Source organism: Vibrio sp. Vb1018 (assembly GCF_033338775.1).
GTDB lineage: Bacteria > Pseudomonadota > Gammaproteobacteria > Enterobacterales > Vibrionaceae > Vibrio > Vibrio alginolyticus.
Genome location: NZ_JAWOTI010000005.1, coordinates 115,344 through 230,686 on the forward strand (window position 1 = coordinate 115,344; position 115,343 = coordinate 230,686).

Here is a 115,343-nt window from a genome sequence, read left to right on the forward strand (position 1 = left end):
CGTTTGCCAATCGATCCGCGCTTGGCGCGTATGGTATTGGAAGCGCCAAAATATGGTGCGCTTAAAGAAGTGATGATCATCGCAGCTGCCTTGTCGATTCAAGATCCACGCGAGCGTCCTTCCGACAAACAACAATCTTCAGACGATAAACATCGTCGCTTCTTCCATGAAGAGTCGGACTTCCTGACATTTGTGAATTTGTGGGAATACATCCAAAAGCAGCAAAAAGCCTTGTCTAGCAATCAGTTCCGCAAACAGTGTAAGCAAGACTATTTGAACTACTTGCGCGTTCGCGAGTGGCAAGACGTGTACTTCCAAATTCATCAGTCGATGCGTGAGATGGAGTTCAAGCTTAACGATGAGCCCGCTTCTTACCATGGCGTACACAGTGCCATTTTGGTTGGTTTGCTGTCGCACATCGGCATGAAAGACCAAGAAAAGAATGAATATCAAGGCGCGCGTAATGCTCGTTTCCATATCTTCCCTGCATCAGGTCTATTCAAGAAACAGCCTAAGTGGATCATGTCGGCTGAGCTGGTGGAAACCTCAAAACTTTGGGGTCGCATCATCGCCAAGATTCAACCAGAGTGGATCGAGCCATTAGCCAAGCACCTTATCAAGCGCAGTTACAGCGAACCGCATTGGTCGAAGAAACGCGCGGCGGTGATGGCGCACGAAAAAGTCATGCTTTACGGCGTACCAATCGTACCGAAACGTTTGGTGAACTACGGCAGTATCGATCCTACCGTTAGCCGCGAAATCTTTATTCGTAGTGCATTGGTTGAAGGTGAGTGGGAAACCAAACACGCGTTCTTCAAGCAAAACCGTAAGCTTTTGCAAGAAGTGGAAGAGCTTGAACACAAATCTCGTCGTCGTGACATCTTGGTGGATGATGATGAGCTGTTTGATTTTTATGACCAACGCGTTGGTACCGAAGTGGTGTCTGGTAAGCATTTCGATACATGGTGGAAAAAGGCATCGAAAGAAAATCCGGAACTGCTGAACTTTGAAAAAGAGATGCTGTTCAAGGGTGATGCTAGCCATGTGACCGATTTGGATTACCCGAACTTCTGGCATCAAAATGGTTTGAAGCTCAAATTGAGTTACCAATTTGAACCAGGCGATGATAGTGACGGTGTCACAGTGCATTTGCCGTTGCCGATTTTAAACCAAGTTGAACCAGCGGGCTTTGACTGGCAGATCCCAGGTTTACGCCATGAGCTTGTGGTTAGCTTGATTAAATCGTTGCCAAAGACAATTCGTAAGAACTTTGTGCCTGCGCCGAACTATGTCGATGCATTCTTAGCGCGCGTTACGCCAATGGAAGCGCCGCTGTTAGATTCATTGGAGAAAGAGTTGCGACGCATGACGGGCGTAGAAGTGCTGCGTGAAGACTGGAACTTGGAACAAGTACCTGAGCACTTGAAAGTCACGTTTCGTGCGGTTGATCACCGAAATCGTAAACTGAAGGAAAACAAAGACCTTCATGAACTGAAAGAAAGTTTGAAAGACAAAGTTCAAGAAACGCTTTCCAAAGTTGCGGATGACGATATCGAACAGCAAGGTCTGCATACGTGGAGTTTTGGAGAATTGCCGAAAGTGTATCAACAAAAACGTGGCGGCTACGATGTAAAAGCGTATCCGGCGCTTGTTGATACCAAAGACAGCGTTGAAATCAAACTCTACGAAACGGAGTACGAGCAGATCACCGCAATGCGCGCTGGCCAGCGTCGTTTGATTTTGTTGAATGTACCGTCTCCAATTAAATATTTGCACGCTAACTTACCGAACAAATCGAAGTTGGGGTTGTATTTTAACCCTTACGGCAAAGTGCTTGATCTGATAGATGACTGCATTGCCTGCGGTGTCGATAAGCTTATTGAAGAGCAGGGTGGTTTAGTTTGGGAGCCAGAGAAGTTCGAAGCATTGAAAGAACACGTTCGTGCTGAATTGGGTGACACCGTTGTAGAGATCGCTCAACAGGTTGAGACTATTCTGACCACGGCGTTTAGCATCAATAAGAAGCTAAAAGGCAAGATCGACTTCACAATGGCGTTTGCTCTGTCCGATATCAAAGCACAAATTGAAGGCTTGATCTTCAAAGGCTTTGCAACGGAATGTGGCTGGAAGCGCTTGCCGGATATTCTTCGCTACATGCGCGCGATAGAGCGTCGTATGGAGAAGTTGCCAATCGATCCAAACAAAGATCGTTTACATATGCTGAAGATTGAATCTGTGACTCAAGACTATAAAGAGTTGCTGAACAAGATCCCGAAAGGTGTGGCCATTCCTGAAAATGTAAAAGAAGTGCGTTGGATGATTGAAGAACTTCGCGTGAGTTACTTTGCTCAACAATTAGGCACTCCTTATCCTGTTTCTGATAAACGAGTCAAAAACGCGATTGATGCTTGCTAATCAACCAGTAAAATAGTGTCAGATTTGTAATTATCGCTTAAGAAGTTGCTGGTACACTAATTGCTAGTAACTCAATAAGCATTATTTTTTAGTTCTGGGAGGCAATAGTTCGCCTCCCTTTATTTGTAGTACCAACGACTGAGTTATGCAGACGTGGGAATAATAAAGAGTAAAGGTAGATGATGAAAAAAACTCTATTAGCAGTGGCGCTACTTGGCGCATCTTCTGCGGCAATGGCGGATTCTTGGATTTACGGTGGTGCAACAGTAGGTCAGTCTGACTACAAAGGTGAAACGGACACATCATACTCTGTTCACGTTGGTACAGGCATTCTACCTATCATTGGTGTTGAAGCTGGTGTAACACAACACGGTGAGTTCAACGTAAATGGTCAAGACACTAAGCTAACTTCTTACTACGCAGCACTTAAGCCAAGCATCGACTTCGGTCCGCTACACGTGTACGCAAAAGGTGGTTTCCATCAGTGGGACAAAAAAGTGAAAGGCGGCAAAGACGATGACGATTTGGACCTAATGTACGGTGTGGGTGCTGAGTACTTCATTTTTGGCCCAATGTCTGTTGGTGCTAGCTACATGAACTACACTGCTGGTAAAGACGATATCAGCACGTTCTCTGTTAACGCAACACTACATTTCCTATAAGCGTCAAGCTTTCTAACACCATATGAAACACACCGGCTTTATGTCGGTGTTTTTTTGTCTGGAAGTCACAAAACAAAAGTTGAACATAAATTATTCACTTTTAGAGTCTTAAAATGCCTATGCTTTCCAATATATAGTGGCGATTAAATGCGCATATTTGCGTAATGTTTCGCTTAGGAATCGATCAGGAAGGGATAGTATGAAAAAAACACTCTCGTTATTCGCTCTAACGTTGTGCTCAACGTCAGCAATGGCTGACTCTTGGATTTACGCTGGTGGTCAAATTGGTCAGTCCGATATCGACAGCGAAAATGATACAACCTACGGTATTCATGTCGGTACTGGTATTTTGCCGTTCATTGGCATTGAAGCAGGCTACTTTAATCACGGCAAAGTGGATTTATCTTTGAGTGGCAGCAGGGGTAGTGCTGATTTTGATTCATTCTATTTAGCGGCGAAACCTAGTATCGACTTCGGCCCGTTACACGTTTACGCAAAAGGCGGCATCAATGCATTCAACGTTGATTATGACGGCGGACTGAGAAACTTAGACAAAGATGATGGCGTCTCTTACATGTATGGTGTTGGTGCCGAATACTTCTTGCTTGACAATGTGTCTGTGGGCGCGAGTTATCAAGCGTTTGGCGTGGATATTGAAGGCGATAGCGATACCGTTAGCAGCGTAACAGGGAACATCACCTTCCATTTCTTATAACGCTCGCTGGATGAAAGGTTTGCTGATTTGGTTTCGTCGTTAATTGTGAAACCAAATCAGCGCAGGTCTTCTCTATTTGCGCAGTGACTGGCTATGAACTTAAGTATTTCTTGTGTCTTTTCTAGTCTACAACCTACGACAAAATCAATCGTTAGACCTCATAATTTTTGTGTTGATATTATCTCCCCTTCATCTGTCTCGAATTGAGCTTAAAATGCAATAAATCACGACTTTTTGCAAAAATATGTGATTGCTGCTAAAATTTGTCCCGCTTTAAAACTTTAGAGTTCAAATTAATGGAGGGCGGTATTGGAGTTCTTCTCACCTGAGGGGCGTTTCAAATTCACGTTAAATTTGTATTTATGGATAATGCATTTAAAAAATATAGTATTGATACAACCGATTATCAGGTTGGACAGGATAACGTTCAAAAGTGGGGATTCGATATACATAACCCGGTTTTTGGCATTAGTGCGGGGCTCGTTGTTTTCTGTCTGATTTCACTTCTTCTTGTTGAGCCAACCACTGCTCGTGACGTATTAAACGGTCTAAAAAACGGAATTATCGAACAGTTTGATGCGTTCTTTATGTGGTCGACAAACTTCTTCTTATTGTTCGCCGTTGCTCTTCTGTTTTCTCCGCTAGGTAAAATCCGCTTAGGAGGCAAAGAAGCAACGCCGGATCACTCAACCGTTTCTTGGTTGTCGATGCTTTTCGCCGCGGGTATGGGTATTGGTCTTCTGTTCTGGAGTGTGGCTGAGCCGACCGCGTATTTCACTGATTGGTGGGGAATGCCACTTAACGCAGTACCATACACCGAAGAAGCAAAATCCCTTGCGATGGGTGCCACTATGTTCCACTGGGGTGTACATGGTTGGAGTATTTACGCACTCGTTGCACTAGCATTAGCGTTTTTTGCCTTTAACAAAGGTTTACCACTTTCATTGCGCGCGGCGTTCTATCCAATTTTTGGTGACCGTGCATGGGGTTGGTTAGGTCACGTTATTGATATCCTTGCCGTTTTGTCGACGCTATTTGGTCTTGCAACGTCGCTAGGTCTAGGTGCTCAGCAGGCGACCAGTGGTATTAACCATGTCTTTGGTCTAGAAGGCGGCATTGGTACACAAATGATTGTGATCACCTTCGTTACCTTTATCGCGGTGCTATCAGTGATTCGTGGTATTGATGGTGGTGTTAAGCTACTGAGTAACGTCAATATGGTGGTTGCGTTTGCGCTGCTTATTTTCATTACCTTCATCACGTTTGATACGGCGTGGAGCTCGCTACGCGACACAACAATGGCTTACATTGAAAATATTATTCCATTGAGTAACCCTCACGGTCGTGAAGATGAAACTTGGATGCACGGCTGGACGGTATTCTACTGGGCTTGGTGGGTATCTTGGTCACCGTTTGTTGGTATGTTTATCGCGCGTGTGTCTAAAGGTCGTACGGTTCGAGAATTCTTATTCGCAGTCATCGTTATTCCTACAGTTGTTACTTTGATTTGGATGTCTGTGTTTGGTGGTATCGCGCTTGACCAAGTGGTGAATAAAGTTGGTGAGCTAGGTGCAAATGGCCTAACTGATATTTCATTGACTCTGTTCCATGTTTACGATGCGCTTCCGTATAGCTCAGTGATTTCAATGCTTTCTATCGTGCTGATTCTGGTATTCTTTATTACATCGTCAGACTCTGGCTCGCTGGTTATCGATAGTATTACCGCCGGTGGTAAGATTGATGCACCAGTACCGCAACGCATTTTCTGGGCGTGTATTGAAGGCGCAATTGCAGCCGTAATGCTGTGGGTTGGTGGTAAAGAAGCCTTGCAAGCATTGCAATCAGGCGTTGTTGCAACAGGGTTACCGTTTACTTTTGTTCTGCTGTTGATGTGCGTAAGTTTGGTGAAAGGGTTAAGAACAGAACTGCCAGCTTACAAATAAATACAACACGATCCATGATTGAGTTTAAATGCCGAGCCTAATGTGCTCGGCATTTTTTATTTCTACTTTTCTTTTCCAATAATTTCGTTACAGTTTAGGCTTATTCCCACCTCATTAAACTGTATTATGTCACTGGCTAAACTCATTCTTATTCGTGGACTTCCGGGTTCAGGTAAAACAACCTTAGCAAAACAATTGGCAATAGATCTTGGTGCTAAGCATTTTGAAGCTGACATGTATTTTGAAAATGATGAAGGTGATTATCACTTTGAACCAGTTCAATTACCTCAAGCGCATGAGTGGTGTTTTCAGCAAACTAGAAAGTGGTTGAACAGAGGGAAAGTTGTGATTGTGAGCAATACGTTTGTTCGACATTGGGAGATGAAGCGTTACATGGACTACTGCATGAAGAAGCGCATCGAGGTGGAAATTAAAGTGTGCCACGGAGCGTATCAAAGCATTCATGATGTGCCACCAGCGACGATAGAAAAGATGCGCCGCCAGTGGCAAGAGTGACCGTTACCAGAGCCGGAAGTTATTGACCTCGTCCGTCAATCATCACAACGAATGTTTTGCTCATGATTGAAAGGTCCATTGAAATCCAAGAGTAAAACGAACCTAAGCTTAGTGCGTAACTGTGGTCAAACCCAACTTTGCGTCTTACATCCTCAATGCATGCATCATAGCCTTGGTTAACCTGAGCTAAGCCTGTGATACCTGGTAACACGCCATATGTACGCTCTACAAAATAGGGGATTTCATCTTCCAATTTCTGGTAGAAAGCTGGGCGTTCTGGGCGCGGCCCAATCATCGACATTTCACCTCTCAACACATTAAACAGTTGAGGTAGTTCATCTAAACGTGTTTTGCGTAAAAAGCGTCCTACTGGCGTGATGCGGGGATCATTTTCAGTTGCCCATACTGCGCCAGAGCGTTGCTCTGCATCAATATACATGGTGCGAAACTTCATGATTTGAAAAAGATCCATTTTTTCTGGTGTGCAGCGTCCTACTCGCAATTGGCGATAAATCACAGGGCCTTTCGATGTGGTTTTGATCGCTAGCGCGATAAATGGGAAAAGTGGTGCAGTGACGACCAAAATAAGCATTGCAACCAGTACATCAAACGTTCTTTTCGCGTGGCATACATTTGAATCGTAGCGTGAGTTTTTCATGATGCTTTCCTTATTGGTTGACGCGTTTCCAACGTCCATTTTCCATTCCGAGTAAATATTTCATACCGCCGATAAAGTTGGCGAGATGACCAATGACGATGTAACTAATCAGCTTGAAAGGTTTAATTGTGTTAAGTGCTGGCATCAAGTAAGTGATAAGCGCGATGCTATAAATACCAACTTGTGCGAACAGCATTACTTGAAACAGCGGATTGTGTGCCAGTAGTAGTGAGCAAATAAAGCAAACAATCATCAAATAGGGTGTTGCTAAGCGCAGGACCTTTCCCGATAGAAATGCAAAGGCAGTGCCACGATAGCGAGGTAGCAGTAATTTCTTTAATTGCATGAGCTGCTGCATGTTACCTGCTGAAATTCTTAGGCGTCGTTTGAAATCTGCGTCATCTGAGCTTTGTTCGAGCTCAAGCGCCAGCATGTTTGGCTCGTAAATAGCGCTATAGCCTCGCAAAACGATTCTCATAGGGAGAATAAAGTCGTCATTAATGGTGCTAACTTCCAGTGGTTCAAATAAGTGAGTTCTGAAAGTGTAAAACGCACCGTGGGAACCAATCGTTGAACCTAACAAGGATTCTTGGTGCTTTACTCGAGACTGGTATTGCCAATACGCCGCTTCACCTTGGTTATCAGTGCTCATTATTTGATATGTTGCGTTAACCACTCCAACGTTCTCATTTTGATAATGCTGACTAGCTAGCAACAGAGAATCGCAAGAAATCAATGCCGACGTGTCACTCAGTGCGGTAATGTCCGAGCTAACATGACGCATTTCTTCGTTGAGTAGGGCAACTTTACCGCGATTGACTTGGTAATCATTAATAATGAACAGAGTATCAGAGCAGATTGCTTCTTGAATTGTCGCTTGAGCAATCTCGGCTGTGTTATCTGTGCAGCCATCACATGCGATCACTACTCTTAACTTATCCCTTGGGTAATCTAGGCTCGCAAGGTTACGGATCTTCTCTGCTATCCATTGTTCTTCATTGTAGGCGGGCACGATGACAGTAATAGAGGGTAGCTGGCTGTCTGTTTTGGAGGCTTTGTAAGCTCGCTTTACAAATGGTGCTTTGGTTTCGTCTTGCTGTTTTAAAGGAAGCCACTTAAGGAGCAGTGGATACCCAACGTGATGATAGACAATCAAAAACGCGGATAAACCAAACCCTATAATCCAAAGTAAATCATTCATAGCTAGCCTCCTTGGCCAAACGTGAGTAGCGACTCACCATGTCTCTGATATCAAAGTGTTTGAGAATAAAAGTTCGAGGAGAGCGGTGTGATGATTCCAGTTGCTGTGATAACGCTTCGGCCAACGAAAACACGCGATTTGCTTCAACCAGTGTGCTGTTGTTCGGACAGAGCGTCTCTTTCACGCCGCCAACATCCGTCGCGACGCAAGGAATGTCACATGCTTGAGCCTCGAGGGTTGAGAGAGGAAATCCCTCTTGAAGTGATGGTAAGCAAAACAAGTCTAGGCTTTGGTAAAAGCTGGGCATATCGTCGACCAAGCCTAAAAAGGTTACTCGATCTTCAAGTTTTAACGTTCTAACTTGTGCTTCCAATTGAGCTCGCTGAGAACCATCTCCAGCAATGGCTAGGTGTGTGTTTGGCGTAAGATGAGAGAATGCTTCGATAAGCACTTTATGGCCTTTAACTGCTTCTAGACGCCCGGCAACGCCAATCACGATTTTGTCGGTTGGAAGTTCAAACAAGTGTCTTGTTGCCGTTTGGTCACCGCTTTTAAACTTCTGACAGTCAATCCCGTTATGGATAGTACAAACTTTGCGATACTTTAACTTAGTCTGTATTTGATGGGCGACAAAGTTAGCATCGGCAACTACTTGCGGGCGAATCATTTTTAGCAGTAGGGACTGCAGTCGAGCTGATTTTTTGTTATTAAGGTGCCATGCGTCGTGCTCGGTATGAATCACTACAGGTACGTGCGCTAAACGTGCAGCAATACCACCATACAGAAGTGGGCCGATATGATGGGTGTGGACCACGTCAGGCTTAAGTCCTTTGAGCATGGAAGTCAGCGTACTGATGGTTTTTCCGCTGAATCCAGGTTTCTTATTAAGAAAGTGCAGTTGGCCTTGGTAGGGCAATAGTTTTTGCCAGCCTTGTAGTGCATGTTCTTTGCTTCCTTCTAAGCTCACGACAAAAACGGAATGGTTTGGCTGCGCAAAACGAAGCATTTCTAGTACGAGCGTTTCTAAACCACCAGGAGCTAAGTGTTGCACGACGTGTAATATCACTTTTTTGCTGTGCTTAGTGTTATTGTGTTTTTGTCTGAATTCCATTTTCAAACCCTCGTTGAGTTCTTTGTTTATTTAGGAGTTGCAGACTGCGTGCCAAAAAATTAATCATTTAAAAACAATAGGTTAATATTGATGCTTGTGAGGCTTTATGTTTATTCTCAATTTGAGATTCATATTAGTGGACATGCTATGAGGCTGTATAAGGCAGTAGTAAAAGAAAAGCACTCGCCGACCGAGTGCTTGTAAATGAGTTCTTATGGCGGTTAGTTTCCGTACACTACGTTAGGTAAAGTGGTGATGACAGGAACACCAAGGTGTTTTTCTAATGCTCTTTTAGAGCGGATAGAGTTATCGGCTAACTCTAGTATCGTCGCTAATCCAATGCCTAAACCAGCGCCACCAATAAATCCTAAAATGACAAATACAAAACTAGGTAAGTTAGTTGGAATCGTTGGCGTGAACGGTTCATCAATGATTTTTACGCGCTTATTCTCTTCAAACTCTCCCAAAGAACCCGTTAGTTGGGCCATCTCATAGCGTTCGACGAGTTCATCATACATTTCTCTCTTCACTGCGACGTCACGAGCTAAGCGGTTGATTTCTGTCGCTGTGCTCCCAAATTGGTGCGCATTTCGCTCTAATTCTTGGATCATGTCTCGCAAGCTGTTGGTTTCTTCCGTAAGTGCTTCAAAACGTCCGCGCATCATTTGTAATTGATGTAGTTGGGAGACAAGTAGAGGCTGTGCTTCGCCAAGACTGTTTACTGTGGTATTGCTCGCGATATCCCATAGTTGAGCACTGTTTAGTTCTGGTTGTTTAGAGTTCAAGAGTACCGAGCGTTCCTGCTCCAACCGGTTTAATTCTCGCAACTTACCTTGCACTAAACTATGCGCCTCTGTGTATTTAGCGCGAAGCAGGGTAAGTTCACTACGAATGTCGATGATTTGCTCTTCCAGTTTACCGATAACCGGGTTCGTTTTGGATAGTTGTTGATCCAAACTGCCTAGACTTCGTGAAACACCAGCAAGCTCCGCCTCCTTTTCGGCTAGCGTTTGTTTGAGGCTAGCAAGGCGAGTAAGGCTTTGAGCTTGCATTTCGGGCGTCGCGTCTGAGTAAGTATTTTTATATTCTGCAAAGGCTTGCTCTGCCTTGTCTAGTTCTTCCCTGCGTTTGTTGATGTGGATAGTCAAAAAATGGCTCGAATCTTTAATCGAAGAACGCTCAGGAGCCAAAAGCTGTTCGACAAAATGCTCTCTGACAGAGAGCAGCATCGACTCCATTCCTTCTGATTTACCACTTTGCAATTGAATTTGAATGAAGTCTTTACCGAGTGGCTGAACAGACAGGCGCGACGCAAGATCTTTTATGATGAACTCTTGCTCTTTTGCACTCATCTCGTCATTGATCAGCGATTGTTCTTTTGCGACAGAATACAAAACGTGTCGGCTTTTTAGCAGAGTACTGAGTGCGCTCAATCGGTCTTTAAGCATTGTTGAGACGGCAAGGTCTTGAAGGAACGGGTTCATTTTCGCTGTCTCTTGAATAAGCATGCTGGTATGAGCAACATAAGTCGTCGGAACCAGTTTACTTACGATGAAACCCAGCACCGGCAATACAAGCATAGGAATAACGATCATGTAGCGACGTCTCCAAGCTCCATGTAACAGTACGCTGAGGTTTTCTCTTAAATCGTTCATAGCGCCCTCACTAATTTATCAACTTGGTTGGCTCTTGCTTCCCAGCTTTGCTGTTGAACAAATGACTTTGAATCTGTCGGTGGCGGTAGGAGGTGATCGAGACTGGCACGCACGTCTTCGACATCTTGAACCACATGAAGCATATGCTTGTACGGCATTAATGCAGGAAACGACGTGCTAATAACGGGGGTTCCCGTTGCCAAATACTCAAGAAGCTTGAGGGGGTTACACGCTTTGATTTGAGCGTTATTAACAAAGGGCAACCAGCTTGCGTCCCAGTGTTGAGAGTAGCTTGGCAAAGTGTGATGAGCTCTTGGGCCGAGATAGTAAACGTTACTTCTTTGAGGTAGCGGATTGTCACTGAGTTCGTTGGGGCCGATGAAAACCAGATCCCAGTCAGGTGCTTGGTCTGCGACTTGGGCAATTAAGTCGTAATCTAACCATTCAGACAAACTACCATAAAAGCCCAACACTTTGCGGCCGTTGTCAGGCAAGTCTTTGGCCTTCGGTGCTGGCTCAGAAAACAGACTAACGTCGACACCATGAGGCAAAGTGACGGTTTTACCAGATGGGAATTTGGTGGAGAGCGTATCGCTTGCCGTAAAGATAACGCTGGCCGCATTAACAAGAGTACGTTCGTGCTTGGCTACCGTGTTGTGGTCAACACCAGCTAAAGCGCTAAAGTCATCGCCACAATAGTAAATCAGTCCACGTGGGTTCATTTCTGCACAAAGATCGGCAGCAGTCGGGAGCGACGTCCAAAATACAGGCTTATCAAAACCAAGAGCTTGTAATTGTTTATTGAGTTGGTGTTTCATCATCTTAGCGGCCACTTTTCTTGCTAATGCAGAGCTAGGGGCAGGAATGGTGAGCAAGTTGATGATGTGAATGTTTGGGCTTGTTTCAGAGTCCAATGTTGGCTTGTGTGAGCCTACGTTATGAAATACACGAGTGAGTTTGTTTAACGCACGCTGTATGTCTTTAGAATCCAGCTTAGGTTGACGAAGGCCAATGGAGTTAACCCAAAGGATGCGATGGTTCGCTGCTAGTCGCTTGACAATATGCTGAGTGGAAGAGGGTAACCCACCAAAATCTTCTCCAAATACTACGATGTCTGTCATGTGGCTCTCCTTGAGTCTTGGTTATTTGATTACTAATTAAGTGAGTAATCACAATGCGTGCCAAGGAATTAGCCATTTTAAAACAGTGAGTTATGGGTTTTGTTTATGTTTGAAACTAGGATTTCTCATTTTGACAGTCACTTTGAACAATTCGGCTAACGACAACTGTTAATGCCGCTAGAATGTAAATTGGCCAAGTGAAACCTTGAGTCAGAAAAGTGCCTGATACGATGGTACCGATAAGCCCACTTAACACGGCGTTTGCTCCAACAGAGAGGGTGTAATCTGATTTTGGTGTCAACAATGAGATGGAATGCAAAGAGGTGCGGATCAATGACACAATTAAAGTAATGAACACCGCGAGCCCGACAAAACCCGTTTCTGCTAACACGCCAAACCAAGTGCTATGGACGGCGTGGTTGATACCATCCCAGTGTGGGCTGTAGAAATAGTAATTAAAGTAGAAGTTATCTAGACCTACGCCAGTCAACGGGTGATGCAGCGCCATTTTAAATGCCGCTTCCCACGCATAAAGTCGCCCCATCGCAGAGGCATCTATACCATCCTCAGCGGCTCCCCCCGATTCTCGTCCTGAAATACCAGCGAATGCGTAGAGTACGATCGCTGCGATAGCGCCTAATACCAAGACTAATGTTTTGCTTTTGATATGTTTAAAAGCAAAGTAGGCAAATACAGACAGTGAACCTAGTAACCCCCCGCGGCTCTGCGTCTCAATGATCGCAAAGAACAAAACCAAACAGGTGATAATGGCAAAGAGCCTGAGATGCTTGGGGGAATGCTTCTCCATCAATTGACTAACGGTAAAGGCAAGGGGAAACATCAGCACTAGTGCCAAATCGTTAGGATCGCCAAGTACTGAACCTATGGAGCGTCCTATCGACACGCGCGTCCCTTCGACTAAATCAATGCCATTCGCTGCGTTTTGTAATGCCACTAAGCCAATCAATAATCCGGCGAAAATAATTGCTTTTGACATCTGTGCGAGCTGTGAAGGTTTAGTAATAAGCCAGGTGATGGCCAACGTCATAATGATGATTTTCCAATAGGTGTTTTTGAACACCGTTATTGCGATATCACGACTGGAAGCGAATATGATTCCGATGATCACCAGACCCCAAAATATACACAGCCACTTTAATGAAGGGTGCCAAAAAGCTGTAATCTGGCGGCTTATAAGAAGGTGAAAAGCGAGTGCGGCGAGTGCCCCCAGTGATAACAGTAATGGGATCTTGAAGTTATAGATAACAGGAAAGGCTTCGTGAATACGAAAGAATGAAAAAATAACGAACAGTGTGACAAGCCAAAACGTTTGATTGAGAACAAACAGTAACGCGAGTGGTGCGAAACACAACGCGACAATCAAAATGGGATGAGGCATAACAATCCAAAGCAGGCCGATACAGACAGTGATCGTCAGTGCTGCGATGGACTGTTTTGTTCTCACCTTGGTTTCATTCATAACGAGTATCTCTTCACCTGTCCACGCCGTTTCACTATGTATCGAGTGAGAGCATTGAGCGTCTCTTTACTCATGTAGCGAGTGGCTATCCCTGCCAGCAAACTGCATGTCAAAATGCAAATTGCGATGGCGATGCCTATTGATTGTGAAGAGTGAAGCAGGAACAGTGCCACACCGGATATAATCTGTAATAAAACCATCAGACTGAGGTGAAAAGGCAACGTCATACATTGTTGGCCTACTACATAAGTCAGGCCCAGCTTACACAGTTGTGCGTAATAAAGCGCAATGAACACCCCATAAATACCCAGAGAAGATAAGCCAAACAGCAAAGCAATCGCAACGCACGCAGAGACGACATTTATACCCAGTAGCCAGCGAGTACGACGCTTGTACAAAATGGAGATGTTAATCAACTCACTCCATTCTTTTAACATGGCGATAGGTAGCAAGAATAAGCTGAATAGTACCGCCTCATGATAGGTTTCTGGCAGTAAGTAGGTGATCATCACCATTGCTAATGTGCCGACCACTACACTCAAACCTGTAATGTAAATCATACCTAAGTGTGTGATGCGCACTGCTTCAGTGTTCTTGCGCCCTTCTAAGTAGTTAAATCGACGTGGCATCCACCACATGCCAAACGGCTGCACTAAAATACACATGCCCACTGCAAATTTTACCGCTATCGCGTAAATCCCTAACGTCGCAAGAGAAGTGTTGGCACCAATGAACCAGCGCTCAGCGCCATTGAGACAAAATGCTACTAAACCGGCCATCATCATTGGTAGGCAGTAGTTTAGGTATTGTTTTGCCAATGTCAGCTTAGGAAGAGTGACGTTGTAATGGTTAGCGATGTGCAGCCAAACAAATTGAGTAATAGCAGCCAACAAGCCCCCCCACAAAACAGAAATAACATGGGGATGAACAGACAGCGCCGCGACGATAAAAATGACCTGAAAAATGGTGGTAGTGACCATGACGTTAAGCAGTGTTCTTGCTTTGTCGTCTTGTGTTCTTAACCAGGCAGTGCCGATTGCAATACTGCCTTCTAGAACGATGGCAAACATAACAATAGCAAATTCGACTCGCGTAAAAGGCGCGGGAATGGGGGCGATTAAAATGATAGTGAGCAAGCTAAGAGCGACGACGCCAGCGATGAGTAAAGCAAGTGAGTACAGCTGGTTTAGTAGGCTTGTGCGCGTATTTTTATCCTTTTCAACGCCGACGAATCGATAAAGCGCTTCATGCAAAGCGAAACTGACAAACAAGGTCGTAACAACACCAAAGGTTGTTAGAAGCTCAAGCTTGCCCATTTGTTCTGGTGAGAGAAAGTGGGGCAATACAGGCAGCATGATTAGGCTGATGCTTTTATTGATCACTAAGGCGATAGCAAATAGCGTCATGTTGGTCATTGCTTTAGACATGATCATATCCTTTGATGTCTCGCGGTGTCTTGAGTGTGCAATCATTGTTGGTAGCAATTTCGGCAGCAAGGTGCTGGGCGATTGGCAAATAACAACGTTCGGCTGTGTATAGTTGAGAAACATTGAGTGCTTCGATACCCATCGTTACTTTCATCCACGGCGATTCATTCAAAAGGCGAATTGCGTTGTGTAACGAAGCCACATTGTTAGGCGTGTATTTAATACAATTTCGGCCGTGAGTTAACACGCGGTCCCAATAACTATCATCATGTGGAATGACGACACACATACCTGCAGCGAGCGCTTCCAAAATAGATAACCCAAAAGGTTCGTTGAGACTGGTGGAAACAAACACACCACACTGTGAACGCAATTCATCTAAGTTGTTTGGGCACTCATGCCATTCAACACCTTGTGTGTTGAAGTCCGGTGTTGAATATTCCACACCTGCCACGTTAGGTTTGATGTAACACACGGTGGATTTGATCTTTTTCGACTCATCAAGTGTTAAAGCATCAAGCAAAAGATCGATGTTCTTCCATTTTAGTAAGCTAGCTGCCCAGAAAACGCGGCTTGAAATCGGATTCGCTTGTTTTGGCCAGCGCTCTTTCGATAATCCATTAACAAACGTAGATGTATTCAAACCACACCAATAGCGTTCGGTGGCTGGCTTCTCTGTTTTGAGGTAGGCCTGTAATGCTTCTACCATTGATTCGCGGGTGTTTGCCAAGTAGTAAATTGCCGATGCTTTTACTAAGCAGTAGCCAGCAGATCTCGATCGTCCAATAGGGCCATGAACCATCTGTACCACAGGCTTTTTGCTAATTAATCGTAGTAAGTACAAAGGCATATCATTACTTGGGCAAGATAGGCCCAAAAAGCTATCTATCTTTGGAAGCTTCATGCACGCGTAGAGAAGTCGGAGAAAGTAGTAAGCGTTCATCAACCAGTAGGTCAGGCCATGAGTCGAGTTAAATGGTGATGGTTTTATTTTTATGACTTGCACACGCGGTGTATCACTAAGCAGTGACGCCCAATGCTCTGGATTTGTAGTGAGTAGATAACCAATCACATTCAGCTTATCGCACTGCTTAAGGAGCTCTGCATTCGCGATTTTGGATCCACCTTGCATTGGGATGGCGTCGAACATCAATACACGTTTCATGACCGGGCTCCTCAATTGATGCTCAACCAGCGTGAAAGAGGCTTCATGCAGTGAGTCATTGGCATTGGTGTAATAGCGTTGTTATTAAGTTCACCTTCGTAAATACGTTCAATAGCGTTGATAGATGCAGTCGTCGTTAAGTGCTGGCTAGCATGTAGGTAAGCGTTTTCCGCCAGCTTGTTTCTTAATGCCGCGTCTTGCATGACTTGTTGAATCGCGTTTAACAGGCTCGCCATTCCACTGTTCTGGTACAGCAATGCAGAGTGATTATGCTCGAACAACTCGGGAATGCCTCCCGTTTTAGGAGCCACGATAGGCAGTTGAGCTAAAGCCGCTTCCCCGAGCACGAGACCAAAGGCCTCTTCATAGGCGCCGCTAATAAAAGCGTCTGCATTACCACACATCCACGCTCCGGCATTGTGTTGTTCTCCGACAAAGTGCACTCGTTCTTGGATACCAAGATCCGATGCAAGCTGTTGCAATGCTTCTCTTTCTTCGCCGTCACCAACAATAACAAGGTGAGGGTTGTTGTGGTGGTAGTTGTGCATGCGTATTGCGCGAATAAGGCGGTCGAACCCTTTGCGCTTAATCAGCGAACCCACCGACAGAAAGGTAAAGGCCTGTGATGGGATTCCGAGGCTATCTTTAATGTCGATGGGTGTATCCACGCCTTGAAGTGACACGCCGTTGTGTACGACATGAAGTTGGTTTTGTGGGTAGCCGTCCTGAAGAATTTCGCGTCCAACATCTTTGCTAACGCAAATCAATTTTGGAGAGAGGTGAAGTCCGAGAGAGAAGCGATCGCGCAATGTATAATGGCAATGAAGTTGCGTGACAAGTGGTATATGATTCATGCGAGCAGCCAAACACATCCATTGACAAGGGCCGCCGCTATTGACGTGTACCAAGTCGATGCTGTGCTTTTCGATCAAAGCTGAGCCTTGTTTGATAAGGCTATTCCACCCGCTAATATCCCAGCGTGGAGCGCTCCAACCACCCACCAAATTGAAGGCTGAATGTTCCGCTTCAATTCCGAGCGATTGGCACTTATCGATTAATGGTTGGCAGTTTGACCATACGAATGGCTCAAACTTATTGCGGTCGATTCCTGAAATGAGATCCAGAAGCACCACTTCACTGCCGCGAATCCAATTATCACCATAATGAACATATAGAATGCGTTTTGGCGTAGTCATAAGTCACCTCTGTCTCATCATTAATCTGCGTTAACTGCTGAGCTGCAATAGAGATGCCAAAATATGCTATTAGTTTATGTGATTGAATCTTATATGATATTTATGTTTGGAACTAATCATTCTCATATTGAGAACCAATATGGATTAGTGATCCGTTTCAATTTGATATTTTTGTAGCAATACGGGAATCACACTTTGCGCTGAGAAATCATCAATGATGGTTTGTCGAGCATTCTGGCGAATGAGTGATTGTTGCGCTTCACCAATCGACATCCAGTCATGAAGACATTTAGCAAGAGAGGGAATGTCTTCGACGATAAAACCATTTTTACCCGTTTGGATAATATCTGGAAGACGACCTACACGTAAGCTCATCACGGCAATGCCTCTCGACATGGCTTCAAGCGCCGCCATTGGAAGCCCCTCATAACGAGAAGAGATGATAAGTACACTGATATTTTCCCAAACACCTTCCATATCGGTTTGATGGCCGAGGAAAGTCACGTTTGAAGGGGCAGTTTGATTAAGCGACTCTTTTTCTGGGCCATCACCGTACACACTAAACTGTAATGTTGGACAGAGCCTCGCTACCTCAATAAATTGATCGGCGCCTTTTTCCTGACTCAATCGGCCGACAAAAGCGATCTCCTGATAGTTGAGTTGACTGTTGGGAATCGAAACAAAGTTATTCAGCAGTTCTGAAGAACAAAAAACTTTGCGCTGAATACTTGGACTGACAGCAAAGCAATGGTCAGATAGGCTGCCTGAGCTTCTATCAAGCCAATCGTATAGCCATAGTTTCCCTGAGGACGATTCACCAGCATGATAAGTTGAAATCAAACGAGGAAACGTACGGGTGAGCAGTTTGGCGCAGCGCGACAAAATCGACGCTTTATAACCATGGGAGTGAACCACTGAGGGTTGGTGATTGGCGACGGCGCTTGTTAGGTGTTTAATTTTTAAAGCTTTATTGGGCTCGCCAGACAAATAGTTTAAGTAACTCACAGGGATCGCGGCTTCTTTTGCCTTCTGTACAATCTGAGCGGCTGGTGAATACTCAGTGGTTAGCACAACTCGAGCTTTGTGTCCAAAGGCGATTAATCCCCGAGCTAGCTCGATAACGTGACTTTCAATGCCACCGAATAGACGGCTATCAAGCAAGATCCAAATTTCACCAATGGCAGGTTTATCAAGATTGTTCGAGATTAATTTCATCCGCTTCCCACGCTTGTTTTTTTCGGTAAACCGTAGATGGGCTTAACTCCAGCATGACAGCGGCGTTGAGGACGTTGCCATCACAGTACGCGATTGCGTTTTGAATTGCTTCACGCTCTACTTGCCACATAGGACGAATGGTTCCATCAGAGTTAAAGTACGGTGAGGTAGCAGCAGAGGACGGTGTACCAGGCAGCTCCGCTGCGGTAATCGACGGTTCGACCGCAGAAGGTGAAAGTTCCTCAGTATAAACAGGTGGTGGTGTGATTGGTGCAATGTTTGCTGACTCTTGAGCAACATGCGCAGGCGTCGTTGTTTTCGTCACTTTAGACTTTTTAGTAAGTTGAGCGGGTAGGTGGCTCACCGTGACTTTTTCGTCGTTATTAAGCACCACAATGTTACGTATGATGTTTTGTAGTTGCCTTACATTACCCGGCCATTCGTAATGCTTGATGATATGTTGAGCTTCGCTGTCGATTGTTGAGAATTTCTTTTTGTCCTGTTTGGCGTAAGTGGTCAAGAAGTGCTTGGCAAGCGTGACGATGTCACTTCCTCGTTCACGTAATGGGGGCATATCGATAGGTATAACGTGCACACGGTAGTATAAGTCTTCACGAAAACGACCTTCTTCTACTTCTGTTAATGGATCTCGGTTGGTGGCACAAATGATTCTCACATCCACTTTCATTTCTCGAGTGCCACCAAGAGGAGTGTAAGTGCCCGTTTGTAGAAAGCGGAGCAACTTCTTTTGCATCTCAAGTTCCATTTCACATAGCTCATCAAGAAAAAGCGTACCGCCATGTGCCAGCGTCGCCGCACCTTTTCGATCTGTTGTTGCTCCAGTAAAGGCCCCTTTAACGTGACCAAAAATCTCACTTTCCATCAAATCTCGTGGAATAGCCCCACAGTTAATTGCAATAAAAGGCTTGTCTTTACGGTCGCTCTGGCGGTGGACGGCTTCAGCACAAACTTCTTTACCTGTGCCGCTTTCTCCCACAATAAACACACTGGCAGAAGTTGGCGCAACAGCATCAATGGTCTTGTATACCGCCTGCATCGGGAGGCTTGAACCGATGAATCCGTGATAGTTGTGGCGATCAAACTTGGACTGAATATTTTCCACCAAATCTTCCAATTTGGCGCGTTTAAGGTGCAATGCAACTGACGTTTTTAGGCGATCAGCGTTTATGGGCTTTTCTAAGAAATCTTCCGCACCTTTTTGAATTAGATTAACGGCTAAGTCGACGCTGCCGTGTGCCGTAGCAATAATAACGGACGTAGGAATGTCATTCTGGTTGATCCAATCCAGCACGTCTTCGCCAGACATGTCGGGCAGTTTCAAATCGAGAATGATGAGCTGAGGTTTGCTTCTTTCAATAAATTGAATCGCTTCGCGACCTGTCTCGACATGAAAAATGTCATAAGGTTCGTCTTTCACATACTGCTTATAAAGTATGGCTAGTGAAGTAGAGTCCTCTACCAGTAACACCCTTGGTCTCATAGTCCCATCCCAACGTAGTTTGTTTCATTTTTTATGATTTTTGTCAGCACTACTATTTGGCGTTATGAGTGGTTTATTGCTTTCTAGTGCTGAAAATTCTCAATTTGAGAAAGCGTTATTTAAGTATTAGCACAAGGTAGGAAATTTGCGAAAAATCCATACTTTTTAATTGATTAAGTTATGCCCAAATAACTTCAAGGTGTGTGGCTTGGCGAGGGTGACTGAATTTGGAGCCTAAATTTCTGAGATGATGTAGGCATCGCGCTTTATCAAACGCGATGCTTCGCTAGGGAGTAAGACACTGATACTACTCAAACCCTTGAGCTTTTCGCTTTTCTAACGCATCAAACGATTCATTGGCGAGTTGAGGAAGTGTTTCACAAAGCTCCAATGCTTTTGGTATTTTTCCTTCGACACAGTACTTCTCAATCATTCTTGCTTGTCTTGAAAGCGTTCGATTGCCTAGAGCGAGAGCAGAACTGCCCAGTGTGTGAACCTCGAACTCTAATGTTTGAAGGTCTTTTGTGCTTAATGCTTGCTCTATTTTCTCCATGCGATCGCGTGACTCTTCGACATAGTGATCAATCAAGGTAGGGATGATTTCGGCGCACGTATCTTTGATCATTTGCTGAAGAATATGCTCATCCACTAATTCTTGCTCGATAGTCAATGTGTTATTTATCGTCATAATAGCGCTCCCTATAACATAAACAGTTCGCTTTTTTTAATTTGCTGAGACAGTTTTTCTTTCCACTTTTTTGGTAAGAAACGCAGCTTGGAAACTTGGCGGATTAACTCATCTTTCAGGGTTGGTGTATGCTTCATGTTCAAGACAGAACCAATCAAGTTCGCATCGCTAGCATCGAGTAGCTTTTTGGCTTGCTCGAGCTGGGTTGCAGTCGTAGAACCATAATGCGCTACTAACAAAGTAGCATCACATACGCCAGCAATCACTTGAGGCGCAATATTGCTTCGGTTGACACTGAGAAGTGGTGATGTATCTATCACGACGCGCTCGTACTGCGTTAACCATTGTGCAATGTTTCGTTTCAGCATTGTTGGGTCTCGGTACGCTAACTGAGTGCTGGCGAGAGATGGAGCAGGGAGGCCGACTAAAGTTTGATGTGTATTCTCTCGTGTGATCAAATGGCCAACCTTCTCGTCATCATCAAATTCGTGAACAGTGTGATAAGCGGGTTTGAATAAGTTAAGGTCTACATACAAAGTATTGTGGCCTGCTAAAACCAAGCGCTCTGCAAGAGATGACGCCACGGAAGTGACACCATCTTCAGATTTACAACCCACAACACAAATCGTTTTGTGGCCTTTCTGTTCGCTCTGAAGATAAATTTGCTCAATCTCAGCGTGAGTTGCAGGAATAGTCATTACAACGCTCCTATTAACACGATGGTTGTGGTGATTTGTAAAATATCTCTTAATCCGGCCCTCGCTTTTTCAACAAAGCTTTCGTCTTTATGGGGAATGTAAATCGTGTCGCCTGCGCGAATAACTGGCAGCTCATAAATGTTGGCTGTTTTACTAAAGTTAACCAAATCAAATGTTCGGGCTTGGCCTTGGCAGCAAGACATATTGACCACACTGATCTTTTCAAGGTAGGCATTGTCAGTTGGTCCTCCTGCTTCCGCTAACAGATCAAGCACAGTCATGTTGTCATTGAATACGTACCGCCCTGGGTCTCTTACTTCACCTAATACGCGTACCGTGGACTCTTTTGAACGATCTAACCAGTTTTTGTTTTTTTCTGGAATGTAAATGGTATCACCAGGACGAACGTGGGGCAGAATTGACTCATCGCCTGTTTCAAAGTACATCGATAAATTCAATTTACTCACTTTGGCATAACCTAGGCCTCGGTGTGTGACACGGATGTTGTGAATATCTGCATCCATTGTCGGTCCATCGGCGGCAGACAAAATATCCAGAAAATGCATATCTTCGGTGAAACGATAGCGCCCAGGTGCATTGATTTGCCCGAAAACGTATATCGATGCGTCAGAGCTTTGGCTTACCCATTGCGATTTATTATCGGATGGGTCGTCAGGCAATGCATGTACCCTTACTACTGTACCAGCGGAAACTTGAGGTAGGCTTGATGTTGGTGAGCCATCCAGAATGTATTGGTCTAAGTCAAATTGTGTCATTTGACCGTTATTGGCGACTTCAATTTTGGTGGTATCAGCTCGTCGAGTTGGGCCTCCAACGTGTGCAAGCAGATCAATCAAATCCATTTCGTCTGACCACTCGATGCGTCCAGGGCGAACAACTTCTCCCATCACTGCGACCGCTCGACTAGGTGCTACTTTTAACCAAGACTTCTCATTGAAATCGGTTTTCTCCGGTACGAAAATCGCGTCTCCTGGTCCAACATTTGGTGGTCTGGCTGAAGATAGTCCTTCTGTATGCGCGGTAAGATCGAATTTGATGACTTTGCCATCGGCTTTTATAACGCGAATTTGGCGAGATTCTGCGTAGCGAGTGGGCCCGCCAGCGTTGGCGAGGATATCCATGAAGCTAGCGCCTTGCTTGCCTTCGTATGCCCCAGGGTGGGCGACTTCACCCATCACGTAAACCACATTTGCACCTGCTTTGATTTCTTCTTCCTGTTTTGGGACAAAGATGGTGGCACCTGGCAGGATCTCCGGCAGTAGGCTTTGGTCTCCAGTATCAAGGTACTTTTTCAGGTTAAACATGGTTGGGTTATTGTTTGTTATCACGCGAATTTGCTCAACACTGGCATATCGTGTCACGCCGCCAGCTCGCATTACGACATCAACTAGCGTGGTGTTTGGCTTGTATGAGAACGAGCCAGGTGCGTTGACTTCACCAAAGACTTTGATTGCACGAGCGGAATCTGCGCTGTCACCTGAATTCGCGAGTTTTGCTGCATCAAACTCTTGCTCAATATTCCCTACGAGTGGGGAAGCGGGGACAAATAAGACATCCAGTGATTCTAGTTTTGGCAGCTGGCTATTGTCACCCGTATCAAGGAAGCGTTTGTAGTCAAATTCAATGTTTTTATTTCCACGTTTCACGATCATTTTATCAAGCTGAGCCCCTGCGCGCAGGCCGCCAGCTTCGTACACAAACATTTGAATGTTGGACCCAGAAGGTAAGGTATATTCACCGGGTTTGACCACGTAGCCTTGAACGGACACTAACAACTGTTGCTGTTTAATAAAAACTCGAGCGTTGTTAACGTCACGATAAACGGTCTTTAGCCTGTCGATAATCACGTCTTGGAGTTGTTGTTCATTGTAGCCGGCCACTAATACAGGGCCGACTTCTGGTAAATTAATTCGTCCACGACGATCGACCTGAAACCCTTGGTTTAACGACGCCTCTCCGGGTAAGTTAATCTGTATTAAATCACCGACCTTAACAGTATTGCTCTCATCCGCTATGGAAGAAGGTACCCACGCAACCAGACACAACAACATTAAGAGGATAAATGGTTTCATCGTGTTCATAGCGCGCCTCCTGCCGTTGAGTTGCGGTTTATTGAGGTATCGCTATCTGAATTAGGGCTAATAACCTCGATGCTTACTCGACGATTAGTTAAACGCACGGCGGATGTTTCACCTTCATAGAGTGGCAGGTTATCTCCGACAGATTTGGTAGTGACTCTCTCTGAAGTGATACCAAATACGGTTAGGTAACGCTTTACTTGTTCCGCACGCGCTTGAGCAAGTTTCTGGTTGTAATCGGGTGTTCCAGTTGCATCCGCATGCCCCGTTACTACAAGAGATAGGTTGGGGTGGTCACGTAAAATGTAGGCTGCTTCTGCCAAATGTCCCATGTACTTCGGGTTGATTTCTGCTGAATCGACAGCAAACTGGTTGTCGATATTAAGTAGTGCATAGATATCCGAGACTATGTTTAGGTCGCTACGTAGTGCTTCAATATCATCGGGCGGTGTGCAAGTGGTTTGGCTCAGTACGTAGTCGAGTTGTTGTTCGAGCTGGTTTAAGCGTCGACGCTGAATCACAAGGTCGTTGGCAGCGTCGAGTAAAAGCCCACCTTCTAACTCGCGCGCAATTCTATTTTGTTTTTCAAGGGCCTGAACAACTGCCGCAGGAAAACACCAGCGCGCTCCCTCTTGGATTAGTGCGTCTAGATGTAACTTGGTCAGTTGCCAATCAAACCTTAACCCATGTTCTGGACCTAAAGGCTCGTCAGGCATCACAGGGGAAAACTGATAATTCTCGATCGAGATATCTTGATAGCTTTCCGCCAAGCCACCTTTTCCGTGTTCTGGGTAGTCAAACGACGAACAACCAAACATGCCGACAACAAGACCGCTTACTGCATATCGTCGTATAAGATTTACCATGCCAACCTCCGTTTAAACCGGTATTTTTAGTGTCCTTTTGAGTTAACGGGAATGGCATGGTTGATACGAAGCAAGCTCATGATTTCTAAAGGTTGGCCTGATACGTTTTCAATACTCATGCTTCTTTCACGTTCAACTAGACGCTTATATAAGTAAACAATGGCACCAATCCCTGAAGAATCAAGAAATTGGACGTGCTGTAGGTTAATTTCGACTTCTTTGTGATGATTGTTGTGAATTACTTCATCAATGTGATGTTGTGCTTGTCGACAGCCACTTGCGTCTAAGTCACCAAAAAACTCAATGGCTAACTTGTCTTGATTGATTTCTAGTTTGCGTAATTCCATGACTCTGTCTCCGTTTGTTTTTCTAATTGGATATAGAGCAGGTAACGTGCCAATTTGAAATTAATGAAAAATCAAACAGTTAAATATTGTTAATGATATTGTTCAATTTGAGAAAGGACTGATTCTCAAATTGAGAATCAAAAATGCACAGAGAAATGGTTTGCTTATAAGAGGTGTTGAACCTAAAGAAGTCATTAGAGCGGGGGATCTCGTCATGATTAGATTCCAACTCGATTGACGAACCATCCGCCTTAAGTGAACAACGTGTAACGACTAAATGCAAAACCTGTCTAAAGTTTATGATTATCTTTGCAAATTATTACTAATGTTGATTGTTATGAGTCGAAGAACAACTAGTAATAAATAGGTCATCGAGAGGACTTACGTTTCAATAAAGACGATTTTTTGTACAAGGTCTTCTTATGCCATTAAAAATGACATTAATTGCGCTGGCTGTTATGGCAGCGTCTTCACAGCTTCAAGCGGATACTTCTCTCGCACCACCAGTTTCTCTTGCACAAAGCTATCATGATGGTATTGATGTGTCTGAATATTGGTATAGCGAAAAACTTGATGGTGTTCGCGCTTATTGGACTGGGCAACATCTCGTGACGAGAAATGGTAATCGAATCTACGCCCCAGATTGGTTTACAGGACCTTTACCTGATTATCCGTTGGACGGTGAACTTTGGGCTGGGAGAGGTAATTTCCATCTTGTTCAGCAAACGGTGTTAGATAAAACTCCTGTAGAGTCTGCTTGGCGACATATCGACTTTATGATCTTTGATATGCCATATTCCGCTGGTGATTATCGGAAGCGTTATTACAACATCAAAGACTTAGTGCTTGAAGTCGACCAGCCTCATATCAAATATGTCGAGCACCGAGCGATTCAAAATGAAGCTCATCTGTTTACACAGTTGGATAAAATTTCAATATCCGACGGTGAAGGGGTGATGTTGCGGAAGGTATCAAGCCGCTATCAGGCTGGACGCGGTAGTGATTTGCTTAAACTAAAACGATACTCAGATGATGAAGCGTTAGTTGTGGGTTATAAGCCAGGAACAGGGCGCTTGTTAGGTATGATGGGAGCAATGTTAGTTCGCTTACCAAATGGCATTGAGTTTTACATCGGTAGCGGATTTACCGATGAAGTACGTCGCCAGCCTCCGAAAATTGGTTCAACCATTACATTTAGATATAACGGTTTTACACATACTGGTAAACCACGTTTTGCTCGATTCTTGCGTGAAAGATTGAAGGAATAGAACGCTCTGCACTTACTAGTTGCCAACGGTTACGCCACATCGTTTGAAGAGACCCTGCCAAAACTGAACGTGGTTTAGGGTTTCTTGCCTAAATGTCCTATGTGCCTCAATGATGCCATACTGGTGACCATGGAGTTGCATACGGTTCTCCACCAAAGTGGCACCATCATTAAGTTGTTGATAGGTACTGTCTAAATAAGCCAAATAAGGTTGCACTTCTTCAACGTAAATGGATTGAAAGACATTTCTTAAGTAGCGGAACTGAGTGGTGTCTCTGTTCGGCCCGCACAATACATTGCTCTGGTTCTGCTCAAGTAGTTGAGTTGTCGCTTTTAACCAAAGGGATGTGTTTACCATTGAATAGTAAAGTCGTCCGAGTAAACGAGATTTCTCTAACTCTTCTTGATATTGCGTAACTTCCACATCGGGTAGACGTGAGACCGCGCGGTGGGGTAAATCATACATTTCGCTGAAAATACGATAGACATCGTTAATGCGTGCAATATCATTCGTCGTATTTTGAGATAGCCAATCAGAGGCAGTTAGTTGCTTTTGCATGGCGTCACTTACGAGTAGTAAGTTGTCGAGATGAATGTCTAAATGTTGCCACTTGGTTGAGTAAAGCTCTGTCAATGTCGCGCGTTCTTCATCGCTAAGTGGAAATTCGGATAAACATCGATGCATGACTCTTAAAAGGGTAGTTTGATAATCAAAATCATGAAAGGCATCCTGCACCTTTCCAAGTTGCGAGTTTTTCTCAGCAAGTAAATTGAAGAGTCCGCACTGTCGTAATTGATAGCTCTCTAGCAGGCCAATAGATAGCCTTGGCAATGGCTCGAACAAAACGCGTTTCGCAGGAATCGTTACCGTAGACTGTAATGTTATTGGAATAGCAGGAACGTCCAATACATTGGCTACACGTTGATGATACTTATCAAACATGGCGTTCTCTGGATTGAACCAGTTATCACAACCATTAAGAATCAAGATTAAGAACAATAAAATAGACCGCACAAATATCCTTTTTTATAACTTCGTATCCGTTGTCTAGAGAGCAAAATCAACCGCTTCGTAATCTTGTTATAAGTATACTCAACCGTGTGATTATTCGATCAAAAAAGCCAGCGGATGCTGGCTTTTTTTACTTTTTATTGAACTGAAAAGTTCAATTGCACTTCTGGCTCTTGGCGATGCATCCAACGCATTCTGACGCCTAACATAAAGGCCGCAGAAGATAGGCCGATGATAAAACCAAGCCAGAAGCCTTGTGCTCCCATTGGCTCAACAATCCAGTCTGTACGGCCAAGGACGTAACCAATTGGCAAGCCAAGAATCCAATAAGCAATAAAAGTACGGTTGAAGATGGCTCGCATGTCTTTATAGCCGCGTAATGCACCAGCTGCGATCACTTGAACCGCATCCGTACATTGATAAACAGCGGCAAACACGAGCAGGTGCATCGCCAGAGTGATGACCTCTGGGTTGCTAGTATAAAGCTCGGCGATCCACTCGCGAGACAAGACGGTTAAAATCGCTGTGAGAACGGACAAAGCTAGACCAACCATAATGCCGACTCGTGACGCTACGCGCGCGCCATCTACGTTTTCTTCACCAAGTCGATGGCCGACACGAATGCTTACTGCTGCACCAATACTCATTGGTAGCATAAATACCAACGAGGAGAAGTTAATCGCGACTTGATGCGCTGCCACAATGATAGGACCCAGTGGTGAAACGAGCAGTGCAACAACAGCAAACAGTGTCACTTCAAAAAACAGCGCTGCTGCAACAGGAAAGCCGAGCTTGAATAGACGAACTTGCGCTTTCCATTGTGGGCGATGCCATTCTCCAAATAGGTTGATGCTTTTCAATCGCTCTGATGTCATCACATACAGCAATAGCATGGCAAACATGACCCAGTAAACAATCGTGGTTGCTACACCACAGCCAACACCGCCTAATTCAGGTGCACCAAACTTGCCGTACACGAAAATCCAGTTTAGAGGAATGTTGAGCAGCAAACCGATAAAGCCAATAACCATTGCCGGTTTCGTCAATGACATACCATCCGTAAAGCTTCTAAGCGTTTGGAAAAGTAAAAAAGCGGGTACTGCTAATATAACGGCATGAATGTATCCCACCGTTTTTTCAGCCATCAGTGCTTCAACATCCATCAGCCCGAGAATAAACTGGGTTTGAAGCAGGACTGCAATTATCGGCACACTGATCAGCAATGCCAAAACGACGCCTTGCTGAATTTCAAACGGGATTTTCACTCGACGACCAGAGCCATTTAACTGTGCGACAACAGGGACCAATGCCATTAATAAACCCACCCCAAACAAAATGGATGGTAGCCAAATACTTGAAGCGACAGAAACCGCAGCCATGTCGGTGGCGCTAACGCCTCCAGCCATTACGGTATCAACAAACCCCATACCAGTTTGAGCGACAGATGCGATCAATACCGGGGTCGCCAATTTGATAAGACTTGATGCTTCTTCTTTATAGCGATGCACGAAAAATACTCCAGAGCGGAACAATAAGTTGAAAGAATGAGAGTACTCGAGGGCAAAAGATGTGGTGAACGGATCTGATGGTTGATTTTAGTCACGATAAGGTGAAAAAATGCCTCGGAGAAACTCCGCGCAAATGATAAACAATTGTATGTTTATATTCCATAGCTAGGTAGCGAATAGTCGATAACACTGACTGGACGCTCTCCACGCTAAGGATACGCTTTTACTGAGAACAGCAGCGAATCATGGTAATGTTGAAGCATGCATGAGAACAAACCAGTGTTCATTAAGCCATGGCTTTATCGTCTGCGGTCTTTATTTCCGACCTGTAGCGCAGTGTTTAGAGCTTAGTCTTCGACTACAGTTGGTATTAAATCAATAGGTAAAAAGAAATGTTTACAGGAATAGTTCAGGGTACGGCGAAGGTCGTTAAAATTGATAAAAAAGAACGCTTTCAAACGCACGTTGTCGAGTTAAGCGATGAACTTTGTAAAGGGTTAGAAATTGGTGCATCCGTTGCACACAACGGATGTTGTCTAACTGTGACTAAGATCGAAGGCAACCTTATCAGTTTTGATTTAATGCAAGCGACATTGGCTCTTACTAATTTAGGTCGGCTGGTGGAAGGGGATAGCGTAAACATTGAGCGCGCGGCTAAGTTTGGTGACGAAATAGGCGGGCATAGCATGTCTGGTCATATTAGTTTGACGGCAGATATTGTCGATATCATCGATACGCCCAATAACCGCACGATTTGGTTTCAACTGCCGCAAGAATCAATGAAATATGTATTAGCGAAAGGTTACATTGGTTTAGATGGCTGCTCGCTAACTATTGGTGAAGTTGAAGCGTGTCGTTTTTCGGTACACCTAATTCCAGAAACCTTGCAGCGAACGCTTTTCGGAGTGAGACAAGTAGGGGAGCGTGTTAATATTGAGTTTGATCCTCAGACTCAAGCAATTGTTGATACTGTTGAGCGCGTTCTTGCAGCAAAACAGCTTTAGAATGAGAAAAAGGAGCATAATGCTCCTTTTTCATTTAAGCGTTTTTATATTTCTGATGTTCACATGCTCGAGCTGTTATTCGTAATTGTCATCGATAATTAGTTCGACCTTATCTTGTAACTCATCCACTCGCATATTTAGGTGGATAGCGTGGCAACAAGCTGGGCAATCATCATAAAACTCTTGGTCACCATTACTTGCATCCAATGTAATGCCGATAGAGTGTCCGCAATGCGGGCACTTTACATACCTTTCGGTATAATTTTTCATACAACAACTCCTAATCTCGCAGGGCTTTTAAACACACTATTCATCAAGGAAGTACAGCCCTTTACTTACTTTGCCTACAAGGAAAATAGGCACAATCCAAAGTTAAGTCTCCTTTGATATTAGGTCGAGTTGTTGCTAATTGAGTCGAAATAAGTACAAAACTTGACCCCAAACTCAACCTTGAGCTTAGGGTGATCTTCTGTAGTGATGTGCCTCGAGATTTTACATATTGAAATATGCAGTGGCTTCCAAATTAATAAGAAATGATTTTATTAATAACCAGTTGAGCCTGTTCCAAGTAATGGCCGCCAAACAAATTACAATGGTTGAGAACATGGTAAAGGTTATAGATATCTTTACGCTCTTCATAGCTTGAAGAAAGTGGCATAACCGATTCGTAGCCTTGATAAAATTCTGGTTGAAATCCACCAAAAAGCTCCGTCATCGCAATATCACACTCCCTGTCCCCCCAATAGCACGCAGGATCGTAACAGATAGGACCGAATGCAGTGAGTGCCGCATTTCCATTCCATAAATCGCCATGCAACAAAGAAGGTTCCGGAGCATGGTTTGCTAGCCGCTGTTTTACGACATCGATAAAGTCATCGATATCAACCAAGGTGACGCCTTTTTCTTTAAGGAGCTGTAATTGCCATCCTATACGTTGCTCAGCAAAGAATACACACCATTTCTTGTGCCATTTGTTGGGCTGTAGAGTCGAACCGAGATAGTTGTCGGTATCAAAACCAAACTCTTTTTGCTCGCCCCACTGGTGTAGGTGAGCTAATTGTTGCCCAAATTTAAAGCTGTTGGGACCATCTTCTAATGGTTTCGTTGGAAGGTAGTTAAGAATTAGGAATGAGGCATTTTTGGTTTTACCAACCAATACCACCTCAGGTACAAATAGGGTGGATGTTTCACGCAAAAGATGCAGGCTTTCAGCTTCTACCTCAAATTTAGACAAAAACTCGCGATCGTTAATTTTCACAAAATAACGTTGCTCGCCATCATTGATCATGTAGCTTTCACTGATATCCCCACCAGACAGTCTTACTTTTTCCGTGATCTGGTAATCGAACAATAAAGTATCAGAAAGCTGTTGCGATATTGCTTGCCACATACAAAACCTCGCGAATCTATTTGACCACCAATAGTTTAGGATAAATAGCAGGGAGTTGGCGCTATGTTGAGCATACTTAGTAAAGAAACCTTCCTCTTAGTGTAGTCAATTTGTATAAATGTGAATCAAATCGCTTATAAGCCTCTGATTTGTTGGCTTAGCATATGGAGATGAACGTTTACAACAGGTATTATGATTTTTTTGACGTTAGTTCCATTGGTGGCATGAAAATACTGATATGTGATGACTCAGCTGTTGCAAGAAAGCTTATTGCGCGTTCTATCGTACAAGATACATCATTGCATCTTATTGAAGCGCAAGATGGTTATGAGGCGCTTAATATTCTTGCTGAGCAAAATATCGATATTTTGTTTCTCGATTTAACGATGCCCATAATGGATGGTTTTGAGGTCCTCGAATCATTACCTGTTAGTCAGTACCCGACCAAAATCGTCATTATTTCTGGAGATGTTCAACAAGAGGCAAAACAGCGCTGTCTCGATCTTGGTGCTCAAGCTTTTATCGCTAAGCCTCTGACAGAAGAGCAGGTGCTCCCACTATACGAACAATTAGGGCTGCATTATGCGTTCAAACCTAGTCATTCGGTTGATTCTAAAAACCAGGGTTGCGAAGAGCTTTCCTTACTAGCCAAATTCCGTGAAATTGCGAACATTGCCCTTGGTAAAGGGGCTGCGATTATGGCCGACCATTTACATGAGTTCATCCAACTTCCTGTTCCTCATGTTGGACCTTTGTCCTACGGCGAGCTTCATATGACACTGGTTGATGTGGTTGGGCGTGACAGTTCCGTTGCGGTAGCGCAGAGGTTTGTCGGTGGTGGTATTCACGGAGAGGCACTGGTGTGCTTACGTGGTAGGGATATCAATCAGATTGGGGAAAAATTAGGTTACCTCCTTGAGTTTACGCCTCATAATGAAATCATCTTGAATATCTCTAACCTACTGGTTTCGTCATTTCTCACGTCGTTAGGCGATCAACTCGACAAGCAGTTCTCACTTCGTCAGCCAGGCATTGTGGATACCTTAACACCTTATTGTGAAGAGCAAGGCGAGTTGGGTGAGCTCTTTACTATCGAATACACCTACATGGCAGAAGCGCTCGATTTCGAGTGCGAGGTACTGTTTTTAATTGATAAGCCATCCGTAGAAATAATCTATGAAATCATGGAGCTAATCTAATGTCCGATATCACGCTGGACATAGCAGACTTTCATTGGGTCACACAAATTCTCGATACGATGGATTCAGGGCTTATTGTTTTGGATCAAGAGTATAAAGTGTGTGTGTGGAACAGTTTTATGCAGTCATACAGTGGCATTCTATCACAAGAAATTCTTGGTGAATGTTTATTTGAGCATTTTGAAGAGCTGCCAAGAACTTGGCTAGAAACCAAGATAAAAGCTGCCGCCGATCTGGAAACTCGTTCTTTTTCTAGCTGGGAAAACCGACCGTATCTTTTTAAGTTCAACAATTTTTCTCCGGTTTCAAACAGCAGTGATTTTATGTATCAAGATATCGTGATCACGCCGTTAATTGGGCTTTCAGGAGAGGTCAGCCACATAGCGATTCAAGTCAATGATGTTTCTGAAACTGCGAGAAATCGCATTCATTTGAAAGAAACAAATCAACATTTGTCGGAAATCAGTCGCAAAGATGGTTTAACAGGTTTATTTAATCGCGCTTATTGGGAGCAATCATTGAAAGATGAGTTTGCTCACTTAAAAGTTATCGACGGACCATGCTCATTAGTAATATTCGATATCGACCACTTTAAGAAGGTGAATGATACTTATGGTCACCCGACAGGGGACGAAGTCATTCGTCGAACCTCTGCCTTGTTGAGAAAAACAGCAAGAAGCAGTGACATCTGCGGTCGTTTTGGTGGTGAAGAGTTTACCGTACTACTTCCTCACACAAACCAGGAGCAAGCTTGCTATTTCGCAGAGCGTTTGCGCAAAAGAATTGAGCAAGAGATCGTGAAAGTGGAAGATTTTTTGATTAATTACACGATAAGTATTGGTGTTTGCGAGTATAAGCCTTATTTTGAAACTCACACTCAATGGTTAAAGAGTGCCGATGCTGCGCTGTATCGTGCAAAAGAAAATGGTCGTAACCAAACCTGTTTGCATGAAAATGACTGAAATATAAAAAGGTTTGAAGAAACCCTGTATCCGAATTCAGTGAAGCAAAGCTCAATTGTTTGAAAATCATCCAGTTGGTTCGTGAATGTTTGTTAATATGAAATAAGTTAATGAAATTTTCTCGGCATGTCTTACTATTGAAACTATTCTGCTTTCAGCTTCGAAGGCTTGCAATAAACGGAGAAAAACAGTGGTTTTAGAAACCGATGGATATCTCGCTCTTATCGAGCACTTGTCTCTAAATCTAGATATTTTTACGACCGAAATTGGCGACACTGGATCCGAAAGCATCGAAGATGTTGTCACCGATATGGTGGCTTCAAACATCATGGCGATTTTTGAGCAAAATCCAGAACTTCACTCGAGCGTACGCTTCAAATTGTTGAAAGAGGCTGATGCAGTTGTTGAAGATCTTGGTGAGATATTGGCTGGGGTATGGCATAAAAAAGCGACCAATGAACAGATCACGTTCCTTGATGAATACATCGCTCTGGTCAAAAATCTGTTCGATAATGCTGTTGCGACTTACGACTGATATTGTTTTAACTTACAGCAATGTCCGGTTAAGAGTAAGAAGAGTTACATTGTAACTCTTCTTATTTGCCAAAACTTAGATGCCCAGTATGGGTTGTCGATTCTTGAAATAATCACACCTCTAGACGTCGATGCATGCATGAACTGCTTGTTACCCAAGTAAATTCCGACATGATAAGTTGTACGTCTTGTTTTAAAAAACACTAGATCCCCTTGCTTGGCATCCGTCCAACTTAACTCCACACCTTGCTTTGATTGCTGCCTCGTTGTCCTTGGTAACGAGAGCTGATAAGCCTCAATAAACGCTTTTTGTACAAATGCTGAGCAATCAATTCCAGATTTCTGTGTCCCGCCTAAGCGATAAGGCGTGCCGTGCCACTCTGTGTAAAACTCGAACAAGTCGGGGTTGTCCGACAATAGCTGATTTGTAGGTGCTGTCACTTGAGCTTGCTCACTAGGCTCAGGCCCAGAAGAGCAGGCGCTTAGTAGCACACTGATTATCAAAGGAAAATATACTCGACGCAAATCACCACCTGTCATCTCTATGACTCACAACTGAAATATTAGTGTCATAACCAATCCATAGTATGGGCTGCAAATCACGGTTTTGTCTCACAAATGTGACGGAATCACTGCAGAACCGATTCAACCTTAAGAAAGAATAAAAATTGATTATGGCAAAGCGAAAACGCTCACGCACATCACTTTCACTGATTCAGGCTGTCAGTGCAACATTTTTAACTATCATTGCTCTTGTTATAGCCCTTTCTGTCTCAAGTTTCAAAGGAATGGAACAGGTAGGGGAACAATTTGAAGACTTGTCGCAAAAAGCATTACCAATCGCGATGGCAAACGCAAAGTTAACCAGGAATGTATTGGAGATGGTTAAGCTACTCAACCATGGTATGCAGATTACTGAGCCGAAAGAGTTGCCTCTCATAAAAGAGCAAATCGACTCTCTTGCAACTCAAAGCACAACTTTGGTTGTGAAAGCGTCTGGTGTAGCTCAGCAACTCTCGGAGGAGTTAGACACCAAACTAGCGCGTTTACATAACATCACGCAGTCCATTTTGTTGAAGCAATCTTCGGTGATACAAATTCAAATGGATATTGATGCCGCTGTTGGTGGTTTTCGCTATGGGCTTAGCTCTATCGGCCCGGAAATGAATCGAATCAGTTCGTTCCTTAGTGCTGATAATCCTGAGTCGAGCGATGCCGCTAACCGTTTCATTGCTTCTGCAAGCTCAATGGAAAGTACGTTCTTAGTCATGATGATGCACTCAGAATTAAACAAAGCCGAAAAAGAATACCGAGAAATGCGAAATCGCATAGCAGGTATTAAACTCGCCTATGAAGACTTCCAATCTTTCCATCCTGAAGTAAGTGAATATGCAAGCTTAACCGCACCATATGAGATGGTGAAACAAGGCTTTAGTGAAAAGGGCGTGCTGCGTTTGATCCTCGCCAAACTAGAACAAGGGGAATTGCAACGTTCAGAGTTTAAACAGGCTTCGATGCTTGCGGATGAAACCATGCGGTTACTTGATCAAATCTCCCAAACCGCTGGTCAGTTGATCGATGAAAAGGAGCGGGTGGTCAACGAGACCATTGAATCGGTGAGCGTTGTGCTCGTGTTTGCGGCGTGTGTGATTTCTTTTATTATTCTGGTTACTTGGTTTAGTCTCAAGTCATGGACAAACCGAGGGTTAAGGAATGTACTAACGCGTCTTTCAGCACTTACCGAACATGATTTTCGTGACAAGGCAGAAGAAGTTGGCCCCTATGAGCTGAAAGAAGTAGCACGAAAGTTGAATCAAGTAATCGATTCCACACATGACTCCATTCAAACGGTGACGCGCAATTGTGAAACGCTTTATCAGACGGCAGAAGTAAGTCACAGTGCAGCCGAACAAACAAGTGATGGGTTGGCAACACAAAATGAAGCGTTGTCGAGTATGATCACGACCATAACGCAGCTTGAAGCCTCTATTCGTGAAATAGCAATGGTGACAAATGCATCTTCACAGGACTCGCTCCTTGCAACCCAACACACTGAAAAAGGGGTTCAAGTCGTGGAACAAAACCGCGAACGTTTGGAGTCATTAGAAAGCTCTTTGGATGTAAATGAACAGTCAATGTTAGAGCTAGACCAGCGTGTTAAACAGATTCGTGAAATGGTGGATATGATCAGTGGGATCGCGGACAACACCAACTTACTTGCTCTCAACGCGGCAATAGAGGCTGCCCGTGCTGGTGAGCAAGGGCGTGGATTTGCGGTTGTCGCTGATGAAGTTCGCAAACTTGCAAGTGATACCTCTCAACAAACTACGAGCATCCGAGAAATGATGAGCGAGCTTATTACTGCCGCAGAGCGCTCGCGCCAAGCAGTTAATGATTCAAGAGAAGAAATGACCCACGCGCTACAGTCCAGCAATGAAGTGAAATCGACATTCTCTGATATCAACCTCGCGGTTAAGCACATTCAAGAACGTGTTGAGCAAATCTCAGTTGCTACAGAAGAACAAGAACGAGCGACGGCAGATGTATCTCAATCCATCACACATATTTCTGATCTTGGCGAACGCACAAAGCTGCAGCTTGAGTCTATGGTTGAGAGTTCTGAGCAAGTGGCGGAAATTGCTGGGCACCAGCAAGCAATGCTGCACAAGTATGAGCTTCATCAGACCAAGTAAATGAGATGTTTCCACCGACTAAAAGCAGAACCTCGGTTCTGCTTTTTTGTTACGGCTACCCATTCAATGGCTCCTATTTGCATTGCAAGAGTGAGTTACATCTCATCTCGTTCATTTCTAAAGGGTTTAGTTATCACAACGTGATGTTAATGCTTTGTTCGAGGGACTCGTTGACTAGAATGTCGCCAGAATTCAAAGGAACGAATCATGCAGTTATCACAAAGAGCCAGCCTCATACTAGTTAATCATCACCAAGAGCTTTTGCTTATCCACCGCGTTCGAAACGACAGACAGTATTGGGTTTTCCCTGGCGGCAGTGTTGAAGCAGGTGAGAAGCCTGTTGAAGCTGCTAAAAGAGAAGCGCTGGAAGAAACCTCAATAGAACTTGGCTCGGTTAAGAAAGTTTTGGAACTCGAAAATCAAGGTCGCTTAGAAACCTATTTTCTTTCTTATGTAGGGAACTTAAAAGTGAAACTAGGGAGTGGGCCAGAGCAAATCAGAAAATCAGATGTTAATCAGTACCATTTAAAGTGGGTGCGTGTAGAGCAACTTCACTCGATTTCTTTATATCCAGAGAAAGCTAAAGCCCTTTGCTTGAAGCATAAGGAGTGGTTTTGTGATCGATAAAGTTTGCCCCCGTCGTTCTACGTAATCAAAATCAAGAGATCCTACTTTTTAAACATCCGTTGGCGGGTGTTCAGCTCGTCAAGGGCACTGTTGAAGTGTTTGATGAAAGTTACATCATAGCAGCCAAGCGGGAGCTCGCTGAGGAGTCTGGTATCACACATGTTCGTTCCGCACGATATTTATGCTCATGGGACAGTGGCTTTCAAAATCAAGTATGGCATTTTGTTTTGTGTGAGTGTGCTGATCTCGCTAATTCATGGCTGTTTCATACGCAAGACGATGGTGGACATGATTTCGCGTTCTTCTGGCACGATGTCGAGAGCGGCCTTCCCGCGAATGCACATACTGTGTTTCAGCGCGGGCTGGAAAAGGTACGAGAGTTGCTAAACCAAGGCGTGATTTAAAGGAGGATTCTGTCGTTGCATTGGCGGATTTGGGACAATGACAAAGCAAACACTATGCTTCTACTAGAAGCAAATAAAGAAGGTAGAGTAGCCGTTACTGTTCTCATCGTGTTGATAATGGCACTGTCGATCTCAAAAATGGCGATGAGATTACAAATGTTTAAGTGACTTCTATATGCTTTGCTCATTCATTCAGATAAGGAAACGGTAATGGATAAATTCGTCTTGTTTCTCTTATGCCTTTTTATGACAGTTGGCGGAGTGGTTCATCTTTATGACAACATTGTTGGTGGCTTTTTACCTTACGATTTTGCGCCACGCTGGTTGAATATGTATTGGAGCGCTTTGGGACTATTGGACTTATTAGCAGCGTATCTATTGGTCAAGCATCACCGCTCTGGCATAGTCGTTATGTTATTGATTCTTATAACCAATGTTATCTTTAGTTCCCACGCTCACTATACATTAGAAATATTAGATAACAACGTCGCCCTACAAATGAAGACACTGTTTTTAGGGTTCTCATTTGGGGTATCTATCTGGTTATGGAATGCGCGAAAACATAGTCAATCGCGCCAAATATTTCGTTAATTATTATTTTCACAACACTCGATTAAGGATTGTAAACAGGGACTCGTTATGAACGATTTTAAAGACTTGGCCAGTTTTGCTGGTTTCAGCGTACTGACAGGTTTGAGCTTTGCCACCACTTTCTTCAGCCTTGCTTTTCTATACAGCTCAATAGAAGCACAGCAAGTAATGAACACCAATGCTTTGGCATGTGCAGTGCTTGGTGTTGTTGGTTTATTTGTTGGTATTACTCAGCTAAACAAAAAGCGTCAGCTAGCAGAAAACTAATCTGTTCTTACACATCATGATGATGAAGTAGTGTTTAACTGGGGTTTAGGCTTGGTCTATTCGTTTTGTTGACATACTTCATCCAACAATATTTTTTCAACCATTACTTCTTCTCTTTATTGTAGCGAAAGGGCTGCGTTAAAAGCTTATCTAATCTTTGCTCTTCTTCGTCTCTAATTTCCGGCACACCAATAACAACATCATCATGACCCAACTTAGGCTGAGCTCGGTATGTCCCAAAAAAGCGGTCCCAAACTGAAAGGAAAAAACCAAAGTTTGAGTGGGTCTCTTTTACTATCACTGAATGGTGCACGCGATGCATGTCTGGTGTAACGATGACGTTTCGCAGTTTTTGGTCTATGGATAAAGCCAGTTTTGCATTACTGTGATTAAACATCGCGCTCGCATTAAGCACAATTTCAAATACCACAATTCCGATAGGTGAAACACCTAAGATAAACACGGCTGCAATTTTTACTCCCATTGAAATGATTATTTCGAAGGGATGAAAGCGTGCGCCTGTAGTGACGTCTATGTCGAGATCGGCGTGATGCATTCGGTGAATCTTCCACAGCGGCTTTACATGATGAAAGACAACATGCTGAGCGTAAATGACGAAATCAAGCAAAATGACGGTTAGAAAAATATTTAACCAAGCGGGGAGGGACAGAATATTGAGCAGCCCCCATTGTTGCTCCTGAGCTATGACCGCAGCTTGAAAGGCGGCGATAGGCATGATTAAAGCAATAACTAGGCTGTTAAAAGCGACCAATGACAAGTTATTGACCCAGCGAAACCTGCGCGAAGCGGTCAGTGTTTTTCTAGGCAATTTGTTTTCCCAAATGGCACAAAGCAATAATACGCCAAGGAAAAAGCCTAATCTGAGCCATGAGGGTTCTTGAAATGTCGTTTCTGTCACTGTCATTCCCTTATTTATTTCTTTATCTATGACCGAGATAAGAGTGAATTTATTTCAACACACTGCTGATGGGCTTATCTTGAGGCGAAACCATAATATCAGTAGAATCGCGCTCTACTTTTTACTTGGCATTACTTACCATGAGAATTCACGCTTTCCACCGTTTATATCAGTACCGACAATCTATCTCAACCAAGCCTTTCAACGCGCGTGGATGTAAAGTGGTTCGTTGCCAATATTGCCAGGTTTCTGAGCAACACTGTTTGTGCGACCTTCAGCCAAACATCAAGGCCAATATTGCATGTATGTTGATTGTTTCTGAAAACGAAGTGTTTAAGCCAAGTAATACCGGTCGTCTAATCGCTGATACGATTCAAGAGACTTACGTGTATCAATGGAACCGAACAGAACCGTCTGAAGAGATGCTCGCGCTACTACAGGATGACAGCTACCAACCGGTGATTGTATTTCCTGCAGACTATGTGGATGATCCCTCCCGTTTAATTGAAGATCTAGAGCCAGCGCGATTAGTAAAAGAAGATGTCGAGAACAAAAAATGGTTGCTGATCTTTATTGATGGTAGCTGGCGTGAGGCACGAAAGATATTCCGTCGTTCTGATTTTCTTAAATCTTTGCCTGTGCTTTCCATTGAGCCGGAATCTCTGTCTGAATACATCATGCGCCGCTCCGAGAATGAGCAGCATCTTTCAACCGCCGAAGTCGCGACATTAGTTTTAAAACAAGCTGGTGAGCCTAAAGCTGCGGAATGCCTTCAATTGTGGTTTGAAGCCTTCAGAGAAACTTACATGCTGAGCAAGACTCGAGTCAAAAACGACCCTAACCAGCCACACTTGAAACGTTTCAAAGAGTGGATGAAAACCGAGAGCTGACTCTAAGGAATGAGCTTTTGTTGATGGTATGTTGTTCAACTGGCTTCGGTGAGGGGATAAATCTGCATTCGGTCACGGTTTGCAGGCGTACAGATATGGATAATGCCATCAGTTTATACTTTTGACTCTAGCCATTTTGAGAGTCGTTTGAAGCATTTTTTAGGAGAGAAATACATGTATTACGGCTTTGATGTCGGTGGCACTAAAATTGAATTTGGTGCATTTAACGAGAAGCTTGAGCGTGTAGCGATGGAACGTGTACCTACACCAACAGACAACTACGAGCTGCTGGTTGATACCATTGCGGAATTGGTGAATAAATACGATACAGAGTTTGGCTGCGAAGGTACGATTGGTCTTGGCTTGCCAGGTATGGAAGACGCAGACGATGCAACGGTACTAACAGTTAACGTTCCTGCGGCAAAAGGCAAACCACTTCGTGCTGATCTGGAAGCTAAAATCGGTCGCAGCGTAAAAATTGAAAACGATGCAAACTGTTTCGCGCTTTCTGAAGCCTGGGACGAAGATCTTCAAGATGAACCATCTGTACTAGGTTTGATCCTTGGTACTGGTTTTGGCGGTGGCTTTATCTACGAAGGTAAAGTATTCTCTGGCCGCAACCACGTAGCGGGTGAGGTAGGTCACACACGTCTTCCTATCGACGCATGGTTCCACCTAGGCGAAAACGCACCATTACTGGGTTGTGGCTGTGGCAACAAAGGCTGTTTAGATAGTTACCTATCTGGTCGTGGTTTCGAGCTTCTTTACGCGCATTACTACGGCGAAGAGAAGAAAGCGATCGACATTATTAAAGCGCACGCAGAGGGTGAAGAGAAAGCAGTAGAGCACGTCGAGCGCTTTATGGAGCTGCTAGCAATCTGCTTTGCAAACCTGTTTACTGCAACAGACCCACACACCGTTGTACTTGGTGGAGGCTTATCTAACTTCGAATTGATTTACGAAGAGATGCCAAAACGCATCCCTAAACACTTATTGTCTGTAGCTAAGTGTCCTAAGATCATCAAAGCAAAACACGGTGATTCAGGTGGTGTACGCGGCGCTGCGTTCTTAAACATCAAGTAGTGACTGAAATCTTACTCGATACAAAGTAAGAAGAAATTTAAAGCCCCGTTTAGACCATCAAGGTAAAACGGGGCTTTTACTTGTATATCGAAGTAACTTATATACCCAAGTAACTCATATACCTAAGTAATTTCGGTATGCTCGGGTATGGATCATGAACAAAAGTAGCATGCATAAAAAACTCACGACGAATCGCGAGTTTTCTGTTTGTAGCTAAGCTTATTTGTTCTTTTTGCCTACGCCTAGGTTTTCTTTTTGAGCTAGGGTGATTTTACTAAAGCCTAATTTTCTGAAGTAGTTGTCGCGGTAGTTGCGCACCGCTTTAGTGTCAGACACTGCTTCAATTTGTTGCTCCATCTTTAGGAACTCAGTGATATCGATACCTTCTGCTTCTGCAACCGCTTCTTGAATGTTGCGGTGTTGCTGGTATGAGAACGTCAGTTCTTTGTCTTGGTCTTTGTAAGTGTAAAGAATGGTGCGAGCCATAGCTGTCTCTCTGAAAAGGTTTCGGTATTAAACAAAAAGGCCAGACTCGCTGACCTTTGAATTTCTAGTTTGGGCTAGATTCTGCCTTGAAGTGGGATAATTGTCACGCTTTCTCCCGCTTTTACTGTATCAATAGCTGGGGAGATTTCGATCAAACAGTTTGCCTCACTCATTGAGCGTAAAATACCAGAGCCTTGCTTGCCTGTTGTACGAACGGTTAAACGGCCAGTGTTATCCAGTTCATAGATTCCTCGACTAAACTCGGTACGACCTTGGCGAGAGCGAAGGTTTTCAGTCGCGATGGCATTCACTTTCAGAGGCTTCCAGCCTTGTTCGCCTTGCATCTTACGCAGTGCAGGCTCAACAAAGTTGATGAATGAAACCATCACGGCAACAGGGTTGCCCGGCAGACCAAAGAACGGCTTGTTGTTGATTTGACCAAACGCTAATGGACGTCCCGGACGCATGTTGATTCGCCAAAAATCGATTTGACCAAGTTTATCCAAGGCAAGTTTGATGTAATCCGCATCACCAACGGATACGCCACCAGAAGTCATAACCACGTCTGCTTGCGCCGATGCGTTTTCCAACGCTTCAATCATTAACTGTTCGTTGTCTTCCTGAATACCGAAATCCAAGATCTCGCAGCCGAGCTTTTCAAGCATGCCCATGATGGTAAAACGGTTGGAATCGTAGATAGAATTCGCTTTTTGCTCTGTTCCTGGCGCTTGTACTTCGTCACCGGTGGAGAACACGGCAACTTTCAATTTGCGGAATACATTCGCTTCACCAAAGCCAAGCGAAGCGATCATGCCCATCTCTGGAGAGGCGAGGCGAGTACCTGCGGTAAAGACGTCACTACCGATAGCGAGATCTTCACCTGCTTGACGAACGTTTTGGCCTGCTTTGATGTTCGCGCCATTGAACGTGACTGTATCGCCATCTTGGGAAGCTTGTTCACGCATAACAACGGTATCACCATTGATAGGTGTTGGGGCGCCAGTCATGATCTTCACCGCTTGACCAACGTCCAGAGGTTGATCGTAAGCATGGCCCGCCATCACTTCAGCAACCACTTGGTAGCTATCGCGCTCAACATCATCACTGCGGATGGCATAACCGTCCATCGCGGAGTTGGTGTATTGCGGCACATTTACTGGTGAAACGATATGTTCCGCAAGAACGCGCCCGTAAGCATTTTCAATCTTGCATGCTTCTATTTCCGAAACCGTGTTCACCAAAGAAAGGATTTTCTCTTGGCCTTGAACCACAGAAAGGAAAGCTAGAGAAAGGGTATCGCAACATGCGGCTTCTTTCTCTTTGTTTTTTGGTGCTTTCGCTTCTTGAACATACTGAATAACGAACTGAGCAATCGCTTCAAGATCGTTGATGTTCATTTGTGGCAGTTCAGAGTCCAACTCGCCGCCGTCTGAAGCGATAGCGATGATGTTTTCATCGTTTGGATAAAGCCAAGGCTTGCCGACTTCTTCACGGTGCAATTCGATTTTAGGAAACGCGATGTTTTTGCAGCCTTCGACCAAAACCACATCAAGCATGTCTTCATCAAAACGTGTTAATAGGTATTCAAACTCCGCTTCGGCTTCTGGCGTTTCTGTCATTAACGCAAAACGGTTGCGAGAAGCAATCAGCATTTGAGATGCGCCAGCTTTGCGTAAACGGTAGCTGTCTTTACCCGGCTTATCGACATCGAAGTTGTGGTGCGCATGTTTTAGCATGCCAATGCGTAAACCTGCTTCAGTCAGCTTTGGCAATAGGGCTTCAAGTAGCGTGGTTTTGCCTGTGCCTGAATAAGCTGCAAAACCAAGAATAGGAATGTTTAGCGTGTATTTCATGATTCTAATTGTCCAAATTGCGCCAGTTCTTCCGGAGTGTTCAAGTTGACAAAACAGTTTGGTGAGTCGCTAAAGTCAACGTAACTGGTGTTGCACTCTTTGTAGAGCAGAATGATTTTGCGGTCGCCACGTTCTAAAAACGCGGTGAGTTTTGGCAGTACGCGCTTGTGGTAGAGCGTAAAAACAGGTTGCTGATGGTCACCATCATGCGCGACCAAAATATCGCTGTCTTCTTTGACGAACTGGCAGAAACGCTCAACAAGGTCGGTGTTAATTTGTGGACTATCGCAAGGTACAAATCCGACCCAGTCAGTTTCAGCATGCATCAAACCCGCGTGAATACCGCCCATAGGCCCAGGGAAATCTTTGAATTGATCACTAAATACGAAACCAAATTTGCTGTACGCATCTTGGTTTCGGTTGGCATTAATTAAAATGCGTGGAGTTTGTGGAGATAAACGTTCAATAACGTGTTCGATGAGTGGCTTCTGATTTAACTCAATCAGACCTTTATCTTTTCCACCCATACGGCTGGCTTGGCCACCAGCCAAAATGACCCAACTAGTTTGTGTTGGTTGAAGCATATGCATTCTCTTGGGATGTTTCTTTTGGTATGACATACAACAGAGGAGACTCTATCAAAGTCTTGTCTTTAATCCACCACTGTTTTTTACATAAGTCGGTCAGTGCGTTTGCCTGATGGCTTGTCACCACGATACTGGAACCGCGATCCAAAAGATCTTTCGCCATCACCACCAATCGTTCAATGGATTCTTGGTCTAAAGACGCACTTGGCTCATCCATCAATAAAATCGACGGTTTTAAGATCCAAGCCCTTGCCATGGCAACGCGCTGTTTTTCACCGCCGGACAACACGGAAATATGTTCGTCCGCTAAGGTTTCTAAACCTACCATGCGCAGCGCGTGAATAACTTGAGCTCGCTTATCTTTTTGCGTGTCTTGTTGATATTTCACTCCATAGACTACGTTCTCATAAACAGTGCCGTCAAAAAGGTAAGGAGATTGATGGAGATAAATCACATCGACACGGCCGTTGCGGCGCGTCAGTCTTTTCAGCCACGTATCTTTTGGCGCAACAACATCGCCAGTAGAAGGTTTTAGCAAGCCAGCAAGGATTTTGAGTAGGGTAGTTTTGCCCACACCATTGTCACCCTTGAGATAAATGGCATCATTTGGGCCGATGGCTAACTCAGGGATGTGGAAAAGCACGCGCTCTTTAAAGCGCATGGATAACTGCTCGGCGGTGATTTTTATAGTCATAATGCGCCTCTACATGGGGTTAATGGTGAGTCGTTTGTTTGCTTCATGTTTTATGTTCTGAGGTAGCCTTTGCCTCTCATGCTTGATAAGAAGAAGTTTAGTGCCAACGCTAAAGATAGTAATACAATTCCTAATGCAACTCCTTGCGCAAAAGCGCCTTTGCTGCTTTCCATTGCGATAGCGGTCGGAATATTGCGCGTCACGCCCATAATGTTTCCGCCTACCATCATTGAGCAGCCCACCTCGGTTACGATACGTGAGAACCCTGCAATGATAGCTGCGAGTAGAGGAAAGCGGGTTTCCCAAATCATCGTAGCAGCCACGCGCGGAATGGAGACGCCTAGGGTGATGGCGGTTTCCACTGCGCGACGGTCGCTAGATTGCAATGCTCCATGCATCATCGATACCAAAACAGGGAAGCAGATCACCATTTGGCCGAAGATCATCGCCTTCTGAGTGAACAGCATTTGCCAATCTCCCCAAGGGCCAGCGCGTGATAGCAACATATACAACAAAAGGCCAATCACGACGGTAGGAACCGCTTGCAGCGTATTCACGATCGACAGCAAAAACCATTTGCCGCGAAAATCGGTATACGCCAGCACAAAGGACATCAAAATAGCCGGCAATACCACTAAGGATATTGCCGTGATAGAAACACTAAAGGAGACCGCGACGATCTCCCATAGGTCTGCATCAAAATTCACCAATAAGCGAAGCGCTTCCAGTGTTGTATCAGCAAGATTCATATTGCGTTATTTGCTCTCAGCATTCGCAACAAACAGTTGTTTACCGTTCAGGCGGAAACCATTGATAAGTTCCTGACCGCGAGGGTTCACCAACCAATCACTGAAAGCTTTTGCGCCTTGGTAGTTGATTGTTGGGTAGCGCTCAGGGTTAACAAGAATAACTTGGTACGGGTTAAACAGTTTTTCATCGCCTTGGAACAGAATTTCTAGATCCAATTTGTTTTGGTAAGCCAACCATGTACCGCGGTCTGACATTGTGTAGCCTTGCATTTCAGACGCCATGTTCAGAGTTGGGCCCATACCTTGACCTACGCTGCGGTAGCCACCAAAGTTTGGTTCGATTTTAGTTTGAGCCCAGAAGCCCATTTCTTTTTTGTGCGTACCAGAATCATCGCCGCGAGAGATGAACGTTGCGTTTTTGTTTGCGATCTCTTTGAATACATCTAACACGCCTTCGTCATTTTTGATTGTTGCTGGGTCAGCTTTCGGGCCTACAATCACAAAGTCGTTGTACATTAGCTTGCGAGGTAAAACACCGTAGCCTTTCTCAACAAATGCGCCTTCAGCTTTTGGTGCATGTGTCATCACCAAATCTACGTCACCGTTTTCGCCCATTTTTAAGGCTTTACCAGTACCTGCAGCAATAACATCGACTTTGTAGCCCGTGTCTTTTTCAAATTGTGGAAGCAGGTAATCAAGTAAACCTGAATGGTAAGTACTGGTTGTGGTTGCAAGGCGAACGTGTTCTCCGTCTTGAGCAGAAAACGCAGAGTAACTTACAAGCGTGATTGACGTTGCAGCCAGAGTTAGCGCAATTTTTTTCATTTTTATGTGTTCCTTTCCAATGATTCTTTGGAATCTCTCCAGGTTTTAGGGAGAAGCCTTTTTGGACGAGAGCGATTAGCGTAATACGCAAGTTGTCTCAGGGTGTTGGAATAAGCAAACATCAACATCCTGAGATCACTTAAATGCGCTCCGTATCCACCTTATAGCAAACAAGATGCCAACCTTTTACAAGCTTAAAGTGCTTGGTATATGCACTAAATCATGGGGTTATTTGCATAAAAGTTTGCGTTGGTACAAAATGTCGCACTTTTTGTAGGGTATCTCTGTTTAAACTTGGTACACTCTGTCCCATCGAAATCCATCTGGGGTAAATATGTCTACTCAATCCCATCTTAGTACAAACCAACAATATAGCGCCTTTTCCGTACTGGTCGTCGATGATGAATTAGGCATGCAAGCCATCTTGAAAAAGGCATTGGGTAAGCTTTTTTCACATGTCGATACAGCTGGTAGCATCGAAGAAGCAGAACAACTGCGTAATTCTCGACATTATGATCTGATCTTACTGGATATTAATCTGCCAGGGCGTTCTGGAATTGAGTGGGAAGAAGCGTTTGAAGATGATGACAAACGTGCCGATGTGATTTTTATGACGGGTTATGCGGATTTAGAAATTGCCATTCGAGCGCTACAGCTCGGTGCTTCCGACTTTATCCTCAAACCATTCAACCTTGAGCAGATGTTAAAAGCGGTCAGTCGCTGTATGGATCGCCGTTTGAACGAACGCATGCAGTACGCCATGACACGCGATTACCAGCGTCACAATACCTCAGAGATCATCGGCGGCTCAGAAAAAACGCGTCTGCTTAAGCAACTTATTAACCAATTTGCACCATCACGCGCTTCTGTTTTGGTGGAAGGTGAGTCGGGTACAGGTAAAGAGCTAGTTGCACGAGGTATCCACCAGGCGAGTGGGCGAACGGGCCCGTTTGTGCCAATCAACTGCGGCGCGATTGCACCTGAGCTTTTAGAGAGTGAGTTGTTTGGTCATACATCGGGCGCGTTTACCGGTGCAAAAAAATCGCGTGAAGGTTTGTTCCGTGTTGCTAACGGTGGCACCTTATTTCTTGACGAAATCGGGGAGATGCCACTTGCAATGCAGGCGTCATTATTACGTGTGTTAGAGCAGCGTACGATTCGCCCTGTCGGTTCAGAAAGAGAGATCAGTATTGATGTCCGTATCGTAGCGGCAACCAACCGAAACCTGCAAGAAGAGGTCAATCAAGGTAATTTCCGCAGTGACCTCTATTACCGTTTAAACGTTCTGAAAATTGAAGTGTGTCCGCTGCGAGAGCGCAAAACCGACTTATTTGAGTTGGTGCCATTTTTCAGCAACATGCTGACGCGCGAGCTCGGTATGCCTGCGCCCAAATGGGCGCACGAGGACATGGAAGCCATGAGTGAGTACGATTGGCCGGGAAACATTCGTGAGCTGAAAAACTTGATTGAGCGTTGTATCTTGCTTGGCAAACCACCTGCACACTATTGGCGAGAGCTGAATGGCGGGCATTCACTGCCTAATGTATCGATTACTGTTTCTCACTCAGCTGAGTTACCAACCTTTAAAGAAGGCAAAGAATTTACTGGCGAGGGCTATCCAAACAGCTGGACGTTAAAAGAAGTCGAGAAAGCACATATTAAACAAGTCGTTAACTTGCACGAAGGCAACAAATCAGCCGCTGCTCGCGACTTGGGCGTAGCTCGCAAGACCTTAGAACGTAAATACAAAGAATGGGATTCTGAGGATGAGGAATATGCCGACTAACGGCCCACAGCACAAAGGATTGTCAAAATGGACGCACCGTTTTAAAACCATGGTGCGTTATCGTTTGTTATTCTTAACCTCTGCGCCGATTTTCCTCACGTTGTTAGCTCTGATCGGCATTACCATTTATTGGTCTATTCATTACACGTGGCAAAATGCGCTGCTTGATGTCTCGGAACGTCTTGGTGTTGCAAATAACAGTGTAACGTTGTTACAGCAAAAGCAAGCCAATTACGTGCGGGCGTTTGCCGATTCGTACGATTTCCGTATTCGCATTAATAAAGGAACGCCACAAGGTGACCTGCAAAAGTGGGTCACAGAGCAGAAGAAAAGATATGCTTTAGATTTTCTCTCTTTCCAACGCGTTAATTCCATGGAAAACAAATTCCGCTTTATGGATCTCACCAAGCGCGAATCGTTTTTTGATGTACTCAATAAAGAAGAACTCGAACGCCTCGATCCTGAACTCGCCAAACGAGCAGAAGTGCCTATTCTTGCTGATGGTGACAGGGAGGCGCGTGGGCTAGTCAGTCGAACTGTGATTCCGGTATACAGCCAAGCGAACGATTTGATCGGCTTTCTGGATGGTGGTTTGCTCCTTAACAATAGTACAGTGCTGGTGGATCAAATCCGCGATCTCATATACTTAAGTGATAATGACCGCCTTCGCCCTGTGGGTACGTTGACGGTATTTCTCGATGATTTGCGTGTGAGCACCAACGTTCCTTTAGACAGCGATCATAGGCTAGGGCGCGCCATAGGCACTCGCGTGAGCGCAGAAGTGTATAACCAAGTACTTTCGAAGGGTAAACAGTGGGTTGATCGCGCTTATGTGTATGACGCTTGGTATATTACGGCGTATCAACCAATCAAAGACCAATACGACAATGTTATTGGTATGCTTTATACGGGTTACCTCATGTGGCCATTCGTTAAAGCCTACATGACCAACATTGCCGAAATCAGCTTGATTACGGTTATGTTATTGCTGGTTTCTGGCGTGATGGTATATCGCGGTTCTTATGATCTGTTTCGACCGATCGAACGCATTCACAAAGTGGTGAAGCAGGTCCAACAAGGTAAAGAAAAACGGATTGGCCCGTTAGGATTAGATGCCGATCATGAACTTGCGCAGTTAGCCAGACAGTTTGATGATATGTTAGACGCGCTAGAAGAGCGCAAAATTGAACTGAAAAACTCCGCAGCTCAACTTGAATGCAAAGTTCAAGAGCGTACGGCAAGCCTGAGAGAAAAAACCCAAGATCTTGAGCTGCATATTCAATTGCTTAACCAAACTCGCGACAAACTCGTTGTTCATGAAAAACTGGCAGCATTGGGAGAACTCACCGCGGGGATTGCTCACGAAATTAATAACCCAACCGCCGTGATTCTTGGCAACGTAGAATTGATCCATTTTGAATTGGGTGACGATGCAAGTCGAGTACAAGAAGAAATTGATGCGATTCACGCGCAAATTGATCGTATCCGCAATATCACACGCAGTTTATTGCAATACAGTCGACAAGGCGGTGTTCAAGATGAAATCACTTGGCAACATGTCAATCCTATCATTGATGAAAGCATCACCTTGGTTAAAACTGGCACCAAGAAACGCGACGTTGAGTTTGTGACTGACCTACAAGCGCATACGTCCGTTGAGATAAACCGTCACCACTTGCTACAAATCTTAGTTAATTTGCTAATGAACGCCATTCACGCAATGAGCGGTAAAGGAACTTTAACAGTAGTCAGTGAAGACTGGATTGAAGAGGGCGAAGTGAAAGGAGCTGCGATTCATGTTATTGATGAGGGCTGCGGTATTAAACCAGAAAACTTGAGTCGAATCTTCTCGCCATTTTACACAACGAAACGAGAAGGCACAGGGTTAGGGCTATCGGTTTCCCAAAGTATTCTCAGCCAAACGGGTGGTGAGTTAAAAGCAGAGTCTGAATGGGGAAAAGGCAGTAAATTCAGTATTTATTTACCTAAAAAAGCCGAACTGATCCTAGAGGTGACGAACATCGCTTAGTCACTTTTTTGAAGTATTAATGGAAAAAGAGCCACTGACGATAGTGGCTCTTTTTTGTATTTGATGACGCATTTATGTTTACGCTTTTGCTTCTTAGAAACCTTACAATGATTTCACTTGGAGTGAATTAATAAAAACAACACTTGCAGTATGTAGCATGAACAAGTACCGTTGCCCGGTTTTTCTAAATACACCCCAATTGCTAAGGTAAAGGTTTTGATCTCCACAGCGAATATTACTCAACAATTCGGCGCTAAGCCGCTATTCGAAAACATTTCAGTTAAGTTCGGCGAAGGCAATCGCTACGGCTTAATTGGAGCTAACGGTTGTGGTAAATCAACCTTTATGAAGATCCTCAGCGGCGAGCTTGAGCAAACCAGCGGTAACGTAAGCTACGATCCAAACGAGCGCGTTGCAAAACTGAACCAGGACCAGTTCGCTTACGAAGAATTTACGGTAATCGATACCGTTATCATGGGTCATAAAGAGCTATGGGAAGTGAAGAAAGAGCGTGACCGCATCTACTCACTTGCTGAGATGAGCGAAGAAGACGGCATGAAAGTGGCTGACTTAGAAGTTCAGTTTGCTGAAATGGACGGCTACATGGCAGAAGCCAAAGCGGGCGAGCTTCTTCTTGCTGTAGGTATCCCAATGGAGCAACACTTCGGTCTAATGAGTGAAGTAGCACCAGGTTGGAAACTTCGTGTGCTTCTAGCGCAGGTTCTATTCGCAGACCCAGATGTGATGCTTCTTGACGAACCTACCAACAACTTGGACATGGACACTATCCGTTGGTTGGAAGACACGCTAAACGCACGTAACTGCACAATGATCATCATCTCGCACGACCGTCACTTCCTAAACTCAGTATGTACGCACATGGCTGATTTGGATTACGGTGAGCTACGTGTTTACCCAGGTAACTACGATGATTACATGACGGCGGCTTCTCAAGCTCGCGAACGTCTACTAAACGACAACGCGAAGAAGAAAGCACAAATCGCTGAGCTACAAACGTTCGTTGCTCGTTTCTCTGCAAACGCATCGAAAGCAAAACAAGCGACATCTCGTGCTAAGCAAATCGACAAGATCAAACTGGATGAAGTTAAAGCGTCTAGCCGTCAAAACCCATTCATTCGTTTCGAACAGTCGAAAGAGCTGTTCCGTAACGCTCTGATTGTTGAAAACCTAAGCCAAGGATTCGAAGAGGACTTGTTCTCAGACTTCAATGCAATTTTTGAAGTGGGTGAGCGCGTTGCGATCATCGGTGAGAACGGTGTGGGTAAAACAACACTTCTAAACACGCTTGCTGGTGTGCTTGAACCGCGTGCGGGTGAGTACAAATGGTCTGAAAACTCAAACATCGGTTACTACTCGCAAGACCACGCGCATGACTTTGCAGAAGACATGAACCTAACGGATTGGATGGGTCAATGGCGTCAAGAAGGTGATGACGAGCAAGTCGTTCGTGGTTTCCTAGGTCGTATGCTGTTTGGCCAAGACGACATTAAGAAGTCAGTAAAAGTACTGTCTGGTGGTGAACAAGGTCGTATGCTGCTTGGCAAGCTGATGATGCACAAGCCAAACATGTTGCTAATGGACGAACCAACCAACCACATGGATATGGAATCGATCGAATCTTTGAACACTGCGCTTGAGCAATACAAAGGCACGTTGTTCTTCGTATCTCACGACCGTGTATTCGTAGACTCACTAGCAACGCGTATTATCGAAATCCGCGATGGTAAAATCACAGACTTTAAAGGCACTTACTCTGAGTTCCTAAAATCTCGTGGTGTTGACGCGTAATTACTCGCAAAGCGTTTAAAAAGCAAAAGCCTCGCTATTTAGCGAGGCTTTTTTGATATTTGGCCTTAATCCTTAAACTGACCGGTTATATACGCATAGAGCCCGACCACGCCAAAGGTAATAATCATAGAAAGCATGATACCGCTGGGCGTAAGCAGAAAATTCCACAATTGGTCATTATTCATAGTCCACATCCTCTGTGAATCCGCATTATTGGTTTTAGTTTACACTGAAAAGGTGTTATTGGTTGCCTTTTACATCAAATTCAACCTTGTCGGCTCCTGTAAACACTTGGAAGCGCAAACCTTTCGCACGCGCAATGGTTGTAATACCAAATTGCTTCGCTAGATCTAACCCCATTTGAGTAACGCCAGAGCGAGAAAGCAGAACAGGAATGCCCATTTGAGCCACTTTAATCACCATCTCTGATGTAAGGCGACCAGTTGTGTAGAAAATTTTATCTTCACCTGTTTCTTCTTTGAGCCACATCTCACCTGCAAGTGTATCCACTGCGTTGTGACGGCCGACATCTTCCACAAATGACAACACTTCATTACCTTTGCAAACCGCACAGCCGTGTACTGCGCCCGCTTTTTTGTAGGTGTCGTTGTAATGAGTTAACGCTTCCAGCGCAGAATAAATTTCTGACTGCTTAAGAGGAACTTGAGGCACTTGATAATTTTCAAGCTGCTTCATCACGTTGCCATACATAGTGCCTTGGCCACAACCTGAGGTGACGGTTTTCTTTTTCAGGGCGCCTTCTAAGTGTTCAGTGTTTTCTTTAGTAATCACCGCTGCGGAATGCGTTTCCCAGTCAATAATAACGGATTCAATCGCGGCTGGGTCGGACAGGAAGCTTTGGTTTTTTAAATAACCCAGTACTAGTGCTTCTGGACGCGAACCTAGCGTCATGAGCGTGACCACTTCTTTCCAGTTCAGCATGACCGTAAGAGGACGCTCGCACGCGATTTGCTTTGTCAGTTTTTCGCCGTACTCGTCGTACACATCGACTTCAATGGTTTGCAGGGGATTTTCACTGGTTTTAATAATGTTTGGTTTCAGCACAGTCGTGTCCTAGTGATTAAGAGCGTTAGGTTGCTACGCATTTTAGCTTGTTAAGTGGCTAGCAAATCTCATTCCAAAATAGCGGTTCCCACAGAAATTGCGAGGTTTTATGTCAACAATGCATTAAAACTGCGAGTTCGCAGTAATGACACATCAATACATTTGAGTTTCGTCTAGTTTGGTACTTATAGCCTGAGGGAGTATATAGACTAAGTTATATCAGCTTGGCGCGTTTATTGCTTCGAAGACAATAAAAATGGTCGAAAACGGGGGCAAAATGTCCTGTGTGTTTTCAGACCAAAAATAGAAAGACTGGGTGAGTTATGTCGGATAAGAAAGATTTCGAAAAAAATTACGAAAAGACTGAGGATACATGGCCAATCGGCGTAGAGCTTGTTGAGCATGAGATCAGTACAGGGATTTGGGTGACAACCCAATGGCAGTTGACAGGATTTGCGCTGAATCCGACGGAAGAGACTCCAGATGTTTGTCCGTTGCAATTACATAAAGATGAACGTACAGACTACCGCTTTAACTTAAGCTCTCTGCAACCTAAACTCTTTTTAGTGATGGATAACGTCGAGTCTGGTGAAAAACCAGCGATACAGTTACTGACGGCTTCACAATCTGTTGCGGCGCAATATATGGATGGTGATAACCTTGTACTATCTAACGATATGCCGTTAGCCGTTCAGGCTTGGATGGAAGCCTTTATCGGTCGCCACGGTGAGTTGTTAGAAGTAAGACGTAAGAAACGCAAAGGAGCGGGCAGAGCAAATGGCAACTAGTTTTTTAAGCCGTTGGTCGAAACGTAAACTAGAAGAATCTTCCCAACATGATGAAGAGATCACGCCGATAGCAGAGACGGAGCAATCCGAAGATAGTGTCACAGCGCTTTCAAACGCTGACGAAAGCTTAGATACTTTGAACGTCAATGAGGATAGTCAGGCTCCAGACATTACCGCGAGTGTAGAGACTGAAAAAACCGAAGAAATGTCTGTGGCGCAACTGCTGGTTTCTGAAGCTTCAGAAAGCGTTAAGAAAGCTGCGCTGCGCAAAATGTTCTTGTCCGAAGAATTTAACGTGCGTGACGGCCTAGACGATTACGATGATGATTACAGCAACTTAAAGTCACTTTCTCAAGACGTCGCTGAGACGCTGCGTGATTGGGTTAAAGATAAAGTGGAAGACGAACCAGACGCTGAAACTGCGCAAGGGTCTGAGCTTAACGCTAACGATATCGCATCTGAGGTAGTTGAAGACGCAGAGTCAAACACCGACAAAAGTGGCCAAATTACTCAAGATGAAAATGAACTGTATATAAATACAGTATCTGGCGAAAGTGATACTTTTGCTGAAGAATCACAGCCTAACGAGGTGAGACAAAATATACCACATAAATAATAGGTACATTTTGACTAAACACTCAATGAGCCGGCTGAGACAAAATGTCTCAACCGGTTTTTTTATCCCTACTATTTGTCAGTAAAATTGATAACCTATTGATTTTCAGTTGATATTTTATTGGCATGACACTTGCTATTTGTTGCTCAATACCAATCTGGTTGAAGTTAGTACGGACGCACTGCGTAGTATTCATCGCCTATAGATGGCGGAATAAGAATTCTCATTGATAAGTTAATCAGCAGAATCTCCGGCGCTAACTACACTAAGAGATGGAAAAGACTATCCATGTTCATAAATGGAATTGAGCAATGCTGAAACAATTATTAGAACAAGCAACTTCCAATAACGGTAAAGCGAGGCTGTACGCTTTCGAAAATACCGTAGAGTTGACCAATCTTATTCCACCAACCGTAAGCTATGAAAGCGGCGGTAATACTTTGATTGTGGGCCCAACAGCAATCATCGAAAGTGCGGCAGCGCAATTGTCGCAAATGAACAGCCTAACGCTGCTTTCTACCGATGGCGAAAAGGGCACAAATCCCGAGCTTTATTACGCCAATTCGGTTCAGGTTTCAGGGTTCTTAGGTACGTTTGAAGTTCTGATTGAAAATCATGGTTTGACCAACAACCTTGCCAAGGTCGCGACCAATAGCGATTGTTTCGATATCGTACTCGATCTTTGCCTTAACAGCTGCATGTCGGAAGAAGTCCCAGTACCGGGCTACTACCCAGTAGGTCGTGGCTATCCGAAACTGGCTGCAGCGTTGGAAGAGATTCCAACCTTAATGGGGACGTTCGATAAACCGAAATTCTTCCGTTTAGATACCGATTTATGTGCACACAGCTCTCGTGGCGTAAAAGGTTGCGAACGGTGTGTGGATGCTTGTCCGGCAGGGGCACTATCGAGTGAAGGCAGCGACAGAACGGGCCATCGCATCGAGATCAACCCATACCTATGTCAAGGCGTGGGTACTTGTGCTACAGCGTGTCCGACAGAAGCGATTCATTACGCACTGCCAAACCCTGAAGATACGCAAAAGTTTATTGAACGTACGCTCGCCAACTATGAGCAAGCGGGTGGTTTAGATCCTATCGTATTGATTTGTAGTTCTCGCCACGAGAGCTACAACGTGATGGCACTAAAAGCACTGCCAGATAATGTGATTCCAATTGTGGTGGAAGAACTGCCTTCGGTTGGTATTGATACTTGGTTCGCCGCGCTTGTGAATGGTGCTACTCAGGTGCTGTTTGCGGCTTCACGTTTTATGCCTCAAACCATTATTCGTGTGCTTAATAGCGAAGTAGGTATTGCTCAAGAGCTGCTCGGTCAGCTTGGTATCGCCAAAGAAACCATCGACATTCTGTATCTAGAGTCACTACGTGAAGGTGCTCCGACACTTTGTACCGAGTCTTTTGATTTGGCATTAGGAGACTTGCAAGGCAACAAACGTCAGCGTCTATTTACGGCGTTGGATGCGTTGTCCGCATCACGTATTCCAGTTGAGAACATTGTTGAACTTCCAGCGAACGCACCTTACGGCACAGTCTCTTGTGAAAGTAAAGATTGTACGTTGTGTATGAGCTGTGTGGCGGTGTGTCCAACACGTGCATTGCATACGGACGGTCGATCTCCGTCACTTAAATTCGTCGAGCAAGACTGCATTCAATGTGGGCTGTGCGAGAAAGCGTGTCCAGAGAAAGTGCTGACGCTTACTCCTCGTATGAACTGGGTGAAAGAAGAACGCCAGAAAGCGGTTGTGATTCATGAAGAAAAGGCAGCCGAGTGCATTCGTTGTCACAAGCCTTTTGCTCCGCAATCGATGATCGACATGCTACAAAACAAGTTACGCGGTCACTCTCATTTCTCTGATGAAGCGGCGATCAATCGTATCGCGATGTGTGAAGACTGCCGTGTGATCGACATGTTTGAGTCGATGGCAGAAGACCCAATGAAACAACTGAAATACTAGGAGCTCGCAGTGGACACACAACAAGAACAAACACTGAGAACAGACATTTATCTCGTACTATCTGCACTTTTTCGTAGTGCGCCTAGTGATGAAATGCTGGCGTTCCTGAAGTCGCTAGAAATTGAACCGTCTGAGAGCGCGATGCAAAAAGCTTGGCTCGCACTGCAACAAGCCGCGAACGAAACGCAGCGAGAAGCGTTAGAAGAAGAATATCAAGATCTGTTTATTGGCATTGGACGTGGTGAAGTTGTGCCATTCGGATCTTGGCATCGCACTGGCTCGATGATGGAAAAACCGTTAGCGGAAATTCGTCGCGATTTGGATCTTTTAGGCATCGAACGAGAAGAGAACGTGAAAGAGCCTGAAGACCATATTTCTGCACTGTGCGAAGTGATGGCAATGCTGACAGGTGAAGAGGAAGAACTTCAGCAAGCGGTGTTTAACAAACACATCGCCCCTTGGTTCCAATCTTTTACGCGCCAACTAGAGAGCGCAGAAAGCGTGAACTTCTACAAGCCAGCTGCACAGCTTTGCGATGCGTTTTTAACGTTAGAGCAAGTGCGCTTTAGCGTGAACACCAAAAGCAGTAAGAACAAATTAAAAATTGATGTGAAAAACGTCACTGATTACGAGTAATCGAGCAGTACTTGGTCATATCGATAGAGAGGCATGAGTCTCCAAAGATCTACCGTAAGGTAAGGAAGCAATGATGAAAGATAATAAAGAAATAAACACAAGCCGTAGGGATCTCCTAAAAGGCTTCACAACCGCTGCCGTTGCCGGTGCTGTTGTTGCGGGAACCACGAAAGTGGCCGTTGCTTCAGAAACGGTTGAGCCTTCTGAAAACGACGTGAAGAAGAAAGGGTATCGTGAAACTCAACACATTCGCGATTACTACGACACACTTTAGGAGATAACGGATGAAACTTGTCAAACGCTCCGACAGTGTGAGCAAAGAAACGAACCAGCTTGGCGTATCTCGTCGTGCATTCATGAAAAACACTTCGCTTGCCGCTGGTGGCGCAGTGGTTGGTGCTAGTCTATTTGCACCGGGAATGATGAAAAAAGCGCAAGCAAAATCTGTCGATCCAGAAGCGAAAACAGAAATAAAACGTACTATCTGTTCTCACTGTTCAGTGGGTTGTGGTATTTACGCAGAAGTTCAAAATGGTGTTTGGACGGGTCAAGAGCCTGCATTCGACCACCCATTTAACGCCGGTGGTCACTGTGCAAAAGGTGCAGCACTGCGTGAACATGGCCACGGTGAGCGCCGTCTTAAATACCCAATGAAGCTTGAAAACGGTAAGTGGAAAAAGCTTTCTTGGGATCAAGCGATCGAAGAAATCGGTAACAAGGTGATGGACATCCGTAAAGAGTCCGGCCCTGATTCGGTTTACTTCTTGGGAAGCGCAAAGCACAGCAACGAACAAGCGTACTTGTTCCGCAAAATGGCATCACTTTGGGGTACGAACAACGTTGACCACCAAGCGCGTATTTGTCACTCAACAACCGTGGCGGGTGTAGCGAACACTTGGGGTTACGGTGCGATGACCAACTCTTTCAATGACATGCACAACTGTAAGTCGATGCTATTCATTGGTTCAAACCCAGCTGAAGCACACCCAGTAGCGATGCAGCACATTCTGATCGCGAAAGAGAAGAACAACTGTAAGATCGTCGTAGCGGATCCTCGTCGTACACGTACGGCAGCAAAGTCGGATCACTATGTATCACTTCGTCCTGGTTCTGACGTAGCATTTATTTGGGGTGTGTTGTGGCACATCTTCGAAAACCAATGGGAAGATAAAGAGTTCATCCGTCAACGTGTATTCGGTATGGATGAAATCCGTGCTGAAGTAGCGAAATGGACGCCAGCAGAAGTTGAGCGCGTAACAGGCGTAAGCGAAGAAGACGTTTACCAAACAGCAAAACTGCTTTCTGAAAATCGCCCGGGCTGTATTGTTTGGTGTATGGGTGGTACTCAGCATACTACTGGTAACAACAACACACGCGCTTACTGTGTGCTTGAGCTAGCGCTTGGTAACATTGGTAAATCAGGCGGCGGTGCAAACATCTTCCGTGGTCACGATAACGTACAAGGCGCAACCGACCTTGGCGTACTTTCTGACACGCTACCTGGCTACTACGGCCTTTCTGAAGGCGCTTGGCGTCATTGGTCAAAAGTGTGGGAAATCGATTACGAATGGATCAAAGGTCGTTTCGATGACAACGCTTACAGCGGTCAGAAACCAATGCACAGTGCAGGTATTCCTGTATCTCGTTGGGTTGATGGTGTACTGGAGAACAAAGACAACATTCGTCAGCGCGAAAACATCCGTGCAATGTTCTACTGGGGACACGCAGTGAACTCTCAAACACGTGGTGTTGAGATGAAAAAAGCGATGCAGAAGTTGGACATGATGGTGATTGTGGACCCTTACCCAACGGTTGCTGCGGTAATGAACGACCGTACCGACGGCGTTTACCTGCTTCCTGCAACAACACAGTTTGAAACACACGGCAGCGTTACCGCATCTAACCGTTCTCTACAATGGCGTGAGCAGGTGATTGAACCTTTGTTTGAATCAAAACCAGACCACGAAATCATGTACCTGCTTTCGAAGAAACTGGGCTATTCCGATCTTCTGTTCAAAAACATCCGTGTTGAAAACAACCAGCCGGTGATTGAAGACCTAACGCGTGAATTCAACAAAGGCATGTGGACGATTGGTTACACAGGCCAAAGCCCAGAGCGTTTGAAAGCGCACCAACAAAACTGGCATACGTTCCACAAAACCACATTGGAAGCGGAAGGTGGCCCTGTCAACGGTGAAACCTATGGTCTACCTTGGCCATGCTGGGGCACACCAGAAATGAAACACCCAGGTACACACATTCTGTACGATACGTCAAAGACGGTTGCAGAAGGTGGCGGTAATTTCCGTACGCGCTTTGGTGTGGAATTTGAAGGCAAGAGCCTTCTTGCAGAAGACAGCTACTCGAAAGGCTGTGAAATCAAAGATGGTTACCCAGAGTTCACTGACAAGTTATTGAAACAACTTGGTTGGTGGGACGACCTAACTGCTGAAGAGAAAGTGGCAGCAGAGGGTAAAAACTGGAAGACTGACCTTTCTGGCGGTATTCAGCGTGTCGCGATCAAGCACGGTTGTATTCCATTTGGTAACGCGAAAGCGCGTGCGATTGTTTGGACGTTCCCAGACCGTGTGCCACTGCATCGTGAACCACTTTACACACCACGTCGTGACCTTGTAACGGACTACCCAACTTGGGAAGACAAAGATGCAATCTTCCGTGTACCTACGTTGTATAAATCCATTCAAGAGCAGGACAAATCGGGCGAGTACCCAATCGTTCTGACTTCTGGCCGTCTGGTTGAATACGAAGGTGGTGGTGAAGAGACGCGTTCAAACCCTTGGCTTGCCGAGCTTCAACAAGAAATGTTTGTTGAAGTGAACCCGAAAGACGCGAACGATCTTGGCTTCAGAGATGGTGATGATGTTTGGGTTGAAGGTGCAGAGAAGGGACGAATCAGGGTGAAAGCGATGGTAACACGTCGTGTGAAACCTGGCTTGGCGTTCATTCCGTTCCACTTTGGCGGTAAGTTCGAAGGTGAAGACCTACGTCCTAAATACCCAGAAGGTACACAGCCTTACGTTGTTGGCGAATCGGCTAACACGGCAACCACTTACGGTTACGACCCGGTTACCTTGATGCAGGAAACCAAAGTAACCCTATGTAACATTCGTAAAGCGTAAGGAGTCTGACAATGGCACGAATGAAATTCCTATGTGACACCAAGCGCTGTATCGAGTGTAACGGCTGTGTTACTGCATGTAAGAACGAAAACGACGATGCGCTTGAATGGGGCATTCAGCGTCGCCGCGTGGTAACACTAAACGACGGTGAAGCTGGTGAAAACTCTATCTCTGTTGCTTGTATGCACTGTACCGATGCGCCTTGTATGGCAGTTTGTCCAGCTGATTGTTTCGAACATACCGAAGACGGCATCGTTCTTCACAATAAAGATCTGTGTATCGGTTGTGGTTACTGTTTGTTTGCTTGTCCGTTTGGCGCACCTCAATTTCCTAAACAAGAGGCGTTTGGTGAACGTGGCAAAATGGATAAATGTACTTTCTGCGCGGGCGGCCCAGAAACAGAGCCTGGCTCTGAGGAAGAACGTCAAAAATACGGTGCGAACCGTATCGCAGAAGGCAAGTTACCGATGTGTGCATCGCTTTGTTCAACCAAAGCGCTGCTTGCGGGTGACGCAGAGAAAGTCTCTGACATTTTCCGTCAACGTGTGGTAGAACGCGGCGCGAAAAACGCAGGTTGGACAGACGGAAACGATCTTTCTTACGATGCGACGAAAAGCTAAGTAAGGAGAGGCACATGTTAAACACGCTTAAACGTGCATCTCTAGCAATGTTGTCAATGATGACGGCATTGCTGCTGACTTTTGCAATGCCTGCTTCAGCAGAGGGACAATCTTCTAAAGTTATTCAACAGGAGATCACGCAACTCGCCGGGGCAGACTATTGGCGCGAAGTCAGAGAGGGGCAAGAAGGCTACACCACGTCTCAATCGCCAGAACATGGCGTATTGATCAGTAAACCTGGTGAGACTTGGTACATTCTAAAAGAGAAATGGATGTCTCCTGCTGGTGCTATCGCGATTTTCGGCAGTATCGCGATGGTTATCATGGCTTACGTATTCGTTGGTCCTTTGATGCTTAGCAAGCCGCGTACTGGTAAAAAAATGAAGCGTTGGTCTCGTTTAGACCGCGCGCTTCACTGGAGTATGGCGTTTACATTCTTAACTCTGGCATTCAGTGGTTTGATGCTGGTTTACGGTAAGCACTTCTTAAAACCGTACGTTCCTACTGAGTTCTGGGGCTTTATCGTCATGTTGGCGAAGCAGTACCACAATTACATGGGACCATTGTTCTTCATTTTACTGATGCTCGTGCTCTTTAAATGGTGGCGCAAGTCGATTCCAAACATGACTGATGTTCGTTGGTTTATGAAAATGGGCGGCATGGTTGGTAAACACAAAGGCACACATCCGTCAGCTGGTTTCTCAAACGGTGGTGAGAAGGCAATCTATTGGTTGTTAATCTTCTTTGGTGCTATCGCGGCAGTGAGTGGCTTAGTTCTGGACTTTCCTATCTTTGGCCAAACTCGCCGTGACATGGAGCTTTCTAACTTAGTTCATGCGATTTCGGCGCTGATTCTAATCTGTGGCTTTATCTTCCACATCTATATTGGTCTATTCGGTATGGAAGGTGCGCTAGAAGGCATGGTGACAGGTGAAGTTGATGAAACATGGGCGAAAGAGCATCACGATCTTTGGTATGAAGAAGTGAAATCCAAAGAAGCAATGGGCGAAACAGATACGGCACAAACGGAAGTAAAAGGAGCGAAAGCGAATGAACAAACCTCATAACGGGATTTGGGTTGCGTACATCCTGAGCTGTCTGACCCCGTTTACGTTTCTGATCTCAGGCGTTATCGCAATTATCTATGCGGGTTACCGATTAGATAAGGGAGAAGACAGCGACGTAGTGATTTCTCATTACTACGGTTTAATTCGCACCTTCTTTCTCTACCTGACGTTTTTTGTTGTGTTGATCGTCACCGTCGCGACTTCTAACGGTGTACTCGTTGGCGTGAGTGATTATTGGTTGCATAGTACTTTGCTTGAAACCATCGCTTACTTTATTCCTTGGGTAGGGATGGTGTTTGCTGCATTAGCCATCTTGGTGTGGTTTATACGAATGTTTCAAGGGATGCAGCAACTGCTCAATAACCAACCACACAGACCATCGACAGGTCCAAACCTTTAATCAGTATTCTTTAAGCAAAACCGCCGTAATAGGCGGTTTTTTTGTTGCTGTTTTGTCTCAAATATGAAGCGTTGCGTCGCAGTGGTGATACTTGATGCAACTTTTTGAGTGAATTTACGTAACTGGGCAGAAAATCATAGTTAAGTAAGAAACATGTAAAAAAATCGCGTCACGATGAGACATTAGTCTCACTCACGCTATTGTTCATTTACTCAGGATTCATCGTCCCGTTAAAGTACGCTGCGCTCAGAAATTCAAAGAGTTGCATACGTGAAAATTGCCATCAATACATTCAGTCTACGCATACAGAGGAATCTCTATCGGAGGATGTTTGATTAAGGCATCTTGCTCTCACAAATAAAAAAGAGCGAAACGAGTATTAAATAATGATGCGGCAAGGTAAGAAAAGGACAAACACGTTACGGCTATGATCCCTCAATTCGTCATTCCTATCACGAATCGCTTTGGCGAAAGTTATCACTTCTCTGGTCAGTTACTTACTAGCGGCGAACCTAAAACATTCGTGACCAAACAAGAGGCAATAGAGTTTCTTGAGAGCTTTGGTGAGCTTGACCTTCGCTCTGTCGAGGACTTGTTCTATACGATTGGTCAATTCAAGCCAAACATACCTGACGGTGAGCTTACTTCCCAACACTATAATTCAACGTTTGCCAATGCTTTGGTGAACGGTGACTTGCGTGTCGCTCGAATTGTACCTACCGGCGAAAACTACGCACTCTCGTCAGCGGTTACGCCTCCACCGACTCAAAATACCGTCAATGCAAAACCATCGAAGGGAAAGGGGAAGTCGAATAAAAAGAGTGGCAGAAGTGCCGCATCCGCCAAGCCTCAGCAACAAAGCAGCGAAAAACATGAGAAAGCCGGTGATCCTGTATCACTTGTGACGGGTGAAGAAATTCTCGAACTCTATGATATCGAGCTACAACAAGGTACTACTTGGCAGCGTACTTACCGCTCTTCGCAGTCGGATGTAAATCATGGAATGGGCTTTGGTTGGCGACATGCATTTCAGTTTGAATTACGCGAGAAGACGGACGAGAAAGACAACGTTATCGCTTGGGAGTTTGTTGACGATAAGGCAGATATCACAGAATTTGAGCCAGTAGATATTGGAGCAACAAGTTACCAGATATACGCTGGTGCGAGCTGTTATTTCCTGAGCTCAACAACTCGGATTGTAACGCTCGCTAGTGGGCATCAATATCGGTTTGAGCAAAAAGATGATCGTTGGCTAGCTAAACAAGTTAGAAATGGCACGTTTTCAACGTTTCAATTGCAGTATTCTCGAAACCATCGATTGATCGAGATCGCATATAACAAGCGTCCGGTTCTTGAATGTCAATATGATAAGCAAGGACGCCTTGTAGAACTGCTTAATGCAAAGTCCCAAAAAGTTCTGGCAACTTATACCTATGATGAGCACGATGATTTGGTCAGTGCAACTAATCATTTGGGCCTAAAGGAACAGTATCAATACCTCGGCCATTTAATTATTAAGCGTGTACGACCAACTGGCTTTACTCATTATTTTGAATGGGATGGCGAAGGTGCAAAAGCGAAGTGCATCAGAAACGTTGGGGACGCAGGAATTTATGACTATCGTTTCCATTATCAAGGAAATCACTCTTCTTATTCTGACTCGTTAGATCATCAATGGTCTTTCTTGCATGACGAGCAGGGTAACCTACTTGAGAAAATAAGCCCCACAGGTAGAACTTGGCGATGGCAATATGATGAATTAGGACGAAAAGCACAAGCTATCTATCCTGATCAGTCAACGGTCAATTATCAATATAATCAGCATGGTCAATTAGTTTCTAAGTTTCATTCCTCTGGCAAAGAAATTCAATATGGTTATGACGGCTTAGGTAAGTTAGTTAAAACGGTTTCACCTGACGGGGATATCGAGAAGGCTTACTACAATAGCCTCGGTCAAAGAGTTTGGGATACCGATCAGTTCGGCTGTGTCACGGAATATGATTACGATAAACACGGTCAAGTCGTCAAAAAAGAGTCTGAAGATGGTAAGAAAAGTCAGTGGTGGTGGGATGAACAACAAAGACTTATCGCGAATGAAATAGACGGTACATTACTTCGTTATAGCTACAATGAAGAAGATTTAGTGAATGGCGTTGCTTATCCCGATGGGTGTATTGCTCAACTCGCTTATGATCAATTTGGCAGGCGTACATCAGTTCGTTATTTTAACGACGAAGACAAAGTCGGTTATAGCGAAGAATATTCTTACGATGAGCACAGCCGTGTTGCTCAGATTCGAACGCCAGCAGGCATTACCTCGTATCAATGGGGAGCACTCGCGCAACAAGAAGCAGTCATCTTTCCCGATGGCAGCCATATTTCTTACGAATACGATCAACAACGTAACCTGACTAAATTAGTTCGGAGTGACGGCTTAGAGTTCGAATTCCTGTATGACGATGAAGGCCAGCTGTCAGGAACTGTCGGGTTTGATAATCTACAAAGCCAATTTGATTATGATCATATGGGACGGATCCATCGTAAGCAAGTCGCCGATAGGACGGTGCTGTATCGCTATGACGCTGCGGGTTATCTCAAGCACGTCAAAGCAGGAAATGGTAGCAGTATTGTAGAGAACCACTTCAATTATACGCTTGGTGGGCGACTTACTTTCGCATCCAATCGCCATCACACATTGCAATACCAATACTCTTCATTCGGGCATTTAACAAAGCGCATTCAAGGCCAGTTTGAGATAGCGCAGGAGTTTAACAGAGTTGGCCAACGCGTATCTCAGGTACTGCCAGATAATACGGAGCTGAACTTCTCTTATGATCGATATGGGCGTTTTTCAGCGATTCGGTTTGGAAACCTAGATTTACCTCAAATCAAATTTCATTACGATGAAATGGGACGAGTTTCCCAAATTGAAACGGCACATTTTAATGAGCGCATCATTTATGATGGTGTTGGTCGTTTGGTCGAACAACATTGGCCGGATAGAGAGAAAAAGTACGTTTACAATGCGCAAAACCGTATTTCATCAATCATTAATAATATGGCAGGAGCAACGCACTATCAGTACGATACCTTAGGGCAACTGAAACGAGTCAATGCTTCCGGAGAAGTGACTAAGTTTGAATACGATAGTTTTGGCAATCCTACTTTGCCATCTTCAGAGGTATTCGCTGATCGTATTGAAGTACACGATGATGTCCGGTTCAAATATGACGCGCAAGGAAACCAGACAAAACGTGAAGGGCAAGGACACGTTCAGACTCGCGTATTTGATGCGTTAAATCAGCTCATTGAAGTTCACACCGACGATGGTATCAGTCAATATGAATATGATGCATTAGGGCGCAGAACGAAGAAAATTACACAACAAGGCGTTACAGAGTTCCTGTGGGAAGGTGAACGTTTAATTGGTGAACGTTCTTCAGGTGCTTTCCGTTGGTATCTATATCAACCAGAAACCTACACGCCAGTGGCACTGCTAGAAAATGACGTTATTTATTGGTACCAGTGCGATCAAGTTGGTAAACCAGAGCGACTGATCGATTGCGAAGGGAATGTTGTATGGAGTGCCAGCTACGATGCTCACGGCTTTGCTCATGTACATATTGAAAAAGTAGTAAATCCATTGCGTTTTCAAGGACAGTATTTCGATCAAGAAACCAACTTACATTACAACCTCGCTCGGTATTACGACCCTAAGCTAGGACGTTTTATCCAACAAGATCCGATATCTATTGCTGGTGGTATTAATCATTACCAATATGCAGTCAACCCTATCCAATGGATTGACCCAACAGGTTTCCTATGTGAAGAAGGGCTAAAACGCTTGGGTCAAATGTTGGCAGAGTATCAGGCGCAAAGCGATGTTCCCCAAGAGGTTTGCGATCAGATTTTAGAAGCAGCAAAAGAGTCATCCGTCGGAGAAGATGGCGTTCGCTCGCAAGTCAAAATCCGCAAACCCAAAGGTAAAAATCATATTCGATATGAATACGATTTAGACCATATTGATTGCGAGAGAAACGAGATTACTTTTTACCGTCATATCAATCACTCAGATGGCATCAGACACGAAGTGCAGTATGTTGTTGGGATTGAGGAGTTTGTAAATGCGCATGTTTTTGACTCAGAGAAAGTTGGTGGAGAGGAAGGTTGTACGATCTTCACTGAAGATCTTGTGCTGAATAAAGCAGAGTATAAAGAAAACTCTGAACTCAATACGAGTGATTATGAGCTAACAGAAAGAAACAAAGCAAAAATTGACGAATGCTTGAAAGAGCGTCAAGAGGCAATGGACGCTCGAACTGGCGAAGAGGGATATAACGCTCAAATTGGCAATATTAACCAACAGTCCGCAAAAATTGGTGAGTTAGCCGCGGATGACTTTGTCCGGAGTAAACGTCCTAATGCTAAGCTGCTTCATCCCAAAGATATTGGAACCTCAATTTCGAAGCCGGGCGATTTTGATATGGTTTACGAGGTGGAAGAGCCGCCACCAGGTGAAATTATAATTGTTGAGGCCAAAGGGGGTAGCAGCCCGCTGGGCAGCCGTAAGATTGGAAACGAGGCGTATCAGCAAGGGACAAGTAAATATACGGCGGAAATAGTTAAGCTAATGTCGAAAAATTTAGAAGGAACAACAGAAAAAGTAGCTGCCGACGAAATTCAATACGCCGCTTTATCCGGTAGACCTATTCGATATATACATACGCAAGCAAGCATCCCTGAAAGTGGAAAGGCCTCGGACTTAAAGCTAGAAGTGGCAGAGTTTAAAATTAATTCCAAAGGATTAAAGTAAAAATGCAAAGTAATGAATCGAGCAAGGTTGTAGAACGCAAAGCAAATCCTGAACTTGACACACAAGCAATTGTGAGTAAAAAAAAATTTATAAATAGAGTCCTAGATAACAGAAAAGAAGGTCTTAAAGTCAGGCGGGAAAACCTAGTCAGTCTTGGTGATTTTGCCATCGACCAGGTTCGCTGGTATACATGGTTTCAAACCTCACATGAAGACGAACAAATTTGTACATTACGCCTTTATGAAACTTCATTAATGGGGGCTTGTTATCATCGGCTGGCTATGTTTCCTAATGAGCCATTAACTGTTCAGATACTAGATTATCCAGAAGTAACATGGGATGGTGAAGGTATCTTAGAAATGGGCTTCATTTGTCCTTCAATGTGGCTGGATGCTTATTTTATATCGGCAATTGTGCGTGACAGGCCAAGTATGGATGTATTGGCGAACTTTCCCATTTCTCTGATGAAACAAAGTGCCACTAGGGCGGGTAAGTTGTCTTATATGCTAGTAGATGTCATCCAGTCGTTCCATAACCGCACATCGGACTACCCTGATAAACTGGTGGCCGCGATGGACGCGGCAGTTGCTCAGGGTGATAATTGGGCGTTAGAAATCGCCATGGGTATTTTGGAAACTTTTGCTGCCCTGACAACTGACATCGGTTATGACTTTGAAGAAGTACTTATTAAGAACCTTCAGTTCCAAGAGAAATACCAAATGAGGCTCGATAAGTCAGAGGACTTGATTTCTATAGAAACTTTCATCTCTTTCCCTCTGCTTGGCATGGCTTGCATGTGGTATGACAAAGGTAACCGTTTATCTGTTGAAACTGGTTGGCTCCCTCCCTATCTTGTTGAAGGACGTTGGTTAGAAGAAGTAAAAGCAGGGAAGATCACTCGATAAACTCCTTTAGTTAGCAATTCCGTATATAAGCCACCTCTCATGGGGTGGCTTTTACGTTTATCGTATAAAGTTTGCTGTTTGTTGAGCTATATGGTGCGCATTATGTTGGTGCACTAAAACCACATTGGTGCATTTATTAGCATGTTAAACACCATTTCAAGAATACCTAATTTTATTAAAGTTCATACAAAACAATAAATTAAAGCGTAAGTGTTAGAAATATAAATTATGGAATGAGAATTGCTCTGTTAGACGCTCTATAAATCAAGTTCACCAAATTGGTGATGAGCCTAACTTTGATGCACAGGATAAGTGCGCTACAGATCAATGGAGACAATTATAATGAGTGTAACTGCCAATCAGGTACACGGCGCTGTACAAACTCTCACGCAAAGTTCCGACACACTTTTCTTACTACTTGGCGCAATCATGGTTTTTTTGATGCATGCTGGTTTCGCTTTTCTTGAAGTAGGAACCGTGCGCCAAAAGAACCAAGTTAATGCTTTAGTTAAGATATTGGTTGATTTCGGTATATCCGCCATCGCGTATTTTTTTATTGGATACTGGGTCGCTTATGGCGGCACCTTCTTTGCTGATGCTGAGACATTATCTCAAGGCAATGGTTACGAGTTAGTGAAGTTCTTTTTCTTGCTGACCTTCGCTGCAGCGATTCCCGCTATTGTTTCAGGTGGTATCGCAGAACGAGCTCGTTTTTATCCGATTCTAATCGCAACATTTTTCACTGTCGGCATCGTATACCCGTTATTTGAGGGAATGATCTGGAACGGAAACTTTGGTGTTCAAGCTTGGTTTGAAAATACCTTTGGTTATGGCTTCCACGATTTTGCAGGTTCAGTCGTTGTGCATGGTGTTGGCGGCTGGATAGCGCTTGTTGCCGTCGTGTTTTTGGGCATGAGAAAAGGCAGAGTTCGAGCAGGAAAGCACACCAACTTTGCACCTTCGAATATTCCATTTTTGGCCTTGGGAGCTTGGATCTTATGTGTGGGGTGGTTTGGCTTCAACGTCATGTCAGCTCAAACTGTGTCAGGCATAAGTGGCTTGGTGGCTATGAACTCATTGATGGCAATGGTCGGAGGCATTGTCGCGTCATTGTTGGCTGGTAAGAATGACCCTGGCTTTATTCATAACGGCCCACTGGCTGGCTTGGTTGCTGTATGTGCGGGCTCAGACTTAATGCATCCTATCGGTGCTTTAGTGACAGGTGCGATTGCTGGCGTGCTATTTGTTTATCTTTTTACCCACCTACAAAACAAAACCAAGATTGATGATGTGCTGGGTGTCTGGCCTTTACACGGTGTATGTGGCGCTTGGGGTGGTATTGCCGCTGGGATTTTTGGTCAAAGCGCATTGGGTGGGCTAGGTGGCGTGAGCATTATCGTTCAGCTTCTAGGAACGCTTTTGGGCCTTTCCATCGCAGCGCTTGGTGCACTTGTAGTCTACGGTGCGATTAATACCAGTATGGGACTGAGGCTTTCAGAAGAAGACGAATTCAATGGCGCTGACCTAGCCATTCATAAAATATCTTCGACCAACGAGGATTGAGGCCAATATGGGAGCGGCATAAAGCCGCTCTTTTAGCAATTGTCTTTCTTGGCTTGGCCCGGAGGACAGAAATTACCATTACCTCGATGGTCATCATCATTGGTGCTGACTCTTACCTTTACATCATCGACTTCGCCTTCAACATTGGTAAGTTGACAGCCTGCCAAAGTCAGAAGCAATGTAAACGTTAGAGATACTTGTCTCATTGCTGTTCCTCTTAAATTGTAATTCTAATAGTGACCATTACGACTATAGTCTAATCCATATTACTACTGTTGCTATTCTTTCAGTGTTAAGCTAATGAAAAAACAGCAAGGATGAGTTATGAATTTCCCTTATAGAAATATTGTAGTACTTACTGGTGCAGGTATCTCGGCCGAATCTGGTATTCAAACATTTCGTGCGCAAGATGGCCTATGGGAGAATCACCGTATCGAAGATGTAGCAACGCCTGAAGGGTTTGCTCGCGATCCGGACCTTGTTCAAGACTTTTACAACCAACGCCGCAAGAAACTTCAAGATAATGCGATAAAGCCTAATGCAGCGCATGAAGCATTAGGTCGTTTAGAGGCTGAGTTAGAAGGTAAAGTGACGGTCATCACTCAAAATATAGACAACCTTCACGAAAGAGGCGGCAGTCAGAATGTGATTCACATGCATGGTGAGTTGCTCAAGGCGCGCTGTAGTGAATCTAACCAAGTAGTAGAGCACAATGAGGACATTAAGACAGGCGAACTTTGTCACTGTTGTCAGATCCCTTCACAAATGCGACCACATATTGTTTGGTTTGGTGAAATGCCACTGCGAATGGGTGATATCTACGCGTCATTAGAAGAAGCAGATTTGTTTATTTCTATTGGGACTTCTGGCGTTGTGTATCCCGCAGCAGGTTTTGTTCATGATGCAAAAATGCACGGCGCACATACCATTGAAATTAACCTAGAACCTAGTGCGGTAGAAAGTGAATTTGAGGAAAAACGCTACGGAAAAGCAAGCGTTGAGGTTCCAAAATTAGTTGACGAGATACTGGCTCTAGAAGGAAAAGAAAGAGCGTAATAACTTCAACAGGAAGAGTGTTTGTCTTGTCATTAAGAACAAAAAAGCGGCTCATGAGCCGCTTTTTCATATCTTTAAAACTAACGAATTAGTTGTTCACTTTTAGCTTTTGGAAGTACTCATCGTACATTACGCTCGCTTCGCCAACTTCATCTTGCCAAGTACCGCTGTCCATCACTTCTTGTGGTGGGAAGATGCTTGGATCATTAGCAAATTCTTTCGGTAGCAGATCGTGTGCCGTTTTAACTGGCGTAGGATAACCAATCTCTAGTGCAATCTTAGCTGCGTTCTCAGGACGTAGTAGGAAATCGATCATCTTATGAGCGGCGTCAACGTTCTTTGCGCCAGTTGGAATTGCTAGGCTGTCCATCCAGAAGATAGTGCCTTTTTCTGGCCAGATGATGTCGATGTTCGCACCTTCTTGACGAGCCATGTATGCAGAACCGTTCCAAAGCATGCCTAGTGAAACTTCACCCGCAAGGTAAGGGTTTGCAGGAAAGTCTGAGTTAAATACTAATACGTTTGGCATTAGCTTTTTCAGTTCTTCGTAAGCGGCTTTGATTTCTTCTGGGTTAGTCGTGTTTGGTGAGTAACCAAGCTTAGTCAATGCAATGTGGAATACTTCGCGAGAATCATCCATCAGCATTAGTTGACCTTCCCACTTACTATCCCAAAAATCATCCCACTTAGTAACCGATGATTTGTCTAGCATGTCAGCATTGATACCAATACCGGTCGCACCCCAAATGTATGGGATAGAGTAGTTGTTGTTCGGATCGAACGGTTTGTTTAGGAAGTTAGTATCAAGATCGGCAAAATGAGATAATTTCTCTTTGTCGATCTGTTGTAGCATGCCTTCTTTACGCATTTTAGAGACGAAATAGGTAGACGGTACTACCAAGTCGTAACCAGAACCTTGAGTTTTTAGTTTTGCGTACATACTCTCGTTAGATTCGTATGTAGAGTAAATAACTTTGATTCCGGTTTCTTTTGTAAAGTCTTCAAGAACTTCGTTTGGAATGTATTCCGACCAGTTGTAGAAATACAGTTCTTGATCAGCAGCCATTGCAGGGGTAGCGATGAGCGTCGCTGCACATAGAGCGCTTGCGTAGAATTTACTTTTCATTTGTTTTCCGTTTTGTTTCGCGATTGGACAAGTCAATACTAGCTGGAGTTATCGAGTGGAGCCAAATCGCAGTAAGCACAAATATGTTCATTTAGCTTGAATATCGTTGTCTCCTTGTTATGAGACGATAAATCTATGATACCAAGACAAATAAAACTAGCAACGCGCGATTATATCAGCCTAAGACAAAAATAGGCAGCGTATTGCTGCCTATTTTCCTATGGTTGATGACTTGTTACACAAGCTAGATTATTGTCCCGCTTTCAGCTTGAGGAAATAATCTTCGTACTTAACGGTTAGATCACCAACCGCATCTTGCCATTCAACACGGTCAAGGTCTTCTTGAGAAGGGAACAGTGGGGCAACGTCTTTAAACTTAGCATTCGATTCTTCCACCGCCGTTAGGTAGCCAGTATCACGAGAGATTTGCTCTGCGATTTCTGGGCGCAGTAGGAAGTCAATCATCTTGTGAGCGGCTTCTACGTTCTTCGCACCGGAAGAGATAGCGAAGTTATCAACCCAGCCGATACCGCCTTCTTTAGGAAAAACGAGTTTAAGGTTCAGGCCTTCACTTTGTGCCGCTGCGGCGCTACCGTTCCAAAGCATACCAACGCCCACTTCACCAGACATGTAAGGTGCGCCAGGGTTGTCAGAGTTGAAAACTAAAACGTTAGGCATCAACTTTTGTAGCTCAGCGTACGCTTCATCGATTTGCTTAGGGTCTTTTGAGTTACCTGAGTAGCCAAGTTTACGCAGAGCGATATGGAACACTTCACGAGTGTCGTCCATCAACATTACTTGACCTTCAAGCTCAGGCTTCCATAGGTCAGCCCAGCTTTGGAAGTCGTTTGGATCGTACATATCTGCGTTAACCGCTAGGCCTGTAATCGCAACAACGTGTGGGATAGAGTAGTCGTTACTTGGATCGTAAGGCTTGTCTAGGTAGTTTTTATCTAGGTTGCCGAAGTTTTTCAGCTTAGTCTTATCGATCTTTTGTAGCATGCCTTCGTCACGCATCTTCGCCACGAAGTACGTTGAAGGTACTACTAGGTCATAACCTTGGTTATGAGTTTTTAGCTTTGCATACAAAGTTTCGTTCGACTCGTAAGTCGAGTAGATCACTTTGATGCCAGTTTCTTTAGTAAATTGCTCTAGGATATTACTGTTGATGTAAGGACCCCAGTTCATAAATACTAGTTCTTTATCATCCGCTGTCGCTGTACCAGAGAACAGAGAAAGCGCACATGCACTACCAGCTAATAGAGTAGCCCATTTTTTCATTGACGTTAGCTCCAAACCAAACGTTGTCCAATTTTGGACGATAGATAGAAAAACAGAATGGCATGTAACCATTCTGTTTCGTGATGTTAACAGGTGCGGATTCTACTTCACTTTTTCTCTTGCTAGCAACTGAGAAATTACTACCAAGACCAAAGAAACAATCAACATCACCGTTGCTAGGGCGTTAACTTCCGGTGAAATGCCCACCTTAACCATTGAGTAAATCTTCAATGGCAAGATTTCGTATGTTGGACCCGTTACAAACGAGCTGATGATCACATCGTCCAAAGACAAGGTAAAGCTCAATAGCCAACCTGCGGCAACCGCTGGTTTAGCGAGAGGAAGGATGATCTGTTTCAAGATAACCCACTCGCTTGCACCAAGGTCTTTTGCTGCTTCCAACATTTTCACATCAAAGCCATTTAAGCGGCTGTATACAGTTACCACAACGAATGGTAGACAAAAGGTGATGTGAGCAATCAATAGTGTAAAGAAGCCAAGCTGTGCGCCTAATACTAGGAACAGAGCAAGTAATGAAATCGCCATTACAATATCGGGAGACATCATCACGACAAACAGCATGCCGTTTACCGCACCTTTACCTTTGAACGAGTAACGGAATAGGGCAACGGCCGTTAAGCTACCAATGATGGTTGCTGCTGTCGCTGAGAATACCGCTACGTTCAATGAATGCCATGCAGCTTGCATTAGGCTGTCGTTATTTACTAAGGTTTCGTACCATTTCGTGGTGAAACCACCCCATTTCATACCAAATTTGTTGGCATTAAATGAGTTAACAATTAAGACGATGATTGGCAGATACAAAAATGCATACACCAGCGCCATAAAGCTAAATCTAACTGTGCGTCCCATTAGTCTAGCTCCACTTTCTTATTCAATAGTTTGCCTGCTCTGTAGTAAGCGTAAAGCATCACAGCCATTGCGAAGGTGAGGGCGATACTGGTCGCAGCACCAAATGGCCAGTCACGAGCGTTCAATACTTGGCTCTTAATAACGTTACCAATCAGTAGGTTCTTCGCACCACCAAGAAGGTCAGAGATGTAGAACATACCTAGTGCTGGTAGCAGAACCAACAAACAACCACCGATAATGCCAGGCATTGTAAGAGGTAGAATCACTTTCGTAATGGTTTGGAACTTGTTCGCACCAAGATCTTTCGCCGCCTCGATATAAGTGTTGTCCAACTTCTCGATTGCCGAGTAAAGCGGCAGAATCATAAATGGAAGCAGGATGTACACAAGACCAATCATTACTGCTGTTTCGGTGTACATAATACGTAATGGCTTATCGATGATTTCCATCGCCATTAATGATTTGTTCAAAATACCTTGTGTACCCAGAACAATCTTCAGGCCGTAAGTACGGATAAGAGAGTTTGTCCAAAAAGGTACGATAACTAAGAACAACATGAATGGGCGCCATTTCTCTGGCATTTTCGCTATGATGTAAGCAAATGGGTAACCAATTACTAAACACAACAACGTCGCCACAATCGCCATGTAGAACGAGTGCATCAGCACTTTCGCATACAAGGGGTCGAGTAGACGTAAGTAGTTGTCGAAAGTAAATGTCATTTCGATTAAGTTTGCTTCATCACGCGTTAAGAAACTCGTACCGATAATCATCACATTTGGTACCAACACGAAAAGTGTTAGCCAACCGACGATTAAGGTAATGATCGCGTTTTGAAGATTAATCTTCTTGCTTATCATTGAGGACTACCTCCCAGCTCTCAACCCAAGTGATAGCGACTTTCTGGCCAAGTGAGTGGTCCACATCAGGATCATCTTCGTTAAAGAATTCGCTAACCATTACACGCATGCCCGAATCCAATTGGATAACTGAATCAAGCGTCATACCTTTATAGGTACGCTCTGTTACGTGACCTACGATGCCTTTTTCTTCAGACTCTTTGATCTCTTCGATACGTAAGTCTTCTGGGCGAAGTAGTACTTGCAGTTTTTCACCTGCTTGCGCTTCCTGATCGTAGTAAACAACAGACTCGACACCTTCGATTTCTGCACGGATACGTTTCTCGTCGATACGCTCTAGCATGGTTGCGTTGAATACGTTGATCTCACCGATAAAGCGAGCAACAAATAGGTTCTTCGGCTCTTCGTAAATCTCACGTGGAGAACCATCCTGCTCAATAACACCGTCGCGCATTACAATAATGCGGTCAGACATCGATAGGGCTTCTTCCTGATCGTGCGTAACGAAGATAAAGGTAATACCAAGTTGACGCTGAAGCTGTTTAAGCTCAATTTGCATTTGCTTACGCAGTTTGTAATCAAGTGCAGATAGAGATTCATCTAGCAGCAGTACTTTTGGTTTGTTAACAACCGCACGCGCAATGGCGATACGTTGTTGCTGACCACCAGAAAGCTGATGAGGCTTACGCTGTGCCATTTTTTCTAGGCGCACCATGCGCAGTGCTTCCATTACTCGTGGTTCAATGTCCGCAGTAGGCGTTTTCTGCATACGAAGACCAAAAGCGACATTCTCATATACGGTCATATGTGGAAACAATGCGTAACTTTGAAATACCGTGTTGACGTGCCTTTGCTCTGCAGGAACCTGTGTTACATCCTGGTCATCCAAAATAATTTGACCGTTATCTGCCGTTTCAAAACCTGCAATCATGCGTAAAACTGTTGTCTTACCACAACCAGAAGGCCCGAGAATCGTCAGAAATTCACCATGATTAACATCCAGATTTAAATTACCGATGATTTCCTTACCATCGAAACTTTTACTAATACCAGATAAACGAATAACTGGCTTTCCTGCTTGCGGTTTTGCGTTCAACGTCTGTATTTCCCCCACGTTCAAGCCGGGATTATCCCAGCTGATGTGACACTAACCATTCACTTTTGAGGCGCGCATCATAATCACCAAAAGTGTGAAATTAAAGCATTTTCTTATCTTGAAACAGAAATAATTTTGCAGGAAAAAGCCATCATTCCTAACCATACTGTTTTTATGAGATTAATTGGCATCTAGACACAGTTTGATAGCACTAAACTTTGTTCAACAATTGTTTCAATTTCATGACCTTGAAAGTGGTTAATTATCAACCATACAGTTGAGATTGCAAGGATTGTAGGTGAGTTGTGATGTTAGATGTGGAAAGATTTCTTTATAATGACGATTACATTAATTGACTGGAATTCCAGTCAAAATTTTACAAGTTAGTCTTGGATAAACTATGAACGACGATTTTGAGAAAGATTTCAATCTTGGGGGGAGTGTAGAGCGAGCTTTGTCTGGCAACTACGAGCTTAAAGCTGGCGCGGTTTTTAACGAAGCTTGGCGAGCAACCATCCAGCACTTTTTATCATTTTCTCCTGCCATTATTGTATTGCTTTTTGTCCAGTTAGGTATTTTCTATATTGCATTAAAACTGCAGTTGGGCGATTTGACCGTTATTCTTGATGCGTTTGAGAACCCAGAGTCGTTCACAAACGATATTGTGTCTTCTATTTATGTCGCGAATTTCAGTTATGAGGTGATTAGCGCCCCAATTTATGCGGGGATCAGCTTGATGGCTATGAGTCATATCGCTGGCCTAAAGACTAAGTTGCGCCATGTTGGAAAGGGGTTGCAGTTCACCATTCCTGTTATTCTAGCAACGCTCATGAGCTTAATGCTACAAGGTGTGGTTGGTATGATTTTTCCTTTACTGTCGCTGTATCTTTCCTTGGCATTTAGTCACTCTATTTTGTTGATTTGTGAGAAAAGGGTGCCACCAATGCAAGCGTTGCTGTTATCACTTCGCGCAATCAACAAGAAGATTTTTGTGGTCGCGGGGCTTTACTTAGGCGTGATGTTAATGTTTATTATTGCAGCAATGTTCTACGGTATTGGCTTGATTTTTGTGCTGCCATTCTTCTTCCATTTGAAAGGCATACTCTACCGCGAAATGTTTGGAATTAAGCTTAAGATCGTTACAACACAGAAAAACGATAATGATCACGATGGTAACTCACAGGTGTTTGATGCCTAATTCTTTGAAATCAATAAGTTTACGAGTGGCGGCAACCTGTATAGCCGCCACTTTTATTTCTATAGGCCCATATTTACACTACGAGAAACAGTTTAAATATGTGGAAAATCCTGACGTACTCTCTGGCAAGATTAAGCATGTCGATTTATCACACTTGCCATACATCGGTGATATCCCAGACTTCAATTCAATAAAAGATACGAAAGAGAAAAAAGCTGCTTTTTTTGATTTTTTAAGGCCTAAAATTGCTCTTGAGAATCAACGAATTCGTCATGAGCGGGCCTTTCTTACCTCTTTAAAGGTGGGACAAGTGACGCAAGAACAACAAGAGTATGCTCAGCGGTTATCATCTCTGTATTCGTTGCCCTTGAGTAACGATAAGATTGATCAAACGTGGCTAGATGAGATGCTTGTGCGAGTGAACGTCTTACCTGAAGCCTTGGTTCTAACTCAAGCGGCAAATGAATCTGCGTGGGGCACTTCTCGTTTTGCTACTCAAGCAAACAACTTGTTCGGCCAATGGTGTTATAAAAAGGGCTGTGGAATTGTTCCAGCGCAACGTGGCGCTAACAAAGTTCATGAAGTTGAAAAATTCGATTCTGTACAACAGTCTGTTCATGGCTACTTTATGAACGTTAATCGAAACCCAGCGTATGCAGACCTGCGTGAAATCAGAACATCTCTGGCTGAAAAGAACAAGGGCTTGTTAACGGTCGCAACCGCGTCAGAGTTAACGCATGGGTTGCTAGCCTATTCTGAACGTGGCATCGCCTATGTACACGATCTTCGCGCTATGATTCGTCATAACAACGCCTACTGGACGCAATAAAATAACGGATAAAATGAAAAAGTTAAGCCTAAGTCTGTTGGGAAGTGCGGCGCTAATTCTTGCATCGCCGATAACCCAAGCTCAAGAGTACATGTTCACGTACTCAAAGTTATATACTCAACTAAAAAACAACAATAAAGAAGGGCATGACGATGTGAAAGTTGGTGTCTTTTTTGTGGACGCAAAAACTAAACAAATTTGTATGATAGAAAAAGCTTGGATGGAAAAAGAAGAGCACTATGAAGAGTTTGTTATCCCTGCTTCACAAGAGTTGCCTTTACCTGTTGATAAAAACTTAAAGTCAGCGAATCCGTTGGTTTTTGTCGATACCCCAAAAGATACACGTTGCGATTACTCACTTGTCGTGATGACCAAAGAACCATTACAGGGTAACGTTTCTTACGACCAACTTAAGCCTCTTCTACCTCAAATGCAGACGATGCTGGAAGATTTAGGCGGTATGTTTGCGGGTTGGTTTACACCGGAGGTTCAAGGTGTGACGATGGAGTTTGCAAATCAACTGAATGATAAAGTGATTTTCTCAAACGGAACCGAAAAGCCAATTGTCAATGGCAAGATACAAGTCGCACTAAGTGAAATAGGGCAAGGTGGCACAATGACACTACCAGAACCGACGATGCGAGTGTTACCTTATCTACCTAACGCAAAGAAATGAACACTGAACGTTTAGAAAGGGCTGCAATCGCAGCTCTTTTTTCATTTGTGACCGTAACTAAAGTATCTTTCACACTCTTTTCTTAAAGACTCAATAAGACAAGCATTTAATCCTGTGTAAAAAGCTCGTATAATCCACGCCCCAAAGAAACCCATGTTAGGAAGTCCTAGTCGATTTATCGGCGATGTGAGAGCCCGCAATGAACCAAATAGATACAAGAAAAGAAACCCTAGAATTCAACAAGCTTCAGAAACGCCTGAGAAGACATGTTGGAAATGCCATTACTGATTACAACATGATCGAAGAAGGCGATGTTGTGATGGCATGTATTAGCGGTGGTAAAGATTCATTCGCGATGCTTGATATCCTGTTGAATCTTCAAAAAGCTGCGCCAATCAAATTTGAAGTGGTTGCAGTAAACCTAGACCAAAAACAACCGGGCTTCCCTGAGCACATTCTGCCAGAGTATTTCGAAACACTGAATATCCCTTACTATATTGTCGATAAGGACACGTATTCCGTCGTAAAAGAGAAGGTACCAGAAGGCAAAACCACTTGTGGTCTTTGTTCACGCCTGCGACGTGGTACGCTGTATTCATTTGCAGAGAAGATTGGTGCAACTAAGCTTGCGCTAGGTCATCACATGGATGACATCGTCGAAACAATGTTCTTGAACATGTTCCACGGCTCTCGCCTTAAAGCGATGCCACCAAAGCTACGCTCTGATGATGGTCGTAACGTGGTCATTCGTCCATTGACTTACTGTCGTGAAAAAGATTTGATCAAATACGCTGAGCACAAGGATTTCCCAATAATTCCGTGTAACCTTTGTGGCTCTCAAGAGAACCTTCAGCGTCAATCTATAAAAGCAATGTTGATTGAATGGGATAAGAAGACGCCAGGGCGTGTGGAAGCAATTTTTAAATCAATTCAAAACGTAAGCCCAAGCCAACTAGCAGACCGCGAATTGTTCGACTTTGTTAACTTACCGCTAGATCGTGAAGGTAACCGCGAAGAGTATGAATTTAATGAGGCTGTCGTTTCTTCGACGAATATTGATGAATCAATGTTCATCGATGTTACGAACATCTAACTCGTAAAAAAGGAGGTCAATTAGACCTCCTTTTTTGTACCCAATGCTTTAACTGTTCCCAAACAAAAATCCCCCTGTATTGGGGGGATTTATTAGCGCTTATTTGAAAGCGCTCAATACATAACAATACTAAAGAGAGATTAGGTTGCTGTATTTGGATCGAGAGGACTAATGTAGCCTTTTGGTTTTAGAGCCAACACATCGCAATTTATTTTATCAATTACATGCTCCGCTGTATTACCAATAAAGACAGCAGAAAGCCCTGTTCGCCCTGTGGTACCTAAAATAACCATTGCTGCGTTCAAGCGCTCTGCAGCTGCCGGAATGACATCTTCAGGTAAACCTTGCTCAACTATCGTTTGTTCTTCATCAAGACCATGTTTTTGGCGTAGTGCTTTCATAGCCGTTAAATGATGACCTCGCACCGCATCGGTATAAGTCGTTGGGTCAAATTCAGGAAGTTCAATCGTAATGTTCGCCGGTGTAACGGGGTAGGCGTTAACAAGATATGGCTTGGCCTCAAGCCGAGTGGTGATTTCTTTTAATCGCTCGACCATCGTATCGTTGAGATCAATATGAGTCGGGTTTTCTGAGCCCACATGTACTGAGGCAAGGATACTTGCTTGTTCCGGCCAAGCAGCATTCTTAATAAGAAGCACTGGAATAGGGCATTTTCGCAACAAGTGCCAATCTGTCGGTGTGAAAATGACAGACTCTAAAACATCATGCTTACGTGTGCCTTTGATGACTAGGTCATGATTGCCTGCATAGACTTCAGCAATAATCGCCTCATAAGGGCGGTTGTGCCAGACAACACAAACATCAAAGTCGAAGCCATCGTTTAGGTATGGTTGAGCAATTTTACGCATCCACTGCTCACGCTGATGAATGACACCTCGACGCATAGCATCTCTTTCATCCACTGATAGCATTGACGTCATGTCATACGAGAAATCGTAAATGGATAAAAAGAAAGTGATTCGGCTTCTAGATACACTTTTCTGAGCTAATTGAACAGCTCTTGCAAGTGCGGGCTGCTCATCATTATTGATGTCAGCTACAACAAGGATCTTACTGTATATACTCATAACTAAGCCCACTTCTATTGCAAAACCAGATACTGAATGTAAATTAAATCAGTATTTTGGAGTACTCACCGTACATTTTTACTGTAGCTTAGTTTGGAGAACTTTTTGAGGACTTTCGAAAGGAATTTATGAGAAATATGATGTAGCTCATTTTCGAGCTACATCAATAATTAGGGTGTATTATTCTTTAGTTACACCAGCAAGTTCCATCAATGCATCGTGGTCTAAGATAGTGATATATTTACCTTTTACGCTTAGGATCTCAGATTTCTGGAAACGACCTAACAAACGACTGATCGTTTCGACTGTAAGACCAAGGTAGTTGCCAATATCACCACGAGTCATAGTTAAACGAAACTCTCTAGGGCTGAATCCACGCTGAGAAAAACGCGTTGATAGGTTGTAAAGGAAAGCAGCTAGTCGCTCTTCTGCGTTCTTTTTAGAAAGAAGCAAAATCATTTCCTGATCACCTTTAATTTCGTTACTCATCAAACGCATGATTTGCTGGCGAAGCTTAGGCATTTTACCCGATAGATCGTCTAAAATTTCGTATGGGATTTCACATACCATCGACGTTTCGAGTGCTTGAGCAAAGCTAGGGTGGGAGTCACCAGTGATAGCATCGAAACCGACTAAGTCTCCAGCTAAGTGAAACGCTGTGATTTGCTCATCACCTTGCTCTGTGATCGTATAGCTCTTGATGGTACCAGAGCGGATAGCGTATAGCGATTTTAGCTCATCACCGGCCTTAAAAAGCTCTTGTCCTTTTTGAATAGGCTTCTTACGTTCGATGATTTGGTCAAGCTGATCAAGTTCTGCCTCATTTAGAGTGAACGGGATACACAGTTGACTAATGCTACAATCTTGGCAATGAATGGCGCAACCGCCTGATTGGATACGCTTTGTTGCAGGTTTTTCAGAAATCATAACAACCTTTCACTATTTGATATACATCAATATTTTAGCATCGCTTAATCCTAAAGGGTAGCAAAAATGTCACCTCAATAGAGTTTAACGTTATATGAAACCGAGTAACGCTAAGGCTCCTACAGCGGTATACGTACCATAGCCAATAAGGATTAATGCTGAAATATTTCTAAATATTAATGATTTTTGTAATTTCTGAAAATGATGGGCACCGTATCCAATAATAAGCATTGCAGGTAGCGTTCCGAGCCCAAACGCAAGCATAATTAGGCCGCCGTTCATCGCACTACCAGAAACCGCCGACCAAGTAAGCGCTGAATAAACTAAGCCACATGGTAACCAACCCCAAATAAAGCCAAATGGCAACGCGTGAAGAGGATGCTTTAGTGGCAACAGATTCTTCCCTGCCGGCGAGATAAAGCGCCAGATATACTGCCCTAGCTTTTCTATTAAAAGTAAGCCTTGCCACCATTTAGCAATATACAGCGCGACCAGGATCATGAATAACGCAGCAATCAGCCTTAACCAAGCAAGAGAGTGCGTTAACCCACTAAGCTCAGATAAACCTGATATAGCACCACCCACTAATGCACCTATTAAGGTATAACTGATCAATCGTCCGAGGTTGTAGAAGAGGGGGATAAGAGGGGTAGTTTTATTTTTAGCAGAAGAGCCCATGGTAAGTAGAGACGCGATACCACCACACATACCCATACAATGACCGGCTCCTACTAAGCCGATCATCAACGCACCGATAAAATCAGGAGTCATAAAGGTCGCTACTTTTTATCACTATTAGATTGGTTTTCTTCGTCGAGAAGAATGTTGTGCCCTTGCCGTTCAAGATCTTCAAACTGATCGCTTCTTACCGCCCAAAGAAAAACGGCGACAGCAACACAAACGAGAACGATAGCGATGGGAATCAATATATAAAGACTTTCCATGTTTGCTTTCTCTACTTATTTCTCTTTGAGCAGGCGCAAAGAGTTAGATACAACGATAATTGAGCTTGCAGACATGCCAACTACTGCAATGTAGGGAGCCACTAAACCTGCGACCGCCAAAGGCAAAATTAACAGGTTGTAACCCAAAGACCAAGCCAAGTTTTCTCGAATAATCTTTCTTGTACGCAGTGCAAGCAAACGTGCTTCTAGTAGCTTTTCGAGATTATCCCCAAGTAACGTCATATCTGCAGAAGCTTTAGCGACATCTGTACCACCGCCCATTGCGACAGAAAGGTGAGCTCCGGCGAGAGTCGGCGCGTCATTGATTCCATCACCAACCATCATAGTGATACTGTTTTCGTCCAAGCTCTTAAGGTATGCAAGCTTATCTTCTGGCTTTGCTGACGCGACGATGTGATCGATACCAATTTCATTCGCCACTGGTTGGGCGTTTGAGAGAGAATCACCAGTTAGCAGGGTTGTCTTAATTCCAGCGTCAGCAAAACGTTGAATAAAGGCTTTGCTTTCTTTTCGGATAGGGTCGCGGTAGTAAAAGCTAGCGACATGCTTGCCACCAACCGACAGATAGACCGCCTGGCTTTCACCACTTTCTTTGCCTTGAACAAAAGCAGCACTACCTATCTTAACGATTTTGCCATTCCACATACCCTCAATCCCTGAACCAATCACGTTTTGCACGTCAGACACGATAAAGTCATCATTGGTGTAAGTTGCAAAAGAACGAGCGATAGGGTGGTTTGCATGAGCCTCTAAAGCTGCAGCTAGTGATAGACAATCTTTCTGTGGGAGATCACTAAGTACCTTTGTTTCACAGATCTCAATATCACCTTTCGTTAGAGTGCCTGTTTTATCTACAACTAAGTGGTTGATCTTACATAGTGTCTCAAACACATGGCCTTTACGAAGCAAAATGCCAAAATTACCCATTCTAGAGGTAGCACAAGTGAGAGCGGTCGGAGTAGCCAGAGATAGCGCACATGGGCATGTAGCGACTAACACAGACAGCATGATCCAAAACGCATCATCTGGTTTTGTTTGATGCCAGTAAAACCAAGTACCAGCAGAGATAATAAGAATCACACCAACAAAGTAACGGGCGACAATGTCTGCAATTTCCGCAATTTTAGGTTTGGAGTGTTGAGCTTCATCTTGTAAACGCACGATGTTAGAAATCATTGAATCGGCCTTTGAGCTTACTACCTCAAGTTCAAATGATTCGTCTCCGTTTAGCGTTCCCGCATAGACGACATCGCCTTCTCGTTTCACAACGTGCACTGACTCACCCGTTAACATGGATTCATCAATATGAATACGGCCTGAAATAACTTTACCGTCAGCGGGGATATGTTCACCAGGTAGAACGCGAATACGATCGCCAACTTTTAGCGTCTTCACGGGTATCTGATCACCGTCCAGCGTTGTAGCAATTGCAGGAATCAACTTAAGAAGGTTACCACTCGCAGCAGCAGCTTTGCGACGAGCGCGCATCTCTAAGAATCGACCTACTAACAAAAAGAAGGTAAACATCGAGATAGATTCAAAGAAGACTTCGCCTTGTTCAGTTACTGTTGCAACTAAACTTGCAACATAGGCAAAGATCAACGCGATAGAAACCGGGACATCCATACCAAGGGTTCGGCCTTTGATACTGCGCCATGCGTTTAAGTAAAATGGAAGAGCGGAATAAAGCAAAACAGGAGTAGCAAAAATCAAACTTACCCAACGAAAGTAACTTTTAAACTCTGGCTCTAAATCACCAAAGACTTCGAGATACAGTGCAACGGCGAGCATCATGACCTGCATGGTTGCTAAACCTGCAATACCTAGCCGATATAGATATTGCTTCATCATTCGATGGTAAGAGGCTTCTTGCTTATCTGCTTCAAAAGGTGCAGCTTTGTAACCAAGTTTATGAATAACGGAAAGGAGCTCGCTTAACCGTACCTGAGTTTTATCCCAGGCTAGTAACGCTCGATTGGTGGTTGTATTAACACGGATAGATACCAACCCGGCCGTATTAGAAACTTGCTTTTCGATTAACCACGCACAAGCGGCACATGAAACGCCTTCCAAAGAAAGGGTTACTTCAGAAACATTTTCGCGATTTCGTACGAATTCAGATTGTACATCCGCATTGTCATAATGAATTAAAGCTTGGAGTTGCTCTGGTACTAGATCTGCCTTTTCTGCAGGCGCAGTGCGGTATTGGTAATATGATACAAGACCACTATCGACAATAGTCTGCGCCACAGTTTCGCAGCCCGGACAACACATGTCGCGAATTTCACCCAATATTTCTACTTTGAAATCCGTGTTGGCTGGTACATCTTCACCGCAGTGATAACAGGATTTACACATATGCTTACTTCATTAACGGTGTTGAAGAGGCAGGAAACTCAACTTTACCTTGGATCATCCATTGCTTGTCGTGTGGTTGTAGTTCAACAAACCATGGTCCTTGAATAGATTCCTCAGCTTTTAGTCGGTAATTACCAGATGCATCCGCTGTTACAAGCTTTGTGAAGTCACGATCAGGAAGAGTACGATGAGTGAAAGTGGCCGTTAGAGCAGGGTAATGAGGTAGCTTCCCTTTAGCGAAAACAATCACAACATTGTTATTTTCAGAGGAAATCTCAGCGTTAAGACCTAGGTCACGAGCGACATTCATTTTACTAATGTCGATATTAATGCCTTTGCCTTTTTTATAGTAATCCTCGGCGACTAAAGAAACAGAGTTGTTCGAGAAAACGACCACAGTAATCACAGTCCAAACTACGACAGTAAGAGGAAGGATGATTAGGAACCACGGCCAAAATTGTTTATACCAAGGCTTTACCATAAAAAAGTTCTCAACAGCTAAATGAAAAAATGTAAGGCGTTAAATTTAAAGGAAAGACAGCCCCTATGAAAGGGGCTGTTATTGCTATGTTACGTAATATCTCAGTTACTTACTCTCTGAGTTACTTAAACTCCAGACATATGAGGCAACGAGCTGAACTTTATCTTCACCCAAAATGTCTTTCCACGCAGGCATTACGCCTGAGCGTCCGTTCATTACGGTTTCTGTTACAGCTGCACGAGAGTCACCAAATAACCAGTCTTGGTCTGTAAGGTCAGGCGCACCGACTGCAGGGTTACCCTTACCATCGGTACCATGACAAGCAGCACACACTACGAAGCGTGCTTTACCTGCCGCGGCTTCACGAGCATTTACTTTACGACCAGATAGACTAAGTGTGTAACTTACAACTTCTTGAACACCTTGCTCACCAAGGGCATCTTTCCATGCTGGCATTTGACCAATACGGCCGTGCATGATGGTTGTAACGATCGCTGCTGGCTCGCCACCATATAGCCATGCATCATCAGTCAGGTTAGGGAAGCCTTTCTGACCACGTGCATCAGAGCCATGGCATTGAGAACAGTTTTGCAAAAACAAACGCTGACCAACTTTTAATGCTTCAGGATCTTGCGCAATTTCAGGAATTGGGCGTAGACCACTGTCATTGTGCGCAAGTTTACGGAATGCTTCGCCGAAGTAAGCGTCGGCATCATCCAGTTCTTTTGCATATTGGTTTAGTTGCTTGTTCTCTTGTGCTGCAGCGATGGCTTCTTTTGACTCTTCTAGTGAGCGAACGGTTTGAGCCGAACTCTGCCAGTTTAAAAAGCCCTTGAAGCTACCTAGACCTGGGAATAGGGCAAGGTAAACTGCTGCGAACACAAATGTGCTTACAAACAGGTAAGTCCACCACTTTGGTAGAGGGTTGTTTAGCTCGCGAATACCATCGTACTCGTGGCCCATGTCTTCCCCTTCCTCGACGCCCATTTTGTCTTTAGCGCACCAAGTCAGGAGAATCGCACAGCCTACTAGCGTACCGACAGTAATCACGATAATCCAGAGACTCCAGAATGTAGTCATTACTTCTTCACTCCTTGGTTATTAGGGGTCTTTTGTTCTTCGTCAGCAAACACCAAGTTGGCATCTTCTTCAAAGCGTGCTTTACGCTTTTTACTAAATGCCCACCATACGATGCCAATAAAACTAGCGAAGAGTACAACGGTATAAATACTATGAATTGTACCGAAATCCATATGATCCCCTTACTTCATTGCATGACCAAGAGACTGAAGGTAAGCGATGATTGCATCCATCTCTGTTTTACCTTCTACTTCTTTAGCCGAATTCGCGATCTCTTCATCAGTGTATGGAACGCCGAACTGATCACGAAATAGCTCAAGTTTCTTCTGAGTTAGCTTACCGTCTAAAACGTTTTCAGCTAGCCACGGGAAACCTGGCATGTTTGACTCAGGTACAAGCTCACGAGGATCTAACAGGTGAACACGGTGCCATTCGTCAGAATAACGACCACCAACACGAGCTAAATCCGGGCCTGTACGCTTAGAGCCCCAAAGGAATGGGTGTTCCCAAACACTCTCACCAGCAACAGAGTAGTGACCGTAACGTTCAGTCTCTGAGCGGAAAGGACGAACCATCTGGCTGTGACAGACGTTACAACCTTCACGGATGTAGATATCACGGCCTTCCATCTCCAAAGGAGTGTAAGCGCGCAGATTTTCTACAGGTTCAGTCGTTTGCTTTTGGAAAATCAGAGGAGTGATCTCTACAAGAGCACCCCAACTGATAGCAAACACGATAAAAATAGCCAACAAACCGACATTACGTTCTAAGATTTCATGGCGATTATTAGAATTATTACTCATTCTTAAATCTCCTTATGCCGGATGTGGGATAGCTTTTAGGCTTTCTTTAGGTGCACTTACCGTTTTGTACGTGTTGTATGCCATTAGGAACATACCAGATAGGAAGATAAATCCGCCTAGGAAACGTACAAAGTAGAACGGATAAGACGCTTCTACAGATTCAACAAAACTGTAAGTTAGCGTACCGTCAGAGTTAACCGCGCGCCACATAAGACCTTGCATTACACCAGAGATCCACATCGCAACGATGTAAAGAACGGTACCGATTGTTGCTAGCCAGAAATGCACATTAACTAGACCAACAGAGTACATACGCTCTTGGCCAAATAGGCGAGGTACCAAGTGATATACAGAGCCGATAGAAACCATCGCAACCCAACCTAACGCACCAGAGTGAACGTGACCAATGGTCCAGTCTGTGTAGTGAGAAAGTGCGTTAACCGTCTTAATCGACATCATCGGGCCTTCAAAGGTAGACATACCGTAGAACGACAGTGAAACGATTAGGAAACGTAGGATAGGGTCATAACGAAGCTTATGCCATGCACCAGATAACGTCATAATACCGTTGATCATACCACCCCAAGAAGGAGCAAATAGAACCAGCGACATAACCATACCTAGAGACTGAGTCCAGTCTGGTAGCGCTGTATAATGAAGGTGGTGAGGGCCTGCCCAAATATATAGAGAAATAAGTGCCCAGAAGTGAACGATAGATAGACGGTAAGAATAAACAGGACGTTCAGCTTGTTTAGGAACGAAGTAGTACATCATACCTAGGAAACCAGCGGTCAGTAGGAAACCTACCGCATTGTGTCCATACCACCACTGAACCATCGCATCCACTGCGCCCGAGTAAATCGAGTAAGATTTACCAAGTGACACAGGAATAGCCATGCTGTTCACGATGTGAAGTACTGCTACTGTGATAATAAAGGCACCGAAGAACCAGTTTGCCACATAAATATGTGACGTGTTTCGCTTCACTAGTGTGCCGAAGAACACCACCGCATATGATACCCATACTAGCGCAATTGCGATATCAATAGGCCATTCTAGCTCAGCATACTCTTTACCCGATGTTAAACCGAGAGGCAAAGTAATGGCTGCTGCCAGGATGATTGCTTGCCAACCCCAAAAGGTGAAGGCAACGAGTGGGCCACCAAAAAGACGTGTTTGACATGTGCGCTGTACAACATAATAAGACGTTGCGAACAGAGCACTGGTACCAAACGCAAAAATTACCGCATTAGTATGCAGTGGACGTAAGCGACTGTACGTCAACCACGGCGTATCAAAGTTTAGCTGTGGCCAAACTAATTGAGCGGCAATCAAAACACCAACAGCCATACCAACTATGCCCCATAAAATGGTCACGAGGGTAAATTGGCGAACGACTGTATAGTTGTAGTTTTGTTCAAGCTGCTTTACTTGGCTCATTTGCATGCTTCCAATTTCTAATTAACTACACTTTTACTTCCAACACGACTTGCGTCGTAACACCACCCAAGTAAACTCTAGAATTCAAGTGTTATCATCACCTTATTTCCATTGCTGACTTTAATAAAAAGTGGCATTTTCAGCGTGACACTATACTTGAATTAACAATTCAATGACAGGGTAGTAACCTTACTGGACCTCTGGAAATCATTTTTTATTTAAAAAGTTTGAAGTTTGTAACAAGGATATTAGTAATTATGCCTGCACAAAAGTTAACAAAGGCGCGACTTGCACAAATCTTAATCATGCTCAGTGTTTTAATAGGCGCATTTTTCTGGCGTACCTTTACACACGAGAGTGTTAATAGCGTTGACTGTTCACAAAAAGAACGATGCGATGTAACAATTGAAGGAGAAATAATCACGATTAATCGTGACTCAATGGGAATTTCGCTCGAAACGACAGAAAGTAGCACTCTAAAAATTGATCTAAATCAATCTGGTAATTTTATCAATCTCAACGAAAAGCATAAATCAGTAGAATGGGACATCATGCCTGAATCAAAAAAAATCACCTTTAAAAAAGGTGAAAACATTGTTGTAGTTCAATTATAAATACGATCTATCACGAGATAATCGTAACTTATTAATGAAATTAACACCTTCTTACCTAGAGAAAATTGGTTGGAATGGTATAACAGCAGAGTGATATCCAATTATAAAATCGTATGCATTGCCAATCAGTTTTTACTCATATTAAAGATGAAGACTCAGCGATAAAAACGCTCAGGTCCGAATTGACACAACAGAACTTGTCTTACGTGATGTGTTACTACACGGAAGAATACAATTTCGAGTTGATTCGAGAAGCGTTTCTTGCGCATTTTCCTGGTGTGCCTTTTCATGGCGCCAGTTCATGTCAAGCCGTAATGACAGATCAGGGCTTTCATACAGGACCAGTAATTGCGGCACTTGCTGTTTATGATACAGGTCCTCATGCTTATGGTACTGGTATTTCTAATCACAACTCAGGTGACAGCGTCACCAATGCTTTGGATATGGCCCTTGAGAACGCAAACCGTGTAGGAGAGGTACCAAACTTAATTCTACTTCATGCTACACCAGGGCAAGAGGAATCAATCATTGCGTCTATAGATGAAAGATTTGGAACTCTAATTCCAATTATTGGTGGTTCGGCCGCTGATAATAACATCGCTGGGAAATGGTCTGTGATAACCGCCCAAGGCTCTCAAACTTCAGGTTTAAGCTTAACTCTCTTTTACTCCTCTCAACCTGTTGATATCGCTTTTAGCGCTGGGCATACACCAACTAATATCAAAGGTGTTGCAACCAAGATCAACGATAGATGCTTACTTGAAATTGATAATGAACCTGCGCTCAATGTTTATAGAAGGTGGACAAATCACCAGGATAACCAAGTAGGTAAAGATAATATGCTGTTTACAAACTCGAGTGCTTATCCATTAGGGCGGATCGCAGGTCATCTCTATGATCGCCCATATTACAAATTATCCCATCCGATCCGTGAGACGCCAGATGGTGGAATCGAGTTGTTTACACGAATAGAAGAGGGTGACGAGCTCACATTAATGAAAGGAAGTCGTGAGCATCTCGTTGCGCGCGCTGCAAAAGTCGTCAATGCCGCTTTTAACCAAAAATTAGAAGAGTCTCGAAAAATTGGAGTGATAAATATCTTTTGCGCAGGTCCCATGTTGCACTTAATGCAAGACATGAATAGCGTTTGTGAACAAATTAACCAAGAACTAGAACATTTGCCTTTTATTTGCCCTTTTACTTTCGGCGAGCAAGGTAGATTTATTGGTGGTGAGAATGGACATGGAAACCTGATGATTTCATCGGCTATATTCCATAAACCTTATGAAAGATAAATACTTAGACATATATCAACAGGAAGCGCTTCAAGAAGCGTTAGTTGAGCTAAAGCAGGCTAGACAAAGAGAACGACTACTCGCTGATGAAAACAAGGCCATTCTTTCCGCGATATCTGCGATGAGTGAGGCAAAGAATCGGCATGAGATATTTACGGGATTAAACAATGTCCTCAAAAAGTACATCAGCTTCGATGATTTTATTGTACTGACTCGTGATGGTGAACGATATCCCTTCAAGACATTGATATCAACTAATAGCGTATTTGATAATGTATCCTGGTTACACGGTAACACCTATCAAAGAGCTCTCAATGGTGAATGCATTCTACTGTTCGAGCCAGATAAACTCGCTGAGTTTGTTAACTTAAACAGCTTTATAAAAAGCCATGTAAACTCGGTCGTTTTAACTGGTATACGTTCAGAAGTAACGCAAACCGTAATCCTACTTATTGGAGCTCAGAAAGGGCACTTTAGCATAGAGAATAAGGAAACCTTGAGGCGGTTTCGTCCCTTAATTGAAAGGGCGGTCATTGATATCGAGACCAAAGAGAAGTTACAACGTATCGTTGAAGTAAGAACAACTCAGCTCGCTAAAGCAAGAGAAGAAGCAGAGCTTGCGAACCGGTCTAAGTCGGAGTTCTTAGCGATGATGAGTCATGAAATAAGAACCCCTTTAAATTCCGTTCTTGGAATGCTAGATATACTGAAGCAATCAACCTTGTCAGAAGAACAAATTGATGCTTTGAGCCAAATGGAGTGCTCTGCAGAGTTACTTCTCGCGATAATCAGTGACATTCTTGATCTTTCTAAAATCGAGTCAGGTCGCTTTCAGCTCAATGAACAATGGATTAACTTAAGAGACACTGTCACTTTTGTTATTTCTCAGCAAAAACAAATAGCTAAGAAGAAAAATCTTAAATTCAAGCTCAACTGTACTGTCACTAATGACAAACAATTTTGGATTGACTCCACGCGGTTATCTCAAATTCTGTTTAATCTAATAGGGAATGCAATAAAGTTTACAGACGAAGGTGAAGTAAAAGTTTCTGTATCTGAGCAAGATGCTGAACTTGTGATCTCAATATCTGACACTGGAATTGGTATATCTAAAGCAAAGCAAGAGCACTTGTTTACGGCATTTCATCAAGGAGACCGTTCCATCACGAGACGCTTCGGTGGTACAGGACTGGGGCTCGCAATAACCAAGCATTTAGTCGAAATGATGCGTGGAAAGATTGCCGTTAAAAGTGATGAGCATGTTGGTTCAACCTTTACGATTTCGATTCCAGTTTTGACTCGTTGTAATCAAAATCGTCCAGTTAGAATCGAAACCAATCAACCGACAAAAGCAATGGAACTTCTCGTCGTAGAAGATACCGAATCGAATCAGTTCGTAATAAAGCTTATCTTAAATAAGCTTGGCCATAATGTTCATATCGCAAGCCATGGAGCAGAGGCATTAACATTTTTAGAAGAGAATGAGGATTTAATCGATTTGATTCTCATGGATGTCTCGATGCCAGTGATGGATGGAATTACCGCAACAAGACTTATTCGAGATAAAGGTCTCAGGACCCCAATTATAGCGTTAACTGCACATGCGCTAGAAAGCGATCGAGATAAATGCCTGGATGCCGGTATGGACGGATTCATTTCCAAGCCAGTTAGAAGACAAGATATCTTTGAAGCTATACAGTCATTTCAATAAGCAAAAAGGCGTTAATATAGATCTTAACAATCGATAGATTATTAAGATCTATATTAAGTATTTTATGGTAAATAACCATTATGTTTAATACTTACAGTAAGGCCCTTAAATTTAAAATCTGCAGGGGAATAGGAGCATACTCAGACAGCATTTAGCGTACGGCAATACACAATTTAACATAACACATATAATGCGCACCAAGGAGTGAGATCTCAAAGCAATAATGTCCGGTTTTAGCTACTTTAAAATGTCCTCCTAAGATTAACAACATTGTTTGCTTTTGAGGCTTTAACCGAGGTTCCTGTGGACTTGCAATCGCTAGTTTGGTTTGTGGTTATGCTTACGAAGCAAATCAAATCTCTTATTGAAAATTGATGCGCGCTTAGTCCCCGACTTACTGGCGTGTCCTTCTGTAAGCACCTGAATCAATCTATGTATGGTGATGATGGCTAACTCACTGAATTTGCCATTCAATGGCATCACGATTACTAACTTAAGCGCTACCAAACAAAAAAGCCTTTCATACTCGCCTCGTACAACAGCAAAAATCAGCTAAACGCTCTAATCGCTCCGCAACGAAATCTGCCAAAAATCACGAGCTCAGTTCATTCGTTCTTAATCAAGGTGTTCTGAAACATTTATAAGCCTGTAGTTATATGGAGACGAATGTACTTTTCGGGGAATTTGTAACGATAGCGTTTTCCTCTCTTCAAGTTGGACTTAACGTACCTACACACTTTTTGGTCACCACTATTGGTTACTCTTTTTATTACTGCGTTTTTACTTTTGTGCTCCATTTCTATCATGACGTCACAATAACCTTGATAGCCATCAAACTTATTGTCTACTTTCTTTTGAAGCTTAGTCTTAATTTTTTTAGCCAACAGGTTCGTTTCTGAATCGTCAGCAAAAACTGAATTACTTGCAAAGATCAATACCATTAAAGTTACAACGTATCTCATCGTTTTGGTCCGTTTATGTTGTTGATTGTTCGATGATAAGTAATTTTTCTGTAGATACGAAAATGGGACGCCACATTGCGTCCCATTTAACATGATGAAGTAACTGATATGTAATTAAGCGCGCTTCTTGCCTTTGTTTGCTTTGAAGCCCTGGTGCGGAAAAACGTTACGAATCCTCTGTTGAACTTTTTTGGGAATGCCTTTGGAAAAGCTTAAGCGCATTCCTGTTCGTTGGCTATACACCTTCATTTCACCAGTAAACGGGTTATGCTCACTAATATCCTGTAAGTTGTGTTTGAAAGAAGGAGGTAGATGCCCTTTTACGTTACTAATATGGCCATTATCGAACTTTACTTTTAACAACGGCCTATCGACTGCGATCAACCAAAAGATCACGATGGCTGCAATTAAGATTACATATAACATTTGGCACTCCCTATCCTAGCTAGATAGCAATTTACTCAAATCCTCTTTAATTGAGGTAACTTTTTGACTCGCTTTTTCACTTCTCGACGCTTCGGAAAGCAAATATTCAATTGCGTCAGATAACGTACAACCAAGTTCATTCGCTCTACTAGAAAGCTTTTCCCAAACTCGGTAATCTAAATCAATGGATTTCTTCTTTGTATGGACTTGCTCTGCATTGAAGTGACGTTTCCGTTTCGCTCGGATAGCCTGCTTGAGTTTATTATCTAACTCTTCTGACATGTGGTTTTCTATCCAAGCTAAGACAAGTGTAGGCTCGTGTTCAAGGCGTTTTAGTTCTGCGACCGCTGCATCTGCTTCGCTTGTATCAATATGTCGGGTAATCGCTTCACCATCTTTCCATTTTTTGATGAGATACTTCCATTTCCACCCACATTCTAGATTCTCAAGCTGCTGATATTTCATTTGTTCCGAACCATAAACATAACCTAGTGACAGCGTAACCCAGATGGTTTACTTGGGCAAATAAAACTCTTAGAAGTATCGATGTTGATCACTCATTTGTCTAAGTATTGTTCATTGAGAGATGAATGCCGAGAGCAAACCAAATTGGTGCTAGGGTGTTATAGTCCGTTTCGTTATAATGTCGGCAAGATTGAATTACGATGAATTTTAATGAACCAACTTAATTGGCAAGACGTAACACCTTCACTTGAGCAGTACGAAGCACTTTTAAAGTCTGCACCTTCGTTACCAAAGAAGTCTTTTACTGATCTCCAACCGAGAATGTCGGCAACGATATCTCGTTTTTCAAAAATTTCCGGATTGACGCGAGTACTACTCATTAACTGCGTAGATAATTCTGTATATAGAGAGTTCATCAGTAAAGCTCTTCAGAGCCAGTCTAACGCTGCGATAGTTTTTTCGGAATCACTTGATGCCAAACGTTTATTTGACCGTTACAGTGTTGATGTAAGTGGTGATATTGCCTTCCAACCTGGTTTAATTTCACAGGCAGATAACGGTTACTTAATTGTACCGGCTAATCTAATTTTGGCTAACCCAGGGCTTTGGCCAAATATAAAGTCTGCAATTCAACAAAACCTTATCGAGCCACTGAACCTAAGCCCTACTCGTTTACCTACTTCAGTACCGCAAGCTAAAGCTTATGATGTAAAACTGATTGTAACAGGAGAAAGAAGTCAGTTAGCAGAGCTAGAATACATCGATGAAGACTTCTGTTCTGGCTTTGCCATGTATACGGAAGTTGAAGAAGATATTCATCTGTCAGAGCAGAATTTGACAGATTACTTTGGTTTAGTGAACTGGATATGTTCTCAATATCAGCTGCCTCACTTAACTGAATGTGGTTTTAGAAGATTGTTGCTAGCCGGTATGAGATTTACTGAAGATCAACATTATCTGCCTTTAGGAGTAATGTGGCACTCTCAACTTCTAACGCTTGCCAGCCAGTTCAGTGATGGTCACGCATTAGATTACAAGTCGTTAGATAAAGCGATTGACGACAAGTATTACCGAGAATCTTACCTTCCTCAGCGTGCCGTGTACGATATTTTAGATGGACAAGTCATCATTGAGACAACTGGGGAACAAGTTGGTCAAATCAATGGCCTAACCGTTATTGATATGGCTGGGCACCCTGTCAGCTATGGTGAGCCTGCACGAATATCTTGTGTAATTCATTTTGGTGATGGCGATGTTTCCGATGTTGAGCGCAAAGCTGAGCTTGGAGGCAATCTACATGCAAAAGGCATGATGATTATGCAAGCTTTCTTGAGCTCTGCTCTGAAACTGGATGAACCACTGCCTTACTCTGCCTCCATCGTATTTGAACAGTCTTATAGTGAAGTTGATGGTGACAGCGCATCTCTTGCAGAACTTTGTTGCTTGGTGAGTGCTTTATCTGAATCTCCAATTAATCAACAAGTTGCTGTTACAGGAGCTGTTGATCAGTTTGGTCGAGTGCAAGCCGTCGGTGGCTTGAACGAAAAAATTGAAGGCTTTTATCAGGTTTGTAAACATCAAGGTTTTACAGGAAATCAAGGTGTTGTGATGCCAAAATCAAACCTTAAACACCTTGCATTACATAAAGATGTAATAGAAAGCATTAAAAATGGTGAGTTCCATATTTGGTCCGTTTCTACCGTAGATGAAGCTATTCCGATTGTAATGAATAAACCTTTTAGAGGTGAAGACGATAGCATTATTGGCAAAATAGCGGAACGTATTGAAAACTTTGAAAGACATGAGCATCCAGAAGGAATTGTGCAGCGCATCAAAAACTGGTTTGTCTAGTACTGATCGGAGTTGTTTAGCGTACACGTGTTCACTAAGATGCAGCTATCAAAAATTGGAGTAATTGATAATGCAAAACAAACGTGATTCTTATAACCGTGACGATCTACTTGCTTCTAGCCAAGGCGAACTGTTTGGGCCTGGTTACCCTCAGCTTCCTGCGCCAAACATGCTAATGATGGATCGTGTTACTAAAATGTCTGAGACTGAAGGCGATTTTGGTAAAGGTTTGATCTTGGCGGAATTGGATATTACTCCAGATTTGTGGTTCTTTGACTGCCACTTCCCTGGCGACCCAGTAATGCCGGGTTGTCTTGGCCTTGATGCGATGTGGCAACTTGTTGGTTTCTTCCTTGGCTGGGTTGGTGGCAAAGGAAAAGGTCGTGCTCTGGGTGTTGGCGAAGTGAAGTTTACAGGTCAGATCCTGCCAACAGCGAAAAAAGTGACGTACGAAATCCACATGAAACGCGTTGTAAACCGTAAACTTGTGATGGGTTTGGCCGACGGTCGTGTATGTGTGGACGGCAAAGAAATCTACGTAGCAAAAGATTTGAAAGTTGGCTTGTTCCAAGATACTTCAAGCTTCTAATCTCGATTTTAATCGATTTATTAAGGCTCCTATTTAGGAGCCTTTTTGTTGTCGAGTGTTAACCTACTTCCCTATGTCCCTATAATGTAGAAAAGGCTCCGTAGAGCCCTTTCGAATCCTTCTTTTTGTATGTGGAGAGTTTATTTGTAGAGACCAGATTGTCTTTCATCTCTGGCATCACGCCAACCACCTAACCAATACGACCGAGCATCAACTTGTTGATATGGGCAAGCCTCTTGAGACCTTCCATTCAACCCAGCTTTGTAGCCTTGAGATTGAGCTCGTTCTAGGCGATCACGCTTTTGTCTCTTCATAGTTAATTCCTCATACAGGTCCATTTACTAACGTACAGCTGTTATTGTGAAACTTTGATGGAGTTTTTATGACTCCACTTATAAGAATCGATCAAAGTAGGCAATTTCTCAAGGCATAAAAAAAGCAGAGACTCAAATGTGTGAGCATCTGCTTGATTTAAAAATTACTGACGATTTTTAACTATTTTCTACGGAACCCAAACAATCCAAGCATGGTCAAAGCTAACCAACCAAGGCCTGCACCTTGACGCTCTGTCGTCGTTGAGTCAATGCTTCGAGATACGATGTCGTCCTTAGTTGCGTCAGCAATAGGTACTAGTTTGACTGCTACAATTTGCTCTTCAGAGCTACATGTCGCATTGTTTGCTGTTGTGCTATAACCACCTGCACATTTCATAGCTGTACCAGAGATCACACCTGCATCATTGATATCAGTTGCGTCGATAATACGGAACTGATTGTTTTGTTCAGAGTAATCACCGCCATTAGTCAAACTGTCTAGGAACCAAGCTTTTCCATTAAACAATGTTGCAGCACGTTCACTAGTCTCGCCACCTAGGCTATATGGATAGATAAAACCGCGCTTACGACGTGGCTTGCCATCGTCTTCACGAGTCGTTTCTGCATCAAGTTGCCCGACGATTTCATTGTAAGAGTTGATACCGCCCATCTTACCGCCCGCACCGCTAAAGAAAATGCCAGTAGTTGGGTAAAAAGCGCTAATAGAATCCTTACGAACATCATCTACGATAAAGAGACGATTCGGAGCAGAGCCCGTTGGCATTAAGTATCCGCCCGAACGTTTTGCTTCACCAATAGCAACAAAATTAGAGTTAACGTCGGTTAATCGTGAGTTTGTATGAACCGTATCATCACCCTCGCGCTGTCTAGCTCCTACAACAACTTTGTTTTTCCAAGTTGCGTTTTCAACGCTACCTTCGGCTTCTAGAGTTCCGACAAAAACAGTCGCATTCAGGTAGTTATCATCACTGTAAGTGTTGTAACCTACGCCATAGACCGTAGTTCCATCAGTGACAAGGTCACGCATGCTCCCTTGAGCTAACCTTTCTCCATCTTTAGATGTGCCACTTGGCCAAGCCAATTCACTGACGGTTCCGCTTTGATCCCAAATCGCTGCTTTTGATGTGTGGTGAGATCCATTGGTATTGCTTGCTGTTCGAGAAACACTGCCAACAGTAAAATTGCCGTCTGTGCTCCAAGCATGGCTTTGCACAACACTTGCGTCACCATCGCCAGTAAGAATATTTGGCTCTACTGGTGCAACTACGGTATTTCGTGTTTCTAATGTAGAAGTATTTTTTGTGCTAACTTTACTCTGATTACCGACAGCTGCACCATCCTCGGTAAGCTGGTTGATAACATTGTTATATTCATTTTTATAAGCAGCAGAATCTTCTTCTATGAACGCTAACGCATTAGAAGTAAAGTCTTTACTACGTTCTTTATTCCACGGCGTCCAGTTTACTGAAGCCCATGAGTCACAGGTGGAATAGCGAAGCTGGTTGTAACAGTAACGCTCAAAGTCTTTGAGTTCTTGGATGTAATAAAAGCCAGCGTCTAATCCGAATGGGATTTCTTCACGATAGCTGTTCCCATCCACGGCTTGTGTCGCTGAAATCGGTGTAGTGCGAGTTTCCATTGCAAGTTTAAACTGCTCTGGCGTGCAGTTTGCTGCTGCATCAAAGCAGCCTAGAGCGAAAGGTGAACCTGTTGAAGGATCTGTACCTGCATTGCCCTGTTGAATTGCAACCCCGTAAGCCGTTTGGTAGTCACCGTTTGAACCATGATCCTGAGGTGAAACCTCAACAACTTGATACAATGCCGCCTGTGCGTTCATTGTGGTACCAACCATCATTGCAATGGCGGTCAATTTGAATTTATTACTACAATTCATTGAATTCTTAACTATCCTGTTGCATTGCTTCGAGTTCTTCCCATCTCTCGAATGCGATTTCCAACTCCTGCTCTAATGCAGCAAGCTGTTCCAATACCGGCTGAGTTTGCTCTACAGGTTTAGCAAAGAACTCTGGATCGTTCACTTGCTCCTGAAGGCTCTCGATATCCGACTCTAATTGTTCAAGTTTAGCTGGTAGAGCCTCTAATTCTCTTTGCAGCTTATACGATAACTTCTTCGAATTGTTCTTAGGTTGCGTAGTTTTGGGAGTTTCCTCAACCACTTTCTCTTTCTTTGTTGGTTTTTCAACCTGACTGCGCGAAGCAAGAACTTGGTCACGCTGCTGTTTAGCATCATGATAACCACCAACGAACTCTTCGATTATACCGTTACCCTCAAAAATCCAGCTGGTTGTTACTGTGTTGTCTACGAACTCACGGTCGTGACTCACTAACAATAATGTACCCTGATAATTGGCAAGCATTTCTTCTAAAAGTTCCAACGTTTCGATATCCAAATCGTTAGTTGGTTCATCAAGAATAAGTAAGTTGTTTGGTTTCAACAAGATACGGGCTAGCAATAATCGGTTTTTCTCACCACCAGAAAGTGCCTTAACCGGGGTTCTGGCGCGCTTAGGTGCAAATAAGAAGTCTTGAAGATAACTCAGCGCATGACGCTGACGTCCCCCAACCATTACTTCTTGTTTCCCATCCGCTAAGTTATCGATCACTGTCTTTTCTGGATCCAAAATCTCTCGGTACTGATCAAAGTACGCGACTTCTAATTTTGTTCCGCAGTGTAAACGACCAGACTGCGCTTCCAATTGCCCTAGTAGCAATTTAAGTACCGTACTCTTACCGCAGCCATTTGGTCCGATAAGTGCAATACGGTCACCACGCATGATGTTAAAGCTAAAGTCGTCGACAATTGTCTTGCCTTCGTAAGCAAAAGATACATTTTCTGCTTCAAATACAATCTTACCTGAACGAGAAGCATCATCGATGTTTAGGTTAACTTTACCTTGAACTTCACGACGGTCACGACGCTCTTCACGAAGTTTTTTAAGGGCTCGAACACGGCCTTCATTACGAGTACGACGTGCTTTAATGCCTTGACGAATCCACACTTCTTCCTGCGCTAGTTTCTTATCGAACTCAGCATTTTGCATTTCTTCGACGCGAAGCATTTCTTCTTTGTCATTCAAATACTGTTCGTAATTACCAGGGAAAGAAGCTAATTGACCGCGATCTAAGTCAACGATGCGTGTCGCCATCGACTTGATGAATGCACGGTCGTGAGAAATAAAGATGATCGAGCCTTTGAAGTCTTTTAAGAAGTTCTCTAACCATTCGATCGTTGTCACATCGAGATGGTTTGTTGGTTCATCAAGAAGCAATACATCAGGATCACAAACCAGCGCACGAGCTAAAGCAGCTTTACGTTGCCAGCCACCGGATAGATCGGTCAGTTTGGTTTCTGGGCTTAGTTTTAAAGCGCCAAGTACGTTCTTAACACGGTCATCAAAGCGCCAAGCGTTAGAATGATCAAGTTGCTCTTGAACTTTCGCCAAACGGTTAATGTTCTTCTCACTTGGGTCTTGAGCAACAAGATCGAGAAGATCGTGATAGATCTTCAATTGTTCGCCGATTTCAGCCAAACCGCCAGATACGTATTCGTAAACCGTACCCTCTTGATTGCGCGGTGGATCTTGTTCAAGCCGAGAAACTACTACGTCTTGAGTTATTTGAATCTTGCCATCATCCAACAAAATGTCGCCGGCAAGCACTTTCATTAACGTGGACTTACCTGCTCCGTTACGACCAACTAAACAAACGCGTTCGTTTTCTTGAAGAGCGAACTCCGCTTTGTCTAGCAATGGGTGGTCACCAAATGCAAGTTGTGCGTTATGAATGGTAAGTAATGCCATTATTATCCAACCAATGTGTGAGTTGTTCTAAGTCAAACGGCCAGTTCAACTCAGAATCTTGATATTTTAATACGGGTATTATGACGCCGTAACGAGAAAATAGTACATCATCGAACGCAATATCAATGATATCTGTTTGCTCGGCCAAACCGACTTGGTCTACTAGAGCAAATGCCATCTCACAAAGATGGCATCCCTCCGTGCTATACAATATCAGCACGTATTAATCCTTTTGTTTATACTACGCGTGCGTTACTAGCCAACAGTTATGAATCTGTTTATTACGCGAAAAATCTAATGGTAACGTTTGAGAAGAAATATTCTGAGCCTTCAAACCCAATTCAGCGAGTGATTCTTCATCCATCTTGAAGTGACGTTTGTTATTTGAAAATACGATTGTGCCTTCACTTCTCAGTAAACGTTTGAGGTTCTTCATTAGCTTAATGTGGTCACGTTGTACATCGAATGATGTTTCCATACGCTTAGAGTTAGAGAACGTAGGTGGGTCAATAAAGATCAAGTCGTACTCACCTTTTGCGTTTTCTAGCCATTGCAAACAGTCCGCTTGTTCATATTTATGTTGGCGCCCTACACAGCCATTAAGCTGCATATTGTCTTTCGCCCAGTTCAAGTAGGTGTTTGACATATCGACAGTTGTAGTGGAACGCGCACCACCAACTGCAGCGTGCACTGTTGCACTACCAGTGTAAGCAAACAAGTTAAGGAAATCTTTACCCTGTGCCATTTCGCCAAGACGACGACGAGTGATCTTATGATCCAAGAACAGGCCTGTGTCTAGGTAGTCATGAAGGTTCACGATCAGCTTCACACCGTACTCGTTTACTTCGAGCGTCTCTGATACCTGACCTAATTTTTGGTACTGGCTTCGACCTTTCTGCTTCTCACGAACTTTCAGTACAACTTTGTTCGCTTCAACACCGGTCACCTGAATCGTCGCACGGATAATGTCCGTTAGACGACGCTTGGCTTTTTCTTCAGGGATGTTCTTAGGTGCTGCGTACTCTTGAATCACAATTTGATCGCCGTACACGTCGATCGCTACGTTGTATTCTGGAAGGTCTGCATCGTAGATACGATAGCAGTCTAGTTTCTCTTTACGAGCCCACTTGCCAATCTTGCCAATGTTTTTCTTCAAACGGTTTGAGAAGTCTGGTGCGATTTGAACGTTAGTATCTGCACCTTTAACTTCATCAGCGCTGCGCTCGGCAATGCTGTAGTTCTTTTGGTGACACGGTAACGCACCGTTGTTCAATTTAAACTGTTTATCAGCGCGCATACGAAGGCAACTCAAGAGCTCGTCTGAGCTCGAGAAGATAGATGCTTTACATCCGCCAAACTCAGATTTTAGCTGTCCACCGAATGCGGTATAGAGCGCAATCAGCCCCGGCTCAGTTCCTAGACGCTCACCGTAAGGTGGGTTTGAAACGATAACACCGTGTTCAAATCCTGCGGGACGAGTAATAGTTGCAGCATCACCTTGCGCAAACTCAATCAACTCTTCAACACCTGCTCTGCGGGCGTTTTCTTGAGCGACTTTTAATACTTTGGGGTCGTTATCGAATCCAAAAAACTTAGCGTCAACTTTCTTGACACCCCGTCTAGCTTGAACATTAGCCTCTGATTTAATCTCAGCCCAGGTCTCCGGTTCAAAGTCTTCCAAAACTTCGAAGCCCCATTGTTTGCGCTTAACGCCAGGTGCCATGTTGGCTGCCATCATTGCCGCTTCAATAAGCAAAGTACCAGAACCACACATTGGATCGAGTAATGGTTGATGCCCATCCCAGCCACAACGCATGATAATCGCAGAAGCAAGCGTTTCACGTAATGGCGCACGACCCGATTCTGGTCGATAACCACGCTGATGAAGACCACTACCTACCATGTCTATCCCAAGCAACGCTTTATCTTTATGCAAACGAACGTGAATACGAATATCTGGGCGTTCTTTGCTGATATTAGGACGTGGCAAGCCTTTATTCTCAAAGCAATCTACGATGCCATCTTTGACCTTCATAGCTCCGTATTGGCTATTTCTAATCTCACGGTTTGTGCCGTTAAAGTCCACAACAAAGCGTTTAGAGCTATGAAATTGGTTAACCCAGTTAATAGTGGAAGTGGATAGATACAAGTCCATGTCGTTGTTACACGTGAACTCAGATAAAACACGTACAAATCGAGACGCTAAACGGCTCCACAAACAACAGCGATAAACCTGTTCGTTTGTCGCTTTAAATTTTACGCCTGCCTGTACTGGTTTCGCATTTTCAATGCCTAGTTTAGTCAGTTCTTCAACAAGCAAATTTTCCATGCCATTTGAAGTTACCGCGAGATATTGATTCATAGTGTTCTTTCGCTGATAAAAAATGGCTTCAATTATACCTGACTTTACGATCAATGCCTCGTTTTTAAAGGTATTTTCCCACCCGTTAGTTCAAATCATCACCACTCAAATGATCTAAAACTTTCAACATCTTTAGTTTGAATGTTTTTCATTCATGAACGTATTTTGTTTCCTTTAGAAGAAGTGAATACTTATTTACATGCATTTTGGTATATACCAGTCGTGATTGGTTGATGTAAATTACTTACAAATGCCCTTTATAGGGGAATAAATAGGGTTGTTTTAGGCGCTAGGTTGCCTAATTAAAGGAGTAATCAAATTGAAATAAGTAAAATAAAAGTGACCAGCTTCATGTTTGCATGCATAGAAAACAAACAGTTTCATGGTCTTTCGGATTGGAGTGTCAGAGGAAAGGACAAAAAAAATCGACCCAATAAGGTCGATTAAGGCAAACAAAGGAACGAAATAAAGAAAAATTAAACCGCTTTAACCCACCATTGCCATAGGGGTCATTGCAAAGAGGTGGTTTGCACAAGCCATGCGATCATACATTACTTTAATCGGCTGCCCAAATTGAAGCGCCTTATTGCCATCAAGAACAAAGGCTTCTTGGTTAACATAAGCACATAAGCTCGATGTTTCGCCTGGTTCTAGAACGATGAACATACCATCAGAATATTGATTTGTGAGAAAGACCATGTCCCCTTCTTGAGGTTCATAATCAGAGGACTGTGCATCGAAGAACCAGCTCTTAGGCTGTACAGGTTTATGAAAACGCTTTGCAGCAACACAATACAGTGTTAATTCAGCTTGGCGATATTCACTGATATCGAGACAACGAATGCGCTCATTAAACGTTTGAAATGCGCTGGCGTCATCAACGGTAAATTCACTGTTTGAGAAGGCACAGTTAACCAACAATTTTCGGGATAGATTGGTTTGGAAAATCATTTCCTCCCCCAGATCCAGCATTAAGCAAGCTTTTTGCTCGTCAAAATACCAATTCCATTTGTCGCTGGGTTTAAGCATTATTCCGTTCTCTCTTGACTAGTTAAATCAGTGGTAAAGAGGTAAGACGCTTAATTACCTACTCGTGATTTTTAAATTCTACAAACGAACGGATAAAAAAAAAGAGGAAACAAAGTCCTCTTTTTTATGTAACAGGTACTGATTTTTCAGTAGTTTTTGATGTATGTGTTAAAGATTCTTAACAATATCACGTACGAGACCTGGGCCGTGGTAAATAAAGCCAGTGTAGACTTGAACAAGTTTAGCGCCTGCCATGATCTTTTCTTTGGCTGCAACATAGGAATCTACACCACCAACACCGATAATTGGAAGTTTGTCTCCAAGCTCTTCATGAAGCTTACGTACGACCTCCGTAGAGCGTGATTGCACAGGGCGACCACTCAAGCCACCTGCCTCATTGGCGTGTCTCATCCCTTCTACGATCGTGCGATCCAAAGTTGTGTTAGTCGCGATCACACCATCTATATTGTTTTTCAATAAAGAATCGCAGATTTGGCAGATTTCATCGTCACTTAAATCTGGCGCAATCTTTAATGCTAACGGGACATACTTGTTGTACTTCTCTGATAACTCCGCTTGTTTCGCTTTTAATTCGGAAAGCAGTTCATCAAGCGCTTCACCATATTGAAGTGAACGAAGACCTGGAGTGTTTGGCGATGAGATGTTTACTGCAATATAGCCAGCATACTCATACACTTTTTCCATACAAATCAGGTAGTCCTCTGCCCCTTTCTCAATTGGCGTATCTTTATTTTTACCGATATTAATTCCGAGAACACAATTGAATTTTGCTCGTTTAACATTCTCGATCAAATTATCAACGCCTAGGTTATTAAAGCCCATGCGGTTGATGATCCCTTCTGCTTCCACTAAACGGAATAAGCGTGGTTTATCATTACCTGGTTGTGGTCGTGGCGTTACAGTGCCGACTTCGACAAAGCCAAAGCCCATGGCATCAAATGCTTCAATACATTCGCCGTTTTTATCTAAACCAGCCGCAAGACCAACAGGGTTACGGAATGTTAGACCCATACACTCAACTGGACGAGTTGGTAACTGTTGGCGGTAAAAGAGATCAAGTGGTGTGCCGTTAAAGCGTTGGAAGTTCTTGATTGCAAGATCATGTGCCTTCTCGGCATCGAGTTGGAAAAAGCCAGTTCTGGCTAGACGGTAAAGCATTGTGCCTCCGAAAGAAAAAAGCCCCGTATAAACGGGACAATATTATTTACCGTTTTTCATCGTAATTCAATGAAAATGAACGTAATAAGTAAAAACCTATATCTTTATAAGATTTTTAAATATAAAACAAACAATTACAATCAAGTTTCTGCGATAAAAATCGTAACTAACCGCTTAAAAGCAATCGATTTCACTCTGTTTTAATTTCAATTCAATGTGACAATGTAACTATTTTCGTTCCAAATGTGAATAATAGATAATAAAAAGCCCCGTTAAATAACGAGGCTTTTACTTATGACTTGATTATTCCACTACTCTTTCGATGAGCAGTTGAGGTTTAAAAGTACTAGCTCTCGAAGTGCTACAGAGAACTTAGCAAATTCGTGTACTGAGCCAACTTTGAACTCGTTTAAGATACTCTCCCAGCGGTGCAACGATTGCTCGTTAGTTTCAATCCAATCTTCTAACGCAGCCATCACGTCAAGCTCTTCGGTTGAGCAGCCACAAGTCAGTACCTGAGCGGTAAGTTGACGTTGTTGCCAGTCCAGATCTTCACGGAATGCCGCTCTTGCAAGTGCTTGCCAGTTGTTATCAACGGCTTGGCTATTAATTTGCTTCAAGAACCAATGCAACGATAAACGGTCACCCAAGTTAAAGTAGAGTTTCGATGCTTGCTCAACCGTTTTACCTGTTTCACTTGCTACTGATGAAATATCCAGTGCAGATTGTAAGCTTGATAAGCGGGCAACTTGGTGAGCGAGTTTCTCTTCAACCCCTTTCTCTATCCAACCTTGAGCCAACTCATTGTGTTCTTCAACTTCAGACTCAACTAACATAGTGTCTAGGGTTTCAGTAATAACATTGACATCTTGCTTGTAGATAGCAATCAACTCACCGACCGTGCATTTGCCGCTACGGTTACGAAGCAACCAGCGTGCAATTCGACGCAGTGCTCGGCGCACGTAAAACATAATTTCGTATTGAGCTTGCGCTGTCGCAACGTTATCAAGTTTGCGAGTTTGCTTGAGGATTTCTTCTAAATCAAAGATTTCTCTAGCCGCACTGTAAGCGTTGGCAATATCGACAACACTTGCACCAGTTTCTTCTTGCAAACGAGTAACGAAGTTACAGCCCATTTCATTAACCATCTGGTTAGCCAATGCTGTAGCGATAATTTCAGCTCGCAGTGGGTGATTAACCATTTGATCTTTATAGTTACGTCGTAACGCACTTGGGAAATATTCAACAAGTTGTTTTGCATGGAATTCATCATTTGCGATTTCATCCGTAACAAGTTGCTGTTTAAGTACCATTTTACCGTAGGCAACTAACACTGATAGCTCAGGGCGAGTCAGACCTAGTCCCTGTTTTTCACGCTCGATTAGCGTTTCATCATCAGGAATGTATTCGAGAGCACGGTCCAAGTACCCTGCTTTCTCCATAGTGTGGATGAATCGAATTTGCTCCTTAACAATGCCAACACCTTGCTGTTCAGTAACAGAGATCGACTCCGACTGACGGTAAGCATCATCCAAGACAATTTCACCCACTTCGTCTTCCATAGACTCTAGAATTTGGTTACGTTGCTTAACCGTAAGATCGCCATTTGAAACCAGTCCATTGAGGAAGATCTTGATGTTGACTTCATTATCCGAACAGTCAACGCCACCTACGTTATCAACGAAGTCCGTGTTCACTCGACCGCCAGTTAGTGCGTATTCGATACGACCAAGCTGAGTCATACCCAAGTTACCACCTTCGCCAACCACTTTGGCTCTTAAGTCACGGCCGTCAATGCGCAGCATGTCGTTAGCACGGTCACCAACATCTGTATGAGTTTCTGTCGATGATTTAACGTAAGTGCCGATACCACCATTCCAAAGAAGATCGACTTTCATTTTCAAGATCATCTTTATCAGATCGTTAGGCGCTAAAGATGCTTTCTTCGTACCTAACATTTTCTGAATTTCTGGCGTCAACTGGATCGATTTTGATCGACGAGAGAAGATGCCACCACCTTGAGAGATCAAGTCTTTGTTGTAATCTTCCCAGCTTGATCTTGGCAGATTAAACAAGCGGTTACGCTCTTCCCAGCTGCTGGCTGAATCTGGATTTGGATCAATAAAGATGTGCATGTGGTTAAACGCAGCTTGCAATCGAATATGCTTCGATAACAGCATACCGTTACCGAACACGTCACCTGCCATATCACCTACACCGATTGCAGTAAAATCAGTGGTCTGACAGTTGATGCCCATTTCACGGAAATGACGCTTAACAGATTCCCAACCACCTTTTGCGGTGATACCCATTGCTTTGTGATCGTAACCGTTTGAACCACCTGAAGCGAATGCGTCGCCTAGCCAGAAGTTGTATTCTGCAGAAACAGAGTTTGCCAAATCTGAGAAGGTTGCTGTGCCTTTATCGGCAGCCACTACTAGGTATGGGTCATCTTCATCGTGACGAACAACGTTTTGTGGTGGTACTACTTCTCCTTCAATGATGTTATCTGACACATCAAGCAGTGCACGGATAAAGCGTTTGTAACAACGCTGACCTTCCGCAAAAATTTCATCACGAGTGGTGAGAGATGGCTGGCGTTTACAAACGAAGCCGCCTTTTGCACCCACTGGTACAATTACAGTGTTCTTAACCTGTTGCGCTTTCACTAAGCCAAGAATCTCCGTACGGAAGTCTTCTTGACGATCTGACCAACGCAAACCACCACGAGCCACTTTTCCACCACGAAGGTGAACACCTTCAATATCTGGTGCGTAAACAAAGATCTCGAATGCAGGCACAGGCTGCGGAATCTCAGGAATATCACTTGGCTTCATTTTCAAAGATAACCAAGGCTTAGGCTGCTTATTCTCGTCTACTTGGTAGTAGTTGGTACGAAGCGTCGCCATGATCATTTCAATATAACGACGAATAATACGATCATCATCCAAGCTCTCTACACGATCCAACTGCTCTGTTAGCTTTTTAATTAGATCGTTTTGGCCTTTCTCGCTGCCTTTGTGTTTCGGATCAAATCGCTTGGTGAACAGCTTGACTAGACCTGTCGCTAAGTCTGGGTAGTGGCTTAGCGTATCTTCGATGTACTGCTGACTGAATGGGAAGCCGACTTGGCGCATGTATCGTGCGTAAGCGCGAAGAATGGAAATCTCACGGCCAGATAAAGACGCACCTAATAACAATCGGTTGAAACCATCACTTTCAAGATTACCCGCCCAAATGGCAGCAAATGCTTGTTGGAAACGGTCACGAGCTTCACGAAGGTCAACGGTTTTCTCGCTCTTATGCAGCATAGAGAAGTCAAGGATCCAGAAAGTCTGCCCGTTGTTTTTCTCGATCTCATATGGCGATTCGCCAATCACACGCAAACCAAGGTTTTCCAACATCGGCATTACGTCAGAAAGGTGAATTGGTTCATCGCGATGGTATAACTTTAAGCGGACAGCTTTGGAATCTGCACCCTCTTCTTGAGGTCGGTAGAACAACATGCCAAGTTTATTATCATCACTTAACGCTTCTAAGCGCTCGATATCTGCAACCGCAGAACCTGGCATCATGTCCTCTTTGTATGAGCGAGGGAACGCACTCATATATTCTTTTGAAAGAGGAAGGCCTTTGCTTTCACCAAAGTTAGCAATGATGGATTCTTTTAGTCTGTCATCCCAAGAGGTAGAAACTTCCATTAGATTTTGCTCGATCTTTTTCACGTCTACGTCAATGTTGTTATTGTCTACACGAACAATGTAATGTGTTCTCGCTAGTGGGCTTTCTGAGAAGTACGTTGTAAATTCAACCTCTTGCTCGCAACCAAAGTACTGCTTAAGAATGCGTTGAGTTTGACGACGCAATTCTGTGTTGTAACGATCTTTAGTGACATAAACCATGCAACTGAAGAAACGACCAAATGGGTCTTTACGAACAAACAAACGCAGCAAGTCACGATCTTGCATTTGTACAACACCCATTCCCACCTCAAGCAGCTCTTCTTCATTAGCTTGAAGCAACTCGTCGCGTGGGTAGTTTTCTAAGATATTGTGCAATGCTTTGTATGAGTATGATCCGTGACGGTATCCACTTGCTTCAAGGATACGGTCAACTTTTTCACGGATCAAAGGAATACTTTGTACCGCTTGGTTGTAAACGGCGGAGGTATATAAACCAGTAAAGCGATGCTCACCTATTACTTTACCGTTTTCATCAAACTTCTTAATACCGATGTAATCAGTATAAGCTGGACGGTGGATACGAGATGCTTTGTTACCTTTGGTGATGATCAGAGCGTATGGTTTTTTCGCTTCTAATCGCGCTGAATCTGATAATTCAGAGAGCTTGACGCTACGCACGCGCTTGTCATCAGCAAACAGACCTAGTCCTTTTTCTTTAGCAGGAACAAGTTCGGTATCACCATTGACCTCTTTTAAGTCATAATCTTTATAACCCATAAAGGTAAAGTTATGATCTTCTAGCCAACGAAGAAATGCGATCGTTTCATCCATACGATCAGTTTGGATAGAAACACGATCTTTATTTTTCTCAAGTTCATCAGTAACAAACTTAAGCTTATCAACCATCTGCTTCCAGTCATCAACGACTAAGCGAGTATCAGATAGAATTCTTAACAGCTCTTCTTTAAGCGCTTGCATCTCGTCTTTACTAGTAAGGCGGTCTACCTCTATGTGGAAAAGTGATTGAAGAACACCACCCTCACCGTTTACGTCTGTAACTTGGCCTTTTTTATCACGCTGAATCTGTGTTGGGTTATTCAACATTAGGTGACAAACAAGATCCAAACGTGCTAAAGCCATTTTGACTGAGTCCACTAAGAATGGACTATCTGGAACAACAATTTCTACGATTGTGTGTGTGGATTGCCAGCCTTGACGACTTACGGTCGGGTTAAATACTCGAACCGAAATCTCTTCTGGTTTTTTTTCATTGATATGGTGCCAAAGGCTAACGACAGCACCATAAAGGTCGGATTCGTTTCGCTGAATTAGATCATCATCAGCAATGTTACTGAATAAGTGTTGAGCAAGTTTAGTTACAAGCGTTTGGTGAGAAAGCTCGAGTTTGTCTTGAATCAGTTGGTAAACCTTTTCAAGCAGAACCGGCACTACATTTTCACGCGCGGTCATATTCACACTCCACATTAGAATTGTTGTTTTGTAGGGGGACTTAGTAGCTAGGTTGTTACCTTAGAAACTAAGCATAGGTAATGCATGTGCCCATTGTAAAAGCATAATTACAAATGTTTAACAACTAATCGTAGTGGTAAGAGGTGAAATGTCCGATTCTGTGACTAAGATTCCTATTTAACTCTCTGCAAATACAATACATCACAGAGTTTCTAACTTAAGAAACTTATTATTTTGGTCAGTTGTTAGTCTAAACTGGCCTCTAACGCCCAATTGACTAAGAAATGGTCTAAATCTCGCGGCGGGTAACTGCAAACGCAAACCGTTGTGTGTGACAACTTGAACAACACTTGCCGCACCAGAATAATGAGATAAAAACGTTTGATATGAAATGTTGAGATTGAAGTAGTAATAGTTCATGAAGTGAAAACTAAGTGACATAAACAAATAAGGTGGCCTTAATGACCACCCTATTGTGTTGTTTACTATTCGTCTAGTGCTTTAGTCACTTTTTCGAATAGATCTTTAGCAAGATTATCCATTGCTTTGAGCTTTTCAAGTTCTGCACGAATCATTGCTTGGCGAGCTTCATCGTATTTACGGAACTTAAGCAAAGGATCAATCATTCGAGAAGCTACTTGTGGGTTCGAATCATTTAGTTGGCGAAGAATTTCACCGGCAAATTGGTAACCTACACCGGATTTATCATGGAAACGTACAGGGTTCGCACTTAAGAACGAGCCAATTAAGCTGCGCGTACGGTTCGGATTTTTCAAACTAAATGCTTCGTGGTTCATGGTTGCTTTTACTTTTTCAAGAGCATCCTCTGCAGGATTGCTACCTTGAAGTGCAAACCACTTATCCATAACCAAACCATCGTGCTTCCATTTATCGCTATAATCAGCCATAAGTGCTTCACGACACTCGAGCTGAGCGTTATTTGCGGCACTCATCGCAGCAATCGTGTCTGTCATGTTATTTGCAGATGCGTACTGCGCGTTGACTAAATCATTACCTTTTTCCGTATATGCTAGGTACTGAAGGCAACGGTTACGTAAAGCACGCTTGCCAATAGCAGCATGGTCGATCGTATACTCTGTTTGCTTAAGCGTGTGATAAGTCGCACTTAGCTCATCTTCTAATTCCTTAGAAAGTGACACTGTAATGCTGTTTAGCACTTTGTCTACGGCATCGATATCAATTTGCTGGTACCAACCAGTAATCTCATTGATTGAAGGCATAGAGAAAACTTGAGCAATGAAAGCTGGCTCAAGCGTTTCATCCAACAGCACACCGCGGAAAGCATCTATCACACCTTCAGAAAGCGATACTTCTTGTCCCGCTTGAACGTTTTTCACATTCTGACGAATGTATTTAGCCAATAGCATTTGGCTAGCGTCCCATCGAGCAAAATCGTTCGTTGCGTGCTTCATCAAGAAGACTAACTCGTCATCGCTGTAATCGTATTCTAATTTGACTGGTGCCGAGAATTCACGCAACAAAGATGGCACTGGCTGTTCTTCGACATTTTCAAATACGAACGTTTGCTTACCTTGTTTAATATCCAGCACGTTATGAACAGATTCACCGTTACTCATCAATGGGATAACTTGACCTTTCGAATCATACAACTCGATATCGAACGGGATATGCAGCGCTTGTTTTTCTGCTTGGTCTTGCGTCGGCTCCGTAAATTGCTCTACCGTTAGTGCGTAAGTTTTTGCATCAGCGTTGTATTCGCTATTTACGCGCAGCGTTGGTGTACCCGATTGGCTGTACCACAGACGGAACTGTTTTAAATCAACACCGGTGGCATCTTCCATTGCAGAAACAAAGTCTTCACACGTCGCGGCGGTACCATCGTGACGTTCAAAATAAAGTTTCATTCCTCTTTGGAAGCCCTCTTCGCCAAGGAGTGTATGGTACATACGAATAACTTCGCTGCCCTTTTCATACACCGTTAGCGTGTAGAAGTTATTCATCTCAATGACTTTGTCAGGACGAATCGGGTGAGACATTGGGCTTGCATCTTCCGCAAATTGAGGACCACGAATAATACGTACGTTATCAATACGGTTATCAGCACGAGAGCCTAAGTCAGAAGAGAATTCTTGGTCACGGAATACGGTTAAGCCTTCTTTTAGACTTAGTTGGAACCAGTCACGACAAGTGACACGGTTTCCAGTCCAATTGTGGAAGTACTCATGACCGATCACAGCTTCGATGCCTAAATAATCACGATCTGTCGCAGTTTGATCGTTCGCCAGCACATATTTTGAGTTAAAAATGTTCAAGCCTTTGTTTTCCATTGCACCCATGTTGAAGAAATCAACAGCAACGATCATGTAAATATCCAGATCGTATTCCAGGCCAAAGCGTTCCTCATCCCACTTCATCGAGTTGATCAAAGATGTCATCGCATGGCCTGCACGATCTAGGTTACCTTTATCAACAAAGATTTCTAAATCAACACTGCGACCTGACATCGTTGTATATTTGTCACGCAATACATCAAAGTCGCCTGCAACAAGGGCGAACAAGTAAGCTGGTTTTGGATGCGGATCCTGCCATTGAACCCAATGACGACCGTTCTCTGCATCACCTTCTGCAATTCGGTTACCATTGCTCAGCAAATATGGGTAAGCCGCTTTATCTGCGATCACTTTTGTTGTGTATTTTGCTAGAACATCCGGACGGTCTAGATAGTACGTGATACGGCGGAAGCCCTCAGCCTCACACTGAGTACAAAATGCGCCGCCTGATTTGTACAAACCTTCGAGTGCTGTATTCGCTTCAGGATCAATTTTGGTGACGATTTCAAGTTCAAACTCGGATGGAAGATCGGTCAGTACCAGCGATGACTCCTTCACCTCGTGATGAGCCCAATCCTCACCATTTACTTTTACAGCGCGTAGCTCAAGCCCTTCGCCATCGAGTTCTAGCGTTGTTGTATCGCCTTTTTGAGCAACTTTTGATACCGCCGTAACGATTGTGTCATTGTCATATAGATCAAAAGTAAGATCGATATCAGTAATCGCATGAGATGGCTCTTTATAATCTTTACGATATTTGGCCAGGGGAGCTTGAGACATGAGCATAAATCCTTGTATGTCGAACAACAAAAATACCAGACTGCATGATCAAAAATGCATTTCTGGTATCACTATATAAGCTATTTGTAGGGGTTGTGGTATCAGAATACAAGTCTTTACATCAAAAAACGGAGCTTTTAGTGCTCTAGCTCCGTTTTTTGATTAACCTTTAAACAACATTAATGACTTACCGTACGCACGCGTAATTTGGCGCATGTTAAAGGCATCATGGCGTAACTCTATTGAGTACGGCGTACATATCACCATTGGAATCTTCGATCGTTAGCTCATTCTTGTTGAGCTTATACGTGGTTCCATGCTCGCCATTTTCATACAGCAGAACCAAAAACTCATCTTCTGTGTAAAACACACCTTGTTTGATGGACTCATCCCCTTCTTCGTTCGAAACCCTAAACATGAATACGAAATCAGGTTGAAGTATCAAATCCATCTGATTAATGTTGTTGGCCACAAGACCGTCGCCAGATACGTGAGAGCTAGACCAAATACCTGCAAGTGAATTAGATAATCCTTTAGTGAACGTTACACCATTAAGATCAAGCGTATTATGGTTGTTGCGATAGGCATAAATTTGAGGCTCGTCGGTGTTTAAACCAAGAACGATGGTGTCTTCATTTGCGTTATACAGCCCTTCCCAATGGTCAACGGAATAGTCTTTCTTTTGAATATCAATAGAAAAGCTGTAGTCAGAACCTAATGAGAGTTTGATCGCACGAAAGTTTTCAGCCGACTCTTCGGGGTTTGGGTTCATCAAATACCAGTCTCCGATGAGAAACGGCGTGTCAAAGTGACTTAATTCATCTTCTCTGGTGTTTTCTCCACCAAACACACTAAAGCAGCAAAAGCTAAGTAAAATAAAGAACCACTTCATATCGGCATCCTTATCGTTTTCTTTTAGCTTAGCCAGTAGTCCTCACTTTCGCGAAATTTTAGATGTAGATCACGTAAATTATTGGGGGAAAATAAGCGAATATCTTGCTCGATATCGAGACAGCGGAAGACAAAAAGGCATAAAAAAAGAGTGAATCTGAAAGACTCACTCTTTTTATTCTAAATTGCCAGTTATTATGACTGATTTTCCTGCTTAAGTAGATCGACCATAATCGCGACAGACTCATCTAAATAAACATCAGGAGCCTCGTAGTCTTTTGGTATGTCATCCAATGTTTTGAATGCTTTTTTACCCAAAGCAACTTGACGTTCATTTATGCGTTGTAATCGAAGGGCTTCCGCTTTATCCGATTCAGCTTTACGAACTTTTTCGTTCAAAGACAAAGTATTATCGTCTTTTTCTTTACGATATTTCTCGATGTCTTCATTGATAAAGCGGAACTCCATTTCATCAGAAATACGCTTGTTATGAAGAGCAGTAAGTTTTTCAACTAAGGCGTCGTTACTTGGAAACGTTTGATATTGTGCTTTATCAATCTGATCCCAAGGTAAAGCATTGTCTTCAACACTTTCACCTGTTTCAGAAGCCTCTATTGGCGTTGGGTACGAAATATCTGGTGCAACACCACGATTTTGCGTACTTCCACCGTCAATACGATAAAACTTCTGAATCGTGTACTGAACATAACCTAGCTCTTTATCGAAAAGATCGTAAATATGATTCAGTGAACGATGTTGCTGAACTGTACCTTTACCGAAAGAGTTTTCACCTAAGATGATTGCACGATTATAATCTTGCATTGCCGCTGCAAAAATTTCAGATGCTGAAGCACTGTAGCGGTTAATCAACACCGTCAATGGGCCATCATAACTCACTTTTCCAT

Annotated in this window: 101 protein-coding genes and 1 pseudogene (2 of these 102 cut by a window edge); 42 read left to right on the forward strand and 60 right to left on the reverse strand. The window is 43.7% G+C overall.

Annotation, left to right across the window (positions count from 1 at the left end; genetic code table 11):
* The 5 genes from hrpA to R7Z10_RS07755 form a co-directional block, all read left to right on the forward strand.
* Window positions 1-2,415 carry the 3' portion of an ATP-dependent RNA helicase HrpA gene (gene hrpA / locus R7Z10_RS07735; protein WP_318104533.1) on the forward strand. It extends 1,572 nt beyond the left edge of the window, so only the last 2,415 of its 3,987 coding nucleotides appear in the window; its start codon lies beyond the left edge, outside the window; the stop codon is at window positions 2,413-2,415.
* Window positions 2,416-2,597: 182 nt separating this feature from the next.
* Entirely contained in the window at window positions 2,598-3,077 is a 480-nt protein-coding gene (locus R7Z10_RS07740; protein WP_021033871.1) for an outer membrane beta-barrel protein, read from the forward strand.
* 199 nt (window positions 3,078-3,276) lie between these two features.
* Window positions 3,277-3,792: an outer membrane beta-barrel protein gene (locus tag R7Z10_RS07745; RefSeq protein WP_005377661.1), complete on the forward strand. Its 516-nt coding sequence runs from the start codon at window positions 3,277-3,279 to the stop codon at window positions 3,790-3,792.
* 362 nt (window positions 3,793-4,154) lie between these two features.
* Window positions 4,155-5,735: a BCCT family transporter gene (locus R7Z10_RS07750; protein ID WP_005377659.1), complete on the forward strand. Its 1,581-nt coding sequence runs from the start codon at window positions 4,155-4,157 to the stop codon at window positions 5,733-5,735.
* Between the two features lie 126 nt (window positions 5,736-5,861).
* A complete protein-coding gene (locus R7Z10_RS07755; protein ID WP_053303090.1) occupies window positions 5,862-6,251 on the forward strand; it encodes an AAA family ATPase in 390 nt (129 codons plus the stop codon).
* 19 nt (window positions 6,252-6,270) lie between these two features.
* Here the strand turns inward: R7Z10_RS07755 and R7Z10_RS07760 are convergent, their stop codons facing one another.
* The 16 genes from R7Z10_RS07760 to R7Z10_RS07835 form a co-directional block, all read right to left on the reverse strand.
* Entirely contained in the window at window positions 6,271-6,909 is a 639-nt protein-coding gene (locus R7Z10_RS07760) for a sugar transferase (RefSeq protein ID WP_005377654.1), read from the reverse strand.
* Between the two features lie 10 nt (window positions 6,910-6,919).
* Window positions 6,920-8,110, reverse strand: a complete 1,191-nt coding sequence (locus R7Z10_RS07765) for a glycosyltransferase family 2 protein (RefSeq protein WP_238765012.1) — start codon at window positions 8,108-8,110, stop codon at window positions 6,920-6,922.
* Entirely contained in the window at window positions 8,103-9,221 is a 1,119-nt protein-coding gene (locus tag R7Z10_RS07770) for a glycosyltransferase (RefSeq protein WP_053350562.1), read from the reverse strand. Before R7Z10_RS07770 ends, R7Z10_RS07765 begins: the two co-directional genes overlap by 8 nt.
* Before the next feature lie 221 nt (window positions 9,222-9,442).
* Window positions 9,443-10,876 carry a chain-length determining protein gene (locus R7Z10_RS07775; protein WP_005377649.1) on the reverse strand — a complete coding sequence of 478 codons (1,434 nt, stop codon included), beginning with the start codon at window positions 10,874-10,876 and terminating at the stop codon, window positions 9,443-9,445.
* A complete protein-coding gene (locus tag R7Z10_RS07780; protein WP_318104538.1) occupies window positions 10,873-11,997 on the reverse strand; it encodes a glycosyltransferase in 1,125 nt (374 codons plus the stop codon). Before R7Z10_RS07780 ends, R7Z10_RS07775 begins: the two co-directional genes overlap by 4 nt.
* Before the next feature lie 115 nt (window positions 11,998-12,112).
* Window positions 12,113-13,477 carry an O-antigen ligase family protein gene (locus R7Z10_RS07785; protein WP_318104540.1) on the reverse strand — a complete coding sequence of 455 codons (1,365 nt, stop codon included), beginning with the start codon at window positions 13,475-13,477 and terminating at the stop codon, window positions 12,113-12,115.
* Complete coding sequence (locus R7Z10_RS07790; RefSeq protein WP_191116133.1) at window positions 13,474-14,904, reverse strand: lipopolysaccharide biosynthesis protein; 1,431 nt, start codon at window positions 14,902-14,904, stop codon at window positions 13,474-13,476. Before R7Z10_RS07790 ends, R7Z10_RS07785 begins: the two co-directional genes overlap by 4 nt.
* Window positions 14,897-16,069, reverse strand: coding sequence for a glycosyltransferase (locus R7Z10_RS07795; RefSeq protein WP_025766677.1), 1,173 nt, complete (start codon window positions 16,067-16,069; stop codon window positions 14,897-14,899). The genes R7Z10_RS07790 and R7Z10_RS07795 overlap by 8 nt, the downstream gene beginning before the upstream one ends.
* Window positions 16,070-16,080: 11 nt before the next feature.
* Entirely contained in the window at window positions 16,081-17,265 is a 1,185-nt protein-coding gene (locus R7Z10_RS07800; protein WP_054701426.1) for a glycosyltransferase, read from the reverse strand.
* Between the two features lie 144 nt (window positions 17,266-17,409).
* Window positions 17,410-18,480, reverse strand: coding sequence for a glycosyltransferase family 4 protein (locus R7Z10_RS07805; protein ID WP_017820658.1), 1,071 nt, complete (start codon window positions 18,478-18,480; stop codon window positions 17,410-17,412).
* Complete coding sequence (locus tag R7Z10_RS07810; RefSeq protein WP_031777249.1) at window positions 18,455-19,981, reverse strand: sigma-54 dependent transcriptional regulator; 1,527 nt, start codon at window positions 19,979-19,981, stop codon at window positions 18,455-18,457. The genes R7Z10_RS07805 and R7Z10_RS07810 overlap by 26 nt, the downstream gene beginning before the upstream one ends.
* 307 nt (window positions 19,982-20,288) lie before the next feature.
* Window positions 20,289-20,669, reverse strand: a complete 381-nt coding sequence (locus tag R7Z10_RS07815) for an Hpt domain-containing protein (protein ID WP_005377636.1) — start codon at window positions 20,667-20,669, stop codon at window positions 20,289-20,291.
* Between the two features lie 11 nt (window positions 20,670-20,680).
* Complete coding sequence (locus R7Z10_RS07820) at window positions 20,681-21,367, reverse strand: AAA family ATPase (protein ID WP_318104543.1); 687 nt, start codon at window positions 21,365-21,367, stop codon at window positions 20,681-20,683.
* On the reverse strand, window positions 21,367-23,469 hold the full coding sequence (locus tag R7Z10_RS07825) for an SLBB domain-containing protein (RefSeq protein ID WP_017820662.1): 2,103 nt from the start codon (window positions 23,467-23,469) through the stop codon (window positions 21,367-21,369). Before R7Z10_RS07825 ends, R7Z10_RS07820 begins: the two co-directional genes overlap by 1 nt.
* Window positions 23,466-24,332 (reverse strand): OmpA family protein, encoded by an 867-nt coding sequence (locus tag R7Z10_RS07830; protein ID WP_213911359.1) that lies wholly within the window; start codon window positions 24,330-24,332, stop codon window positions 23,466-23,468. Before R7Z10_RS07830 ends, R7Z10_RS07825 begins: the two co-directional genes overlap by 4 nt.
* Before the next feature lie 26 nt (window positions 24,333-24,358).
* The gene (locus R7Z10_RS07835; RefSeq protein WP_017634929.1) at window positions 24,359-24,679 is read right to left on the reverse strand and encodes an STAS domain-containing protein; all 321 of its coding nucleotides are present in this window, start codon (window positions 24,677-24,679) and stop codon (window positions 24,359-24,361) included.
* 422 nt (window positions 24,680-25,101) lie between these two features.
* On the opposite strand from R7Z10_RS07835, the gene R7Z10_RS07840 reads away from it, so the two are divergent.
* Window positions 25,102-25,947, forward strand: a complete 846-nt coding sequence (locus R7Z10_RS07840; protein WP_318104546.1) for a DNA ligase — start codon at window positions 25,102-25,104, stop codon at window positions 25,945-25,947.
* Window positions 25,948-25,962: 15 nt separating this feature from the next.
* Here the strand turns inward: R7Z10_RS07840 and R7Z10_RS07845 are convergent, their stop codons facing one another.
* Both R7Z10_RS07845 and R7Z10_RS07850 read right to left on the reverse strand, forming a co-directional pair.
* Complete coding sequence (locus tag R7Z10_RS07845; RefSeq protein ID WP_031778966.1) at window positions 25,963-26,961, reverse strand: DUF3080 domain-containing protein; 999 nt, start codon at window positions 26,959-26,961, stop codon at window positions 25,963-25,965.
* 134 nt (window positions 26,962-27,095) lie between these two features.
* Entirely contained in the window at window positions 27,096-28,466 is a 1,371-nt protein-coding gene (locus tag R7Z10_RS07850; protein WP_005377626.1) for an MATE family efflux transporter, read from the reverse strand.
* Between the two features lie 392 nt (window positions 28,467-28,858).
* Between R7Z10_RS07850 and R7Z10_RS07855 the strand changes: the two genes are divergently transcribed.
* A complete protein-coding gene (locus R7Z10_RS07855; RefSeq protein WP_005377625.1) occupies window positions 28,859-29,470 on the forward strand; it encodes a riboflavin synthase in 612 nt (203 codons plus the stop codon).
* A gap of 75 nt (window positions 29,471-29,545) precedes the next feature.
* On the opposite strand, the gene R7Z10_RS07860 is transcribed toward R7Z10_RS07855, so the two are convergent.
* Both R7Z10_RS07860 and R7Z10_RS07865 read right to left on the reverse strand, forming a co-directional pair.
* Window positions 29,546-29,740 carry a CPXCG motif-containing cysteine-rich protein gene (locus R7Z10_RS07860; RefSeq protein WP_005377624.1) on the reverse strand — a complete coding sequence of 65 codons (195 nt, stop codon included), beginning with the start codon at window positions 29,738-29,740 and terminating at the stop codon, window positions 29,546-29,548.
* Window positions 29,741-29,993: 253 nt separating this feature from the next.
* Window positions 29,994-30,860 carry a fructosamine kinase family protein gene (locus R7Z10_RS07865; protein WP_005377623.1) on the reverse strand — a complete coding sequence of 289 codons (867 nt, stop codon included), beginning with the start codon at window positions 30,858-30,860 and terminating at the stop codon, window positions 29,994-29,996.
* Window positions 30,861-31,084: 224 nt separating this feature from the next.
* On the opposite strand from R7Z10_RS07865, the gene R7Z10_RS07870 reads away from it, so the two are divergent.
* The 3 genes from R7Z10_RS07870 to R7Z10_RS07880 all read left to right on the forward strand — a co-directional run bounded on the left by R7Z10_RS07870 (window position 31,085) and on the right by R7Z10_RS07880 (window position 33,556).
* Window positions 31,085-32,059 (forward strand): response regulator, encoded by a 975-nt coding sequence (locus R7Z10_RS07870; RefSeq protein WP_021033872.1) that lies wholly within the window; start codon window positions 31,085-31,087, stop codon window positions 32,057-32,059.
* Window positions 32,059-33,021, forward strand: a complete 963-nt coding sequence (locus R7Z10_RS07875) for a GGDEF domain-containing protein (RefSeq protein ID WP_005389546.1) — start codon at window positions 32,059-32,061, stop codon at window positions 33,019-33,021. The genes R7Z10_RS07870 and R7Z10_RS07875 overlap by 1 nt, the downstream gene beginning before the upstream one ends.
* Window positions 33,022-33,211: 190 nt before the next feature.
* Window positions 33,212-33,556, forward strand: a complete 345-nt coding sequence (locus tag R7Z10_RS07880; protein ID WP_005377620.1) for a DUF3802 family protein — start codon at window positions 33,212-33,214, stop codon at window positions 33,554-33,556.
* Between the two features lie 44 nt (window positions 33,557-33,600).
* On the opposite strand, the gene R7Z10_RS07885 is transcribed toward R7Z10_RS07880, so the two are convergent.
* Window positions 33,601-34,095: an NlpC/P60 family protein gene (locus tag R7Z10_RS07885; protein WP_318104554.1), complete on the reverse strand. Its 495-nt coding sequence runs from the start codon at window positions 34,093-34,095 to the stop codon at window positions 33,601-33,603.
* Between the two features lie 134 nt (window positions 34,096-34,229).
* On the opposite strand from R7Z10_RS07885, the gene R7Z10_RS07890 reads away from it, so the two are divergent.
* From R7Z10_RS07890 to R7Z10_RS07910, 5 genes and pseudogenes are all read left to right on the forward strand, one after another.
* Window positions 34,230-36,248, forward strand: coding sequence for a methyl-accepting chemotaxis protein (locus R7Z10_RS07890; protein ID WP_318104558.1), 2,019 nt, complete (start codon window positions 34,230-34,232; stop codon window positions 36,246-36,248).
* A gap of 207 nt (window positions 36,249-36,455) precedes the next feature.
* Complete coding sequence (locus R7Z10_RS07895) at window positions 36,456-36,875, forward strand: NUDIX domain-containing protein (RefSeq protein WP_318104560.1); 420 nt, start codon at window positions 36,456-36,458, stop codon at window positions 36,873-36,875.
* Window positions 36,865-37,279 (forward strand): annotated as a pseudogene (locus R7Z10_RS07900) (NUDIX domain-containing protein). Before R7Z10_RS07895 ends, R7Z10_RS07900 begins: the two are co-directional and overlap by 11 nt.
* A gap of 210 nt (window positions 37,280-37,489) precedes the next feature.
* Window positions 37,490-37,870 carry a hypothetical protein gene (locus R7Z10_RS07905; RefSeq protein ID WP_053303078.1) on the forward strand — a complete coding sequence of 127 codons (381 nt, stop codon included), beginning with the start codon at window positions 37,490-37,492 and terminating at the stop codon, window positions 37,868-37,870.
* Window positions 37,871-37,918: 48 nt separating this feature from the next.
* The gene (locus tag R7Z10_RS07910) at window positions 37,919-38,137 is read left to right on the forward strand and encodes a hypothetical protein (RefSeq protein ID WP_005389537.1); all 219 of its coding nucleotides are present in this window, start codon (window positions 37,919-37,921) and stop codon (window positions 38,135-38,137) included.
* Between the two features lie 103 nt (window positions 38,138-38,240).
* On the opposite strand, the gene R7Z10_RS07915 is transcribed toward R7Z10_RS07910, so the two are convergent.
* On the reverse strand, window positions 38,241-39,056 hold the full coding sequence (locus tag R7Z10_RS07915) for a sterol desaturase family protein (RefSeq protein ID WP_031781345.1): 816 nt from the start codon (window positions 39,054-39,056) through the stop codon (window positions 38,241-38,243).
* 140 nt (window positions 39,057-39,196) lie between these two features.
* Between R7Z10_RS07915 and R7Z10_RS07920 the strand changes: the two genes are divergently transcribed.
* Together R7Z10_RS07920 and nagK are read left to right on the forward strand one after the other, a co-directional pair.
* Window positions 39,197-39,946: a tRNA-uridine aminocarboxypropyltransferase gene (locus R7Z10_RS07920; protein WP_137281986.1), complete on the forward strand. Its 750-nt coding sequence runs from the start codon at window positions 39,197-39,199 to the stop codon at window positions 39,944-39,946.
* A 174-nt stretch (window positions 39,947-40,120) separates the two neighbouring features.
* Window positions 40,121-41,029 (forward strand): N-acetylglucosamine kinase, encoded by a 909-nt coding sequence (gene nagK, locus R7Z10_RS07925; protein WP_318104562.1) that lies wholly within the window; start codon window positions 40,121-40,123, stop codon window positions 41,027-41,029.
* Between the two features lie 219 nt (window positions 41,030-41,248).
* Here nagK and R7Z10_RS07930 read toward each other — a convergent pair whose 3' ends face one another.
* The 6 genes from R7Z10_RS07930 to R7Z10_RS07955 all read right to left on the reverse strand — a co-directional run bounded on the left by R7Z10_RS07930 (window position 41,249) and on the right by R7Z10_RS07955 (window position 46,223).
* Window positions 41,249-41,515: a DUF2960 domain-containing protein gene (locus tag R7Z10_RS07930; protein WP_005377584.1), complete on the reverse strand. Its 267-nt coding sequence runs from the start codon at window positions 41,513-41,515 to the stop codon at window positions 41,249-41,251.
* 74 nt (window positions 41,516-41,589) lie between these two features.
* A complete protein-coding gene (locus tag R7Z10_RS07935; RefSeq protein WP_318104564.1) occupies window positions 41,590-43,368 on the reverse strand; it encodes a bifunctional molybdopterin-guanine dinucleotide biosynthesis adaptor protein MobB/molybdopterin molybdotransferase MoeA in 1,779 nt (592 codons plus the stop codon).
* The gene (gene mobA / locus R7Z10_RS07940) at window positions 43,365-43,952 is read right to left on the reverse strand and encodes a molybdenum cofactor guanylyltransferase MobA (protein WP_005377572.1); all 588 of its coding nucleotides are present in this window, start codon (window positions 43,950-43,952) and stop codon (window positions 43,365-43,367) included. Before mobA ends, R7Z10_RS07935 begins: the two co-directional genes overlap by 4 nt.
* The gene (locus R7Z10_RS07945; protein ID WP_025766658.1) at window positions 43,930-44,649 is read right to left on the reverse strand and encodes an energy-coupling factor ABC transporter ATP-binding protein; all 720 of its coding nucleotides are present in this window, start codon (window positions 44,647-44,649) and stop codon (window positions 43,930-43,932) included. The genes mobA and R7Z10_RS07945 overlap by 23 nt, the downstream gene beginning before the upstream one ends.
* Window positions 44,650-44,699: 50 nt before the next feature.
* Window positions 44,700-45,398: an ABC transporter permease gene (locus R7Z10_RS07950; protein ID WP_005396188.1), complete on the reverse strand. Its 699-nt coding sequence runs from the start codon at window positions 45,396-45,398 to the stop codon at window positions 44,700-44,702.
* Window positions 45,399-45,404: 6 nt separating this feature from the next.
* Entirely contained in the window at window positions 45,405-46,223 is an 819-nt protein-coding gene (locus R7Z10_RS07955; RefSeq protein WP_318104567.1) for a substrate-binding domain-containing protein, read from the reverse strand.
* A 334-nt stretch (window positions 46,224-46,557) separates the two neighbouring features.
* On the opposite strand from R7Z10_RS07955, the gene R7Z10_RS07960 reads away from it, so the two are divergent.
* The 3 genes from R7Z10_RS07960 (at window position 46,558) to R7Z10_RS07970 (ending at window position 51,847) form a co-directional block, all read left to right on the forward strand.
* Window positions 46,558-48,009 carry a sigma-54 dependent transcriptional regulator gene (locus R7Z10_RS07960; RefSeq protein ID WP_025766656.1) on the forward strand — a complete coding sequence of 484 codons (1,452 nt, stop codon included), beginning with the start codon at window positions 46,558-46,560 and terminating at the stop codon, window positions 48,007-48,009.
* Window positions 47,999-50,038, forward strand: coding sequence for a cache domain-containing protein (locus tag R7Z10_RS07965; protein ID WP_318104569.1), 2,040 nt, complete (start codon window positions 47,999-48,001; stop codon window positions 50,036-50,038). The genes R7Z10_RS07960 and R7Z10_RS07965 overlap by 11 nt, the downstream gene beginning before the upstream one ends.
* 216 nt (window positions 50,039-50,254) lie before the next feature.
* Complete coding sequence (locus R7Z10_RS07970; protein ID WP_318104571.1) at window positions 50,255-51,847, forward strand: ABC-F family ATPase; 1,593 nt, start codon at window positions 50,255-50,257, stop codon at window positions 51,845-51,847.
* 240 nt (window positions 51,848-52,087) lie between these two features.
* Here the strand turns inward: R7Z10_RS07970 and R7Z10_RS07975 are convergent, their stop codons facing one another.
* A complete protein-coding gene (locus R7Z10_RS07975) occupies window positions 52,088-52,912 on the reverse strand; it encodes a formate dehydrogenase accessory sulfurtransferase FdhD (protein ID WP_017820681.1) in 825 nt (274 codons plus the stop codon).
* 323 nt (window positions 52,913-53,235) lie between these two features.
* On the opposite strand from R7Z10_RS07975, the gene R7Z10_RS07980 reads away from it, so the two are divergent.
* From R7Z10_RS07980 to R7Z10_RS08035, 12 genes are all read left to right on the forward strand, one after another.
* Complete coding sequence (locus R7Z10_RS07980) at window positions 53,236-53,700, forward strand: DUF3305 domain-containing protein (RefSeq protein ID WP_017634910.1); 465 nt, start codon at window positions 53,236-53,238, stop codon at window positions 53,698-53,700.
* A complete protein-coding gene (locus R7Z10_RS07985) occupies window positions 53,690-54,316 on the forward strand; it encodes a DUF3306 domain-containing protein (RefSeq protein ID WP_318104573.1) in 627 nt (208 codons plus the stop codon). The genes R7Z10_RS07980 and R7Z10_RS07985 overlap by 11 nt, the downstream gene beginning before the upstream one ends.
* Before the next feature lie 311 nt (window positions 54,317-54,627).
* Complete coding sequence (locus R7Z10_RS07990; protein WP_318104576.1) at window positions 54,628-56,289, forward strand: 4Fe-4S dicluster domain-containing protein; 1,662 nt, start codon at window positions 54,628-54,630, stop codon at window positions 56,287-56,289.
* Between the two features lie 9 nt (window positions 56,290-56,298).
* Window positions 56,299-56,925: a molecular chaperone gene (locus R7Z10_RS07995; protein ID WP_005377544.1), complete on the forward strand. Its 627-nt coding sequence runs from the start codon at window positions 56,299-56,301 to the stop codon at window positions 56,923-56,925.
* Window positions 56,926-56,998: 73 nt separating this feature from the next.
* Window positions 56,999-57,199: a twin-arginine translocation signal domain-containing protein gene (locus R7Z10_RS08000; protein ID WP_005377542.1), complete on the forward strand. Its 201-nt coding sequence runs from the start codon at window positions 56,999-57,001 to the stop codon at window positions 57,197-57,199.
* A 10-nt stretch (window positions 57,200-57,209) separates the two neighbouring features.
* The gene (locus tag R7Z10_RS08005; RefSeq protein WP_318104578.1) at window positions 57,210-60,065 is read left to right on the forward strand and encodes a formate dehydrogenase subunit alpha; all 2,856 of its coding nucleotides are present in this window, start codon (window positions 57,210-57,212) and stop codon (window positions 60,063-60,065) included.
* A gap of 11 nt (window positions 60,066-60,076) precedes the next feature.
* Window positions 60,077-60,685: a formate dehydrogenase FDH3 subunit beta gene (fdh3B, locus tag R7Z10_RS08010; RefSeq protein WP_005377536.1), complete on the forward strand. Its 609-nt coding sequence runs from the start codon at window positions 60,077-60,079 to the stop codon at window positions 60,683-60,685.
* Between the two features lie 14 nt (window positions 60,686-60,699).
* Window positions 60,700-61,752, forward strand: a complete 1,053-nt coding sequence (locus R7Z10_RS08015; protein ID WP_318104581.1) for a formate dehydrogenase subunit gamma — start codon at window positions 60,700-60,702, stop codon at window positions 61,750-61,752.
* Window positions 61,736-62,152 carry a hypothetical protein gene (locus R7Z10_RS08020; protein WP_086046762.1) on the forward strand — a complete coding sequence of 139 codons (417 nt, stop codon included), beginning with the start codon at window positions 61,736-61,738 and terminating at the stop codon, window positions 62,150-62,152. The genes R7Z10_RS08015 and R7Z10_RS08020 overlap by 17 nt, the downstream gene beginning before the upstream one ends.
* A gap of 427 nt (window positions 62,153-62,579) precedes the next feature.
* On the forward strand, window positions 62,580-66,965 hold the full coding sequence (locus R7Z10_RS08025; protein ID WP_318104584.1) for an RHS repeat-associated core domain-containing protein: 4,386 nt from the start codon (window positions 62,580-62,582) through the stop codon (window positions 66,963-66,965).
* 2 nt (window positions 66,966-66,967) lie between these two features.
* Window positions 66,968-67,870 (forward strand): immunity 49 family protein, encoded by a 903-nt coding sequence (locus R7Z10_RS08030; RefSeq protein ID WP_042522968.1) that lies wholly within the window; start codon window positions 66,968-66,970, stop codon window positions 67,868-67,870.
* 342 nt (window positions 67,871-68,212) lie between these two features.
* On the forward strand, window positions 68,213-69,433 hold the full coding sequence (locus tag R7Z10_RS08035; RefSeq protein WP_222716693.1) for an ammonium transporter: 1,221 nt from the start codon (window positions 68,213-68,215) through the stop codon (window positions 69,431-69,433).
* A gap of 32 nt (window positions 69,434-69,465) precedes the next feature.
* Here the strand turns inward: R7Z10_RS08035 and R7Z10_RS08040 are convergent, their stop codons facing one another.
* Entirely contained in the window at window positions 69,466-69,639 is a 174-nt protein-coding gene (locus R7Z10_RS08040; RefSeq protein WP_005377524.1) for a hypothetical protein, read from the reverse strand.
* Window positions 69,640-69,757: 118 nt separating this feature from the next.
* Here R7Z10_RS08040 and cobB point away from each other — a divergent pair, with 118 nt between their 5' ends.
* Complete coding sequence (cobB, locus tag R7Z10_RS08045; RefSeq protein ID WP_005377522.1) at window positions 69,758-70,489, forward strand: Sir2 family NAD+-dependent deacetylase; 732 nt, start codon at window positions 69,758-69,760, stop codon at window positions 70,487-70,489.
* Between the two features lie 88 nt (window positions 70,490-70,577).
* Here cobB and R7Z10_RS08050 read toward each other — a convergent pair whose 3' ends face one another.
* The 5 genes from R7Z10_RS08050 to potA all read right to left on the reverse strand — a co-directional run bounded on the left by R7Z10_RS08050 (window position 70,578) and on the right by potA (window position 75,725).
* Complete coding sequence (locus tag R7Z10_RS08050) at window positions 70,578-71,615, reverse strand: extracellular solute-binding protein (protein WP_222716694.1); 1,038 nt, start codon at window positions 71,613-71,615, stop codon at window positions 70,578-70,580.
* A 249-nt stretch (window positions 71,616-71,864) separates the two neighbouring features.
* Window positions 71,865-72,896, reverse strand: a complete 1,032-nt coding sequence (locus R7Z10_RS08055; protein ID WP_017634902.1) for an extracellular solute-binding protein — start codon at window positions 72,894-72,896, stop codon at window positions 71,865-71,867.
* Between the two features lie 102 nt (window positions 72,897-72,998).
* The gene (gene potC / locus R7Z10_RS08060) at window positions 72,999-73,769 is read right to left on the reverse strand and encodes a spermidine/putrescine ABC transporter permease PotC (RefSeq protein ID WP_005389180.1); all 771 of its coding nucleotides are present in this window, start codon (window positions 73,767-73,769) and stop codon (window positions 72,999-73,001) included.
* Window positions 73,769-74,629: a spermidine/putrescine ABC transporter permease PotB gene (potB, locus tag R7Z10_RS08065; protein WP_005377512.1), complete on the reverse strand. Its 861-nt coding sequence runs from the start codon at window positions 74,627-74,629 to the stop codon at window positions 73,769-73,771. The genes potC and potB overlap by 1 nt, the downstream gene beginning before the upstream one ends.
* On the reverse strand, window positions 74,610-75,725 hold the full coding sequence (gene potA, locus R7Z10_RS08070) for a spermidine/putrescine ABC transporter ATP-binding protein PotA (RefSeq protein ID WP_017634901.1): 1,116 nt from the start codon (window positions 75,723-75,725) through the stop codon (window positions 74,610-74,612). Before potA ends, potB begins: the two co-directional genes overlap by 20 nt.
* Before the next feature lie 400 nt (window positions 75,726-76,125).
* On the opposite strand from potA, the gene R7Z10_RS08075 reads away from it, so the two are divergent.
* From R7Z10_RS08075 to ttcA, 4 genes are all read left to right on the forward strand, one after another.
* Window positions 76,126-76,923: a hypothetical protein gene (locus R7Z10_RS08075; RefSeq protein ID WP_170893783.1), complete on the forward strand. Its 798-nt coding sequence runs from the start codon at window positions 76,126-76,128 to the stop codon at window positions 76,921-76,923.
* Window positions 76,916-77,752, forward strand: a complete 837-nt coding sequence (locus R7Z10_RS08080) for a glucosaminidase domain-containing protein (RefSeq protein WP_025766642.1) — start codon at window positions 76,916-76,918, stop codon at window positions 77,750-77,752. Before R7Z10_RS08075 ends, R7Z10_RS08080 begins: the two co-directional genes overlap by 8 nt.
* Before the next feature lie 13 nt (window positions 77,753-77,765).
* Window positions 77,766-78,428, forward strand: a complete 663-nt coding sequence (locus R7Z10_RS08085; RefSeq protein ID WP_025766641.1) for a DUF2987 domain-containing protein — start codon at window positions 77,766-77,768, stop codon at window positions 78,426-78,428.
* Between the two features lie 199 nt (window positions 78,429-78,627).
* Complete coding sequence (gene ttcA / locus R7Z10_RS08090; RefSeq protein ID WP_005377502.1) at window positions 78,628-79,521, forward strand: tRNA 2-thiocytidine(32) synthetase TtcA; 894 nt, start codon at window positions 78,628-78,630, stop codon at window positions 79,519-79,521.
* 140 nt (window positions 79,522-79,661) lie between these two features.
* On the opposite strand, the gene uspE is transcribed toward ttcA, so the two are convergent.
* The 10 genes from uspE to ccoN form a co-directional block, all read right to left on the reverse strand.
* Window positions 79,662-80,609: a universal stress protein UspE gene (uspE, locus tag R7Z10_RS08095; RefSeq protein ID WP_005377500.1), complete on the reverse strand. Its 948-nt coding sequence runs from the start codon at window positions 80,607-80,609 to the stop codon at window positions 79,662-79,664.
* A 180-nt stretch (window positions 80,610-80,789) separates the two neighbouring features.
* Window positions 80,790-81,536 (reverse strand): FNR family transcription factor, encoded by a 747-nt coding sequence (locus R7Z10_RS08100; RefSeq protein ID WP_005377497.1) that lies wholly within the window; start codon window positions 81,534-81,536, stop codon window positions 80,790-80,792.
* Window positions 81,537-81,626: 90 nt separating this feature from the next.
* Window positions 81,627-82,307 (reverse strand): sulfite exporter TauE/SafE family protein, encoded by a 681-nt coding sequence (locus R7Z10_RS08105; RefSeq protein WP_226084294.1) that lies wholly within the window; start codon window positions 82,305-82,307, stop codon window positions 81,627-81,629.
* A gap of 8 nt (window positions 82,308-82,315) precedes the next feature.
* A complete protein-coding gene (ccoS, locus tag R7Z10_RS08110; protein WP_318104586.1) occupies window positions 82,316-82,480 on the reverse strand; it encodes a cbb3-type cytochrome oxidase assembly protein CcoS in 165 nt (54 codons plus the stop codon).
* A 15-nt stretch (window positions 82,481-82,495) separates the two neighbouring features.
* Entirely contained in the window at window positions 82,496-84,859 is a 2,364-nt protein-coding gene (locus tag R7Z10_RS08115; protein WP_171346169.1) for a heavy metal translocating P-type ATPase metal-binding domain-containing protein, read from the reverse strand.
* 4 nt (window positions 84,860-84,863) lie between these two features.
* Window positions 84,864-85,340, reverse strand: a complete 477-nt coding sequence (locus tag R7Z10_RS08120) for a FixH family protein (RefSeq protein WP_005377489.1) — start codon at window positions 85,338-85,340, stop codon at window positions 84,864-84,866.
* 105 nt (window positions 85,341-85,445) lie between these two features.
* Window positions 85,446-86,420: a cytochrome-c oxidase, cbb3-type subunit III gene (ccoP, locus tag R7Z10_RS08125; protein ID WP_005377487.1), complete on the reverse strand. Its 975-nt coding sequence runs from the start codon at window positions 86,418-86,420 to the stop codon at window positions 85,446-85,448.
* On the reverse strand, window positions 86,420-86,593 hold the full coding sequence (locus R7Z10_RS08130; RefSeq protein ID WP_005377485.1) for a CcoQ/FixQ family Cbb3-type cytochrome c oxidase assembly chaperone: 174 nt from the start codon (window positions 86,591-86,593) through the stop codon (window positions 86,420-86,422). The genes ccoP and R7Z10_RS08130 overlap by 1 nt, the downstream gene beginning before the upstream one ends.
* Before the next feature lie 9 nt (window positions 86,594-86,602).
* Window positions 86,603-87,223 (reverse strand): cytochrome-c oxidase, cbb3-type subunit II, encoded by a 621-nt coding sequence (gene ccoO, locus R7Z10_RS08135; protein ID WP_005377475.1) that lies wholly within the window; start codon window positions 87,221-87,223, stop codon window positions 86,603-86,605.
* Window positions 87,224-87,235: 12 nt separating this feature from the next.
* The gene (ccoN, locus tag R7Z10_RS08140; RefSeq protein WP_005396488.1) at window positions 87,236-88,663 is read right to left on the reverse strand and encodes a cytochrome-c oxidase, cbb3-type subunit I; all 1,428 of its coding nucleotides are present in this window, start codon (window positions 88,661-88,663) and stop codon (window positions 87,236-87,238) included.
* Window positions 88,664-88,920: 257 nt separating this feature from the next.
* Between ccoN and R7Z10_RS08145 the strand changes: the two genes are divergently transcribed.
* The 3 genes from R7Z10_RS08145 to R7Z10_RS08155 all read left to right on the forward strand — a co-directional run bounded on the left by R7Z10_RS08145 (window position 88,921) and on the right by R7Z10_RS08155 (window position 92,283).
* A complete protein-coding gene (locus tag R7Z10_RS08145) occupies window positions 88,921-89,277 on the forward strand; it encodes a hypothetical protein (RefSeq protein ID WP_005377473.1) in 357 nt (118 codons plus the stop codon).
* A gap of 113 nt (window positions 89,278-89,390) precedes the next feature.
* Window positions 89,391-90,572 (forward strand): FIST N-terminal domain-containing protein, encoded by a 1,182-nt coding sequence (locus R7Z10_RS08150; RefSeq protein ID WP_318104588.1) that lies wholly within the window; start codon window positions 89,391-89,393, stop codon window positions 90,570-90,572.
* Window positions 90,562-92,283 (forward strand): ATP-binding protein, encoded by a 1,722-nt coding sequence (locus R7Z10_RS08155; RefSeq protein ID WP_054574154.1) that lies wholly within the window; start codon window positions 90,562-90,564, stop codon window positions 92,281-92,283. The genes R7Z10_RS08150 and R7Z10_RS08155 overlap by 11 nt, the downstream gene beginning before the upstream one ends.
* 638 nt (window positions 92,284-92,921) lie before the next feature.
* On the opposite strand, the gene R7Z10_RS08160 is transcribed toward R7Z10_RS08155, so the two are convergent.
* From R7Z10_RS08160 to matP, 3 genes are all read right to left on the reverse strand, one after another.
* Window positions 92,922-93,245, reverse strand: coding sequence for a hypothetical protein (locus tag R7Z10_RS08160; protein ID WP_318104590.1), 324 nt, complete (start codon window positions 93,243-93,245; stop codon window positions 92,922-92,924).
* A gap of 114 nt (window positions 93,246-93,359) precedes the next feature.
* Complete coding sequence (locus tag R7Z10_RS08165) at window positions 93,360-93,671, reverse strand: DUF3634 family protein (protein ID WP_318104592.1); 312 nt, start codon at window positions 93,669-93,671, stop codon at window positions 93,360-93,362.
* A 15-nt stretch (window positions 93,672-93,686) separates the two neighbouring features.
* Complete coding sequence (matP, locus tag R7Z10_RS08170; protein WP_005396497.1) at window positions 93,687-94,136, reverse strand: macrodomain Ter protein MatP; 450 nt, start codon at window positions 94,134-94,136, stop codon at window positions 93,687-93,689.
* Between the two features lie 210 nt (window positions 94,137-94,346).
* Between matP and R7Z10_RS08175 the strand changes: the two genes are divergently transcribed.
* Together R7Z10_RS08175 and fabA are read left to right on the forward strand one after the other, a co-directional pair.
* Entirely contained in the window at window positions 94,347-95,987 is a 1,641-nt protein-coding gene (locus tag R7Z10_RS08175; protein ID WP_005377458.1) for a Lon protease family protein, read from the forward strand.
* A 70-nt stretch (window positions 95,988-96,057) separates the two neighbouring features.
* Window positions 96,058-96,576, forward strand: coding sequence for a bifunctional 3-hydroxydecanoyl-ACP dehydratase/trans-2-decenoyl-ACP isomerase (gene fabA, locus R7Z10_RS08180; protein ID WP_005390081.1), 519 nt, complete (start codon window positions 96,058-96,060; stop codon window positions 96,574-96,576).
* A 140-nt stretch (window positions 96,577-96,716) separates the two neighbouring features.
* Here the strand turns inward: fabA and rmf are convergent, their stop codons facing one another.
* From rmf to prc, 12 genes are all read right to left on the reverse strand, one after another.
* Entirely contained in the window at window positions 96,717-96,890 is a 174-nt protein-coding gene (rmf, locus tag R7Z10_RS08185) for a ribosome modulation factor (RefSeq protein ID WP_005377453.1), read from the reverse strand.
* A 181-nt stretch (window positions 96,891-97,071) separates the two neighbouring features.
* Window positions 97,072-98,805, reverse strand: a complete 1,734-nt coding sequence (locus R7Z10_RS08190) for a DUF3466 family protein (RefSeq protein WP_318104594.1) — start codon at window positions 98,803-98,805, stop codon at window positions 97,072-97,074.
* Between the two features lie 7 nt (window positions 98,806-98,812).
* The gene (locus R7Z10_RS08195; protein ID WP_005377449.1) at window positions 98,813-100,732 is read right to left on the reverse strand and encodes an ABC transporter ATP-binding protein; all 1,920 of its coding nucleotides are present in this window, start codon (window positions 100,730-100,732) and stop codon (window positions 98,813-98,815) included.
* Window positions 100,710-100,952, reverse strand: coding sequence for a glutaredoxin family protein (locus tag R7Z10_RS08200; protein ID WP_080276907.1), 243 nt, complete (start codon window positions 100,950-100,952; stop codon window positions 100,710-100,712). Before R7Z10_RS08200 ends, R7Z10_RS08195 begins: the two co-directional genes overlap by 23 nt.
* Before the next feature lie 21 nt (window positions 100,953-100,973).
* Window positions 100,974-103,094: a bifunctional 23S rRNA (guanine(2069)-N(7))-methyltransferase RlmK/23S rRNA (guanine(2445)-N(2))-methyltransferase RlmL gene (gene rlmKL / locus R7Z10_RS08205; protein ID WP_025766615.1), complete on the reverse strand. Its 2,121-nt coding sequence runs from the start codon at window positions 103,092-103,094 to the stop codon at window positions 100,974-100,976.
* Window positions 103,095-103,580: 486 nt separating this feature from the next.
* Window positions 103,581-104,123, reverse strand: coding sequence for a cell division protein ZapC (locus R7Z10_RS08210; RefSeq protein WP_318104597.1), 543 nt, complete (start codon window positions 104,121-104,123; stop codon window positions 103,581-103,583).
* 168 nt (window positions 104,124-104,291) lie between these two features.
* A complete protein-coding gene (gene pyrD / locus R7Z10_RS08215) occupies window positions 104,292-105,302 on the reverse strand; it encodes a quinone-dependent dihydroorotate dehydrogenase (RefSeq protein ID WP_005377443.1) in 1,011 nt (336 codons plus the stop codon).
* Between the two features lie 311 nt (window positions 105,303-105,613).
* Window positions 105,614-110,455, reverse strand: a complete 4,842-nt coding sequence (locus R7Z10_RS08220) for an NAD-glutamate dehydrogenase (protein WP_005377441.1) — start codon at window positions 110,453-110,455, stop codon at window positions 105,614-105,616.
* 201 nt (window positions 110,456-110,656) lie between these two features.
* Window positions 110,657-110,875 carry a DUF2835 domain-containing protein gene (locus tag R7Z10_RS08225; RefSeq protein ID WP_005377440.1) on the reverse strand — a complete coding sequence of 73 codons (219 nt, stop codon included), beginning with the start codon at window positions 110,873-110,875 and terminating at the stop codon, window positions 110,657-110,659.
* A gap of 65 nt (window positions 110,876-110,940) precedes the next feature.
* Window positions 110,941-113,547, reverse strand: a complete 2,607-nt coding sequence (gene pepN / locus R7Z10_RS08230; RefSeq protein WP_262656363.1) for an aminopeptidase N — start codon at window positions 113,545-113,547, stop codon at window positions 110,941-110,943.
* A 226-nt stretch (window positions 113,548-113,773) separates the two neighbouring features.
* Window positions 113,774-114,439: a hypothetical protein gene (locus tag R7Z10_RS08235; protein ID WP_005377438.1), complete on the reverse strand. Its 666-nt coding sequence runs from the start codon at window positions 114,437-114,439 to the stop codon at window positions 113,774-113,776.
* Window positions 114,440-114,633: 194 nt separating this feature from the next.
* Window positions 114,634-115,343: the end of a carboxy terminal-processing peptidase gene (gene prc / locus R7Z10_RS08240; protein WP_017634279.1), read on the reverse strand. It continues 1,297 nt past the right edge of the window; only the last 710 of its 2,007 coding nucleotides appear in the window; its start codon lies beyond the right edge, outside the window; it ends in the stop codon at window positions 114,634-114,636.

What these genes read in the sequence shown, in the direction of transcription:
- potB (WP_005377512.1), bottom strand. Translation starts at nt 74,629, where the DNA reads ATGATAAGCAAGAAGATTAATCTTCAAAACGCGATCATTACCTTAATC.
- R7Z10_RS08040 (WP_005377524.1), bottom strand. Translation starts at nt 69,639, where the DNA reads ATGAGACAAGTATCTCTAACGTTTACATTGCTTCTGACTTTGGCAGGC.
- ccoP (WP_005377487.1), bottom strand. Translation starts at nt 86,420, where the DNA reads ATGACTACATTCTGGAGTCTCTGGATTATCGTGATTACTGTCGGTACG.
- R7Z10_RS08115 (WP_171346169.1), bottom strand. Translation starts at nt 84,859, where the DNA reads ATGTGTAAATCCTGTTATCACTGCGGTGAAGATGTACCAGCCAACACG.
- R7Z10_RS07790 (WP_191116133.1), bottom strand. Translation starts at nt 14,904, where the DNA reads ATGTCTAAAGCAATGACCAACATGACGCTATTTGCTATCGCCTTAGTG.
- R7Z10_RS07945 (WP_025766658.1), bottom strand. Translation starts at nt 44,649, where the DNA reads ATGACTATAAAAATCACCGCCGAGCAGTTATCCATGCGCTTTAAAGAG.
- R7Z10_RS08100 (WP_005377497.1), bottom strand. Translation starts at nt 81,536, where the DNA reads ATGATTTCTGAAAAACCTGCAACAAAGCGTATCCAATCAGGCGGTTGC.
- R7Z10_RS07890 (WP_318104558.1), top strand. Translation starts at nt 34,230, where the DNA reads ATGGCAAAGCGAAAACGCTCACGCACATCACTTTCACTGATTCAGGCT.
- R7Z10_RS07760 (WP_005377654.1), bottom strand. Translation starts at nt 6,909, where the DNA reads ATGAAAAACTCACGCTACGATTCAAATGTATGCCACGCGAAAAGAACG.
- R7Z10_RS07855 (WP_005377625.1), top strand. Translation starts at nt 28,859, where the DNA reads ATGTTTACAGGAATAGTTCAGGGTACGGCGAAGGTCGTTAAAATTGAT.
- pepN (WP_262656363.1), bottom strand. Translation starts at nt 113,547, where the DNA reads ATGTCTCAAGCTCCCCTGGCCAAATATCGTAAAGATTATAAAGAGCCA.
- R7Z10_RS08055 (WP_017634902.1), bottom strand. Translation starts at nt 72,896, where the DNA reads ATGAAAAAATGGGCTACTCTATTAGCTGGTAGTGCATGTGCGCTTTCT.
- R7Z10_RS08165 (WP_318104592.1), bottom strand. Translation starts at nt 93,671, where the DNA reads ATGTTATATGTAATCTTAATTGCAGCCATCGTGATCTTTTGGTTGATC.
- rmf (WP_005377453.1), bottom strand. Translation starts at nt 96,890, where the DNA reads ATGAAGAGACAAAAGCGTGATCGCCTAGAACGAGCTCAATCTCAAGGC.
- ccoO (WP_005377475.1), bottom strand. Translation starts at nt 87,223, where the DNA reads ATGAGTAATAATTCTAATAATCGCCATGAAATCTTAGAACGTAATGTC.
- R7Z10_RS07920 (WP_137281986.1), top strand. Translation starts at nt 39,197, where the DNA reads ATGAGAATTCACGCTTTCCACCGTTTATATCAGTACCGACAATCTATC.
- cobB (WP_005377522.1), top strand. Translation starts at nt 69,758, where the DNA reads ATGAATTTCCCTTATAGAAATATTGTAGTACTTACTGGTGCAGGTATC.
- R7Z10_RS07785 (WP_318104540.1), bottom strand. Translation starts at nt 13,477, where the DNA reads ATGAATGAAACCAAGGTGAGAACAAAACAGTCCATCGCAGCACTGACG.
- R7Z10_RS07800 (WP_054701426.1), bottom strand. Translation starts at nt 17,265, where the DNA reads ATGACTACGCCAAAACGCATTCTATATGTTCATTATGGTGATAATTGG.
- R7Z10_RS07805 (WP_017820658.1), bottom strand. Translation starts at nt 18,480, where the DNA reads ATGAAATTAATCTCGAACAATCTTGATAAACCTGCCATTGGTGAAATT.
- R7Z10_RS07895 (WP_318104560.1), top strand. Translation starts at nt 36,456, where the DNA reads ATGCAGTTATCACAAAGAGCCAGCCTCATACTAGTTAATCATCACCAA.
- R7Z10_RS08020 (WP_086046762.1), top strand. Translation starts at nt 61,736, where the DNA reads ATGAACAAACCTCATAACGGGATTTGGGTTGCGTACATCCTGAGCTGT.
- R7Z10_RS08075 (WP_170893783.1), top strand. Translation starts at nt 76,126, where the DNA reads ATGAACGACGATTTTGAGAAAGATTTCAATCTTGGGGGGAGTGTAGAG.
- pyrD (WP_005377443.1), bottom strand. Translation starts at nt 105,302, where the DNA reads ATGCTTTACCGTCTAGCCAGAACTGGCTTTTTCCAACTCGATGCCGAG.
- R7Z10_RS08080 (WP_025766642.1), top strand. Translation starts at nt 76,916, where the DNA reads ATGCCTAATTCTTTGAAATCAATAAGTTTACGAGTGGCGGCAACCTGT.
- R7Z10_RS07755 (WP_053303090.1), top strand. Translation starts at nt 5,862, where the DNA reads ATGTCACTGGCTAAACTCATTCTTATTCGTGGACTTCCGGGTTCAGGT.
- R7Z10_RS08050 (WP_222716694.1), bottom strand. Translation starts at nt 71,615, where the DNA reads ATGAAAAGTAAATTCTACGCAAGCGCTCTATGTGCAGCGACGCTCATC.
- R7Z10_RS08145 (WP_005377473.1), top strand. Translation starts at nt 88,921, where the DNA reads ATGCCTGCACAAAAGTTAACAAAGGCGCGACTTGCACAAATCTTAATC.
- R7Z10_RS08000 (WP_005377542.1), top strand. Translation starts at nt 56,999, where the DNA reads ATGAAAGATAATAAAGAAATAAACACAAGCCGTAGGGATCTCCTAAAA.
- R7Z10_RS07780 (WP_318104538.1), bottom strand. Translation starts at nt 11,997, where the DNA reads ATGACAGACATCGTAGTATTTGGAGAAGATTTTGGTGGGTTACCCTCT.
- R7Z10_RS08030 (WP_042522968.1), top strand. Translation starts at nt 66,968, where the DNA reads ATGCAAAGTAATGAATCGAGCAAGGTTGTAGAACGCAAAGCAAATCCT.
- R7Z10_RS07910 (WP_005389537.1), top strand. Translation starts at nt 37,919, where the DNA reads ATGAACGATTTTAAAGACTTGGCCAGTTTTGCTGGTTTCAGCGTACTG.
- R7Z10_RS08210 (WP_318104597.1), bottom strand. Translation starts at nt 104,123, where the DNA reads ATGCTTAAACCCAGCGACAAATGGAATTGGTATTTTGACGAGCAAAAA.
- R7Z10_RS07960 (WP_025766656.1), top strand. Translation starts at nt 46,558, where the DNA reads ATGTCTACTCAATCCCATCTTAGTACAAACCAACAATATAGCGCCTTT.
- fdh3B (WP_005377536.1), top strand. Translation starts at nt 60,077, where the DNA reads ATGGCACGAATGAAATTCCTATGTGACACCAAGCGCTGTATCGAGTGT.
- R7Z10_RS07795 (WP_025766677.1), bottom strand. Translation starts at nt 16,069, where the DNA reads ATGAAACGTGTATTGATGTTCGACGCCATCCCAATGCAAGGTGGATCC.
- R7Z10_RS07870 (WP_021033872.1), top strand. Translation starts at nt 31,085, where the DNA reads ATGAAAATACTGATATGTGATGACTCAGCTGTTGCAAGAAAGCTTATT.
- matP (WP_005396497.1), bottom strand. Translation starts at nt 94,136, where the DNA reads ATGAAATATCAGCAGCTTGAGAATCTAGAATGTGGGTGGAAATGGAAG.
- R7Z10_RS07765 (WP_238765012.1), bottom strand. Translation starts at nt 8,110, where the DNA reads ATGAATGATTTACTTTGGATTATAGGGTTTGGTTTATCCGCGTTTTTG.
- R7Z10_RS07955 (WP_318104567.1), bottom strand. Translation starts at nt 46,223, where the DNA reads ATGAAAAAAATTGCGCTAACTCTGGCTGCAACGTCAATCACGCTTGTA.
- R7Z10_RS07740 (WP_021033871.1), top strand. Translation starts at nt 2,598, where the DNA reads ATGAAAAAAACTCTATTAGCAGTGGCGCTACTTGGCGCATCTTCTGCG.
- R7Z10_RS07865 (WP_005377623.1), bottom strand. Translation starts at nt 30,860, where the DNA reads ATGTGGCAAGCAATATCGCAACAGCTTTCTGATACTTTATTGTTCGAT.
- R7Z10_RS07775 (WP_005377649.1), bottom strand. Translation starts at nt 10,876, where the DNA reads ATGAACGATTTAAGAGAAAACCTCAGCGTACTGTTACATGGAGCTTGG.
- uspE (WP_005377500.1), bottom strand. Translation starts at nt 80,609, where the DNA reads ATGAGTATATACAGTAAGATCCTTGTTGTAGCTGACATCAATAATGAT.
- R7Z10_RS07810 (WP_031777249.1), bottom strand. Translation starts at nt 19,981, where the DNA reads ATGAGACCAAGGGTGTTACTGGTAGAGGACTCTACTTCACTAGCCATA.
- R7Z10_RS08025 (WP_318104584.1), top strand. Translation starts at nt 62,580, where the DNA reads ATGATCCCTCAATTCGTCATTCCTATCACGAATCGCTTTGGCGAAAGT.
- R7Z10_RS07875 (WP_005389546.1), top strand. Translation starts at nt 32,059, where the DNA reads ATGTCCGATATCACGCTGGACATAGCAGACTTTCATTGGGTCACACAA.
- potC (WP_005389180.1), bottom strand. Translation starts at nt 73,769, where the DNA reads ATGGGACGCACAGTTAGATTTAGCTTTATGGCGCTGGTGTATGCATTT.
- R7Z10_RS07935 (WP_318104564.1), bottom strand. Translation starts at nt 43,368, where the DNA reads ATGAAATACACGCTAAACATTCCTATTCTTGGTTTTGCAGCTTATTCA.
- R7Z10_RS07830 (WP_213911359.1), bottom strand. Translation starts at nt 24,332, where the DNA reads ATGGTAAATCTTATACGACGATATGCAGTAAGCGGTCTTGTTGTCGGC.
- rlmKL (WP_025766615.1), bottom strand. Translation starts at nt 103,094, where the DNA reads ATGAATCAATATCTCGCGGTAACTTCAAATGGCATGGAAAATTTGCTT.
- R7Z10_RS07820 (WP_318104543.1), bottom strand. Translation starts at nt 21,367, where the DNA reads ATGACTATTCCTGCAACTCACGCTGAGATTGAGCAAATTTATCTTCAG.
- R7Z10_RS08195 (WP_005377449.1), bottom strand. Translation starts at nt 100,732, where the DNA reads ATGGCATTACTTACCATTCATAACGCACAACTTGCATTTGGTGACCAC.
- R7Z10_RS08220 (WP_005377441.1), bottom strand. Translation starts at nt 110,455, where the DNA reads ATGACCGCGCGTGAAAATGTAGTGCCGGTTCTGCTTGAAAAGGTTTAC.
- mobA (WP_005377572.1), bottom strand. Translation starts at nt 43,952, where the DNA reads ATGCTTCAACCAACACAAACTAGTTGGGTCATTTTGGCTGGTGGCCAA.
- R7Z10_RS08120 (WP_005377489.1), bottom strand. Translation starts at nt 85,340, where the DNA reads ATGGTAAAGCCTTGGTATAAACAATTTTGGCCGTGGTTCCTAATCATC.
- R7Z10_RS07990 (WP_318104576.1), top strand. Translation starts at nt 54,628, where the DNA reads ATGCTGAAACAATTATTAGAACAAGCAACTTCCAATAACGGTAAAGCG.
- R7Z10_RS08085 (WP_025766641.1), top strand. Translation starts at nt 77,766, where the DNA reads ATGAAAAAGTTAAGCCTAAGTCTGTTGGGAAGTGCGGCGCTAATTCTT.
- R7Z10_RS07930 (WP_005377584.1), bottom strand. Translation starts at nt 41,515, where the DNA reads ATGGCTCGCACCATTCTTTACACTTACAAAGACCAAGACAAAGAACTG.
- ttcA (WP_005377502.1), top strand. Translation starts at nt 78,628, where the DNA reads ATGAACCAAATAGATACAAGAAAAGAAACCCTAGAATTCAACAAGCTT.
- R7Z10_RS08035 (WP_222716693.1), top strand. Translation starts at nt 68,213, where the DNA reads ATGAGTGTAACTGCCAATCAGGTACACGGCGCTGTACAAACTCTCACG.
- R7Z10_RS07770 (WP_053350562.1), bottom strand. Translation starts at nt 9,221, where the DNA reads ATGGAATTCAGACAAAAACACAATAACACTAAGCACAGCAAAAAAGTG.
- nagK (WP_318104562.1), top strand. Translation starts at nt 40,121, where the DNA reads ATGTATTACGGCTTTGATGTCGGTGGCACTAAAATTGAATTTGGTGCA.
- R7Z10_RS08150 (WP_318104588.1), top strand. Translation starts at nt 89,391, where the DNA reads ATGCATTGCCAATCAGTTTTTACTCATATTAAAGATGAAGACTCAGCG.
- ccoN (WP_005396488.1), bottom strand. Translation starts at nt 88,663, where the DNA reads ATGAGCCAAGTAAAGCAGCTTGAACAAAACTACAACTATACAGTCGTT.
- R7Z10_RS07815 (WP_005377636.1), bottom strand. Translation starts at nt 20,669, where the DNA reads ATGACGATAAATAACACATTGACTATCGAGCAAGAATTAGTGGATGAG.
- R7Z10_RS08015 (WP_318104581.1), top strand. Translation starts at nt 60,700, where the DNA reads ATGTTAAACACGCTTAAACGTGCATCTCTAGCAATGTTGTCAATGATG.
- R7Z10_RS07750 (WP_005377659.1), top strand. Translation starts at nt 4,155, where the DNA reads ATGGATAATGCATTTAAAAAATATAGTATTGATACAACCGATTATCAG.
- fabA (WP_005390081.1), top strand. Translation starts at nt 96,058, where the DNA reads ATGCAAAACAAACGTGATTCTTATAACCGTGACGATCTACTTGCTTCT.
- R7Z10_RS07980 (WP_017634910.1), top strand. Translation starts at nt 53,236, where the DNA reads ATGTCGGATAAGAAAGATTTCGAAAAAAATTACGAAAAGACTGAGGAT.
- R7Z10_RS07835 (WP_017634929.1), bottom strand. Translation starts at nt 24,679, where the DNA reads ATGGAATTACGCAAACTAGAAATCAATCAAGACAAGTTAGCCATTGAG.
- R7Z10_RS08225 (WP_005377440.1), bottom strand. Translation starts at nt 110,875, where the DNA reads ATGAACTATTACTACTTCAATCTCAACATTTCATATCAAACGTTTTTA.
- ccoS (WP_318104586.1), bottom strand. Translation starts at nt 82,480, where the DNA reads ATGGAAAGTCTTTATATATTGATTCCCATCGCTATCGTTCTCGTTTGT.
- R7Z10_RS07825 (WP_017820662.1), bottom strand. Translation starts at nt 23,469, where the DNA reads ATGAACACGATGAAACCATTTATCCTCTTAATGTTGTTGTGTCTGGTT.
- R7Z10_RS08105 (WP_226084294.1), bottom strand. Translation starts at nt 82,307, where the DNA reads ATGACTCCTGATTTTATCGGTGCGTTGATGATCGGCTTAGTAGGAGCC.
- R7Z10_RS07885 (WP_318104554.1), bottom strand. Translation starts at nt 34,095, where the DNA reads ATGACAGGTGGTGATTTGCGTCGAGTATATTTTCCTTTGATAATCAGT.
- R7Z10_RS07985 (WP_318104573.1), top strand. Translation starts at nt 53,690, where the DNA reads ATGGCAACTAGTTTTTTAAGCCGTTGGTCGAAACGTAAACTAGAAGAA.
- R7Z10_RS08235 (WP_005377438.1), bottom strand. Translation starts at nt 114,439, where the DNA reads ATGAAGTGGTTCTTTATTTTACTTAGCTTTTGCTGCTTTAGTGTGTTT.
- R7Z10_RS08160 (WP_318104590.1), bottom strand. Translation starts at nt 93,245, where the DNA reads ATGAGATACGTTGTAACTTTAATGGTATTGATCTTTGCAAGTAATTCA.
- R7Z10_RS07745 (WP_005377661.1), top strand. Translation starts at nt 3,277, where the DNA reads ATGAAAAAAACACTCTCGTTATTCGCTCTAACGTTGTGCTCAACGTCA.
- R7Z10_RS08155 (WP_054574154.1), top strand. Translation starts at nt 90,562, where the DNA reads ATGAAAGATAAATACTTAGACATATATCAACAGGAAGCGCTTCAAGAA.
- R7Z10_RS07840 (WP_318104546.1), top strand. Translation starts at nt 25,102, where the DNA reads ATGCCATTAAAAATGACATTAATTGCGCTGGCTGTTATGGCAGCGTCT.
- R7Z10_RS07905 (WP_053303078.1), top strand. Translation starts at nt 37,490, where the DNA reads ATGGATAAATTCGTCTTGTTTCTCTTATGCCTTTTTATGACAGTTGGC.
- R7Z10_RS07860 (WP_005377624.1), bottom strand. Translation starts at nt 29,740, where the DNA reads ATGAAAAATTATACCGAAAGGTATGTAAAGTGCCCGCATTGCGGACAC.
- R7Z10_RS07965 (WP_318104569.1), top strand. Translation starts at nt 47,999, where the DNA reads ATGCCGACTAACGGCCCACAGCACAAAGGATTGTCAAAATGGACGCAC.
- R7Z10_RS07950 (WP_005396188.1), bottom strand. Translation starts at nt 45,398, where the DNA reads ATGAATCTTGCTGATACAACACTGGAAGCGCTTCGCTTATTGGTGAAT.
- R7Z10_RS08190 (WP_318104594.1), bottom strand. Translation starts at nt 98,805, where the DNA reads ATGAATTGTAGTAATAAATTCAAATTGACCGCCATTGCAATGATGGTT.
- R7Z10_RS08175 (WP_005377458.1), top strand. Translation starts at nt 94,347, where the DNA reads ATGAACCAACTTAATTGGCAAGACGTAACACCTTCACTTGAGCAGTAC.
- R7Z10_RS08130 (WP_005377485.1), bottom strand. Translation starts at nt 86,593, where the DNA reads ATGGATTTCGGTACAATTCATAGTATTTATACCGTTGTACTCTTCGCT.
- R7Z10_RS08005 (WP_318104578.1), top strand. Translation starts at nt 57,210, where the DNA reads ATGAAACTTGTCAAACGCTCCGACAGTGTGAGCAAAGAAACGAACCAG.